Genomic DNA, 115,343 nt, shown 5'->3' with positions numbered 1-115,343 from the left:
GGGCGGAGTTTGTCCAACGCAATGGACAGCAGGCGACTAAAGTCCATGTGGATTTAGTACACGATCATCACCATCACCACCACGGCCACGAACACAGTCACCATCACACACGCCACTTGCCAGAAATCGAGCAGATGATTCTCAAAGCGGGGTTGCCATCACGAGCAGAAGCTTGGAGTTTGGCGGTATTCCGACAGCTAGCGATAGCAGAGGGGGCGGTGCATGGAATTTCCCCTGAAAAAGTTCATTTTCATGAAGTAGGTGCTATTGATGCGATCGTAGATATAGTGGGTACTTGCCTGGGGTTAGATTGGTTAGGAATTGAGAGTAATGACGAAGGATGGCCCCTACTTTACTGCTCGGCATTCCCCACTGGTGGCGGCACTGTTCGGGCTGCACATGGTCAGATGGCAGTGCCAGTACCAGCAGTATTAAAGCTGTGGGAAATGCGGGGTTGTCCAGTTTATAGTAACGGCATTGATAGAGAACTGGTAACACCAACAGGAGCCGCGATCGCTACTACTTTGGTAAGAGACTTTGGTTCACCACCTGCGATCGCTATCAAGCAGATAGGATTGGGAGCAGGAACCATAAATTTACCCATTCCCAATATTTTACGCCTCTGGCTGGGTGAAAGCACAACTTTTCAGTCAAATTTCAGCGATTATGAAGATAGTAGCTCAAATTTAGAAACCATCTCGGTACTAGAAACCCAAATTGATGATTTAAATCCCCAAGCGTTCGGCTATGTGTTTGACGCGTTGTTTGCTGCTGGTGCGGTAGATGTTTTTACCCAAGCGATCGCAATGAAAAAGTCTCGTACAGGGATTTTGCTAACTGTAATTTGTCATCCAGAAAATTTACTCAGTTGTGAAACGGTTATATTCCGTGAAACTACAACTTTGGGCATTCGGCGAACAACTCAGCAACGCGCCATTTTACAACGGGAAATTCAACAAGTGGAAATTGAATATGGCCAAGTGCGTGTCAAAATAGCATGGAATGGACAATTACCAGAAAAAGTTATTGCTAATGTGCAGCCAGAATATGAAGATTGTGCAGAGTTAGCTCGAAAACATAATATTGCCTGGCGTGAAATTCAACGGTTGGCACTACAGCGTTGGTATTTAGTTAATAGTTAAAATCTCTTCGTTCCTCCTTTTCTGTCTCTGACTGAGAAGCAGACAACCTATAAAAGCTTATTTTAGAATCGCTTTTAGATTAACTTGACACCAATGCACTAGAGCCAGCACAAACTAAAAACCCCTCCAAGATTGGAAGGGTTAAATTAATTTTTGCTAATGGGATGGTGATTAGGGGAAACAGAAGCTTTTCCTTCTTGATGAGCGAGAAATACAGCATCAATGAGTTTGAGGTAGCTGACTTTTGTAAAAGAAGTGGGTAGATTATTAGAGTTAATAGCTATAGGTTTGCCACTATTGTTAATAGTTGTTTGAGCGCCACCGATTCCAGGCAATAAAGCAATAGAAGTTACAATGAATACAGAATCTATCAAAATTGAGAGTTTCATAAAATTATTTTTATTTATAGTCAAGTGCAATTAGCCTTCTTGAGTAATAGATTCTCATTTTTTGTTCAGTCTTAACTTCCTGCACTTAGATCGCCCGATCGGTTGATTTATTCCTCACCCATTCGGGTGAGCTAATTGATTACTAAAGAATTTCGAGAGCTTTTAGCACTTCTGCTGTTGACTGATATCGTTGAGTGAAGTCGAAATGTACCATTCTATTTAAAATAATCACTAAATCGTTTGTAGCCTCAGTTAGCTCACGCCAATGTTGCCAAATCTGTTGATTGCCATCAGCTTCGATAATTATTTCACCAGTATTTATATCTCTGCGAAACTCTCTAGGATCTACTCCAGTTAAACCTTGAATTCCCATAATTCCCAACGCATAAATATCGCTGTTCAGTTTTGGCAACCCACTCATTTGCTCAGAAGGTGCATAACCAGGAGTACCAATTGAAATTGTCTGAGCTTCTTGCTGCTGAGGTTGAATTTGCTTAACAGCGCCAAAGTCAATTAAAACAATATGCCGATCTGATTCTCGCCTAATCAAATTACTAGGTTTGATATCTCGATGAATTACGCCATAGCTATGAACAAAAACAAGCACGTTTAAAACTTCTTTGAGTATCTCAACAACTTCAACTTGTTTTAGTCGCTTTCCAGAGGTCAGTTCTTTATCCATCGCGTGTCCTCGCACAAATTCTTGCACTAGAGAAAATTGGCGATTTTCTTCAAAAAAAGCTAGCAGTTGAGGAATTTGTGGATGCTTACCCAAAATTTCTAAAATTTGTGCTTCCGCGTCAAATAATCGTCTGACGACATTTAAATATTCTGCATCTTGGCGAGGGGATCGTAACTGTTTAACCACACACTGGGGATTACCAGGACGCTGGATATCATCAGCTAAATAAGTATTACTAAATCCCCCAGAACCCAAGCCCTCAGTAATTTTGTAGCGGTTATTTAGTAAAGTTCCTTGTGAAATTTCTTGCCCGATGGAATCTGTAATTACAGTTGGTGCTTCATTTAAGGCATTGCCACGCTGCCGTAAAAGACCTTGCAGTTCTACAATTAATTGTTGGTGTTCTTGAACCCGTTGGGTAATTTCTTGTTGCTCTTGTTTCGTTTTATAAGAACTATAGGCAAGAACACTCCCGGCGGTAAATACTAACCCCAAAGCCGGAGGTACTACTGGGAACCATCCAGCTTGGGTAAAAATGACAAAATTGCCTCCAAATAATACTGCAAGGGCTGTTGCTCCTGCCAGCCCTAAGCCTAATGGATGTTGAATCCGCGATACTAGCAATCCACCAACTACAGTCCATCCCCATATCCAAAGGACTTTACCCCACTCAGGTAAAAACCAAAATAGAGGTTGTTTGTTAAGAACAGCACTGAGAATTTGACTAGCGCTGTGGGCATGAATTTCAATTCCTGCCATTTTGCCGGAATTATCTGATTTCCCAGTAGCAAAAGGCGTGTTAAAAATATCATTTAAACTAGTGGCTGTTGAACCAATTAAAACGATACGGTCTTTTACTAAATCTGGTTTAACTTGATTTTGAAGTACTTGTGTAATAGTTACCTGCTGGGCAATCTCGTGGCCAGAACGGTAGTTAAGCAGAATTTGGTAGCCATTTGTATCCGCTTTCTGATAACCGCCAGCGTTACTTTTTAGGGGTTTAAATATAGTATCTCGTAGTCGTAGTTCCTTTTTTGGGGTAAATTCTGGTTGGATGCCTCCGACTTCTAAGTATTTAAGTGCTAGTTGTAAGCTAAAAGAATAAGTACTTTGACAGGAATCTGACTTTTCTGCACTTACCAATAATAGGTTGCGACGAATTGTAGCATCAGTATCTTCTACAACATCATTAAATCCTACTCGCTCGGCTTCAATTCCCTGTGGAGGTGCTATTCCCGGATTGTTAGAACCAGAATCAGAATGTTTACAGATGGGAATGATGATATCACTCTGTTGTAGGCGTTGTAGTAACTTTTCATGACCAGGTTGTACTGGTAAGTCACGAAAAATATCTAGACCAATGGCTCGTGGTTGATATTCTTCAAGTTTGCCTAATAGTCGCTCTAGAAGTTCACCAGATAGGGGCCAATTCCATTTTTGGATATCTTTTTCAGTTAAAGCAACAATCAATAGACGAGAGTCTGGGCCTGAATCGCCACGTAATTGCATCATCTGGTCGTAGACTTTCATCTCTAGAGGCTCGAAAACCCCAAGTTTTTGAATGCCTACTAGTAAAATTGTAGCGATCGCACTTGAAAGAATAACTGGCTGTCTAAATAATTTTTTTAAGTTTACAAGCATTTTTTTAAATAGATTCTACTTTAAAATATACATATTTTTTATCATTGAAATTATTCTATGCAATTTGCAACTTTTCTCAAAATACTCAGATGCCCGACTTCTATAAGAAGTCGGGCATCTTGTTAATCACGAATAATGAAGTAGGGCTATATCTGTTTAAGATAATGCACGATCGCCTCTGCTGTTGGCAAATTAGTTGCCAGTAAAACTTGATTGATAGTGCATAATCTTAGCAGTGCTTCTTCATTTGCTTGACCAGGCTGAGGTTGCAACAAATCTCTCAGGAAAATAACTGCTACAATTTCTCCGGCTCCAACCAATGAAGCAATTGTTTGATATCCTCCAGAAATTGGTGCGGGGGTTTGTTGACTAATAGTTATTCCTGTCTGTTGATGTAATACTTCGCCAACAGATGGCCAGGTAATTGTAAAGCTCTGTGAGAAAAATTCCTGATGTTGAGAAACAAATTCAGCAAGTTCTAATTTCTTGCTTTCATGAGCAATGAGTACTATGTTTCTTTCAATAATCTCTTGCAGAGGCTCATTTACATTTGTTTCTTCTGGAATTTCATCATATTGAGTTGCTTCTACTTCAGAAGTCTCTTCAATAGTTTGACTTATGCTCTCAGGAGCCTCAATTTCTGTTGTTAGCAAAGATGGAATATCAGCTAAATCAGGAACTTCTTTTACTGGAACAGTATCATCAAGGTCTACACTAGATTCTTCGGTAGTTGTATTACTCGAATTAATATATTGATTGCTAAAAACTTCCGCGATTATATTATCTGGTACAGTTGATGTTTCAGAAACCTCGCTTATTGTTTCATCAACAGCAAAATTAGATTCTACTTCTTCAATATCTGCACTCTTTTCTGCTGCCAATAACCTTTCTAAGTCTAGCAATTCATCATTGATATCTTGTGTAACTTGGCTCAATGTTTCTGGGGGCTGAATCTCCTCTTTTTCAGGAACTTGATTAACTTCTTCTGCAACTGGTGTATCTAAATCTACTACTTCATTTTCATTATCAGTAGCTTCAGGAGTAGTAATTTTCTCATCAGATATTTCGCCGAAAATGTCACGGGATTGTACGAAGGTGACTTCTGCTTGCTCATGGTAAGTAGCTTCGGGAATGCCAATCGGTGCAGGAATTTGGTGGAAAATGTCACGCGGCTGTACAAAGGTGACTTCTGCTTCTAGTGCGGCCTCTAACTCTGCATCTTCATCAGATGTAGCTTCGGGGATGGCATTTGTATCACGCCGTTGTACAAAAGTAGATTCTGTGGCTAGCGCTGCTTCAAAGTCTGTAACATCATCCTGAGTGGCTTCTGGAACTGTACTTTCCTCTTCAGGAGTTCCAATGATATTTTCAGGTGCTGCGATCGCATCATCAGCTACAGTAAAAGAAACTTCCTCAGCATCCGCACTAACTTCTGGTGCAACTAACGTTTGCAAATCACCAATTTCATCATGGACATCGTGTGGAACTTCGCTAACTGCTTCTGGTGAATGAATGATGTTTTCAGGGATGACATCATCCGGTTGAGTAGTAACAACTTCTCGGATTTCGCTGACTTCTGGGGGAGGTGCTTCTACTTCGGGAGTAATAGGCGCTGGAACTTCGCTAACTACTTCTGGGGCTGGAGGATTATTAATATTGGCAGCGCTGACATTTTCAGGCGATCGCGGCCGAGAAAACAGTGAAGGGTCTATAATTCTAAAGACTGTCTCTGGTTGCTCATAAGCAGGAGCAACTGCTTCTAATATCAGAACATAATCTGCAATTCTGATAATATCTCCATCACTCAAAGAATATAGTCGATCTTTTTCAGCTTGTTTCCCGTTAAATATTGAGCCATTTCTACTGCCAAGGTCAGAAAAGTAATAATTTCCACCTTTAACAAAAAACTTAGCATGTAACCGACTGATATCAGGACTGTCTAAGACTAAATCAGAATCAGGAGAACGACCTATTAACCATTCTCCTCTCGTTGTAGTTTCTGTGGTAAGGTCAACTTCATTTACTTCACTGAGAGTTGGTGAGTAACTAACTTTTACTTTCATATTAATTTCTGGTTAATTTTATTGATTTCTACTACCCAGCGCTGACGGGCAGTATGTTCTAAATTTAAAATATCATCTTGTGACCAGTGGAAATGATAAGCAATAAAAGCTACCTCCTCATATAAAGTATCAGAGGGGTAGCTTACGACTCCCCCGCTAGTTCTAGCTCCACTGAAAATTGAGTATTACACTGGGGACATTGTGTCGGAATGTGTATATCGCCTTGCTGATTGATTCGATTATAAAATTCTCGGAGATAGGCAATGTCATGTAAGAGTAATTCTTCAAGTAAATCAGGGCTAACAGAATTTAAACTGCCCAAGCGAGTAATAACCCGTGCAAGCATTACTAATACGCCGTAAGCTGGATTTTCCTGAACTCTGCGCTCTTGTTGTACCAAAATTTCATCTTTGGCGGTGGCTAAACGCATCACCCCATGACGATGTATTCGGTGTTCGCTATCACTCAACCCTCTAGGAAGAGTGAAGGCAAATTCTGTGCAGAGAGTATCTTTTTTACGGGGCATAGTTTAATTTGGGCATTGGGCATTGGGAATTGGGCATTAGGGAATTGGGAATTGGGCATTGGGCATTGGGCATTGGGAAATAGTTCGGCGTTGCATATTTGCGGGATGATTTTACTATTTTTGTGGGATGGGCATCTTGCCCGTCCCTTGTATTTCAAGGCGGGCAGGATGCCCACCCCACAAGAATCATCTCTTAATTCAGCAATGCCAATAGTTCTTTTTCCGTATCTCCCTCATCTCCCTCATCTCCCTTATCCCCCTATTCCCCATTCCCCAATTCGCAATTCAATTATGAAGGAGTGCTTCGGAGGAATTTATTGTCTCTTCTGGTATGGAAGTTTCGCCTTCTAAACCATTGATTCGACGATATAAATCCTGGAGGTAATTTAAATCTTGGGCAAAAAAGTTTTCTACTATTGCAGGAGTCACTTCTGATAAAGCACCCAAGTGGGTAATCACTCGCGCCAAGATGATAATTGTGGCATAAACAGGATTAGCTTTAACGCGGGGATCACGCAAGGGTGCAATCTCATCTATCGCCGTTGATAACCGCATTACACCTTTGCGGTGGAGGTTGCCTTCAGAGTCTAGATACCCTTTTGGCAGTGTAAATTCAAACTCTGTAGGAAACATACTCCTCCTAATTACTTCACGCGCTTAAATTCCTCAAAAGCAACCTCCACTTCCTCAATTTCGATGTCATGACTGCGGGCGTTGACATCAGCAATTTTGTAACTTGCAGGCCAAGCACCGGCTAATTCAAATCTAGCGACTTCTTCATTTGCCTGATTATAAATAGACAAAGCAACAAGTCTACGTTGCTCAGACCAATTACCTTTTTCAACTTTTTCAAACCACTTCCAAAAATCCATAGATTTAGTGGTACCTCTACGCAAAGTGAGATTACCACTCTTGGAATTGCTAGGAAGCTTAGTTCTTACTACCTGACCTTTAGACTGCCCTTTTTTACCCCAGGTTTGAGAAGTAACTTCACAAATTTCAATTACCTCTTGTGTTCTTTTGAAGCCTTGACACTCCAAAAAGAAGCAATTGGCATCGTTTTGTCCTTCTAGTGTCAGTTCTAAATAGAACCGATGGGCTGTAAGAACTTCTGGAATTCTGCTTGCGGATTGTACCACTGTTAATTATTGCATAAGCTAATTATTTGATTCGTTTAATTCCTTCGTGAACCAATTCAACTGTTTCATTTGCCATATCACCACCAGAAGCTGTTAAAGTCGGGCCAGTGTATTTACAGGGATAACAATTGACAATGTTCCAGCGTGCTTTTTCAGAGCCTTGTTGGTCGTAAGCAACCACTGAACCAGTCTTCCGCTTTTGTGACCACTTACGAGGATCGCCCATATCTTCATTACAATCTTGATACCATTTATAAAGGTCTATATCGTCAGTGGCAATGACTTTTACTGTGATGTTAGTAAATTTAACAACAGTTGGTGTAGCTTGACGCATTATTTTAGCGCCCTTAGATGAACCGTGGACTTCTTGCGCTGGAGTATTTTCAACACCTAGTCCACTAATTTCTTTGATGAATTTATCAGTAATTCCATCAGCCTCAAAGTAAAATTTACAAGAGGTTAAAAATTCGCCTGCCATGCTTTTAGACTCCTTTGTGTGTGATTAATTTTGAAATTGGGAATTGGGAGTTATAAGAATTCTTTCCTCAATGCCCAATGCCCAATGCCCAATGCCCAATGCCCAATGCCCAATGCCCTATTCGCTATCTTCAATACCATTCCATTGGCTGATGCGGAAAACAACAAATTCAGCTGGTCTTACGGGACAAACACCGACTTCGATGTACAAACGTCCTAAAATTCTGGTTTCTGGTGGGTTCAATTCTTCGTCACATTTGACATAGAATGCTTGGGCTGGAGATGCCCCAAATAAAGCACCTTCACGCCAGATGCGCTCTAAGAAATTACTGACGGTGCGAGTTACACGCGCCCATAAATCTTGGTCGTTGGGTTCAAAAACTACCCACTGAGTCCCCAATTCTAGGGATTTTTCGATATAGCTAATTAACCGCCGCACACTGATGTAACGCCACTCTGTTTTATCTGGCTCAACTAAAGTGCGTGCGCCCCAAATGCGGATTCCTCGATTTGGGAAGCTGCGAATGCAATTTATTCCCAAAGGATTTAATAGTTCTTGTTCGCGGAAGTTGGTGTCATAGCCCAAACCGATTACGCCTCTGGGAACTTCATTTGCAGGGGCTTTGTAAACTCCTCTGGTTTCGTCGGTGCGGGCCCAAACACCCATGACATGACCACAAGGAGGTATTAAAATTGGATTACCGCGATCGCGTGGATTGGGTACTTTAATCCAAGGATAATAAAGGGCCGCAAACATCGAACGACGGTTAAATCTATTCAACCACTCAACTACTTGCTGAGGTTTAACGGCATCCGGTGGCGCATCCAGTACAACCATACGGTTGGGCGGATTGGGAATATCGCCACTGGCAGAACCTTCGCACATACTAATCATCAGTTCGATGATGCCGTGGACTTGATCTAAATTCAATATCTGCTCTTGATAAGCCCGCATCACATCAGGACAGGCTAGCATCGTGATTTCATCAACTTCAAAGATACCGCGTACCCCGGTGCGATCGTCTCGAACGCCTTCTAAATTTTGCGAAAATCTATCGGGTGGGGCGGCAACAATGGGTGGTGCTAGTTCATATTGACCATTCACCGGACGACGAGCTAAAGGTTGTCCACTTTGAGTTATGTCTTCTACAGTGATATACATAGAATTTCTCAATGCCGCCAGCGCATAAGTTGCTGTTTGAGCAGCAGGCTCGCGGTTCATTGTCAAGTTCTCGTATTGCTCTAGAAGTTCATCTCCCCGACGAATTTGGATGGTGAAATATTCACCCGTATTTGGAGGCGCTTCTCCTTCAGTACCTTCGGGTAGGGCGCGGGGCGAACCATCAATAATGACAAGATTTACTAATCCGCCCGATGCTTGCTCAGGACGCAAAGTAAAACGGAGGGCTGGACGATTACCTCTAGAGTTGATTCTGAGGGTAGCCGGTTCTGGTGTTGCCGGTCTAGGTGCGCCTGGTAACTGAGTGCCGATGCTTGTTACCCAGCAACGACCGCCACCATTCATAAAGTAGCCGTAGACTGAAAAGGGTAAATAGGCGTTGAAGTCGGTGAAGCCGTCAGAGTTGGGACGAGCAAAGTAGTTTAAAAATTGCGTCCAAGTGGTTACTAGCATGGGCTTGTATAGTTCAGCCCCACCACGAACGTCTTCTGTAAAGCCGACAAATCCGGCAACTGCTGTGCTAACACCTTCAATTGGTCGGCTACCCCGGTCAATTTCTTCGATATAGACACCAGGAGCAAAGTAATCAAGTCTAGCCATGAAAGTCTCTCCAAGTCAGTAAAAATCTAATTATTCAGAAGTTAGAAATATTTCTTTGAAAGTATGACTTTGGTTATCTACCAATGCATTGACGTTTTGGGGTAAATAGCCAGGATGATTGAGAGTCAAAACATAATTACCTAAATGAAGGTCTTCAAAAAAGAACAGCCCTTCTTTAGTGGTTAATATGGATTTTTCAGTTCCCCTCACAGCTACTTCTGCCGCTACCAGTGGCAGATTTGTCACTGCACTTTTGACAATACCCGCGATCGCAACTCGCCTAGTTAGAACTAAACTGTCACTATCACGAGATAATTGATTCCGCAAATTGAAAATCCGCTCCCAAACCAAAGGTACTGGAGTCGGTTGTGGCTCGAAGGGAATTGTAATTGTCAAATATAAGGCTGAACGCAATGGCACATTGAGAGCGCTCCACAAAGAGCCAATTTCAATTGGCGGCTCTAGGGCAACTGTCATGTTCAAATTACCATAGCCCCGTAACTCAGGAACCAAAAACTCCTCTTCTAAGGTGCGATGGCGCAACAGCACAGCCAACGCCTCACTAATAAAGTGATGCTCACCTAAAGCTGTTCTATCCCAGGCTGTTAATAGCAGTGAAACATCAAACCAAGCGGGTGCCCAATTTACGGTAGCAGGTTGTAGAGCGCGTGTTAGCTTGCGCTCTACTTGCCTGCCAGAATGTTGTACCTGCTTACTCTCACGTATATCAAAAATGTATAAATTGAGAGTCGGGCCTGCTCCCTCTTCCCTTCGATTACCAGGATGGCTAAAGTCAATTTGCTCTGTACTGGTAAGTGAGGTTCCTCCAGCTAGAATATCGGCTAAAGTTTGAAGAACGAAGATAAGCATGAAGGTGTTCTGCTGGTAGCTAATCCAGATGCTTCTACAGTATATGTATCAGTCTTCTAAAGTTAATTAGACTTTTGTCGATATTTTTCAATTGGGCATTGGGCATTGGGCATTGGGCATTGGGCATTGGGCATTGGGAATTGGGAATTGGGAATTGGGAATTGGGAATTGGGAATTGGGAATTGGGAATTGGGAATTGGGAATTGGGAATTGGGCAATAGTTATTCTCCCCCTGCCTCCCCTGCCTCCCTTGCTCCCTGCTCCCTTGCTTCTTCGCCATTCCCCATTCCCCATTCCCCATTCTCTAAATGATGGAGGGCTGGAAGATATTATATTTTCAAAAATCCGAAAAGTACGGACTTCAGTTTGTAGATTAGCCTGGGGCAATTCTTAATCGAATGCACAACATTTTTTCTTGTGGGGCGGGCGATACGCTTATCCTCATAAGATTTATTTCAGTGTGATAAATAATAAGTATTACTTAGCTATATATACTTAGATTGATAAGAAGTGCCTATGAATATAAACTTAATAATTCTTTGTATTAAGCATCCAAGAAGATAACTTAACAAAAAAATAAACATTACCGAGACTGCATAATTTTATACTGGTCAGCAGAAGAGTAAAATATTTGGTTGCAAAAAGCGAGTGAAGCTATGACACTAGGCTTTTCTGTACAAAAACTAGAGAATGGCTCGAATTATTTGAATTCCTCAGATATTCAGAGCTTTTGTCAGCTAGAGTCTCAGCAGTTAACTAGTCAATATCCAATCTTTTGCGCTCGGATTGTCTATCATGATTGCTTGCTGAAAAATCATCAGGAAGTTATTAATTATAGTCAACACCAAGCTCCATTTTCCCACAAAACTTTAGCTTATTTGCGCTCAGAAGCATGGTTAACAGATTTTCCGCCTGCTTTGACTTTGCATCAATTTACACTGAAGGATTTTTCATCTATTTCTTACATTTGTCCTATCGCCTATAGAAATCAAAAACCTGAATACATTCAAATCATTACTCATAAACCTCTCTCAGAGAATTTGCAGTTATACGTAAAACGCTCTGCTATCCTCCTGAGTAAATATGTAGATATTTACTTAGACTATGGAAGACAAAAAACTGAAATTCAACTCCTAGAAGATATCTTGCATCGGATAGGCCATCAATTGCGTAACTCTCTAGGTCTTATAGGATTGTATGCTCATAACTTATGCTTAGGGCTGGAGGATAGTCCTTGGCAAGGGCAAGCAACAATCATCAGTGAAAGTATACAAGATTTAGATACTAATTTAAATGAGCTTATTGATTGTGGACAAGGAGCAAAATTAAGAGTAAAATCTCAAGATTTGAGAAATTTGTTCGTTGAAAGTATTACAAATTTACAACCTCTAATTAATCAGAAAAAACTCAAAATATTGATTCCTGATACATCGACAATACTGAGGATAGACAAATTACAAATGAAACAAGTATTTGATAATATCCTCAGTAATGCCGTCCATTACAGTCCTAAATCAGCAACTATTACCTGTAACTGGCAAATTTTTCAAGATGAAGTTTTAATTAAAATTTCAGATCAAGGGCCAGGATTATCTCAAGAGGATTTACAAAAAGTATTTACTCCATTTTATTCTCGGCGGAAAGGAGGTACAGGACTAGGCTTAACTATTGCTAAAAAAATTGTTTTGGATCATCAAGGCAGTATTTGGGCACAAGCTTTGTCAGAAAGTGGAGCGCAATTTTCTGTAATTTTGCCTCGGACAAGGAGGGTGAATTAATTCGTAATTCGTAATAGAGCCTCCGGTACGCTCCGCGAACGTAATTCGTAATTAATAAAGATGAATAATGATAATAAGAAACTTTCAGTTTTGCTGGTAGATGATGAAGAACGGTTCCGGCAAGGGTTACGTACTCTTCTCAGTTTCTATAGTATTAATTCTGCGTTACCTGTAGAAGTTATGGGTGATGCAGATTCTGTAGAGCAGGTTTTAAAGTTTACAGCCCAGAAGTGTCCAGATTTAATTTTGCTGGATATGCAATTGAAGGGATGTGATGGAATTACGGTTCTAGCACGTCTTAAGGAAACTGCTTATACTGGCAAGGTTTTAGTGTTGTCGGCTCATCAAGAAGACGACTGGATTTTTAGAGCAATGCAGGCGGGAGCCGCAGGTTATGTGTTTAAAAATCGTGTAGCAACACAATTGTGTGAGGCGATTGAGACTGTTACAAGATCGGAGATTTATTTACCTTCAGAGGTTGCTAGTCGATTTTTCCGGTTTTTTCAGGCTTATTCAGACTCTTGCCTGAAAGCATGTCATAAAGTGCATTTAACCGAAAGAGAGCAAGAAGTTTTATACTGGTTAACTCAAGGTGCTTCTAATGAAAAAATCGCTAAACATTTATATGTAACAGTTGCGACTGTTAAGGCGCATCTCACCAGTATTTTTGAAAAACTGAAGGTTACTAGTCGGACTCAAGCTATTGTAGCTGCCCTCAAGTTAGGATTAGTTCACGCTTGATAGCTTTTTGAATTTTGAATTTTGAATTGTTTATATGCCTTCATTTGAATCTTTTTATCAAGAATACCCCTGCTCGTACAATTCTCCCTTAAATTGCGATCGCCCTTTTCAAACGGCGCAGCAAATTAAGGGGGCTAAGTTTTGCCTGGAATGTGGTTTTCCGGCGACTTTACCACAGGAGGCTGAGATTAAAGGAAGTCAGGGAACTTATAAAATAGCTAGTTTTATCGGTGTGCGGGGTTTAGGCCGCTTATACTCAGGCATCCAACTCAAAGACAAACAACCCGTCATCATCAAAGAATATCTGCTACCCAATCGTTGTTTTAATGAAAGCGAGACTTTGAAGCGCAAAGAGACTTTCAAGCGGGTAGGCGGGGTAAGTTTAGCCGATAGTCGAATTCAAAATTTCCGTCTTGTGGAAACTAAAGAAGCGATCGCAGATGAAAAGGGAGAACGCTGCTATATTATCACTCAAGGTATAGAATCATCCCAAACTTTAGGGAAATTTCTTATCGAGAAGGGCGCAATGTCATCTCCCGATGTGCGTGAGGTACTAAATCAAGGTTTGCAAACTCTCCAGTTTCTCCACACCCAAAAGCTGCGTTTTCCCTCCAATCAAACACAACTGGGTATAACTCACGGCAATATTAGTTTAGATAGTATTTTAATTAAAGTAGAAAATAATCAAAAATTCTCTATATATTTTTGTGATTTAGCTACCTGGGAAAACTTATTTATTCCACCAATTATTCCCCAACCAGCACCCGCCAGACCTGAGCAAGATTTAGAATCATTAGGATTACTAGCCTTTTATTTATGGGTAGGACGGACAACTAATTTTTCATCCAACCAGCCTCTTGATCCTAGAGATAATCAAAATTGGCCAGATACAGATAGCCATTTAAAGCAGTTTATTTATCACCTAATTGGGTTAGAAACTCCCTTTGAGAATGCTGAAATGGCTCGTCAAGCATTACTGCAACTTCCCAAAGAAGATGATGGCAAAAGTTCGGTGCGTTCTCCAGCTTCTCAAGCAATAGAAAAACGTTTGCCAATGCCTTTAATCCTGATCGGAATCCTGGCTTTATTACTACTCGGTGGAGGAATTTTATATTGGTTTTTGAGCAAGAAACCAGATAATTCTAATCAATATATACTATGGTCTAAACTTGTGCGGAATTTCTCAGAAGTCTCTAATGTTCCTTCTGGACAATTTACTTACACAGGAGAAAAAGACAGTACGTGGAGTTATATTTTAACGCAACCAGTAGACAACAGTCGTTTAGGAGAGTTATTGACTAGACCAAAGTTAGATGCGACAGCAACATTTAACTATGAATCTGTTTTGTCATTAAATGTAAATAATCCAATTAAAAGTATCGAAGAAGTCCAAATAAACAAAAAAGATTTTGCAATTACTAGTTTGGGAGACAACATCACAGATAAACTAGTTAAAAAAATAGTTGCTTATGATGGATTACTTGTTTTTGTAGCATTTAATAAGAGAGATTCAAATCTTGCTAATGCTCTTGGGGGACAAATAAATCTTGAGCAATTGCGTCAAATTTACACAGGTAAAATTACCAATTGGCAACAAATTAGTTCCAAACTTCCAAATCTACCAGTGAAACCTTTTGCCCCAACTGAACCAGAAGCAATCAGTAAATTTCAAGAAATAGTTCTCAAAAATGTCCCTCAAGACGAAGCTTTATTTGCAGCAAATGTTACTAAACTTGATACAACAAAAACCCAAAATCAGATTCGCAGTGAGACTTCAGAGGGGCGAACTACTGGTATTATAAGTTTTGGTATTATCAGTAAAACTTCGAGTCAGTGTACTGGTTATCCGCTAGCGATCGCAGATGGCAAAAAATCAGCGATTCAACCTCTGTTTCAACGGCGCGATCGCCGCTCAATTAATCCCTCAGATGATTTGTGTCAACATGATGATTATTATGTTGATGTCACAACTTTCCAGAGCTACCCGTTGGGATACCCTATTTTTGTAGTGTACCCTAAAGACACCAGTCGCCTGCCTGGTGGTTCTACATTTGCCCAGATGCTAACCACTCGTCAGGGTCAGTGTTTACTTAGCAAAGTCGGTCTTGTAGCTTTACAACCTATGCCTGATGATATAAATTCCTATGCCTGCAAATCGGTGCCCTAATCCTAGTTGCGAATATTTTAACCGCGCCCTACCCAACAATGCTAAGGTTTGTCCCTGGTGTTCCACTCCTGTGGGTAATGTAGTTGCCCCCACACCACAACCGCCTAGTCAACCACCGCCTATTCAACAACAACCTAGTCAACCACCACCTGTCCAGTATCAACGGCCACCTACAGAGCAACCTAACTATCAACCTCCCCAACAAGCCCCTGCTGATTATTCAACAGTCTATCAGCCACGGGTTTCCTATCAACCAACACCGCCTGCTTATACCCCTCCGCCTCAAAGAGCGCCAGCCTTAAAGCTGATTCATACCACTGGGAGAGAATTTCAACTCGTTGGCGAGGGAGGTTATATTGGTCGTCGCAGTCAGAGTCCAGGAATAGCGCCGCCAGAAATTGACTTGACCGGCATCCCCAGCGAGGGAATAGTCTCTCGTCGTCATGCGCGAGTCGATTGGGACTGGTCACAAAATGCATACATGATTGTTGACATGAGTACAAATGGTATTTATTTAAACAACAATCCTTTAAATCCTGGAATGCAATATCGTCTGCTTAATGGTGATGTACTGAGGTTTGGTCAGGATAATCTAGTTAATTTTACGGTGTATGTTGTGTAGTTAAAAGATATCAAATTTCCTGGGGTAGTTGATCGATCAGCTACCCTTAAATTTTGGCTAGCGATCAGCTTATAATATATGTACAGATTTATGTACATCAACTAATGTTGCCTTACAAAATCACATCCCCAACCGATGCGAGAAATGACTTTTTTAAGTTGTTAGAACTGGTAGCAGAAAATCATCAGGTGTATATGATTAACCGCCGTGATGGTGAAAATGTAGCCTTGATTGCTGAGTCAGATTTGGTAAGTTTGCTTGAGACAGTTTATCTTTTGCGTTCGTCGCAGACGTTGGCGTAGCCATCGCCTGCTAATGCGCGTCGTTTACTGGATGCAATAGAGGAGTCGAAAACAGGAAAAATCCAACCTCAAGCGATCGCAGAACTTCAGCAGGAGTTGGGGATTGAGCAGGAACTTGTCGGTATCACTATGAATAATGGCTGATTAACTACACTTCAATTTTAGCGATCGCTTCTGCTGGCGAGAGATTACCATAAATCACAGACAAAATCCCTGGCAGGTATTCATCCATCATCGTGACGTTGGCGTAAACTAGTCTTTGAATTAGTGCAAAACTGAGGCGATCGCCTTCGACATCAATACTAGTTTTGTAGCTAATTTCCCCGTCGATAAAATCTAACTCAAAATTGCCGATCATCATGCCAGAATTAGCTCTAGTTATAAATTCTGCTATATCCAGCCGCTTGCTTTCTGGTGCGTTCACTGGACAAATTGAGTAAAAAACGAATTGATTTTGTTCACTTCTGGCTCTAGCGTAACAATTCCATCTGCCATTTTCGCCTTGGAACGATATTTGTAAAGCTGGCTGTTCGGGAAGTTGTACAAAAGGCCAATCGTCGGCTGTGAAGAAATTGATTATTGCTTCAAAAATATTACCATTTGTAGGGGATAGTGGAAAATTTGCCTCGATTTTTTGTGTTATGTCATCAGAATTACTATCAGCTAACTCTGTCAAAAATTTCTCGATTCCTTCCAACATTTTGGCAGATGTTTTCTGAGTTTTGACAGATAAATTAGCTTCAGTCCAATCTTTAAAAAAGTTGACAATACCTTCAGCAATTCCTTCCCCATTGACACTTGTTTGAGCCAGATTTTCTGGACTAATATAAGACCAAAGAGTAAGATAGCCGATTTCGCCTGATTCTTGTTGCTGTTTAACAGATAAACCCAACCAACTTTCGGTAGAGAGAATTTGGTTAGCGGGTTGTTCTTGGCTTAAATTCAAGATATATTTTGCAGTTTCATCAATGTTGACTGCGTGTTCTGCTAATAGTGGTAATAAATCTGGTTTCAGACTGGTTTCAATGGTAATGTCTGGTTCGCTGAGGAATTTCCCAGATGATAGAGGGTTACGAACATCTGGTTTGAGATTGAATAAGGCGGCGGTGTCGATGCGTTCGTAGAGTTGCGGGTTGACTTGGAAGGTGAGGCGACACGCGATGACTTCGTTGTTTTGTGTGGTGAGGGATAGAGCGATCGCACGAACGGTTAGGGGGGTTTTGGAGAAGTCGTGTAGGGTTAAGTCTCCTTCTAACTGGAGATGTTCAAAGTTATTGGTCATCCTGTTTAAAAATTTTTGGTTAATATTAAAGATAGCAAGGATTTAGATAGCCATGAAAAACAGAGATCAAAATAAAATGAATGATGAATTAGCCCATGAATATGTTCATTTTAATTCTATTGGGAATTTAGTAAATTGCAAAGGAACTATTCAAAAGACAAAGGAGAATATCAAACCGCTTTATGACACTAATAAAATAATGGGTTATCAACTACTTTTAATAGAAAATACAATTGATGTTGAGGAAAAATTAATAGAATATAAATTTGAAGAAGTTACAAAAAGCAAATTTCCTTTCGTTTATGCCTTCGTACAGCCTGTTGAAAACAACCCGATAGACTTTGATCAGTTAATGGAAGAGTTAGATTACATAAGAGTTGATCTTTAAACCACATAGAGGTAAGAGTGATTAATGTAGTTTGGGACATGGAAACCAGCGATCCTGATGACTTCCTAACTCTACTCTTTTTAATTGGACATCCCCAGGTTAACCTTAAGGCAGTAACCGTCACTCCTGGTACACCCGATCAAATTGGATTAGTTCGACACGCACTCACCCAATGCTTTGGTTTAAATATCCCCGTGGGAGCTTATAACCTTGAGCATGGGAAGCAGTGCGTTTCTGGATGGCACTACAAAGTCTATGGAAACATACCTCCCTCCTATGATGCTGAACCGGGAGGTGAGGTTCTGCTGCGTTGCTGCGACGAGAATACAACCCTGATTACGGGTGCGCCTCTTAAGAACCTTGGTGTCGCTATAACCCTTAGTTCAATACCAGGCAAAGAAGTATTGAAACTGGGTCGTTTAATTACCCAAGGGGGATTTGCTGGTGAAGGTGTGATTCCTCCTGAACGGCAATTGGAGAAGTTCAAGGGGATGGTGACTTGCCCTAGCTATAACCTCAACGGAGATCCGAAATCGGCGTTGGCAGCTTTAGAGTATTCGGGTATTGGTATTAGACGTTTTGTGTCTAAAAACGTATGTCATAAAGTTTACTATGACCAAGAGATCCACAAACATTTTGAGACTATCAAGGACAAAAGTAAATCTCTTACCTACATTTGGCAGGGGATGAATGCTTACCTAAAAAAGAAGCCTGGGGGGAAAAAGTTTCACGATCCTTTAGCTGCTTGTTGTGCTATTGATGAATCTATTGGGACTTGGGCTGAAGTTGATCTGTACTGCCATCATGGACAATGGGGAGCAAAATTATCTCCTGGGACAAAAACCTGGATTATTACTGACTACGATCGCGAAAAGTTTATCCAAACTCTCACTGCTTATTAGCAATAAAGGTGAAGGTTTTATCATCTTTAAACGAGTTACAAAATAGGTGAAAGAAGACCAGCATAGAGTCCTGCATTGAGGTCTATTATAATGTCTCTTGCTGTTGTCTCCCCTTCTGGAGTTATTTGGTAAGCAACCAGCGTTGCTTCAGTTCCTTGAAACACAATTACTGGTTTATTTGAAGTCTTGCCACTCTTAGCTAACTGATAACCTACATCCTCTCCAAGGATATATCTTGTTGATGCAGTCACAAGTTGTATTTGATTTGCTTTCGTTATACCGCTAACTTTAGTTACCCCTTGCCTAACTATACCTTCTCCTTCATCTTCTGTGTGTATTGTTTGTTGTAGCAGAAGAAGTTTAAATTTAAGGTTAGGATATTCATTCGTCTCTAGTATTTCGTTCGCGGTTTGGACTAAGGCGTTTCTAGAGCCACCGCCTACTAGTGTCTCTGCTATGGCTATGGTAATATTCTCATTTTTTTGGCCCTCCATAATTTCCCGAATTTTAGCTTTAAGATCATACTGCTGCTGAACTTTGTAATTTTTATCTGTTTTCGCATTAAGTTGTATAACTTCTTCTCTCGTGAGTAATCTTTTTTCAATTTTTTGACTAGGAATTTTGTTTCCTTTTGTTAGCTGATCTGCTAAGAATGATCCTCCACGTTCAAGGCTCAGTAAATAGCGACAATCTTTCATTTTTTCTTGAAGCTTATTGATAGCTTTTTGATTATCCTCTATGAAAGGAGCATAAATAACACCTTGTAGCTCTGTCCATGTCTTGTCTTCACCTCTGATTTCGTCGTAAGTCTGCTTTCTCTTGTTTAGTTCTGTATCCAATAAACCAGGCTCAAAACTATTAAATTGTTTTTTAAGCCAATCACCATAAATAGCTTCATCCTTGTTGCTATTCTTACTCTTATTAGATTCAAACAATATTTTCTTAATCGTTGCGGATTTTCGCTGGCCATCCTGTAGAGGTCCGGACTTTGAATCTTTTTTAGGGTTAATCTTTGCTTCTATATGGTATTTGTTGTTTTTCTGTTTTACTAGCGCGATTGAAGTTAATTTATAGGTTGATTGGATAGCTGGTAATTTCGCTTTAACACTATCAGGCGTAGCACCCTTTTCTTCCATTATCTTCTCAGCTTCGACGATAGCTCTGTCAACATCAGCTTTCTTCTGATCAATTGTGCGTTCATTGGCCTTGTGATTTTTGGCTTGTTTCTCCTGACTATCCTTATCCTTACCAAATCCAAACTTATCTTTGACTTTATTGCCAAACTTATCAAACTTATCCTTGACGGATTTTTTCTTGCCGTCAACCCACTGCTTACCAGCTTCCTTCTTATCCTCAACCCACTGCTTACTAGCTTTATATTTTTCCTTGGCTGATTCTGTCAAGGTTCCTACTTTCTTGCCGAACTTGCTCTTCTTGAACTTGTTACTAACTCCCTCTTTCTTATCATTAACCCACTGTTCGGCGGCTGCTTTCTTATCATTAACCCATTGCTGACCAGCTTCCTTTTTATCCTCAGCCCACTGCTTACCGGCTTGATATTTCTCCTTCGCCGAATCTTTCAGTTCTCCAGCCTTCTTACCTACTTTGCTATTCTTAACCTTGTTACCAACTTTCTTAAACGCCTTCGCACCTTTATCAATTAACCAATCAACTGCTTTTTCCATCGGTTTCCGCAGTTTCTTGAATATTGCCTGAATCTTGCCGGCAATTCCATCTAAGCCTAAAAGACTTGCTAGGAAGCTGATGACAACTGGTAAAGATTTAGCAAGGGCATTTTCAACACCTTTGATTGCTTGATCGAGCGCACCACTAGCGATCGCACCAATGGCATCTAAAATAGCATTAATTAAATCGGCAATCTGCTGGGCGCGTTCAATAAAGAATTTGACAATATCATAAATCGCCTTAGCAGCTTTGATGAAGCCTGCACCCGGAATTAACAAGCCGATAACCCACTCAATCCCGGCTGTAATCACCTTTTCAATGATAAAGTTCTTGATGGGTTCGATCACCAAGGCGTTGAGATCGCCCATCATCTCTTGGACAAACTCCCACATCCCAGCCACTCCCTTACTGGCTAAGACTTGAAATATCTCAACAGTTTGTTCCAATCGGCCAACCTTTTCTTCACCCAATCGTTTCACAGCTTGGGCGCGAATTGCTTCATACGTGAAGCCCAAAAGCTGCATTGCTAGGCTAAAGATCCCTTTGAGATCCAAGTTTTCTGGCATTTGAATCCCAGCTTCTGCCATTGTGCCAGTCAGCCAACCAATTAATCCTTGCTGGAGGTGCTTCCCGATATTATTCATGAAGTTGAGGAAGCCTTGCTTCAGTGCCTGAATCAAATTACTCAAGAAACCAATCGGGTTTTTGAGGATTTGCCCAATTACGCCAGCAACTCGCGCTAGCACTTCTAAAAGCATTTTGGTCAGTTCGATGATCGTCTTGATGACTCCCACGATAAAGTCGAAAGCTTTTTGAATAAAACCTTTATTTGCCTCCTTCATCTCTTCAATGCGGGCATCAACAGCTTCCAAGTTCTCTTTATACTTCTGCGCTAGGGTGTCAATTAGATCATCCTGCTTATCGTCAACACTTTGTTGCAATTCTTCAAATTTGCTCTCAATGTCTGCGGCGGCTTGTTGACCAACTCCTTTCAAGTCTTGCGGCAGTTTGTTGACATAATTCTGAATCTCCAACTTCCCACTGGCAATTTCTGCTTTGGCTTGGGTTAGTCCTTTACTAATAATGGCGACAACATTGTTAATTACACCATCCATCTGATTAATGTAAAGCTGCCGTCCCTCTTGATAGAAAGCGTTCACCTCTGAGGGCATACCAAACAATTTGTCCCACACCCATTTTGCTGGGCCTAAAATGCCGCTATAGCGATCGCTCTTATATTTGTCCATCCGCTTGCCAACGTAATCCTCGAAGGCTTTCTTCGCGTCAGCAGCACCAGTATCAAAGGCTTGGATAACTTGCCCGTCTAGTTCACCCAGGGTTTTTTCAACTTTGGCTTTGGTATTGTCATAAATCTTATTAATATCACCAGCAACTTTCGTCCGTGCTTGCTCATCCTTGCCCTTGGTTCCCACTTGCTGATCTCCAACCTGACCCAGGTTTTGAGTCCGTGTACCATGCATTGCTTGCAGATGCTTTTGGGCTGTAGTTTCCGCCGTAGCTTGAGCGGTTGCGAGGATGCCTTGCTCTTGTTGGCGATATTTGGGCGGCGCTTCTTGTGCATTGGTTTGGGCATCTTTCTTGGCTGCAAGTGCCCCTTGGAACTCCGGTTCATTGGAGTTGGCCAATTGCTCCTCAGTAATATCCGCCTCTTTCATCTGCTGGTCAAGTTTTTTACTGTCATCTTGCAATGGGGCTTCGACTTCAGCCTGTCCCTTAGATTTAGGTGCTGCTTTGTCTGCACCGATATCTGACGGCGGTTGTCCAGGGTTAGTCTGTGGCAGTGGCGTTACTTTTTTTGCCTCAATGCCACTGGTGTCAGGTTTTTCTTTGGTTTTCTCTTCTAGCGGTTCTTGAGAGTTTTTCTGCTCGTCTTTGACTTGGCCACTCAAATCGCTCTTAACTGAGTCAAGTTTATTATTATTTTTAAAGTTGTCCGCTTCTTCCAAGTTCTTGGGAGCCATATCAGCAATGCGTTGCATCAGTTTGGCTTTGAAAGCGGCAGCATCAAATTGTGGGGTTTCAGCCTGCCCCATTTCGCCAACTTGATTGGCTTGTGCCTTGCTGTCTACTTCATTCCCAGGGGCTTGGGCGGCAGCTTGAGCTTCCTGGGCTTTGCTATTAGCGGGTTCGTGTTTCTTCTGCTGTCCTGCGACTTCTTTAGTTGTGCCGACTACTGCTTGGAATGCTGGGTCATTTTCAGCAGAAGCGGGAGCTTTTTCACCACCTGCTTCTGTTCCAGGCTTACCTACAACTGCGACTTTTCCTGCCTGATTCTGCCCTTGTTCAGCATTAGCCTGATTAACTGCTGGCTTTGACTGCCCTTGGTTATCTGCCTGAGTTTCTTTCTGAGCCTTATTTTTATTCGGGTTTACTGATGGATTCCCAGAAGCGTCTGCTGGAGGTGAATTTGTTCCTGCACCAGCCCCATTTGCTGGAGGTGAAGCTACTGCCACAGTTTTATCTGCGATCGCTTGACGTTGCCCTTGTCCTTGTTCAGAATTAGCCTTATTAGCTGTTTGCTCTGGCTGTACCTGTTTATCTGGCTCGGTTTGTGAAGGAGGATTATCTCTGCGTTGGATTACTGGTTGATACCCAGAAGGGGAGTTAAGCAGGGCTTTAGCTTGGATCTTGTTTTTTTTAATCCCTTGGTCGGGAAGCAACTTACGCCCAAGGGCACTACCATTTTGTTGGACAACGTGAGTTAATTCATGGGCTAGTAATTCCTTCCCACCGTGACTCCCAGGAGCATATTCTCCTTGACGGAAGAAGATATCTTGCCCAGTGGTGAAAGCCCGCGCTTGGATAGATTGGTTAAGTTGGTCAGATTGGCTATCTGTATGGATTTTGACACCACCAAAGTCAGCACCAAACGCCTGCTCCATTGGTTGCCGGACATCATCAGTGAGTGGCTGTCCACTTCCTCGTTCTTTTTGGATTGAGGTTTCCAAGTCGGAGGTTGCTGCCATTCCACCACCCTTACGTTGCACCACAGGAGTAATGGAACCCGCCACGGATTTCATTTGTAATTCTTCCTCTTCCTCTGGCAAAGCTTCCCGTTGGATAGACTGCCTCTGCATCACCTGGTGCGCTACTTTATCAGCCTCCTGCTCGTAAATGTCTCCAGGTTGGTTAACTGTAAGTTTTGTTTGTAGACGCAGTGACATTCGACTAATGTCGTGGGTGAGAGGTTTGTTTAGGAATTGCATCCCAACTGCTTGAGGCTTCATTTGTAATTCTTCTTCATCTTCCTCTGGTAAAGCTTCCCGTTGTAGTGAGGGAATATTGGCATCGGAAAGGGATTTCATTTGTAATTCTTCTTCATCTTCCTCCGGCAAAGCTTCCCGTTGTAGTGAGGGAATATTGGCATCGGAAAGGGATTTCATTTGTAATTCTTCTTCATCTTCCTCTGGCAAAGCTTCCCGTTGTAGTGAGGGAATATTGGCATCGGAGAGAGATTTCATTTGCAATTCTTCATCTTCCTCTGGCAAAGCTTCCCGTTGTAGTGAGGAAATATTGGCATCGGAAAGGGACTTCATTTGTAATTCTTCTTCATCTTCCTCCGGCAAAGCTTCCCGTTGTAGTGAGGGAATATTGGCATTGGAAAGGGACTTCATTTGTAATTCTTCTTCATCTTCCTCCGGCAATTCTTCTCGTTGGATAGACTGCCTCTGCATCACCTGTTGCGCTACTCTATCAGCCTCCTGCTCATAAACATCTCCCGGCTGGTTAACTGTGAGTTTTGTTTGTGGGCGCAATGATATTCGGCTAATGTCGTGCCCTAGAGGTTTTTTAAGCTGCACCTCAGTAGTTGCTTGAGATGAAGCACCAGGAGAATTTAAACCAAAACCGCGTGTTGGTTGTTTGAGTGTAGGTATTGAGAAGGAGCCTGTAGTAGCTTTTTTGTGCTGTCCTAAGCGTTCTCCCATTTTATTCTCCTGATGACCGAGCAGTAAGGGGGCGAATATCTTGTTAATACCAACATACATCTAGAGTACTGCGATCGCACTCATCAAGCAATTCACCCAAAGTCTAAATTTTGGCCAAGTTGATTAATTAGCTAACACACCCGACAACAGCGATCGCAAGACTATTAAGACAGTCTCTACTAGATAAGGCGATCGCACTTTGCGGATATCTTAAGAGATCGCACTACGCATTCTAAACCATTAACAAAGTTGCTAATTCTGGATATTTACAGAAAAACCCATCAATGCTGGCTAATTTCGCTTGATGTTCAATGGCTGTGGCGATAATAATTCTGTCAAAAGGATCTCGATGAATGGGTGATAAATTAACAGCACTTGACGCGATCGCCGCAGTTAAGGGTAAAAGAGAGATTCCCGAAGGTTCTAAGGCTTCCTGAAACCATTGATTCACCGGACTTGGTAATAATAAACGTCCTCTTTGTTGGGCTAAAGCTACTTCATAACAGGATACTGGCGAAATTCCCACCTGATTGGCTGTTTCTATTATTTCTAACCATGAAGTTGGAAATTGATCTAATTCTCGATTAATATACCAAATCCAGATATGAGTATCTAGGATAATTATTTCAGACATTCCCAATCTTGGTCATTAACAAGTGCATTTACCAAGTCTCCTAATGTTTTTCCCTTACCAGCAATCAAGGGTGAAGGTTGACGGCGTTTTTGAGGTTGGGGTGGGATCTCTTCTAGAATTGAGATCATAATTCGAGCGGACTTAAGAGGGGGTTTTTCGCTTAACCACGTTATTTGACCATTTTCATAAAGGGCTTCGTATTGCATGGGTTGAGTGATTGTTCAATCTTTGAAATATTATAACGGTCATTTGTTAGGTCGTTCCTCAACCCAAGCGACAAGAACGCGATCGCACTTCATTAATACACCCTACAAGATCGGGCGATCGCACTACGAGCAGAAGCTGGCAGCCTGAGTAATTAGATTGTTAGCCCACCCATCAATAAGCGTGAATTGACTGCGGATCTTTCGGGGGATTTTTTTATAGTCATTGCTTCCCACATTATAATACTCAGTATTCCCTGCGTTTTCCCTTATTCCGACTGTTGCAGTCCTGTTATGCCCGTCTACATTGAACCATGCAAAAGCATCGTCTCCTTTGCCCCCATTCCTAATTGTAAAATGGAACTTTGTCATGTTTACGCCGGTTGGATCGAACATTGCCGAAAAATGAAAATCCCACTGTTGTATGCGGTCGATCTCCCACACCGCTATCGTTCGCTCTGCTGTACCTAGTTTCCAGCCTGGATGTAATGACTGAATCGCACTTTTTATCTGTACTTTTGGTACACTGACTCGCTGCACTACCGAACCGAACGATGACGACAAAATTTTGGGGGATCGGTGGTGTTGCTGCTGGTTTAGAGGCTGAGGCGATCGCTGCACCGCCCCCCCATTCTGCTGCACAACATGGGTCAACTCATGCGCCAACAACTCTTGACCGCCCCGACTCCCAGGATTATATTCCCCTTGGCGAAAGAACACATCCTGTCCCGTCGTGAAAGCCCGCGCCTGAATTGACCGATTCAACTGGTCAGATTGACCATCTGTGTGAACCTTCACGCCACTGAAATCTGCGCCAAACGCCTGTTCCATCGGTTGGCGGATGTTGTCTGCAAGGGATTGTCCACTACCTCTTGCTTGGTTTATGGACGTTTCTAAGTCTGGTGTAGCAGCCATCCCAGCCTGACGCTGCACCATCGGCTTCATCTGTAATTCTTCCTCTTCCTCTGGCAATGCTTCTCGTTGCAGTGTGCGATTATCCAGAGATTTCATCTGTAATTCTTCCTCTTCCTCTGGCACTTCTTCTCGTTGCAGTGTGCGATTGTCCAGAGATTTCATTTGCAATTCTTCTTCCTCTTCCTCTGGCACTTCTTCTCGTTGCACCAAAGGCGTGATGGAATTTGCCAGAGGTTTCATCTGCAATTCTTCTTCTGGCACTGCTTCTCGTTGGATAGACTGACGATTTACAGGTTGCGCCATTCTTTGCATTACCTGCTGTGCTACGCTATCAGCTTCCTGTTCGTAAATGTCTCCAGGCTGGCTAATTGAGAGTTTTGCTTGCCTACGCAGTGGTATGCGACTGATATCGTGAGTAACTGATCTATCGAGTGGTTGTAGTTCAGGAACCGGTTGGCGTGAAATTGCCGACGATTCCAAACGAAAACCGGGTGTTGGGTGTTTCAGGGATGGAATTGAGAAACTTGTAGTAGTTTTTTTCTTGCGGCTGACGTGTTCTCTCATTTTCTTCTCCTGTTGCCCAAGTTTTAACTAGATATTCTACTGTTACTAATATTTAGAGTACTGCGATCGCATTCATCAAGCAATCCAGGCAAAAACTAAGTTCGACTTTTGGCTACTTTTGATTCTGATGCAGTACCTTTAGCCTGGATTCTAGGAGAGGTTTTTTATTTATGGACTCAAAACAGCAACAAAGTTTTTTCACTTTCGATGGAGATGTTGGCGGTACTGCTGGATACGCCGGGGTTTCGGCTGCATCTGATGCTAGTAAGGCGGCTAAAACGGCAAGTAAATATCTCAACGACTCACGGCTGATGAACCAACTCACAGAACAAGTATATAGACTTTTACTACAAGACCTGCGATCGCAGCGTGAAAGGGTAGGTAGTTATGATTCTCAAAGGTGGTTGTGATGGCTACAGGCGCTAACAATGGCAACATTACTCACGAATTAAATTATGTCACAACTAATCGTTTCTACGTAGAGATAGACAGTTCTATTGCTGCATCTTTCGCTGAATGTTCAGGATTAAGTGTTCAAATTAAGAAAAATGTTTTTCAGGAAGGTGGTGTCAACGACCAACAAAGAATTTATTTAGGTCATACAGAATTTGCAGACATAACTCTTAAACGAGGATTTACCGATCATCCAGGTTTTTGGAACTGGATGAATGCAGTTTTTGACGAACAAAAGAAAACATCTCGGCGTAATGTCAATATTCTGATTTTCAATCAAGCTGGTGAAACTATGATGAGTTGGACTTTGATTGGTGCTATTCCTATAACTTGGAAAACACCTGCACTCCAAGCAGATGGGAAAGCAGTTGCAATTGAAGAATTAACTTTAGCTTATGAAGGGTTACAAATTGCAAGGTCTACAGGAGGAGGTACTTCTGTACAACGAAATCAAAAGACAGGATATTTTGTTTCTAGTTAATTGGCTATTCTTCAACTATAACTATGCAAAATCTTCAATCTCCACTAGGAAATAATATTCATCCCCTTGGCGTAATATCATTTTTATCTAATCCTCAGAAAATGATATTGAAAAAAGAATCTAATTCTTTGCATTCACGAAGTAATTTTATCAGTACAATACAAAATAAACCACCATTAGCTACATCCTCTAAATTTTTCTTGTCTCGTCAGTATGAACCATCAATTCAACCATTAATAGGTTGGGATAGCTGGGATACTGAAGATATAAATAGTGAATTCCCATTGATTGATTTTGATGCTTCTGATTCAATAACTGCACTAGAAAATAGTAATGAATCAGTAAGAAATAGTATTCCAGAGATAATGCCAACTCCCAGCGAGGTAAATACGAGTAATGACACCTCACAAGAAGTAAATATAAAAGGTAAATCTAAGTCGGAAAAAGCAAAGAAGTCTCAAAAGCTATCAGAAAAAAAGTCAACTTTAAAATCTATAAATAAGAAACCTGATAAATCATCTACTGCTAAAAATATTAAGCAAGTTGTAGATAAAAATAATGCTCCTATTAATCTTAAAAAAGATAAATCATTAACATCAGATGACTCTCTACCTCTTGAGACTAATTTGGAAACACCAAATTTACAACTGGATATTGCATCAGATATTTCTGCAAAGGATCATAGTTATGTTAGTAACATAACGGCATACAATTCGCCTAATTTTCAAGATCAATCTAATTTACTCAGGAATATTGCTAACGATGATCTGCCAGTAAATTCTGAGCTAATATCTAGTTTGCCTAATACAGATTTGTCTTTAACAGACAATATTTTTATATGGGAAGAAAATAAAAATCTTGAATTAGAAAATAACACAATTGAATTAGTTAATGGTTCATATATAGAACTTCCTTCGGAAAATAATATAGAAGAAATATTTATACCGGATAGTAATTTTATAAATGCCGAAGAAAAGCTAATACCTGAAATATCAGAATCAGTTAATTTGTCAGGTATGCCAGTTAGCCAAACGCCACCAAAACAAGACCTTGAAATAGACCAATTTTCTTCTATAGTTGACAATAAAAACAGCGTAAGTGAAACAAATTCAATCCAAGCAAAAGAGATTTTACCAACATCAAACTCTTCATTGCAAGAAGCCGAATCACTAAATACCAATTTTGAGGCAGTTACAGCCATTGAATCCGACTTAATTTCAGAAGAAAGCACAAATTATTTTGTACCAAATAATGCTATCTATGATAGTTCTTTAACTTTTTCTTCAGAACTTAGTTCGTCTGAGGTTAATGATACACCAACTTTTTTCCATTCTTTAGAGAATGACGAAAATACCATACAGACGCATGTTACTTCACCTAATTCTGAGTCTTCAGTTGCAAAAAATCCTATTACAGTACAACGAGAAATTGCTCCTGACTCTTCACACCATGTAGAAAAGACAACGCAAAATTTACCCCCTCAGCCCCCTTTAATACCAGAGAATGTAAAGCCTCTGCCCTTGCAGAGTAGAGGTTTTATAGATTCTGTGAAAAGTCAAGAAATTGATTCTATTATTACGAGTGAGTCTCTAGACAGTGCGCCTGTTCAGTTAACACCTACCTCAGCAGAGATTGAAGACATACCTAATTTATTCAGCAACTCTGATAGCGATGAAAAACTCCACCCACAAGGGGATGGAGTTTTTGGGCATGGGGAATGGGGCATGGGGGATGGGCAAGAGCCTCTAATGCCCAATGCCCAATGCCCAATGCCCCAAGTGGCGGGGCGGCTATCCCTCTACAGACACCTGGGGATGGAGTTTCCCGCCGCTTTCGATGAACAATTAGTAGCTTCAGAATCACAGTCTGCTATGGTGGTTAATGTCTCAGATGTCTCAGCAAATGTGGCTTCACTACAACGTGATAGCAATGTTGAGAATACTACCAGCGAGTTTACAGAAAGTCAGCCCATCTTAGCAGTACCTGAAATTGCTGAAACATCAATAATTACCACCACATTGCCTGAAATTAATGAAGCATTGGTAGTTAGTGCTAGTTCATCTGAAATTTCTGAAGCATCAACAATTACCGCCACATCACCTGAAATTTCTGAAACACCGACAATTACCGCCATATCACCTGAAATTAGTGAAGCATCGATAGTTAGCGCCAGTTCATCTGAAATTGTTGAAACACCAACAGTTAGCGCCACATCACCTGAAATTAGTGAAGTATCGGTAGTTAGCGCCAGTTCATCTGAAATTGTTGAAATACCAACAGTTAGCGCCACATCACCTGAAATTGTTGAAACACCAACAGTTAGCGCCACATCACCTGAAATTGTTGAAGAAGCAAGTATTTTTAGAAAAATTATTGATAATGAACAAACAGTAGAGTCAGAAAATCCTGAAATATCAACCTTTGCTGATAACTGGGATAATCCAGAGATTCTAGAAAACCCAACTTCTTTACAAGATGAGGTAAGCACAGCACCTAAAAGTGAGCAGAATGCGATCGCACAAAAACCCGCACCTAAAGGTTATGCTACTGGTGGTCATGTTACAGACTCCCACGTTGAAAATCGCCAGCACATAGCACCCTCAGATACAGTGCCTGCAATGCTAACGCCTGGGGAGTTCGTGATTAATACCAGGGATGCACAGAAGAATTTACCCCTACTACATCACATCAACACTGGTGGAACACCGCACGATATTATCCTTCCAAGTTTACAGACACCCAATTCTACAGAACCAGAAGAAACGATTTCTCCAGAGACTCCGACTAAAGTCGATTCTTTTCCAGACACTTCATTACAGCTAAAAAGCACTGAGACTGATTCACCTGAGATATCCAATTCTTTAATTCCTTCTTCCTTGGGATTGAATATTAGCAAACAGAAACTTTCGATTCTCAATTCTCCACAGCTTCATACTCTTCAAAATGAAACAATTGATGTCGGTGAAGCTTCACCTCAATACTCATCGCCTCCCCTAATTTTCCGAAAAGCAAATTCTACAACTAATACATCTTCTCAATGGTCAAATACACCTTCTCAATGGTCAAGTGTGGAAGATTTACTAAATGGAAATAATGATGATTCTACTAGCTTTAATTTTAATGATGGGGAATCTAATAGCCAAAATTATGAATTTTCTCATGTTTCAGAATCGCCACAAGTTTTTGCTAAACACCTTCCTGCACCTAGAGGCTTTGCTAATGGTGGAGAAGTCACTCCACCCGATATATCTAGAGAAATACAACCTGTCACTGAGACGATAAATAACACTTCTTTATCTTCTGAAGAAGGTAAGAAAGATGATACTGCTGATCTCGAAGCTCTAGCCCGTGAAATTTATCACAGATTACGACAACGGATAGAAATTGAGCGAGAACGTCATGGCGGTTATTCAGGTAGATTACCTTGGTAAATTTCCATTCAATAATTAATTTTTGGAGAATATTCAAATGGCAAGTCCAGCAATTATTGTTATTCAAAAGCGTCAACCGCAACTTGAGAAAGCCAAGCTTGTAGCTTATAACAGTGAAGCACCAAATATTGAATTAATGTTTAATCCCACAGATATTAGTTTTACTCGGACTGTTAAGTGGGAAAGTAAGGATGGTAATAGAGGAACTACTCTACTTCCAAAAGTCAACTTTTCTGGCGTTGAACCTTACAAGTTTACACTTAAACAGTTACTTTATGATACTTATGAAACGAAAGAGTCGGTGATGAAAAAATATATAGACAATATCAAAAAAGGTGTAGAAACTATCAGTAAAGGAATTGACAAACGTCCACCTGTTTATATATTTACATGGGGAAACGAGTATTTTTATTGTGTAATCACGAGCTTAACCTACACTTTAAACATGTTTTTGAGTGATGGTACACCAGTCAGGGCGCTGGTAGATATAGCCTTGCAAGAAGTAGATAAGAATAACCTTCCCGGAGGACGTGAATCTGCCTCTACAGGCGAAGCTCGTCAGGGAGATCAAAAGGGGCAAACACTGAGTAAGACATAATAAGTAAAGTTGTAAATTAGTATTTACTTTGTCATTAAAGGCTGCTCTTAAAATTTCATAGTTTATCAAATAATAGTTATGCCTCCTAAAAAAAGCCTTTATTTAAGCGAACCTAAAATACAGATAGATGGAAAACCAGCTTCTCCTGAATTAATGAAGGATATATTGCAGATCACAATCGAAGAAAGCCTTCATTTACCAGCAATGTTTACGCTAGTAATCCATAACAGCTATATTCCCACATCTGAGCGACCAGAAAATAAGGCTTGGCGACATGAGAAGTTGTTTAAGATTGGCAACAAAGTAAAGTTGGGTTTTAGTTCCAGTACGACTCTAGATAATAATTTTCAAAAAGAAGTAGGAGAATTTATCATTGAAGGCGAAATTACAGCGATGGAAGTTCACTTTAATGAAAAATCTGAAGCTGATATCATTGTTCGCGGTTATGATATTTCTCATCGTCTACACAGAGGTCGTTACAATCGTTCTTTTTTAAATGAAACTGATAGCGATATAGTCAAAAAAATAGTTCAAGAAGTAGGCATAAGACCTGGCAATATAGAGGCAACTGGTGAAGTTCATAAGTATGTCTTCCAAGAAAATCAAACTAATATGGAATTTTTACGAGAAAGGGCTGCCCGTATTGGTTTTGAGTTATTTATTACAGAGGAAAAACTAAATTTTTGCAAACCAAAAACTCAGGGTGCTTTATCACTAAAATGGCTAGTTGATATTAATAAATTTAGTACACGCGTTACCAGTGCTGAACAGATAAGTTCTGTGGAAGTACGCGCTTGGGACTATACCAAGAAAGAATTGATTAGTGGAACAGCCAAGAAAGAGAAGCAAATAACCGAGACAGGCAATAAGCTAGGAAGTAGTACTAGTAACGCATTTTCTAATCTTAAGTCTCCCAAAATGATTGTTGTAGATAAACCTGTTGCCAGTAAAAAACAAGCAGAGACGATGGCTCAGGCGTTGTGTGATGAACTAGGAGGAGAATTTGTTTATGCAGATGCCAAATCAGAAGGGAATCCTGAGATTCGTCCTGGACGCGTTATTAGTCTTGAGGGTATGGGCGATCGCTATAGTGGTAAGTATTATGTTACAGAAACGCGCCATTTCTTCAGTCAGCGCGTTTATGAAACTGATTTCAGCGTTCGAGGACTACGTTCTGGTAATTTATTCACAACTCTATCCCCAGAAAAACGTCTACAGCCGTCTGAGACTTTATTAGTCGGAATTGTAACTGATAACAAAGACCCAGAGAAAATGAGCAGAGTGAAAGTCAAGTTTCCCACTCTCACAGAAGAACATACAAGTGACTGGGCAAGAGTTGTAGCTGTGGGAGCAGGGCCAAACAGAGGCTTCGACTGTTTACCAGAGGTAGATGATGAAGTCTTAGTAGGTTTTGAACATGGCGATATTCATCGTCCTTACGTCATTGGCGGGGTATGGAACGGCAAGGATGCACCACCAGAAAAGGTGGGTGATTCTGTTACAAGTGGTGTAAGATTACGCACCATTAAGACTCGCGTTGGTCATGTTTTACAGTTTGTTGAAGAGGATAAAGGCAGTAGTAAAACAGGTATTCGCGTTGAAACTAAAGACGGTCATAAAATATATCTCAATGATAGTCAAAGGTGTATAGAGATTGAAACTAAAGGCGGTCATAAAATCAAAATGGATGATATGGCTAAATCTGTTTCGGTGAAATCAACAGGTAATATGTCATTAGATGCTGCTGGAAATATAGATATTTCAGCCACCGGCGTGATTACAGTTAAAGGTGCGATGATTCGCCTTAATTAATTTTCTATGTTTTTTCTCAGCGCTCTCTGTGCCTCTGTGGTTTCAAAGTAATTTATCCAACCACAGAGACGCAGAGAACACAGAGGCAAGAGATTAAAGACACTATTAGGAGGTTGTGATGGGTAAACCGGCAGCAAGAATTACTGATAATGTGGCGCATCCCTTACCCCCAGTTTTAACAGGAGGGCCGGGTAGTCCCAATGTGTTGATTGGGTCTTTACCTGCGTGGCGGGGTGTGCTTGCAGCAGCAGTACCAGGTTTGCAGTCTGCCAAAACATCTTCTGATATAGCTATCAAAGCGGCTGAGGCTGCTACTCTAGCGGCGGCTGGGACACCAGGCGCACCTGCTGCTTTAGCTACTGAGCAAACTACAAAGGCAACATCAGCAGCTACTATGGGTAGTGCGATCGCAGCTGCTGCCGCAGGTGCTGATATTCATAATTGCGCCACACCTTTACCCTTACCTCCCCACGGGCCTGGGGTTGTGATTGACGGTAGTCAGACTGTGCTGATTAACAACCTACCTGCCTCTCGGATGGGCGATACTATTATAGAAGCATTAGGGCCACCGAATAAAATTATCAAAGGTGATATAACTGTTTTGATTGGCGGCTGATTGGAGAAGTAGAGGGCAGAAGCAGAATAATTTGTAACTGTAATTTGAGGCTCAGAACTCCATTAATGAGGCTTAGAACTCCATTAATGAGGCTTAGAACTCCATTAATGAGTGTTTTTTACTTGCGGAAGCAGCACAGATTTAAACTCTAGTCCTCAGTTCCCACTCCCCAGTCCCCAGTCCCCAGTCTCTCGCCTCCTCAATCTCGACCTTTGGCGAATAGGCTTAAACCTTCTGTGCCGATATCTTTGAAGATATCCATGTAACAGCTGTCTAAGTGCCAGATATGGTTTATGGTCGTGAACGAGCCTATTTGGGAACAGGTTGGGCTTATCCACTGCATTTAAGTGTGCAAGGTGGGATACAACTTAGCCATGAAGATCAAAAAGTTAAAGAATCTATTTGGATTATCCTCCGCACGGGAGTAGGTGAGCGGGTTTATCGACCTACCTTTGGTTCGCGCTTGTCGGAACTGGCGTTTGCACCTTTGAATAGCAATACCCTACTGCAAATCCGTCTTTATGTCTTGGAAGCTTTAGAGGTTTGGGAACCACGCATTACTATCGATGAAGTTGTTACCGATCCTGACCCTGTGCGTGGCAGAGTGGACATCATCATCAATTATCGACTTAAAGACGGCCCCGATATTTATAGTTTTGTTTATCCTTATTATTTGGTGTCAGCTGGGGAGGAATCGTGATACCAATTAAAAATTAAAAATTAAAAATTTCAGAAAACTAAGTTTTATTTGGGTTTCTAGGCTTGTATCTGTCACATTCTTTTTTAAATTGGTATGAACTTTGACTTTTTACCGAAATTACCTTCTTCCAATCTAGACGATCGCGCCTTCGATGATTTGGTGGAAGAATGTATTATGCGTATTCCTCGCTACTGTCCAGAATGGACAGACCACAATCTCAGCGACCCTGGAATTACGCTAATTGAGTTATTTGCTTGGTTAACTGACCAAATGTTGCTCAGATTTAACCAAGTACCTCGCAAAAATTATGTCGCTTTCCTAGAATTACTGGGTATTCGTCTCCAGCCTCCCGCCCCAGCCCGCACGGAATTAACTTTTTATTTAAGCGCTGCACTACCCGAAGCCTACACGATTCCAGCCGGATTAGAAGCCTCAACTATCCGCACTGAAACTACAGAAGCGATTACTTTTAGTACAGATTCTCCTTTAATTATCGGCAACCCCCGCATCCAACATTTCTTAACTGCCCAAACTACCGAAGATATTCCCCAATCTCTGCGCGAAAGAGTCACAACTGCATGGACTCGTCAATCTAACGGTTTCTGGACAGGTAACGAACAACCGATTTTTGAAGAGGAACCCCAGCCTGGTAACTGTTTTTATTTAGCAATTAATTCTGACGACCCTTTAGACGCTAATGTTTTAGAAATTATTTTCCAAGGGGCTGCGGCTACCCCTGCGGGTATTAACCCCAATCAACCACCCCGGAGGTGGGAAGCCTGGGATGGAGAAAATTGGCAAGCAGTTTTATTGCAAGAGTCAGATGATAAAACTCGCGGTTTCAGTTTTTATGAAATGGCCCAACAGGGTGGAAACCCATCTCAAGGTGCAGAGGTACGTTTGCATTTACCTCAAGTTTGGCCCGTGGCTAATTTCACCTCTTACCGAGGTCGCTGGCTGCGCTGTAGTTTTATTAGTAGAGAAAATGAATCTGGTTACAACCGTCCGCCAAGAATTATTGGTTTAGCAGCGCGGTCAATTGGCGGTACTGTTAGGGCTAGTCACAGTACGCTGATTCTAGATGAGCGATTGGGAATTAGTGATGGTACACCCGGTCAGAGTTTCCAGTTACAAACAGCGCCAATTTTAGAACGCCGAGAAAATGAGTATATTCTAGTTACTCCCAGTGGTGGTTTGCCTCAGAAGTGGACTGAGGTGAGAGATTTTGCTGATTCTGGGCCACATAATTTTCATTACACCATCGATTCCATCACTGGTACAATCCAGTTCGGGCCGTTGATTCGGGAACCTAGCCAACTTAAACAGCATACCCAGGTGCGAGGCCTGCGGCAGGCTCCGCCAACGCGAATTCAGCAACCATCACTAGACGAGACATCTGTCCAAGTTCTGGAAAATAACCAGTCGGAACATCAATATGGGGCGATCCCTCCCCGTGGCGCAGAGATTAAAATGGTTACTTATCGTACAGGTGGAGGTAGAGAAGGGAATGTGCAAACTGGGGCAATCCAGTTTTTGAAGTCTGCGTATCCATACATTACTAGTGTGGTCAATCGTGTACCTGCAATCAATGGTGCAGATGCCGAATCGTTAGAGCAGGCTGTGATGAAGGCTCCCCGTATCCTCCGCACACGCGATCGCGCCGTCACTGCCGAAGATTTTGAAGTTTTGACTCAACAGGCGGGTGCTGGTGCGATCGCTCGCGTCCGGTGTTTGCCAGCAAATTCTCGTAGACAAGCTGGTATAGTTAGTTTACTGGTAGTTCCTTATGCAAACACAGATGCGATCGGGCAAGGTAATGGCATAACACCAGAAGAGTTTAATCTGAGTAATGCCCTCCAAGAGCAAATTTTGAGTTACTTAGATGAAAGACGCTTACTAGGAGTGCAAATAGAATTACAAGAACCAAATTACGTAGGTGTTTCGGTACAGACGGAAGTTGCTTTAGAGCCAGCATACAACAACCCTTTTGCCAGCGAAGAAATTCGTCGGAATTTAAGGGTATCGCTGTATAAATATTTAAATCCATTAACTGGAGGAATGGACGGTAAAGGTTGGCCATTTGGGCGACCAGTTTATACATCAGATATTGTCGCATTACTGCAACAAACCCCAGGCGTGCGTCATTTAGGCCCCGTCCTGCTGTTTCCCATCCGCAAGCAAGGAGAAAATTGGCGACGACAACCATCACCAGAACAACTAATTGACCCAGGATCGGAAGGTTTAATATGTTCTTGGGCAGATACCAATCTACGTTCAAATCACGACATCCAAATAATTCGTAATTCGTAATCCCCAATTCCCAATCCCCAATTCCCAATCCCCAATCCCCAATTCCCCACTCCCCACTCCCCACTCCCCACTCCCCACTCCTATGGTTCAAAGTCGCTCTAGTCCGGCTGTAAGCATTCAATTAACACCAATGCAAATACCCGAAGCTTTACCTGTGGCGGGTTTAGGATTTGCAAATGCGGATATGGATGTAGGTGGACGTACATTACTCTTGCATCCTGGACATCCCAGCGAGATGATTGTGCAAATACAAAACTTAGAACAACGTCCTTTACGGGTAAGCTTAAGCGTTGACGGAAACTTCCCATCCCAGTGGTGTCAAATTGGCACAGAGGGCAGTGAAATACCGCCTCGCGGACAAATGGATGCTGTTCTCTACTTCTCAATTCCCGACACATTTTTTGAAGATCAAGAAGCAATTTCTCCAGGGAAAAAAGACAAACTAACACTCAATTTTCGCAGCCTAATTACTTTACATATAGACTCAGGTACGGACAACGAACAAATCGAGAGAAGCGAGTATTTCGATTTATATATCCGTCCCTACACCGCCTACATGGAATTCTTGCCAATTTTGTATCGAGAAGTAGACTTTATTGGTCGCTTCATGAAGATATTTGAGCAAGCTTTTCAACCAATAGTTGATAGTTATAATGTCATGTGGGCAAACCTCGATCCTTTGACAGCACCACAAGCACTACTACCCTTTATGGCTCATTGGGTTGCTTGGCAAGTAGATTCCGTTTGGGATCTCCAGCAACAACGACGTTTAATTCGTCGGGCTGTAGAACTTTATCGTTGGCGCGGAACTCGTAAAGGATTGCGTCTCTATTTACATCTATATACTGGTTTACCACTCGACGAAGATTTATCTAATGAAGCTGATAAACATATCAGTATTACAGAACCTTTCGGCCCAAGTTTCATCATCGGAGATGCCCAATTAGGAAATGCAGTTTTAGCAGGTGGCCAACCATATCATTTTATAGTACGTTTGCGTTCAAATATTTCTAGTGGCATCATTAACGAGCAACTTATCCAAAGAATCATAGAACAAGAAAAACCTGCTTTTTGCACTTATGAATTATCTATTGAAAATCCTTCTAATTAAATAATTTCAAATTAAATTGTAGGGTGTGTTGTCGCTTTAGCGTAACGCACCATCGATAATTAAAGGTGCGTTAGCCTTTGGCATAACACATCCTACATCTACTTTTAATCCAAAATCTAAAATCACTATGTCTCATCCTTTCCCACCCCCACCAATCAAATCTCTTGAACGCCTTCAAGCCGCAGACGGATTACTAATCAATGCAGAACGCTGGCGTACAGCCCATGATTATCATCGGAATCGACAAAATGCCCAATATCAAAGTTTAAACCAACCAGGAATTGTCTGTGGTTTAGGCGTTAGAGATGTGACAGCCCCAAGCCAAGTAGAAGCTAGATATCGAGATGGGCGTTGGGTGCAAATTCAACCTGGTATTGCAATTGATTTAGCGGGTAATCTAATTGTTATACCGACCTCTTATGATTTTCCTATTGATGTAGAAGTAGTAAGTTCTGAACCACTCATGATCTACTTAGTCGTTAGCTATGTAGACCCTGACGAACTGCGGCGCGGACAGCAAAGAGATATTGTTCAAGAAACCTATAGAATTGACCAAAGAAACTCCGTACCAATCAGTTCAGAAATAGAAATATGCCGCATACTTCTACAACCAGGAAATAACGAAATCACCCAACCTGCGGATGCTTTCTTCCCTGGATATAACAATATTGATTTGCGTTATCGCCGTCAGGCACAAATGCGTCCTCAAGCACTTGTATGTATGGCACAGGCGAATCATAGCGATCCTGAATGTGCGCGTAATTTTTTCAGCCTTTCCTACTTATTACAAGCAGTAGAACCCCTATATCCCAGTTTGCGGGGGGCTGATGAACCAGGCCAGGTTTCTTTAGCGGAAAATATTCAAGATTATGATCTACTTTATTTAACAGGTGGACAGGCTATTTCTTTAAATAGTCTTGAATTTGAATCCCTCAAAAATTACTTAAATTTAGGTGGCGTGCTTCTCGTTGATGCACCACCAAATGCTAATGCTCTAATTGAGAGTACTCAAGCATTAGCACAACAGTTAGAAAGTCCTTTAAGACCTTTAGAAGAATTGCAACGGAGTCATCCTTTAAGGACAAAACCTTTCTTATTTGCTGCCTTGCCAATGGTTAATCAACAGCAAATTAAAATGTTAATTGGTGGCGGAATTATTTTAGTAATTGGTGATTTAGCAACCGCTTGGGGTCTGGATAGAGACTTGAATTTACCCAGATTGACCATTCGTACAGCCCAGGAACTTGGAATTAATATTCTTCACTATGCTTGGAAGCGGCGACAGTTGATAGGTTTGCAACAGGAAGATAATTCAGGGCAGTGGTGAGAACAAAGTTAGCAGGGTGGGCAACAATACTATATTATTTGTGGAAATTGACGGTATCCAGATCCCCGACTTCTTTAAGAAGTCGGGGATCTAACTTTTCACCAATGATTTAGAATTGCTATATATCCCACATTCCGCACTTCAATAAGTAGGATGAATAAACTACATAAACAAAAAATGGGCTGATGAGAATTTGAACAATCAAGTAACCAGAAAATAAAGGCTCTCGGTAGTCTTTGAAACATGCTGCCAGTCGTGATGTTATTTCTCTTTTTCTGTCCAGTTCCGCAATTAATGTTAATCCTGCATCCGATGTTACAGGCTCACCCTTGAAATTAACTACAACTGGACATGACTTTACTTGTTCAAATATGAACTGTTCTGGTATACAATCATTTTTACTTGGGGTCATACTTTAAACTGCTGTAATTGTTGTGCAATATACATTTTGGCAGTTTTTAACCCCTACTTCTTCAAGCTTTGTGAGAAATCCGGGATAGTCAGTCTTCTCCGTAGGGGCTACCATCATTGGTAGTTTATGTGCTTTTAACCCCGCACCAGGGCAGTAAGAATTGGTTTCTCAGTTGTCGCCTCACTTACATGGATATCAAGTTGTCATCAGTAGATGATTAAAGTGCGGACTTAGCCCAATAAGGGTTACTCTACCAAAGCCTGGAATCCCACCAAATTATGGGTTTCTCCAGAACGAATCGCACTTACACGTATCTCGGCTCAATACCATTTCGAGTTGTCTCTTCATGACCGTATTTCGGTCTTCTCTTCTTCTTGACTTTTCTCTCAAATCCTTTTAATATTTGTTTGCTGATAATCAGTCTGAACAAGGAGATGAATAATATTACATCTCATTGATATTTGGTATCAATAGTAACTAAGGCAGATTGATGCTAAAACTTAAACAACTTAAACAACTTAAACACAAGATTAATAAACTGATTTTTGGTCGTTATAAACTGAGCTTGTTACAATCTGACTCCTTACCAGCCAGCTATTTCGATCAATTCTACAGCAAAGATCCCGACCCGTGGAAGTACGAGACAAGGGAATACGAAGCTAACAAATATGCTGCGACGATCGCAGCTTTACCCAAAGAGCGCTATCGGTCTGCCTTTGAAATTGGCGGTTCCATTGGCGTTTTAACTGAAAAGCTACAAAAGCGTTGTGACTCACTCCTCTCGGTTGATATGTCACAACTGGCGCAGGATAGAGCAAAAGAGCGCTGTCAGCATCTCTCCAATGTCAAGTTCGAGATTATGCGTGTCCCAGAGCAATATCCCGATGAGATATTTGATTTGACTCTAGTCTCGGAAGTTGGCTATTACTGGAGCTGGAAAGACCTAAAAAAATCTCAACAGTGCATTTTAGAACACCTAGAACCTGGAGGACATCTACTTTTAGTTCATTGGACACCTTATTGGCGTGATCATCCGTTGAGTGGGGATGAAGTTCATAACTCGTTTTTTGAGTTGGCCCCAAATCAACTGCGGCATTTAAAAGGTCAACGAGAGGAAGAATATCGACTTGATTTATTCGAGCGAGTTTAAGAAATGAAGAAGAATTCAGGCTTAATATCCCTGAATTCTATTCGGGGGATATAAGTTCAGCGTGACTCTGCCAGCTTAAAAACTTGGGAGAAAGGCAATACAATCAATGGCACTACTGTAGCTAAATTCCAAAGCCTCATCAAGAAGAAAAATTGGCAAATGAAAAGGAGTCAGAAGTCAGAATTCAGGAGTCAGAATACCCCATGTCTGAAGTCAGGGGTTTCAAGCAAGGAATACTTTTTTCTCCTCCACTTTTTCGCACAGAATTCAATTCTGTTAGCGGATAGCTAAGGTTTAGCCCATTCTGGCTCCTGATTCCTGAATTCTTCTTCGGTAATTCTCCGAGGTCGTAAGCCTGTAGGTAGTATCTGTAGAAATATTTCTCAGAATAAATTAATCAACTTGCTCTCTATTTTTCGATTTGGGGTTCAAATAATATCGAGCGATCGCCACACGTTATGATAAATGATAAATCAACTTTCTCAGATAAACTTACCTTGCTGCTACTATTATCTGGCTTAATTAATGACACGCCCTAGTTTAGGAGGTAACTCTAAATATTCATTTAAAAAAGTTCACTTAAATTAGGTAAATTAACAATAACCATGCTGCAAGTTACTCTATTACATTTTCCCTTTAGTGGCTATACTCTTCAATTAGCAAATCAATTAGTAAATTATGTTGATTTGACATTCATTCACTCAGAAAAAATATATTCTCAATATAAAGATTTTATCGATCCGCGTATTCATATCATTAAAATTGAAAAACCACGTATCCGCAACCCACGCAATATATTTGTAATGTCTGCAATAATGCGAATGATTCGAGAAATAAAACCAGATGTACTGCACGTCCAAGAAAATAACGATCCTTGGTATGATTTAATGCTCCTTGGTAATACAATGCCGCCTTTAGTGACAACAATTCATGATGTATTTGCGCACCCTGGAGATCGCGATCTCATTCCTGGTACCCAATATACTCGCAAAATAGCTTATTATCGTTCCCAACGGTTGATTGTCCATACTAACTTGCTAAAAAATGCTCTTGTCCAGCAATTCCACGTGCCGTCCGCACGAGTTAATGTCTTGCCTCATGGTGAACTAGGTAGTTTGTTTCAATCTTTTTCAGGGAAGAAGATACAGGAACGTGAACCTTATACTTTGCTATTCTTCGGACGCATTTGGCCTTACAAAGGATTAAAATATCTCATACAGGCTCTACCTTTGGTTGCAGAACATATTCCAGAAGTCAAGCTGATTATTGCTGGACAGGGCGAAAATATTGATCACTTATTACAAGCAACTGACAAAAAATACTACGAACTCTTAAGCGGTTTCATACTCAATGAAGACGTAGCACCTTTATTCCAAAGAAGTACAGCAGTAATTCTCCCTTATATTGAATCTTCACAAAGTGGTGTCGCGACGATGGCGTATTCTCTAGGAACACCCGTAATTGCTTCTAATCTTGGCGGTTTAGCGGAGATGATTAGGCATGAAGAAGATGGCTTATTAGTAGAACCCCGTGATGTCCGTGGTCTTGCTAACGCTATTATTCGGCTATTAAGTGATACTCAATTACAACAGAAAATACAAAAAGCAGCTTTAATACGTTGTCAACAAGATTTGAACTGGTCAAATATTGCTGCTCAAACAGTAGATGTTTACCAAAAAGTAGCCATAAAGTAAACCTATAAATCTTAGGTTATGTGCTGGAGCAGTTAGGAAGATTAGAAGAAGCTGTTGCATCCTACGATTGTCAAAAGTATTACTTATTATCTGAGTTTTGAATTCTCTAATTCAGTATTGCTTAATCTGATGTTTTCCTAACTGATTGCAAAATCCTAATTAAATATTATTGAATAACCAGCTTTTTTATGGTGTAAAAAGCTTGAATTCGTATGTGGATAATTTATTTATTTTCTGGTTACTTGATTGTTCAAATTCTCATCAGCCCATTTTTTGTTTATGTAGTTTATTCATGCTACTTATTGAAGTGCAGAATGTGGGATAGATAAATCTGGGCAATCACCGAACAAGGCAAAAATAAAAAGTAAAAAGAAAGAGGAATAAAATCGGTTTGAAGCCCCTGAATTTATTTATAGAAAAGGAAATAAAGATTTGTTTCGTTAGCGTAGCGGCACGAAGTGCGACACGACATGCTGTGAAACAAGGCATCCGTACAAGGCAAAAGTAAAAAGTAGAAAGGCAAAAGAAATATTGAATTTATCTTTCTTTTTACTTTTATCTTTTTACTTGTTTATGCATCCTTTTTAAATCCCCTAGATTTATTTATGGGGATTATCTTTTTACTTTTTACTTTTTAATTTATTCCTTAACACCCTTAAACCACAAATCCTAGAACTACATTTAAAGCTGTACGAATAAATTCCCAGTACTCTAACTCCAGCACACCGACTAAACCCAAAACACGACTATGGTCAACAGCACGAATTTGTCCGATATCTATAAAACGGTCTTGGTCTAGTCCATTATTTGGTGTTGCTTTCACATTCACAACGTAGGGAGCTTGTTTATTTCCAGGTCTAAATGGCATCACAATTGTTAGCAACCCATACTGATTCATGATGTCATTCTGCACAATCAAGCAAGCACGGATTTTTTTTGCTTCAGCCCCCACTGTTGGCTCAAGATTCACCCAACGTATTTCTCCTCGCAGATAAGTTAAATTACTCCCTGGCATTTATGCCATCTCCAACAACACTATCCCAAGCAGCAATTTCAGCTTGATACTCTGGATCTTCAGCATCCTGCTTGAGGGCTGCAATCATTTCTGTTGCCAAAATTCGGCGGCGGTGTTCTGTCAGAAGTGTATTAATATATGCACTACGATTTCCCTGTGCATACTGATCTAGAAATTGTAGAATGTCTTTTTCTAAGGTAATTGTGACCTTTAGCATCTATACTATTTTTTAGCCTTACTATTTAGTATGATTTTATCATCTTACTAGAATTTGCCAAGCCGATGTACTTTAAATATCAATCTTCTGTCTGTAATAACCAAAAGCCGCTATAAGTCATCCCGGAATCATCGGGTTGTACTAACAAAAAATGCAATCCTCGGCAATGCTTTTTTCGTTGTTGATATGTTTGGGCTGCTGTTGTAACTTCTGGATCTTCAAAAGTGGCAACAATCCACCTATCTACTAAGCCAGCTTCTAATACTAAGCCGTCTGGTGCGCCAGAAATGTAGTTTAACGCCACAGGACGGGCTTGCTGTAACCACCGTGCTAGGCGCATCGATTGCCGTCCACCATAAATTACCACACCAGGGACAGGCACTGTTGATGCTAAACCCAAATTGATGGGTTTAAGATATTCTGGGATGTGCAAAATGGGAATGGGGCGATCGCTAAATCTTGTTTCTACATCACTAGCAGCTAGAGTCGCAAAACGCCATTGTTCTCCCCAGAGGTTCTCTGGTAATGGTACTGGGGGTGGTTTATCCAGCGTTGAGGGATACTGCTTTTCTTGTAACCACTGCTTCAGTGCCAAAGTGTGGCGGGTAGGTTCGACATTTATACTTAAATTGCGTCCAGCCGCCTCAATTAAGCTTAGAGACTGAGGACGAAACACCTGGATCGCATCTGGCAATTTTTCACCAGCCGCTAACTCAAGTTGATCTGCAACCCAACTCGAATTTGCTGCTGACTGGAGACAGGTAGCTTCATACTCAAAGCTGCGAGTTGCATCACAAATCAACAACTCCCATAAAATTTGTCCCGATGCATCTTGTGAGGGACGACGATAAAAGTCAACCTGCCAAATTTTCATAAATTGGGAATTGGGAATTGGGAATTGGGAATTGGGCATGGGGCATTGGGAATTGGGAATTGGGAATTGGGAATTGGGCATGGGGCATTGGGAATTATAATCAATGCCCTATGCCCCATGCCCAATTTAAATAGCTTGAATCCACTCTTTGACAGAATATTCAGTCCAGATGCCATTTTTCCAGTAGGGATCGTTTTCAATCAACTGGCGCACAGTGGCTTCGTCTTCGGCTTCGTAAATTCCAAAAACTTTTGTAACATCTTTGGTGGGGCCAATGGTAATCAGCACACCGGATTCTTTCTGTTTTGCTAATCCGTCTAAATGAGCTTGACGGTGGGGGGTGCGTTTTTCGAGAACGTCTTCGCAGTAAGTTCCCCAGAGTACATATTTAGGCATAATTCCTTGTTAGTCCTACTAACTGGTTAAGAAGATTTTGATGATGATTCTTCGCCATTACCTACGATAAACTAAGTTAGCTGTACTTAAACTAGCTTGTCTTCATAATGGTTTCTACCTTTCCCAATTCATCTTCTGTCGATCTATCTCGCATCCGACTGGCAATTCGCTCATTGCAACCGCAATTAGTAGAATGGCGGCGGCGATTGCATCAACAGCCAGAATTGGGTTTTCAAGAAAAACTGACGGCTGAGTTTGTATCACAAAAGCTTCAAGAATGGGGAATTGAGCATCAAACTGGTATTGCTGACACTGGTATTGTTGCCACTATTAAGGGCAACAAACTAGGCACAGAGAAAGTTTTAGCGATTCGGGCAGACATGGATGCTTTGCCAATCCAAGAACTTAACGAAGTGCCCTACAAATCGCAGCATGATGGAGTGATGCACGCTTGTGGACATGATGGACATACTGCGATCGCATTAGGTACAGCTTACTATCTTCAGCAGCATCGCCAAAACTTCTCCGGTATCGTCAAAATTATCTTTCAGCCAGCAGAAGAATCACCAGGAGGCGCAAAGCCGATGATTGAAGCTGGAGTTCTGAAAAATCCTGATGTTGACGCAATTATTGGTTTGCACTTGTGGAATAACTTACCCTTGGGAACAGTGGGTGTACGGGCTGGGGCGTTGATGGCTGCTGTAGAGTGCTTTAACTGCACAATTTTGGGCAAAGGTGGACACGGCGCACTACCCCATCAAACTGTTGACTCCGTAGTCGTTGCTGCCCAAATTGTAAATGCTCTGCAAACCATTGTCGCTCGGAATGTGAATCCTATTGATTCAGCTGTGGTAACGGTGGGCGAACTTCATGCTGGAACCAAGCGGAATGTGATTGCTGATACAGCGAGAATGAGTGCTACTGTCAGGTATTTTAATCCTAGTTTGAAAGGCTTTTTTAACCAGCGTGTCGAGCAGATTATTGCTGGAATTTGTCAAAGTCATAGTGCGAGTTATGACTTGGAATACTGGTCACTTTATCCACCAGTAATTAATGATATTAAGATAGCAGAATTAGTGCGAACTGTAGCAGAAGAAGTGGTAGAAACGCCGTTGGGAATTGTGCCAGAATGCCAAACTATGGCTGCTGAGGATATGTCCTTTTTCTTGCAAGAGATTCCTGGTTGCTATTTCTTTTTAGGTTCTGCGAATCCAGAGAAAGATTTGGCCTATCCTCATCATCATCCCCGATTTGATTTTGACGAGACGGCATTGGGAATGGGTGTCGAAATATTTGTTAGATGTGTGGAGAAGTTTTTTAGTTGAGGCTTGGAAAACCTTCATCGAAGGTATTGAACAACTTTACTCAAACTATATTCAAATCTAATCAGATATAGTCTTTTTAGGCTTTGGTAATTTTGCAATCCACGCCCTAACGACATCAGAATTTGATACTCCCCTCTCCGTGTTCTCTGCGCCTCTGTGGTTAGTTACTCCCCAACTAGTCGTAATTGCGTCCTAGAGACGTTGTATTACAACGTCTCTTATTACATTATTCGTCGTCTCAACAGTCTGTCTTTATGAAAAAGAAAATAGTTCTAATCTTACTATTTCCTAGACTGAATTGCCTTGATTAACTCATAAAAAGGTTGCCAATTATCCTCTTGAGCAATTGCTTCCCAAGTAGACTCAATCACAGGTCTTAATAATACCGTTTTTGGATTATGAACAGCTAGAGTCTGAGCAATTACATCGGTGTTCTTGGTATCCAAATCGTTCAAAATTTTATGGTACAATATACACCAATCATCAAAAATTCCTGATGCACCCGGTACTGGAACAATATCTGAACTATTCATCACAAAACCTGGTTCATCTCGCCATTTAGATGAAAAAGTCCGAGCCATCTCATAAAAGAATTGGTGATAACCAACTTGGCTCTCTTTCAAAAATTCAATCGTTAGATTCAATAGTTCCAATGCTTCTGGATGCGGCAAATTATCAAAACCTAACTTTTTCAACATCAAAGAACTGTATTCAGCTTTATAATACTCATCAAACTTAGCTAATCCAGCTTCCATTTCGGCTTTATCAATAATTGCCTTTAAAGGTTCCTGGAGCATTTGTAAATTCAAGTGGCAAATACTTGGTTGATTCCCGTAACAATAACGTCCATAATAGTCAAAATATGCAGCTATAAAGGATGGGTTATAAGTCGGGATAAACGCATAAGGGCCATAGTCAAAACTCTCTCCAGTAATCGACATATTGTCAGTATTCAGAACTGCATGACAAAAGCCCGCCGCCATCCACTGCGCTACTAATTCTGCAACTCGTTTAACTAATTCGGCGTAAAACAGAACATATTTATCTTCTTCACTACTTAAGTGTTGATAATATTGCTCAATTACGTGGTCTAATAACTTCTTAGTTAAATCTGGACGCTGGAAATAATGCAGTCGCTCAAAAGTACCAAACCGAATATGAGAACTGCTCATTCTAATCATCACAGATGAGCGGGTAGGTGAAGGTTCATCGCCTCGCCACAGAGGTAAACCTGTTTCAATCATGCTCAAACAGCGCGAGGTTCGTACACCCAAGTGGTGTAGTGCTTCCGCAGCCAGAACTTCCCGCACCCCACCTTTAAGCGTGAGCATACCATCGCCACCACGGGAGTAGGGCGTTCTCCCAGAGCCTTTTGTGCCAAAATCGTACAATTCGCCATCAGTGGCGCGTACTTGCCCATAGAGAAAGCCTCTGCCATCACCCAACTGTCTGTTATATTCACCAAATTGATAGCCGTGGTAACGTAGTGCTAACAAGGGTTTGCGCCCCTGAAACCGGCCAAAAGCTGTGATGAAATCTTCGTCTTTGACTGCTTGGGTGTCTAAACCTAAAAGAGGTAATAGTGCATCGTTACGCCAGCGCAAGAGGTGTTGGGGAAATTCTTCTGCTGCAACCTCGTCGTAGTAGTCATCGCCTAGAGATTCTAAGGCGCTTTCGTAGTTGAGGGAGAGAAGAGGATTGCTAGAATTTTTGTAGTTTGGGGTTTCAGCCAGAGTCATTACGAGCAAAGCTTAATTCATTCTTCCCTTAATAGTACCTCTGGCTTCAGCATCAGCATAGACGCAAAAAGCGACTCATATCTAAAATATGGCAGCGTCACCATCAAAATCTAGAGCGGATAATGAATAAAGTTTTGCAGTTCCAGAAAAAATTAACTCAATTAGGTATTTTAGACGCTACATTTGAGGTTTTTGGTTCAGAATCACACTAGTATCAATTAAAACCTTGCTTGAGTAAGAAAGATATTCAAGTGTTTGAGTCTAGTAGTCTGTCAAGAAATAATTGACGAATAAATCTTCTGTAGAGACGGCGATTTATCGCGTCTTTCTAACCGTCAAAATGGGTTTGACAGACTACTAGATACAATATTACGCTACCAAGTGAATATAAAAACTTTCTATTAGAAATTGGCAATGGTGGTGCGGGGCCAGGATATGTATTATCGGGGATTGAAATGAAGATGTCATCCCAGAAAAACTATACCAAGATAACTATGAAATTCTCTCTAAACCTTTTTCTTTAACAGAAGCGTAGAATGATTTGGATTTGATTGTCAAGAATAAGTAAGTGGGTCAAATTAAATATCAAACCTCACCCTGCCTCCGGCTTCCCTCTCCGATACTTTGGAGAGGGATTGAGGGTGAGGTTTGATCTTATATTTAATTATCCCTACCTACTTACTGAGGAGCAGCCTTTGAGTTTTGATGATTGGTATGAAGACTGGCTTAACCGAAGTTTGCATCAAATTCGCCAGTCTTCGGAAACTTAACCTTAATTAAATCAAACTGGGCTTTTTACTTTTTCATTGGTTGTGATGGTGGTTGAGTAATACCTACAGAGTTTGGTGTTGGTTGCGATGCCTGTGAAGAGAGAATTTGTTTTACTTGCTGGTTATACGCTTGCAAAATTGATTGAACCTGTTTTTCTTGAACTTGATTCAAATCCAAAGTTTTTAACACCATCCTGATTCTCTGGCGTGATTGTAGTGCTGCCTTAAATTTAGTATCTTGGGACGGGTTTAATAGAGCCTCAATATCTTTATCTCTTTGCTGACGTGCTACTTCGATTTGTTGACGCTGTTGGCTTGTGAGTTTGATTTTTTGGTGTGTTGTAGCACTATTCTGAGTTGTTAACGCTGGAGTAGTGGGAGTGGCGGAAGTGGGAACTGGTGCTGCCAAAACTACTCCGTGCAATATGGTAGCAAAAGCGAAGGTAGCAGAAAATACAGATAAGCCCTTTATAGAATTAATAGACATTTTGAAAAACTCCTCAATCATCTAAAAAAATGCACCCATTGGCTGATAAGCCAGAGGGTGAACAAATATTACTCTCGCATTTGCTTGTGGAGTTATTGTGTATTTATTATGGATTTACTATGAATTTTTAGATGTTGCGAACTTACGTCTCAAATTTGTTAATTAGCTGTGTATAAATAAATATAATACACAGATAATCAAGTTCTCAAATAAGTCCAGTATCTATACAGAGTTAGAGAATAGCTGCTTAAAATTTTGGTGCTTGCCAGTTAGAATTTGTGAAACTTGTCATAATATGATCTTCCCATTGCCCATTAATTAGCAAATAGTCTCTAGCATATCCTTCAATAACAAAACCAAGTCTTTTTAAGACATTGCCACTACGCCGATTGTGAGGCATATAATTAGCCATAACTCGGTGAAAATTTAACTCTTTAAAGAGATATTCAGTTGCAGCTTTTAGCCCTTCTGTCATATATCCTTTACCTTGTTTACTTTCAGCAAGGCTATATCCAACATAGCAAAAATGAGCGGCTCCTCGGGCAAAATTACTAAAATTGACCGTTCCAATAATTACGGTAGGATTTTTTTTGGTAAAAATAAATAGCTTTAATGATTGCCCATTAATAAATTCTAAAAAACTATTCTCTATCTGATACTGCCAATATTCTTCAGTGAAAAAACCATCAACCCATAGAGGGTAAAATGGAGTGAGATAGATTTTGTTATAAATAAAGTATTTGAGAATTTGGGGTATATCTTCATGAATCCCCGCTCGTAATAATAGGCGATCGCTAGTAATTAGTGGCAATTCTGATATCATAATCGACGGGAGCTATTCCCAGCACATTCTCTAAATTTTATAAATTGTCTCATACCTCCGGTTTAGCAGAGCAGTTAAAGGGTAGGGGCAATTCGTGAATTGCCCCTACTGGGTGTATTTTTGCCTAATTCCTAACTCGGAACTGTTTTGCCCACTGCCCTGTACAATAGACAGCGTAAGTATTTTTACTGCTAATCTGCCATTCCACCAAAATCTTGATAAGCTGATGTCTAATATCTAGAGCGGAAGGATTGAGAGCCAATGGGTGATAAAGCACAGTGCGGGGCGTAACTTGGATAAAATCGCTTTGCCCAAACGCTGTACCGCAGGAAATTCAACCAAAAGAAAGCTCAAGATTCAACCCAGTCTACAAGAAGGATAGTGATGTGGTGGCAATACGCTACGATTGGCAGGAATTAGAGATTCGGGCGATATACAATATGCCATTGCTAGAGCTTATTTATCAAGCTGCTAGCGTGCATCGCCAATATCATGACCCAACAAAAATACAAGTTTGTAAGCTTATATCCATTAAAACGGGGGGTTGTCCAGAAGATTGTAGCTACTGTGCCCAATCTTCGCGCTATAAAACAGAGGTAAAAGCAGAAGCACTCCTAGAGAAGGAAACGGTAATTAACATCGCCCAGAAAGCTAAAGAAACTGGTGTTAGTCGCATCTGCATGGGTGCTGCTTGGCGGGAAGTCCGGGATAACTCACAATTTGAGGAAGTTCTGGAAATGGTAAAGGATGTAACCGCAATGGGTTTAGAAGTGTGCTGCACTCTGGGTATGTTGACGGCAAATCAAGCCAGGAAACTGGAAGAAGCGGGACTTTACGCCTACAACCATAACTTAGATACCTCGCAGGAATATTACAACACAATTATTACCACGAGAACTTATAGCGATCGCTTGAATACAATTGAGAATGTCCGGCAGACTAATGTTACCGTATGTTCCGGCGGTATTCTTGGTTTAGGCGAAACCGTCGATGACCGGGTTGGGATGTTACAAACTCTGTCAAATTTACATCCGCATCCAGAGTCAGTACCAATTAATATTCTTTCACAAGTACCAGGCACACCCTTAGAAAATCAGCCTGATGTCCCTGTTTGGGATATTGTGCGAATGATTGCCACAGCCAGAATTCTAATGCCAGCTTCTGATGTGCGTCTTAGTGCTGGTAGGGCTAGACTTTCTGAAGTTGAACAAGCTTTCTGCTTTATGGCAGGAGCCAATTCTATATTTTCCAGCGACGACAACAAAATGTTGACAGTGACAACTCCCTGTCCAGATTATGATAGCGATCGAGAAATGCTGAATTTACTTGGTTTGGGGATGCGTCCACCTTCCCAAAGACAGGAAAAAGTAGCAAGTCCAGCTGTTGTCGGATAAATATCTTCAATCAGGGATGGGTGTCTCACCCGTCCCTGACTGAGGGCAGGCAAGATGCCCGCCCCACAAGAGTCTTGGTTAAATTATCTTGGCAGTCCGCAGACCGAACAACAGACCGACTGATAAACCAAAGAATAAAGCTAAAAAGCCGATGTAAGCTGCAATTGCAAACATTTATTTTTCTCCACAATACTTCCTAAATCTATTGAATCATTAGTTGTTGAAGATTGGGCATTGGGCATTGGGCATTGGGCATTGGACATTGGGCATTGGGCAAAGAGGAGAATTAAAATTACCATTACTTCTTTCTCCACTGCCCCCTGCCCCCTCCTCCCTTGCTTCTTCCCAATTCGCAATTCGCAATACCCAATTCCCAATGCCCAGATTGCGATAGAATACTGCCCACGGGCGCTTCTTTGGGGTTAAGCAATGACTTCTGTAATTAATGTAAATTTACCAGAGCGGTCTTATGAGATTGCGATAACTTCGTTGAGCGACGCTAACGCATCTTCGAGTTTAGATCAACTCGGTCAACAGATGGCCAATTTGAAACTAGGCAAGAAAGTACTGCTAGTTTCTAATCCGACGATTTTTAAGCATTATGGCGAAAGAGCAATTACATCCCTGAAATCTGCTGGATTTGAAGTTGCTAGCTGCACCTTACCACCTGGTGAACGCTACAAAAACCTCAATTCCATCCAAAAACTCTACGATGTCGCCTTAGAAAACCGCCTAGAACGTTCTGCTACGATGGTGGCTTTGGGCGGAGGTGTGGTTGGCGATATGACTGGCTTTGCCGCCGCAACCTGGCTGCGCGGTATTAATGTTGTGCAAGTGCCTACAACTCTCTTGGCGATGGTAGATTCGGCAATTGGTGGCAAAACTGGCGTAAATCATCCCCACGGTAAAAACTTGATTGGGGCATTCCATCAGCCGCGTCTAGTATTAATTGACCCAGATGTGTTAAAAACCCTTCCTATGCGCGAGTTTCGGGCAGGAATGGCAGAAGTTATTAAGTACGGTGTAATTTGGGATGCTGAATTGTTTGCCCAGTTGGAAGCAAGTAAACGGCTTGACCAACTTCGCTATGTAAAACCTGAATTAATAAAGACTATATTAATGCGCTCTTGTCAAGCGAAAGCTGACGTTGTTAGCAAAGATGAGAAAGAAGGCGGATTACGGGCGATTCTCAACTATGGGCATACCATCGGTCATGCAGTAGAAAGTTTGACTGGTTATCGTTTAGTGAATCACGGTGAAGCGGTGGCCATTGGCATGGTAGCAGCCGGTCAAATTGCCGTGGAATTGGGAATGTGGCAAAAGGAAGACACCGAACGTCAAAATGCTTTAATTCAAAAAACAGGTTTACCGACTCAGTTACCATCTGGGGTGGATATTGAAGCAATTATTGAGGCGTTGCAGTTAGATAAAAAAGTCAAAGCAGGAAAAGTGCGATTTGTTTTACCAACAGAGATTGGTGTAGTTACAGTTACCGACGAAGTGCCATCAGATATTATTCGGCAAGTGTTGCGAGGAATGTAAACAATTTCAAGAAGAATTCAGGAGTCAGAATTGAATTACGAATTACGAATTATTGAGCCATGATACTCCAAGCCAAAAATCAATTAACTGTGCAAGAGTTCCTAAATCTTCCACCAGGTGAAGGAGACATAACTTATGAACTTGTTGATGGTCAAGCAATTCCTAAAATATCACCAAAATTTTTTCACGCAAAACTTACCCGTGTCCTTCTCAATTTGATTGAGAAATCGTGCGAGGGAAAAGGAGAAGTTTGCCCGGAATGGTCTATTGCATTAACTCGTCGGGGGCAAGATTGGATGCCAATTCCCGATATTTTGTACATTTCTTATGAAAGTTTACCGTCCAACTGGGATGAAAACGAAGCTTGTCCTGTTCCTCCCGATTTGGTGATTGAAATTATTTCACCTGGACAAAGTTTTGGACAAATGGCAGCTAAAGCCAAAAACTATTTGGATGCTAAAGTTCTACGGGTGTGGGTGGTAGATAGTAAAGTCAGAAGTATTACTGTTTTTTATCCAGATGCAGCACCACAAACTTATATGGGAGACGAATTACTTACAGATTCCCTATTCGAGGGACTGGAATTTACTGTTGAGCAGGTGTTTCAAAAGGCTAGAATACCATTAAATGCTGCAATACCTTCGCCAAAACCTTAGACATCTCCAGAAAAGGCGTAGGGACAATTCATGAATTGTCCCTACAAAGCGTTTCAGATAATGCATATTTAATTTTCGGAGATGTCTCTTAGATAACGGCTAAATTATTCAAGCTGCCTTTATAGCCACTAATCTCAATCACTGCATCTGTGAGCGCAGAGAATCCATTAGTGTTATCATTGAGTGCCAGAAAAGTCTGCTGATGATTGCCTGTACCGAGGGTAAAAGTTGCCGCACCTTTAGCCACAAAAGCAGTTGCAGTCAATATCTGTTGTACATCCAAAAGATTTAGACTCGCAACAGTGCCAAGTTGAACTAAATTAGCAGCGCTAACTGCATACAGCCCATCAATTTTATCTTCACAAATATTCAAGTCAGTTATTTTATCAAAGCTAGACAGCAACGAATCACTCAGACTACTGAACACAAATTTATCAGCGCCACAACCGCCCGTAATGGTATCACGCCCAGCGCCACCATTGAGGATGTCATTACCATTACCACCAACTAATTTGTCATTTCCGGCTAATCCAAAGAGTTTATCGTTGCCGTTTTTGCCGAAAATTCGATCGTTACCAGCCCCACCACTGAGTTCATCTGCACAGTTACCACCCTTTAAGGTAATGTTTGGCACATTTGCTTCTGTAGTGGTATTGCTGATTAATTGACCGTTGGTATCATACAGATAAGTAGTAACTGCATCAGTAATGCCATCACTGTTGTTGTCAATATCTGCGGAAATTAGTTTGTTATTGCGATCGTAATTGAAAGTGGTAATCTCGTCAGGGATGCCATCATTATTTTTGTCAGCAACCTGTGCAGCGAGTTTGCCGTTAGCGTTGTAACTGTAAGCGGTAACTTCATCAAAGATGCCATCACGATTATTGTCAATTTTTTGTGATGTCAGCTTGCCGCTAAAATCGTAGCTGTAGATGCCAATTGCATCAATTACACCATCATTGTTGAAGTCATAGCTGGCGGATGCGCGTCCATAAGTATAGGTTGTGGCAAAATCAACTTTGCCGTCGCCGTTGCTGTCAAGACTATAGGATGTTTGGTTGCCGTTGGTATCATAAGTAGAGGTGTAGACAAAATCAACTATGCCGTCGCCGTTGTTGTCTCTGCTAAAGGATGTCTGGTTGCCGTTAGCATCATAAATATAGGTGTAGACAAAATCAACTATGCCGTCGCCGTTGTAGTCAGGGCTATATGATGTCAACTTGCCGTTGGCATCATAAGTAGAGGTTTCGACAGAATCAACCTTGCCGTCGCCATTGTTGTCAACGCTATAAAATGTCCGGTTGCCGTTGCTATCATAAGTAGAGGTTTCGACAGAATCAACTATGCCGTCGCCATTGTTGTCAACGCTATAAAATGTCCGGTTGCCGTTGGCATCATAAGTAGAGGTTTCGACAGAATCAACTATGCTGTCGCCGTTTTTGTCAACGCTATAAAATATCCGGTTGCCGTTGGCATCATAAGTAGAGGTTTCGACAGAATCAACTATGCCGTCGCCATTGTTGTCAACGCTATAAAATGTCCGGTTGCCGTTGCTATCATAAGTAGAGGTTCTGACATAAGAATCAACTATGCCGTCGCCGTTTCTGTCAACGCTATAGGATGTCTCCTTGCCGTTGGCATCATAAGTATAGGTTTGGACATAATCAACCTTGCCATCGCCGTTGTAGTCAACGCTAGTGGATGTTTGGTTGCCGTTGGCATCATAAGTAGAGGTTTGGACAAAATCAACTATGCCGTCGGCGTTTCTGTCAACGCTATAGGATGTCTCCTTGCCGTTGGCATCATAAGTAGAGGTTTGGACAGAATCAAGTATGCCGTCGAGGTTGTTGTCAACGCTATTGGATGTCCGGTTGCCCTTGGCATCATAAGTAGAGGTTTGGGCAGAATCAACTACCCCGTCGCCGTTTCTGTCAGATATAGAGAATATCTGGTCATAGCGGTAGGTAATAACTGAGTCTATTATGCCATCACTGTTGTTATCTGTCCTCTCAGATATCACTTTGCCATCAACATCGTAAGTGTAAGTTGTGGTTGAGGTCATAAATTAGTCTTCCTTATCTATTTGATTCCAGTTGTATATACGATGTGTTTTAATTACACATCGCTATGCTCTGCAAAATCTTTTTACAATGATGATACATTATTGTTAGATATCTTTTTGCTGCATCATTCATCAGTAAACTAAAAAGTTTTTCTCTAAATAGCGATCGCGCAAGCGTATGTAACTTATAAAATTTGTACATAGCAAGTATTCTAAGTAGCAGACATAAGATAGATTATGATTACTTATAATTAGCTAGCTGATGATGGTCAATATTAACCTGATTGGATGTAAACGCTTTCAACTACTTGATATTTACGCTCAATAGCTTGTGATAAAAAGGCTAACATCTGTTTGAGTATGAAAAATTTGCTATAAATTAATCGGCTGCCTTTCCTTTTAGGACTAATTCTAAGCCAAAAGTAGATTAAGCCAAATATTAACTAAAAGAAAGGAGATACCAACAAATAGTAATCTCAATACTGGATTTTTATTATTCGTTCTAATTCGACAAATATTTTTAAGCCGATAGCTACTCTTGATGTCAAATCTTTTGCGATAATCTTGATAGATGTAATCTAAATTGTTTTTAATTTTGTAAATAACATAAACAAAGTACACGGGTAGGGGCACAACATGTTGTGCCCCTACGATGATCTATACCTCACCAAGTTGCAATCTGCTGTAATTGGGAAAAATTGAGCAATCCAGATATCTGTCGCGTACAGTTTATCAATAAGGAGTTAAGAATTTTACTCTTAACTCCTGCCTCTCTTCCAACTCTTTTAATTTCCTTGCAATGGAGCATTTAAGACTTTCTCAATGCGATCGCGTGTTTCTAGTAAGTGCGCTTTGGTGTATTCATCCTCGGAATTTACCCCTTTGAGTTTCTCATCCAACTGTTTGAGTTTATACCAAGCTAGAGTCCGAGCATCTTCTGGGACATTTTTTTTTCGCAACACCATAGCAGTTAAAATGTCCAAGTATTGGCGCTGCAAGCCTCGCCGTAAGCTGGTAATCTTCATTGGTTTACCTTTTGGTTTAATTACCTCCGTCCAAATACCTGACTGCAAAGTGTCAAATAGTTCTGGTAGAGTCAATGCATTTTCCGGCTTAGTTTTAAGTTCAATATCCTTGAGGCGAGAGAGGCGATCGCCTGAGAGTAAATCTCGCAGCACAGAACCCTGCATAAGTAGCACCAAGTCATGAATTGGAAAATCTAAACGCCCAACTTGCGGATAACTTCCCCAATGTCGCCAACGAGAAGGTGCTAACTTATTCAGTAGTTCTGGTGAAAAGCTCAAGGCATCTTCCGCAAACACATATTTTTGTAGCGTTTCTAAAGCTTGCCGTTGTTCTTCAACTGGTACTGGTTCAAATGGTAATCGGTGTTGCCCAACTCCAGAGGGAATCTCGCTAGGGTGAATACGATAGAAAGACTGTCCCCCGATGTATTTAGTCGTATAGTATATTTGCTGAAAATAGTTATCCAGTACTGTGCTAAAACGTTCGCTAATATCACTGTAACTATCACCAGCCAATGGGTAACGCTTATCAAGACGTTCCCACATTACCCGCGAATTATTTAACTGCCACTGAGAATAAAGCAGCACATTACTACTGTTATCCCAAGCATCAGCTGTTGGGTCAAGGTCATACACATCTTCATCTGTAGAATAACTCAACTCTCGCTTATAGGATTGTGCAGCAATTTCTTCCAAAATTGGCTTTTCAGCGATGGGGGTTGATGTCTGAATTGGGATGTAGCCGTACTTAATCGCCCATTCATCATAAGGCCCCACCATACTAGGAAAATAATCTCCCTGTTTTGTCCCTTGAGGGGCAATATTTGGAGGAATATAGTCCATTACGGAAGTTGTCAGACCTTTATTTTTGGTAATTTCCGTATTATTCATCTCCTGGGGGGGTAGCAGAGTACTACCACGGAAGTTATGGCGTAAACCAAGAGTATGTCCAACTTCGTGAGCGATAATTAAACGTAAATATTGATTGATATATTCTTTCACCTGATCTGGAGTTGCCATTGTATCAGGCAGTAGTGACATCGCCAGTGAACCGAGAGCAAACTGGTTAGCAGCTTCCATCCCATAGCATAAATCGTACTCTCCTGCCATTTTAGATAAACTATTCAACAACCCTTGTTGCCCCTGCATCTGCTTGGGTACAGCATTGTTTTTGCCATCTAAACCATTGGCGCAAAGTAGACGATTTTGCATCAAAGCTGATAAGGTAGTCTGGCTTTGTGCCTGACTGGGTTGGACAATTTTGCGATACTCACTCTTAAGTGCCCGGATAAAGCTGGCATCTACGAGAATGTCTGCATCCAAAATTTCCCCTGTCAAGGGGTTAACGCGGGATGGCCCCATTGCAAAATAACCATCGACTGTGTTAATCCAGCGAATTGTGTTGTAACGAATATCTGCTGGGTCCCATGTTGCATCGTCAGGCATTTGGCGGACTTCAATTGCATCCTTGAATCCCGCTTTGAGAAAGGCTTTATTCCACATCAGGATGCCTTCTTTCATCGCATCGCGGTACTCTAAAGGCACAGCGTTATCAATCCAAAAAACAATCGGTTTTTTGGGGCGAGAAATTACTGCCTTCGGGTCTTGTTTTTCCAAATCCCAACGATTTATGTAGCGGACAAAAGAATCGCCGCGATCGTCTTTGGATAAATCTTGGTAGGCGGTGATGAAATAGCCAATGCGATCGTCAGCAATGCGCGGTCGATAACCTTTATCAGGTAGTTGGGAGAGACTATAATGGACACGCAGGGTAAAGCCCCTGTTGTCAGGTAGCGATACAAGGTTGGCTATTTCGGTTTCACCGCTAGCAGCACCAGAGAAATTTAAAACTGACTCAATTTCTAAGTTTTGAGGAAAAGCTTTAGCAGTACCGAAATAAGACTGATCTGTAGTTTTTGGGACTCCTAAACTTGCAGCTAATCCACCTAAATCTGTCAGTAATAAATCGCCCAAATCTACGAGAATAGTTTTGCGTTGTGGATGAATGCTTTTTATGGCAATGCTGTAGAGAACAGAATCACTAAAAGACCGGACTAGCGATCGCACTTGTGGATCTCCCTCACGAGTGCGAAAATTGACGTTGCGGATAACAAAGTTTAATTTATCATTTACCCGTTGGAAATAAAACAAAAAATCTTGCAGAGGCATACCACTGTAAATACCTCGTTCGCCAATGCCCGATTCCAGAGTTGCCGTAGCTAAATAATTCTTATTAAGTTGCTCTGGCTTAATTTCTAAATAAATTTTATTCTTTTCTTTATTGCGATAAAGAGTGAACAGCCCCCCTGACTTTTGGGTTCCTTTCACTACTTCATCAAACACCTCTAACTCCTCCTTTGCTGTTGGTGTTTTAGTAGGTTTAGGCTTTTCTGTGGGTTTTGCAACTTGTAAAAATGGTTGTTCGGATGCTTTTTTAGGATCTTTTACTATCCAAATAAACGGTTGAGGCTCTGCAAGTTTATTTTGATTAACCACCCAAACTTGCCCTGACGGTAGCCTCTGTTTCTGAGGAATATTAATATTATTTAATGATAATGCTGAAATATTAGTTGCAGAAGTTTCTGTCGTTAACTGACTATTGGCTTTAACTACGGCTTCTACAACCCGCACAGCCTTATGGTTAGCTGAAAATTCTGTATCAGCTCCATTCACAGCCAGGGACTTGGCGTTAGCCGTTGCTATTCCTAAAAACAACCCATGTAACAAAATAATATAAAAGGTTAATCTGTTGTTCATCGCATCAATTTCCCCGATCAAGATACCGTAGTTAACTTTTAACTTCTGCGAAGCTATATAGCCTGCTTTTTACCAATTCTGTTAGCTGCTTCAGATAAAGCAGCTAACTTTAGACTCAGTTTTTGTTGCCATTTTTCTACCTTTGTTACACTCTTGTACAGGATGATTTTTCCTAACAGTTGTGTCTCTTACAAATAGTAAGTATTATTTTTATACCAGATTAAGCTAAAAATCTTTTAATTTGCATCCTCAAAAAAATGAATCTCTTGTGGGGTAAGCATTTTGCCCGCCCTAGCTGTGCAAATTAAATGCGCGATCGCTTAGTAAATATCTGGGAAAGAAAGTATAACAAATTAGCCAAAGTAGAAAAACTACTTGCTTTTTGAAAGATTTTTTCCGATGAAACTTTACTCGCATCAAGAGAAGAAGCTTGAGGTAACTATGGGTTAGACAGAAGTCGGCATCCAAGAACGCCATTTGTATAGCCCATCATAGATATGCCAACACATGATATTTTTCGTGTAGTATTTATTGATACTATTTATTTTTGGCAATGATAAGCAAAGTAGCACAGAAAAAATTTTAGTTCAAAATTATCAAAACAGTAATTAAAATGTAACAACGGACACGGAAATGTCAACATATTTATCTCAAGTCTGGCAACTGCTGAGAAATTATGTAAGGGATGTAAGGTTACAAAAGATGCCAAAGACGACATCTGTGGAAACTGAAGCAGTTTTACCCCTAGCAAAAAGTATTAAAGAACTAGACAAAAGTGGTAAATTTACTCAAGATAATTTGCATGAAGATTTATGGTTTCAAAGACTGCAAGAAAGCTTAGAAAAATGGACAATACCAAAGAGTGATTGGAGTTCTAAGATAGGCGATCGCACATTAGACACGCCACCATCAGAGTTATATATGAGAGGGTACGTAGGCGTAGCCCATCGTGGACATCGCCAGATGCATACAGAGATTTATGATTTACTAGGCAATGGAGCGCTAAAACCAGAAATAGTCCAACAAATAATTCAATTTGTTGTGTCTAATCAAAAAATTAGCCTAGAAGTACTTTTCTGGCAGCTAGAAGATTTTTATCGTCGTTGGTGTCAAGGAGAATTTATCGATGGGACACCAGATGATAACCTACCTCAGAAAACAAGGTTAAAGCTAGCGGCACAAAATATTGCTCTTGGGTTGAGACAGGTAGACATATATACAGGGCTAAATGTACTTATTTTACTGTTAGAGTTACACCGCTATGCCCAAGAGCAAGACGAACTCAAACAAAAAATCACCTTCTATCCATCAGAACAACCCGATACAGACAATTTTTTCACATCCCAACTACTACGGATCGTCAACTATAGCGATGCCCTAGAAATTGGTAACTTTAGCAGTATAGTCGGGCAATTTCTCAAAGGCGGTAACTTTCGCAGTGCTTACTTAGGCGATGCCAACCTCACCGGGGCAGACTTTAGCGGTGCTGACCTCAGCCTTGCTTATCTCGGCGATGCCAACTTAACTGGCGTAAACTTCATCGGTGCTAACCTTAGCGGTGCAAACCTTGGCGATGCAAACCTCAGTGGTGCAAACCTCAGTGGTGCTAACCTCAGTGGTGCCGACCTCAGCAGCACAAACCTTAGTGGTGCTAACCTCACCTGTACCAATCTCAGCCGCGCCGATCTCAACCGCGCCGACCTCAACAGCACCAACCTTAGCCGCGCCAACCTCAGCCGCGCCGACCTCAGCCGCGCCGACCTCAACAGCACCAACCTTAGCCATGCTGACCTGAGTCATGCCATCCTTTTTGGTGCAAATCTAAGTGAAGCTAACCTCAACAGCGTTAACCTTAACCATGCTGATCTCTGCCGCGCCGACCTCAGTGGTGCTGATTTGAGTCATGCCATCCTCAACGGTACTAACCTCAGCGACACAATTCTTTTCAGTACGAATCTTAGTGATGCCATCCTCATCGCTGCTGACCTCAGCTATGCCAAACTTAATGGTGCTAAACTTAATAACGCTAAACTTAACGGCGCAATGTTTTTAGGTGCAGACCTGAGTGGCGTAGACCTGAGTCGGGTGATTCTCAGTGAAGCCGATCTCAGTGGGGTGATTCTCAGCGAAGCCGACCTCAGTGATGCTGACCTCTCCGACGCTATCCTTTTCGGTACAGACTTCAGTTATGCCAATCTTAATAGGGCTAACCTCAGTGGCAGTAATCTCAGTGGTGCTATTCTGAATGGTGCGAATCTGAGCAACAGTGACCTCAGCTTTGCCATTCTTGGTGGTGCAGACCTTAGCGATGCCAATATGGAAAAAATGACCTGGGGCAAAAAGCAGCAGTGGGAGGGTGTGCGCGGATTAGAGAAAGCAGTTAATGTACCGGAGGCATTAAAAGAAGAACTGGGATTGAATTGAGGAGACGTGGAGACATCTTTACTTTTTGCTCTTTAGGCTAAATCAACTGTCATTCTATTTCCTTACCTTGGGGCGGGAAACTTTTCTTAACTTGACGCTAATTGTAAGATTCCCACCCTGCTTGTGTAAATTAAATACTCAACTGCTTACTAAATCGAGCTTTCCCTAACTTTTAGGGGGTTATTTTTGACACCTTGCCCTTAGTTCACCTATAGGAATCCGGTTTGATTTCTGAAAATATACGTAGTAACGCATCAAACCCTTGAGAATAGTGCGTTACGAATTCCGTTCTAAGCTGAAAATCATCTAAATTGAATAATCAAATCAAATAAAACTCTTGTGGGGTAGGAATCTTGCCCGCCCTAATCATACAAATTAAATGCAGAACAGCTTAAGACACTCTACAATACCTAACTTTGTTCAAAAATCAAATAGTAATCCTATAGTTTGCGTGATTTACTTACACTAACTTTAAATTAACGGTGTAGTATGAGTGTCCAGTTGAACAAGTGTCCAGTTGATTCCAAGATTTCCTTCAAGTATTATTATGTAATGGCTATAATCTGAACTGGTTTCTTTTGTTGCCTAACAACAGATTCCTATATGCAAAGCGCAAAAGCGTCTTTACCATCAATCTAGTTAAATTTTAAGATTATTGCCAATGTAATACAACTTGGTTATTAAAGTTAATACCAATTCCTAAACTACAGTTACAAATCATTCTGCCTTATATCCCACTTCTGTACGTCTGCTGTCTATAAGTCTCTGTAGAGTTTGCCAAAAGTTAGGGGTTTCAACAACATCTACTAAAAACAACAAACACAAGTAGAAATAAGCTAGTCTATTTTCCAATACAAGCAAGGAATATTTTGTAGCTCTATGATTATTGAGAATAGCGCTAGTAGTTCAAACAAGAAGTTGCTCGGTTTTGATGTCAAAAGTTTGACAGCCAATCACCGTGTAATAAATGTGTTAAAGGGAATATTTGCTGTTCTCCCTATCACCTTGGCATTGCCTGTAGACGCTTTACAAGTAAAGGTGACTCCAACTACTCCGAAATTAGGGGATACCCTCTCGGTGGAGATTAATCTAGTTAATCCAGATAATGGTACAAATCCAACAGTAGCTACGGGTAAGAATACATACCCTGCCTTTGAAATTTCTCCCAATCAGTATCGGGCTTTTGTTCCCACAACTCCACTAGAAAAGGCCGGAACTAGAACACTTCGGGTTGCAGGGGATGGTCAAGTACAAAACTTGGCAGTGAATGTGCTTAATCGCAAGTTCCCCATACAACGCATTACTTTACCACCTGGCAAAGCCGGAGTGGATGCCACAGAATACGAACTTAAGCGTGTCGCAGCTTTTAAAGCATTACAAACACTAGAAAAGTATTGGAATGGAGTATTTCTGAAGCCAAATGCAGGACGAATGAGTACAACCTATGGTGTACGTCGCTACTATAATGGTACATTTGCAAAGGACTACTATCATCGTGGTCTTGACTACGCTGGTGCTGCCGGTTCTCCGGTAATTGCCCCAGCCCCTGGGCGAGTTGCTTTGGTAGGTAGGGTATCCCAAGGGTTTCGGATACACGGTAACGTAGTTGGCATTGACCACGGTCAAGGAGTAACCAGTATTTTCATGCACCTGAGTCGTATTAACGTTAAAGAAGGTGATTTTGTGAAAGCTGGTCAAGTAATTGGCGCAGTTGGTTCAACAGGCGCTGCCACGGGGCCACATTTGCACTGGGGTCTGTATGTCAACGGACAATCTGTTGACCCGACACCTTGGCAAACTAAGGTCGTTAATTAGTAGAGGCGGAATGGATCGCGTCTGTGCATAATTTGTGTTTTTTTTGCTGAAGATTAGGCAAAATCAATTGGATTGATACCGTCCCTACCAAGCTTTGCTAACATAAATGATGATAAGTGTTATGAGTATCGAAAAAATTGTAGAACAAGCTCTCCAGGATGGTTATTTGACACCAGCAATGGAAGCAGAAGTCGGTAGAATCTGTGACAACGCTTCAGAACTCTCAATTGAAGAGTACATGGCTTTGGATAGGCTGATGGGAGCGCTATTGACCGGTGAGGTAGTGGCGGTACCTCGCAAACAATTCATTAATGTTATGGAAGAATTAGTACTAACAGAAGCGATCGCCAGAGTTGCAGAAATTGAAGCGACCAGCGAAAGTTCTCTAGATGTCGGTGATATTGCTGCTTACGCCCTCAATCGGCTACCACCTTTGTATGCTACTACAGAAGAGGGTGCTAGCTTCCAACGCCAAACCGCTCTAGCACAACTACAAGACTTAATTTCTCAGCAAGTAAGTGAAGCGATTAACCGTTACCTAGATCGACCCAATTTCTTCCCAGAACGGCAAGCTTTAGGCAAAAACACTGGTAATGAGGTTGTACGCCAAGTTAGTGCTTTACTCCAAACTTATGCACCTAATTTTGAGCAAAAATTATAATTTTAATGGTCATTGGTCATTTGTCATTTGTTTTAGACAAAGGACTAATGACTAATGACTCTATCGATTAATTACGCACTAACACTGTTGTCCCTATACTCACCTGCTCATAAAGCATTCTGACATCAGAATTACGCATCCTTAAGCAGCCGTGGGATACAGCCGTTCCTACTAAGTCAATATCTGGCGTGCCGTGAAAACCAATTTCATTGCGTCCATCTGACCAAAAACCAATCCATCTGTCTCCCAAGGGGCTATCCGTACCAGCCTCAAATACTTTCCCTGTAATTGGGTGTCGCCAGATTGGATAGTGTCGCATGTGGATCACCTGGAAAGAACCTGTGGGTGTTTCCCAACCTTTCTTACCTACGGCAATTGGGTAGCTGGCTATCACCTCATCTCCTGCATATACATAAGTGCGGCGATCGCTTAAATCAACCACCACCTGCGTCTTGCCATCTGCTACCCTACTAGATGGTACTTGTTGGGCTGAAGCCTGAGACCATAGACCTTTTGGCCAACTATCTGCAACTGGATTTTGTTTTTCTGTTTGCGCCACCATCTGCGTATTAATTGGTGGTTCAGTTACTTCAGCTACATTATTCCTAATTTTTTTCGGCTGAGTTTGAGGTTTAATAGTAGAAGACTTTGGTTTAAAATTCTTCTGAGTCGTTGCTTTAACTACATTTTTCTTAATTATTTTTGACTTAGTTTCAGACTTAAGAGCAGAATATTTGAGTGTAGAAGCTCTCCGAGTCGTTGCTTTCGCTACATTCTTCTTAATTAGTTTCGACTTAGTTCCAGGCTTAAGAGCAGAGGAATTTAGTGTAACCCTCTTTTGGACAGTTGAACCTTGGGCCACTTCACCAGGTGTCACAGATGCACCCAGCGCAATTTCTCCTAAACTCACTTGTGAGAGATTCCTGTAGACTCCCTCTGATCGGCTTCCTTTCGGATTGGTGAGAGTGGAATTTCGCCGCATCGAAGTAGATGCAGACTTTGTAAACTGCTGTTCCGCCGTAGTAATCCGCCAGTGGACAGCTAAAGATAAAAATGCTGTGCCAAAACAGAGCAACATTACCATCCGCCCTACAGATTCGTTTCTTGCCATTGCCATCGCCTATTGTTTATCCCTGACATATCCAGCCGAGCATTTGGATGGGTTCATCATCCGATTATCAAAAATTTATCAATACTTATCATTTCTGATATAAATCTGCCAACACCTCTGGGCAAACTAAGACTATGCAAATTGTCCCAGCAAAAGAACTCCAAGCGAGCAACCTCATTCCTCCAAAGTTCTGGGGGTTGTAAGCCAATACTTGGACTTTCTGGCAGAACTTTTGCAATGTAGCAATCAATGATTAGTGGCGTAGGTGGGAGAAAAATCATGTTTGAAAAACTATTGCTAGCAGTCACAATTACATTTTCCCTGAATTTGTTTTTTCAAGTTCGCGTACCAGAGCAACATAACACTAGTGCTACTTACGGGTTACAGCTAGAGCAATCAGCAACTATTTTGGTTACAAAATCGAAAAAATAAATCACCATTATAGTAACCGCAGCAACCGAACTCCCAAAAATTATTACCTGAATTTTAAAAGTATCAAGAAGTTAGAAGTACAAAATTTTTATCTTCATTCTTAATAACCAGATTTAATTATTTTTATCAAGCGTATATACCCAGTTGCTAAAAGTACTAAAATGTGCATATTGCCGCGCCTTTATAAATTAATGGGTTTTGAGCAACTATGGGAGCAGTATAAGGAAAAAGTGGTTCTGCTTATTGCTACAAATGTATCCAAAATTGTCTGCTTCCGTGTTCCAGTCATAAATCCGTCACCTTAGCATGGAACTTCTGTTCCATTAACAGGTCTAATAGATAGGGATGATTTAGAGCCAGTACGATCTATGAGTCAGTCGATTACTGTATCCTGGTCAACGGTTGATGCACAGTATCCAGAAGCATCAGTGCAAGTTGACAAACTCCCTAACCACGATTTGATTTTGCGCTGTCAAGCTGGACTGCGGCCAGATCGTGTTGCGTTTTCAGAACTATTACGCCGCTATCAAAGTCAGGTTGATAGAGTTCTATACCACCTAGCTCCAGATTGGTCTGACAGAGCCGATTTAGCTCAAGAAGTTTGGATTCGAGTGTATCGGAATATTAACCGATTACAAGAGCCTGCTAAATTTCGGGGCTGGTTAAGCCGCATTGCCACCAACTTGTTTTACGATGAGTTGCGCAAACGCAAGCGGGTTGTTAGTCCTTTGTCACTGGATGCTCCCCGCTCGTTAGAGGATGGCGAGATGGATTGGGAAATCGCCGGCGATACCCCAGGCCCTGAAGAAGAACTGACAACTAGAGAATTTTACGAGCAATTGCGGGAAGCGATCGCGGATTTACCAGAAGTTTTTCGTACTACCATTGTCCTGAGAGAAATCGAGGGTATGGCTTATGAAGAAATTGCTGAAATCACTGGAGTTTCTTTAGGAACTGTGAAATCAAGAATAGCCAGAGCTAGATCGAGGCTGCAAGCTCACTTGCAGAATTATCTAGACTCCTAATTTACAGGATCTTGCCTCTGCCCAATGACAGAATTTAAGCATAGATTAAGAATTACGATAAAGACGTAGATTACTTCTGCCTTAAGAAGGAAAAATGGCTAATTTTCCCGAAATTCCCGCCCAGTTTAACCGTGTATGAATTGGTAATAATGTTAAGATGACTACTGATTCTCAGTTTTACGACCGTTCTTCTTTGCAACTTCCTCAAGATTTTTCAGACGGAATGGCCAAGCATACCAATGAATCAACGGGTCTTATGGATATGGTGAAGCGCGATCGCTTCGAGTTATTGAGTGCTTATCTTGATGGTGAAGTCACAGCCCCTGAACGCAGGCAAGTAGAAGAATGGCTGGCAAATGATGTCTCCGTTCAATGCTTGTATGCTCGATTGTTAAAGCTGCGCCAAGGCTTGCGGACTCTCCCAGTGCCCACAGCCCAAGAGTCAACAGAAGCAACAGTTCAGCAAGTATTGACACGTTTACGCCGCCGTTCTCGTTTAAACTGGATGGCGGGAGGTGCAGCTGTTGCTGCTTGTGTAATCGGTGCAGTATCTAGCTTGGTATCCGGTGGTTTGAATGTGCCCCAACTGGCGCAACGACCACAAAAGGAACCGATTCAAACTTCCTCAGCATCTATAATTCCACCTTCCCCTTTGATGGTGGGACTAAATAACCCGGTTATTGAAATTCCGAAAGCAGCAGTAGCTCCTCGACAAAATCCAACCTATCCGATACAACCGCAAGGTCACGATCCCAAACAGGACATAAACTAATCGTATTAACAGTTTAAAGAACATAACTGTATTTTGCGGTTAAACCACTGTCTTAATTGATGACACGCCCTAGCTCATTTAAAATTCTTGGCTTATAAAAAGAAAGTAAATATCTGTAAACTTGGCCATCCCCTAGCATCATTGCTGGGTAGCCCATTGGCAGAACAAACAATTTACCTTCTACAAAAGCTCTTTTAGCATCAATTACTTTGCCAGCACAGTATTTTTTATAGGATAGCAAAACTCCAGACTGTAGGGGCAATTTATGAATTGCCCCTAAAGGAATGCTATTAGTTACCTGTGTATAAAATAAAAACCCCCACACCACTAGTGCAGGGGTTATTTATTTTATACACAGATTCTTAACTATCTTTTCCACCTTGGCGGCTAGCAGTTTGGATGTACAGAATTAGTAAAAACACAGTGGGAACTAATACGAACAAAATGCTCGCTACGAACCCCAGGTCATTAACTTGCATGGCAAGAAAGCCTCTTTTAGTTTTCCAGTCAACAACATTAGGATACCATTATCGATGACAAGTTATACCAATTCAAAATTCAAAATTCAAAATTCAAAATGAATAAACTCAATTTTGGTAAGTATTTTGACTACTGACTGGATAGAAATTCAGGCAATGGCAGATTTGATAACTTAAGGCTTCGTAACTACGCTGACTGAGCCATTCACTAAACTTTGACAGGCAAGACGGTAATTTTCCGGCTTTTTCTTGAATTTACGGTTTTCTACATCTGTGCGGGGAGAAAGATTTTCTAGTCCTTCGACTATCTCAACAATGCAAGTACCACATTGACCATTACCACCGCAATTGGTCATCTTGCCAATAAATGTATATATATCAATGTCATTTTGCATCGCTTTGAGCCGGAGATTTGCACCATCGGCAGCCACTACTTCTTTATTCTCTTTAACGAATTTGATATTACCCATAACTGATTCCTCCTTGACTCTAAGCTTGGCTTTCAAGGCTTCATATTGACATGGCTTGATTCATATCTTATTTATTATATTAAATCATTGCAAAATATTAATAAATATTAATTTTATAAAATATAGTGCCACAAAAAAATAGAACAGGTATAGCACCTGTCCTAGTCAATTGAAAAATAGATTAACTTATCTAAATCCTACGGCTGCTTGCCAAACGAAAGCAAGCAACAAGAAGAATACAGGGATGACTGGGAGAACGTCTACCAAAGGATCAAAGATTTGGTAAGCTTCAGGCAGTTTTGCTAATAAAAGTGCTGCTTCCATGTTTATTTAAATTCACCTATTCAACACAGCTTTCATACTTGAAAAGTATCCTAACATGGATTGGGCATTGGGCATTCTTCCTTATTCACCTACTTCGCACTCTTGATCTTGCGTTTCTTTGTTGAACCAGTGACCAAATTCTGTGGTGAAGCGATCGCTTAATATTGCTTCTCTAATCTTTTGGGTAAAGCGAATTAGCTCGGTAATGTTGTGAATGCTCAACAAGGTATAAGCTAAAATTTCTTGCGATCGCACTAAATGAGAAATGTAAGCACGGCTAAAATTTTGACATGTGTAGCAATGACAAGTTTCATCTAATGGCGTAAAATCTTCACGAAACTTAGCATTTTTTAAATTCCAGCGTCCGCCCTTTACTATTGCTGTTCCATGTCTTGCCCAGCGAGTGGGAATTACGCAATCAAATAAATCTATACCAGATGCGATCGCGATCGCCATTTCCCGATAAGTACCTACACCCATCAAATAACGTGGCTTTTCAGGCGGTAGAAGTGGTGTTGTCACTTTTACAATCTCAGCCATCAATTCTGGTGGTTCTCCCACACTCACGCCACCAATGGCATATCCAGGCAAATCTAACTTAGCCAAAGCTTCAGCCGCACGGCAACGTAAATCCAAATACACGCCCCCTTGCACAATCCCAAACAAAGCCTGTTCACTGCGTTGATGAGCCGTTATACAACGTTCTAACCAACGATAAGTCCGCTCAGTTGCAGTTTCAACTTCTTGGCGAGTCGCTGGGTAGGGCGGACACTCATCAAAGGCCATAATCACATCTGCCCCTAAAGTATTTTGAATCTCAATGGAGCGTTCTGGTGTCAAATTAATAATTCGTCCATCATGAGGTGAGCGGAAAGTTACACCTTCTTCAGTAATTTTTCGCATCTCACTTAAGCTGAACACCTGAAACCCACCAGAATCGGTGAGCATTGGGCCGTTCCACCCCATAAACTTGTGCAATCCACCACCCCCGGCCACGATCGCTTCCCCTGGTTGGAGGTGAAGATGATAAGTATTAGATAAGACCATTTGCGCCCCAGTATCTCGTAGCTGGGCTGGGGTAATAGTTTTGACATTTGCCAGCGTTCCCACTGGCATAAATCTGGGGGTTTCTACAACCCCGTGAGGAGTATAAAACACTCCGGCTCTAGCTTTTGTCTGACTACAGCAAGCAAGACATTCAAAGGAAAAATTCGCACTCATGCCATTTTAGATTTTTGAAGATGCGCCTATTAAGACTTATGCAAAACTATACGATGTAGGGGCAATTCATTGAAAGCGACGGGAAACTCCATCCCCAGGTGTCTGTAGAGGGATAGTCGCCCCGTCGCTTGGGGCATTGGGGATTGGGCATTGGGCATTGGTAACTTCTTCCCCATGCCCCATGCCCTGTTCCCCATGCCCAAAAACTCCATCCCCTTGTGGGTGGAGTTTTTCATGAATTGCCCCTACATCAAATTGCTATAGTAGTCGTTATTTTAGAAAGAATCAGAACAGTCATCGTCAATTTCTGCATCCCATCTGGCTGAGAGGACTTGCTCCATCATCGCTTCTATGGCGCTGACATTGAAAGTTCGCTCTCGTCGCTCTTGGATGGGGGTTGAGCGGGGAATCAACCGCAGACACACTCCCTCTTGCATCAAATCGAAGTAAGTTTCTTGTTGCGATGACTGTTTGAGTTCCAAGTAATCAAAACTACAGACATTCAAATATAGCGCATGGTTAGCCACTAAGGTAGACCTTTGTGGATTAGCAAAAACTTCCATCACATCCCCTTCACCCTCGCTCAGTACCTTATCTTCTTGGGTGTAGATGTAGTGGACTCGACCTAAATCTGCCAGCAATCGCCGGATGTCGAGCTTATTCACAATGATGCCCGTGTTAATAATGCACGGAGCTGGTATCCTGGTGTCGGGTAGATGGTGACTCATAGGAAAATAGCGATTGAGCTAAGGAGAGCGACAACAAAGCTAAACTGTCATAATTGAATAGCTTGTTTACTCCCTACATTTAAAAAAATATCAATTTTGTGGGGCAATCGTCTAACAATTTGGAGTAAGTTTTTAGTTAACGAATACAAAACACAAATTTTGATTCCTGATGGAATTTTAATCCCCTGAATCATTTGTTTTGCGTATAAAAAACTACCCGAAATTTTTACACGCTACTTAGACTAGCATAACAAAATTTTCAGTGATAATCTCTAACAGAAGTAAATCTTATCTAAAGCTTTAAAGTGTACTGATATGTTCAATTGTAGTCAAATTGTGATGATTATCCAGCAATTAACCAAATATTAATGTAACTCAGATGACGAAACAGCAACAGTGGTGGAAAAAGCTGCTGTTAAGGCTGGCAGCTAGTATTATATTTTACACAAGTATTCCATTGCCGTATTTTAACGGATTAGACTTTCAGGGAGTGGCGCGTCTTGCATCGCTTGTAGGGTTAATGATTGGGGGAATTTTAGGGTTACTGGATGCGGGGATGGATTATCTTGGTATGCCAGTGTTAACTCGTAGTGCTTTGGTAGTAAGTGTTTGGATTGCCATAACTGGAGGACTGCACTTAGATGGGGCAATGGATACCGCCGATGGTTTGGCAGTGGGCGATCCAAAACGGCGGCTGGAGGTGATGGCAGATAGTGCTACGGGTGCATTTGGGGCAATGACTGCGATCGCCTTAGTCCTGCTCAAAATCACAGCCTTAACAGATATGCCAGAAAACCGTTGTTTATTATTGATGGCTGCTTGTGGCTGGGGACGTTGGGGACAACAGGTAGCGATCGCGCGATATCCTTATCTCAAACCAACTGGCAAAGGTGCATTTCACAAGCAAGCCATTCGTTCTTACAAAGATTTATTGCCAGGATTGCTTTTGCTGTTGGGTTTGAGTGGTTTACTTGTGCTGATAGATAAACAGCAATTATTTCTCGCACTAGGAATGATAATAGCCGGAAGTGCGATCGCCACTCTAACCGGTGCATGGTTCAACCACAAATTAGGCGGACACACCGGAGACACCTACGGCGCAGTCGTCGAGTGGACTGAAGCCTTATTTCTCTGCGTAATGACCGTTTTTTAAAATGTGGGGGAGTAGGGAGTGGGGAGTGGGGGAGATGAGGGAGATGAGGGAGATGAGGGAGAATAACTGCTGCCCAATGCCCAATGCCCAATCCCCAATGCCCAATGCCCAATGCCCAATCCCCAATGCCCAATCCCCAATGCCCAATGCCCAATCCCCAATCCCCAATCCCCAATTCACTTAATCGGTTGCAGCTTTGTCACCTTGAGTTTAAAAGCCCCAACCCCAGTTTCTCCAAAAGACCGGACACGAATAACATAATTCCCTGTTTCTACGATGCGGGTAAACAGTAGAGAATTGCTAGTACCATCAGGCCCATCATCATTTTCTGCCAGAGTTGAACCATCAGGTGCTAGCAGTGTGATGATGCTGTCAAAGTTTTCCGATGACAGGTCAACTGCTAAATTATCACCCTTTTGTAACTTCACAGTATAATCACGAGCAAAGCCACCTTGACCTGTGGGAATGTCTTTATCTGAGAGAGTATCAGTAATTTCAGTACTGTTAGATAAAGGAATTGGACTATACAACTTATTTTGAGCAAAAGCTGCACTTGTACTTATACCTATTGCCAGCAATGTGGCAGGAATAATCATGAGTTGTTTTAAACCCGCCGCAAAAACTTTATTCATACATTTCAAGCAATTTTTTCCATAAAAATAGGGTGATTCAGTCAATTTATACGTTTATATGTTCAAATTAACTCATGAAGTCTGGATTTATCCGTCTTTGACGGCAGTGGCTACTGCTACTAATCCTAAGACCACTATTCCATACTGACGAAGTGTTTGCACAGCAGACCTGGCAGTAGCACCAGTAGTATAAATGTCGTCCACTAACAGCACAGGAACATTTGGAGGACGATCGCGAAATTCTTGTCCAACAGCAAAAGCTTGAGCCAAGTTTTTTTCTCGTTTAGATACCGATAAGCCAAATTGCGCTTCAGTTTCTCGCACTCTGGCTAAACCGTTTAGTTTCAATTTTAATCCAGTTATTTCGCAGAAGCTTTGTGCTATTAGTGCAGCTTGATTGTATTTACGTTGCTTTTGCTTGCGAGGGTGCATTGGAATAGGAACTACCACAGGCTGGCTATCTCCCCTTGGTGAATTTAACAACCATGCTTCTCCTAACCATTGACCCAAGGGGCGAGCTATTTGGGGTTGATTTTCGTATTTCATCGCCGCGATCGCTCGTTTAACTGGGCCACCATACTCTCCCCAGCCAAACACTGGTATTGGCTCTTTCCATAGAGAAATCTGGTCTTTCCGTTGACATTTTTGCAGTTGTCTGGTGCAGTTCTGACAAAATTCTTGGGAAGTTGCGCGTTGACATAGAGGGCAATGAGATTGGAGAAAAAGATTGAGTAAGCCTGTGAGATTTTTAATCCAAGGGTGCATTTTAGAATTGTCCTTTGTCATTAGTCACTTGTCATTTGTCGTTAGCTAATGTCTAATGACCAATGAAATGAGCAATGCCCAATGACCAATGACCAATGACTAATGACCAATGACTAATGACTTAAAATACACGCGATCGCAGCGTGGTGTTTCTACTCCTGTTGCTGGTGTGTAGCCGTTGCTTTCATACAGCTTGACTGCTTCCACCAGAACGCTGGCGGTTTCAATCCAAATTTCGTGAAAACCACGGTTTGCGATCGCTGCTTCTAGCTGTTGTAACAAATATTTCCCTAATCCTAAACCCCTAATGCTGGGCAAAAGATACATTTTGCGGATTTCTACAGCTTTTTCACCTCGGTGTATGGGGTAGTATGCCCCAGTTCCTACTAACTGGCTTTGGTGTTCAATTACCCAAAACTCTCCCCCAGTAGCCAAATAACATTCCTCGACTCGCAGCACATCTTGGTCAGCGCCCTTTGGTTCCCAACCGATACCGTATTCTGATAATACATAACTGATGACTTCCGCGGCTCTTGTGCGATCGCTTGCAACCCAATCACGAATTATAAAATCTTGATAATAGTTTTTCATTACCATTTGCTGGTCAAGTTTACACAGAAAATTTTCTGGTTCTATATCCCAATTTACCCAGCAAATAGCAATTCTTGCAGAGTTGATTTTAGGCGGCACTCTCAAGGTATCAATAAAGGGACAAGGGAAGAGGAATTATTTTCCCCTTCCCTTGTCTGCTCAACAACCATGATTCAGCGATATAGTAGCGTGCGGCGGGCTACTATATCGCTGAATTGAGATTACAACTAAAATCAGCCTCTATTACTATTCCAAGGGCCCCAAATAGCTAAAGTAATACCAGGGGTCTGAATGTTGACGAATAAAGTCTGACCATCAGGTGAGAAGCAAGCACCAGCGAACTCGCTATCATTGAAAGCGTTGCGTGCAAAATTATAAAGTTCGCCTTTAGGAGTCACACCTCTTAAGAAATTTTCACCATCTCCATCTTCACAGAGAATCAGATCGCCAAAAGGTGCCACAACTATGTTGTCAGGCATATCGAGTTCATTTTTAGATTGAGACTCGACAAATAATTCAATTGTTTCTTCACCCGGAATGTAGCGCCAGACCTGACCACCACCTACAGGGCCACCACTTGTTGCAGTGAAGTAAAATTCGCCTTTGCCTTTTTTGTGATACCAGATGCCTTCCCCTCGGCTAAACCGCGCTGCACCTAAAGTCCGGCCTTGCACTCTAACATTATCTACAGTAGTGGGGTTTGGGTCAGGAATAGTTACCCAATCTACATCCCATTTCTCTCCAACTACGAAACCGGTAATGGTGTTAACCTCTAGTCTATTCTTAATCCTCAAAGCTTGGAGAGTGCCTCCTGCTTTTAAATTGCCATACTGTTTTGGAATAAAGCGATAGAAGAGGCTACTCCCATTATCTTCAGTCTGATAAACAATCCCAGTTTTAGGATCTACAGCTACAGCCTCATGATTAAATCGTCCCATTTCAACTAGAGGTAATGGCTGAACAGGAGAAGTGGCACTAGCTGGAACCTCAAAGTTATAACCATGTGGCTTAGTAACTCCGTTTGTTGCAGTTGGTATAGTGACATCTTCTTCACAGCTAATCCACGAACCCCAAGGAGTTAAACCACCAGCACAGTTACGAATGGTTCCACCGAGAGAGGCAAACTGTTTTATCAGCTGGCGATTGGGCCCAACAACCAAGGTTGTAGTGCCACCTCTGCAAATCGGATCGTAGGGATTTAGCACTTGTACTTTTGTACTAGAAGTGATGCTAAGTTCGTGATTGCGAACCAAGATTGTTGTGTTTTTAGGCCCAGGGAAGGCTGCCATCCCATCATGATTACTAGGCTCTAGATTCCCATCGCTCATTAGGGTGTCTGTGCGAGATATAACTTGATACTGAAATCCCCTTGGTACTTCTAAAATCCCATCAGCACCTGGAAAAAGTGGCCCATATCCTTTACCAAGTTTTTGTCCAAAAGCTTTTCTGGCAAGCAGACCTTCTAAAGGAGACACCATCAAGGTGCCGACAGCAGTTGTACCTGCTATTGCAAAGAATTTACGTCTTGAGAATGTCATGAGGATGATTTGGTTACTTACATAATGCTGAAGAGAAAATATTTGATTTTGATTAATTTTGGGTAATGCTTTATTTAATTTAGGGTTAGTTAACAAAAGATAAAGTTATATAAAGTAAAAAATGCTTGTATGTTGGCAATAGAGCAACACTTGATTAAGAAGACTTAAAGATTTGTTTAATTTAAATAAATATAATCCTCTGAGAATAAATTATGCTTTTTGATATTTTTATATGAAAAAGTAACCAAAAAATATCATGATTAATTGGAATCTAAGTGATACAATTTCCCTGAAGGTTTTTCAGAAACAAATCGGATAACAAAGGTCATAGTTTATTGTCATTTCCAGAGCCTAAAACCTCTATTTATAAGAGGAATTAAGCCAACTAGCATAGATTATGCTGCCTTTTAGAGTGCCTAACAAGGTACATGAATTAAGTTTCTAAAGTTCACATTTTGAAGGAATAATCAGTATTGATTGCAATGCTGATGAAAATTTTGCAGTTAACTACGATATCAAATACCAAGAAAATGAAAAGCATTCGTAACCAAATCAAAGCTACTGTAGCTGTTGTTGCTTTTAGCTCTATGGCTAGTTTAATTCAAGCTCCCAGTGCTGATGCTGCTTCTTTTGAGCTTGATTGGCTAGGAGATAAAGGCTATTCAGCTAAGGGGGAGTTCAGCTATGATGATAGTTTTCTGGGAAGTATTGTTACCAAGGATCAACTGACTGATTTTGCTATTTCTTTCTTCAACCCACAGGGAACATTGTTACAAACTTTTAACTACAATTTTCCGCAATCGGATAGCAGTTTTAATTTCAACTTTGATCCAGTCACAAAGACTGTTCTACAAACTGGCAACTTTGACGCAACTAATGGTTTTGATTTAGGAATTGACTTTGCAACTGATGTGACAGGTTTAGATTTTTATACTTATCTAAATGCCGAACAAGGATTACCAACGGCTAAAATATTCTTGAAGGATGACCTTTCACCAGAAGTATGCAATACATACCCAAACTGTAGGTTGGATCTTGGGGGTAAGTTGACTGCAACTGCTATTCCTGAACCTGGTGCAATTTTTGGTTTGCTGGTTCTTGGTTTTGTGAATAGAGTCCTGAAGAAAAAGCCAGCATCTACATAAACAGTGAACCTGAATAGTTGAAGCTAGTCTGATTAGAACTGTAATTAAACATTATTCTAGCTTTACAGCACTTCCCAAAGTTATGAGGCACACTAATTGATAGAATTATCCTTGCTCTGTGCTTATAGTTGGGTAAGAAAGTTCGTAGTAAGGACTTCAGTCCTTATTTTCTAAGCACTAAAGTGCTTACTACAAACTTTTTATTACTAGCTTGACAGAATACTAATAGCATCCCAAGTATCTGTACTTCATAGCAGCAGTAAGTGCTGTAATGACCAAAAATTTAGAAGGTTATAAATGCCTAAAACTTCTAGGGGGACGTATTGCAAATATGTCCCCTATTTATATGAATCGGGTAATAATAAATCAAACTAAGAGTAAACTTTTAACTAATAATTCCGAGATTGTTGTAGATTTCGATAAGATTGCCATCAGGATCGCGAAAATGAGCCGTGCGAATTCCCCAGTCTGAACGATCTTGTGGTTCAGTCACAACGATCGCATTCTGACTCTTTACTTGCTGATAAACCTCATCTACGTTATCGACTGCGAAAATTAAGGCAATCTTATCTCGATTCACGACGTATGAAGGCTGTTCAATTCTTGGAACTACTTCAGACATTAATTCTTTTTTGAACAAACCCAGCTTGAGATATCCGGTATTAAACTCAGCATATCCGCTATCTTCATCGCCCCAATCGACATCAAATTTTAGCAGATCCCGGTAGAACAGAAAAGAATCTTTGTAGTTGGATACAAGCAGTCTCAGGTGTGTTAACTGAAGCTTCATGTCTGTTACCTTAATCTACTAACTGTGAATTCTTGGTTCTGAGTGCAAAGTCGCCAGCAACTCGCTTTCGACAATTGCTAATTCATCAAGCCGTTGCATGACAATTTCTTTGTCGAAATAAGTAGCAGCTAAAACCCAATATATACCGTAGTGACGCGCTTCGGATGCCATTAACCCCCGATAAAATTTTGCTAGCTCTGGTTCTGGACAGTGAGCAGCTAATAGCCCCAGGCGTTCGTGAGAGCGAGCTTCGATTAAACCAGTGACTAGTAAGGAATCCAAAAATCGCTCAGGTTCTTTAGGGCGAACTTGAGCCTTTAAACCTGCGCCGTAGGGAGGTGGGGGTAAAGGAGCTAAGGGAATGTTCCGGCGTTCTAACCATTGGTTAACTAGCTCAAAGTGTTCTAGTTCTTCACGGGCGATCGCAGTTAATTCCCGAACCATTTTAGTATTGGAAGGGTAGCGAAACATCATGTTCAAAGCCACGCCTGCTGCTTTGCGTTCACAGTGGGAGTGATCGAGTAAGATGATGTCTAAGTTAGCGATCGCTTGTTCAACCCAAGCAGAGCTAGTGGGCTGTTTTAGGACGTTAATAGTTGGTAACTGAGTAAGCACAGAGTCACAAAACTCCAGAATATTAATTTAGCTGAGTACCTTAGCAAATTGATTTTAATCGTGGATGGCGCAATTTGTTGCTTTTATAGCCCAAGCGAATAGAATTCACGCCTATATAGGCTTAGTCCACCTCCACGGACTAAGAAAAACTGAGGGTTAAATGTAAGATTAAACTGGTAGCACAACACGAGACTTCATGGCCATAAGGTTTATTCTGAGCGATTATGTTGACCGAGCGATCGCTCAGGCAATTTATGACAAGCTCAAAGATGGTACGTTTGCAGGTAGGATTCCTGTTTGCAAAGGAGTGATAGCCTTTGCATCAACTTTGCGCGAGTGTGAGGATGAATTACGCTCAATACTAGAAGACTGGATTTTGCTTGGGTTAAAGCTGGGACATTCTCTACCAGTAATTGATAATATTGACCTCAACAAGGAGCCGACTCTTGAGCCGATAGATACCCTGTAAGCGTCGTGATTTTGTAAAGAAATTACGATGGCTTGGCTTTGATGGGCCTTTTTCTGGAACAAGACATCAGTTTATGGTTTACGGGGAATGTCGCCTAACTATTCCCTCTAATGATGAATATTCTGTACCCCAATTGCGGATGATGATTGGGGAAGTTGAGGTTATTCTAGAGCGGGAAATCACGCTAGAAGAATGGAATAGCTTTTAAGATTTGGCGAGAAGCGATGTCTGATGACAACAGCGATCGCTTCCAAAATGAATACGTGAATTACTCAAATAAGTAAGCAAACTGGGGTTTGAGAAAGCAGAAGTTGATTTTACTTGCAGAAAACACCAAAATGAGTAAGCAAACTGGGGTTTGAGTAAGTAAAAGCTTCTTTTGAGAAAGCAGAAGTTGATTTTGCTTGCGGAAAACACCAAAATGAGTAAGCAAACTGAGGTTTGAGAAAGCAAAAGCTTTTTTTGAGTAAGTCAAACGCCATTTTGAGTAAGTAATCAGGGATTTTTACTTAGCTTGATATAAATTTTAGTTTACGCGATCGCAAATCTAGCTTTTAACATGGTAGGCTTTGCACAGAACTTGCCTATTCTGGGTTTGGGGGGAGGCGATCGCGCAAATATGCCAAATTTTCACGCACAGTAATAGTATTTGGATGATTTGCGCCTAACCGTTGCTCAAAAATATCTAATGCTTGCAGATACAATGGTTCGGATTTTGCATAATTTCCTTGTAAGTAGTAGAGTTTTGCTAAGTTGTTGAGACTAATTGCGACATGTGGATGTTCTTCACCCAGCAGTTTGCGCCTAAGTGCCAAAGTTTGGATGTCAAGGGGTTCGGCTTCGCTGTACCTGCCTTGGGAACGGTAGAGTTGCGCTAGGTTGTTGAGACTATCTGCGACAGATGGATGTTCTTCTCCCAGTAAGCGTCGCCTTAGTTCCAATGCTTGCAGGTTTAAAGGTTCGGCTTCGCTGTATCTTCCTTGAGATTCATAGAGTCCTGCCAGGGTGTTGAGGCTATAGGCAAAATCTGGATGTTCTTCTCCCAGTAAGCGTCGCCTTAGTTCCAAAACTTGCAGATTGAGGGATTCGGCTTCGCTATATCTCCTTTGTAAGTAGTACAGGAACGCTAGGTTGTGGAGACTATGGGCAAAATCTGGATGTTCTTCTCCCAGCAAGCATCGCTTTAATTCCAAAGCTTGCAGGTACAGAGGTTCGGCTTCGCTGTATCTTCCTTGGTAATTGTAGAGTCCCGCCAGGTTATTGAGACTATGGGCAACAGATATATGTGACTCTCCCAGCAAATGTCGCCTGAGTTCCAATGCTTGCAAGAACAGGGGTTCGGCTTCGCTATATCTTCCTTGGGAGTTGTAGAGTTGTGCCAAGTTACTGAGGCTAAGTGCAACATCTAGATGTTCCTTTCCCAGCAAATGTCGCCTGAGTTCCAATGCTTGCAAGAACAGGGGTTCAGCTTCGCTATATCTTCCTTGTAAGTAGTATAGTTCTGCCAGATTGTTCAGACTTTGGGCAACAGATACATCTGACTCTCCCAAGCGCTTTTTAGTGACTGTTAGAGACTGTTCATACCAAGATACTGCTTGATTATACAATCCCTGATCTTGATACAATTGAGCGTTACCGATGAAAGCCCAAATTAAATCTTCATCCTTGACGTATTGAATGAGATTCTTTGCTACTTCTGCTAAATGAGGTATGGCGGGAGTAACATTGTAGATTTGTTTAAGAGTAGGGAATTCAGGAATATCTTTAGCAACTGCTACCATTACCCTACAAAGCGATCGCTTTAATTCCTCTGCCTGTTCTAAACCTGTACACTGATATTGAAAAAACTCCCTCAATAGTGGATGCAGTTGGTAAATTCCCTCACCTTTACGCTGAAGTAAATGCAGATTCAGCAAGCAATCGTCTCTAATTTCTTCCAAATCTCCAACATCTTCATCTGGTAAACACTGTTCCACCAACTTCCAAGGTATAGGTGCGGCGGCAAATAAACTCAATAAACAACCCAATTGCTTATCATCGTCCTCTAATTCTTGCCAACTCAACTCAAAGGCTGCTAACACACCTCGTTGTGCTGTCATGTCAGCTTCCGACTTAGATTTAGAGAGGGAACGCTCATCTAATCGCTTGTTCTCCAATCGCCGCAACATTTCTGCTAAAGATAAATCCTGTTTCCGCGCCAGATAGCGCCCCACTAATTCCACACCCAAAGGTAAATATCCTAACCATTCACACAACTGATTTGCTGTAGCTAATTCTCGCTCAATTCGCTCTGGTGTTTCTTTGAGTAAAGACTTTAATAACTCTAGCGCCGCCTCTGGTTGCAGCACATCTAAAGATAATTGTGCGATGCGTCCCAACTTCTGGCGCGTAGTCATCAGCACTTTAAACCGAGAAGATGACGACGGTAAATAACGCTTAACTTCCTCGTAGTCGCTGACATCATCCAGCACTAGCAGCACATCACCTTCACGCCAACGCCGCCAACAGTATTGCACTTGGGCGAGTAAATCAAAATCTTCTGGCGGCTTTAAATCAAGCTGCGTTCTGGCAAACTGTACAACTTGAATGCCCACATCCCCAGTTTTTGCTAGCAACCAGCAAAGCCCACCGTTGTATGTTTCGCGGTGCTGAATGGCATATTGTAAGGCGAGTTCTGTTTTACCTACTCCACCCATCCCAGCGATCGCAGCAATGGCTACTTGTTTATTATCCTGCAAAAGTTGGTGCAGATTTTGCAATTCTTTTTCACGCCCAACAAAATCAACTACCCCACTCAGGGGTAAATTTTGCGGTGTTCCAGTCGGGGGATTTAACTTTGCCCGTTCCCCTTCAGGCGACTTTAGTCAGAAATTAAAGGTTTGATTGCGGTTGTCATTAGCAACGTTCCCGACATTCCCGCCATAATTTTTATGAACGGTGTTCGTAAAATTCTGGATAATAGAAGGTTGAGATTTAACAGTATCCGCCACCGCCTCAACAGCTTGAGCAATTTCAGGGTCTTTTTTTGCCGCTTCTTCTACCTGCTCAACCAAAGAAGCTTGACTATAATCTAGCGGTTGTGTTTGAGCCAGTTCTATAGCACTCGCCGTATTAGGTGCTTTACGTTTCAGCAGTAAGAATAATTTACCGCCTTGCTCTAAAACCTTTCCACCCAGAACTTCACCAGTTTTTTCAAAGGCTTTGGTGATGACCAAGGTTGCGATCGCAGCTGCTGTAAGTGATACTGGCTCCATAAGTTTCCCAAAACACACGAGATTTTACTTATGGTTCTCAGTTTAACAGCCTCAAAACACCTAATGAAGAGAGTTAACTTAGCTGGCAATAAAATAGACAAACATATACACTTATAGACAAACCTATAAGTGTTTTTATGTTTAAGCCTCATGAGTTTGCACAAAAGATCGGAGTATCCGTTAAAACCTTACAGAGATGGGATACCGCAGGAAAACTCCCAGCCTTGAGAACTTTATCGGGACATCGTTTTTATACTGAAGATGATTTATTGGTAGCTCAAGGATTAAAGCCAACTGTTGCAAAGCGAAAAGTAATTGTTTATTGTCGCGTGTCTTCTAGTGGTCAAAAGCCAGAACTAAAAAATCAGATATCAGCAATGGAAATATTCTGCCTAAATCGCGGTTTAGCTGTTGATGATTGGATTTCTGAGATTGGTGGGGGATTGAATTTTAAAAGAAAGAAATTTTTATCTATTATTTTTTCAATTCTTAAAGGTGAAGTTTCTATCCTCGTATTAGCCCATAAGGATCGCTTGTGCAGATTTGCCTTTGAATTTATTCAAGAACTAGCAACCTCAGTAGGTTGTGAAATAGTGGTAGCGAATCAAGAATCTCTTTCACCTCAACAAGAACTTGTAGAAGATTTAATGGCAATTATTCATTGTTTTTCTTGTCGCTTGTACGGGTTAAGGAACTATTCTAAAGAACTTAAAGATACTTTTGAAAAGGCTATTGACAAACCCATACAAGATATTACAGAATTAGACAACAAAGAAATCCAGTGTTGAGGTCGAAACAATGCTTTTATCCATCAAAACAAAGTTAAAACTAAGTAAAGCCCAAGAAATAATAATGTGTAAACATGCTGGGATTGCTAGGTTTACCTACAACTGGGGTTTAGCTACTTGGAAAGACTTATATAGCGATGGATTGAAGCCTAATAAATATATTCTTAAAAAGTTCTTCAACAATCATGTTAAACCTGAGTTTTCATGGATTAAAGAAAAGGGAGTTTGCCAAAAGATAACTCAATACGCTTTCGACAACCTGGGGGATGCTTTCTCTAGATTTCTTAGTGGTAAAGGCGGATATCCTAAGTTTAAAAAGAAAGGTCATCACGATTCTTTTACTATTGATGCTAGTGGTAAGCCTATCCCTGTTGGAGGTAAGTCAATAAAACTGCCTACAATCGGATGGGTCAAAACTTACGAAGGCTTGCCACATACTATTTGTACTCATATTACTATTTCTCGGACTGCTGACAGTTGGTTTATTGCTTTTGCTTACGAACAAAATCATACTCCAACTATTAAACAACATGAGGTAGTTGGAGTTGATGTTGGCGTTAAAGAACTAGCTACGCTATCTACTGGCGTAGTTTTTCCTAATCCCAAACATTACAAAACCAATCTAGAAAAGCTCAGAAGGTTATCTAGAACATTTGCTAGAAAAAATCAAGGTTCTAACAACAGATATAAAGCTAAAATTCAACTCGCTAAACATCATGCTAGGGTAGCAAACCTCCGAAAAGATACTCTCCATAAAATCACTACTTTCTTATGCAAAAACCACGCAAAAATAGTAGTAGAAGATTTGAATATCTCTGGTATGCTAGCCAACCATAAATTAGCTCAGGTGATAGCTGATTGTGGCTTCCATGAGTTCAAGCGCCAGTTAGAATATAAAGCTAAAAAATTTGGTTGCGAAATAATAATTGCTGACCGTTGGTATCCGTCCAGTAAAACCTGTTCAAAGTGTGGGCATATTCAAGAGATGCCACTTATGGAAAGAACCTATAACTGTGGTAGTTGTGGTCATTCAATGGACAGGGATTTAAACGCAGCAATAAATTTATCGAGGTTGGCTAAACCTTGAAAGCTTACTGAGGGATAACCGCTCCCATGCTCCCAGTGAAGTAAGAAATAAATGTCTAGACTTGTCTAGCATTTATATAGCAGCAAATAACAAAATGAATTATATAGCGTTTCCTAATCATAGAAGGTACATCATAGCCTCTCCTCGCTTGCGGGGAGGGGTTGGGGGTGAGGTTCAGTACCTACTCAACGGAGAACCACTATAAAACAAATTAAAGGGACGACTCCAACAGATGAAATCGTCCCTCCCGAATTATAAAAGTGAAATATTCTCTATCTGCTTACTCTAGAAGGTTTAACCCACTCATCCCAAGAGCTATCGTAGCCATTATAAGTAATTTTATAAAGATCGTTATTAACTTCTAAAACCTTCCCTTTATACCATTTCCCCTTCCACAAAATTCTCACTGCATCTCCAGATTGAAATGATGCCCGAAAGCGTTGAGTACCAACCCATTCATTCCAGGAACTACTATAACCTTCATAAGTAATATAGCAACGCTCATTCTTGACCTTAAGTACCGTTGCTGGATACCATGTTTCCTTCCAAAAAACCTCAGCCTTTTGTCCCACAGAACAGGGTGAGGCAGCTAAAGCGCCAGGTATTAATGTTCCTACCCAAGTTGCCATGAAAATAGCACCAAACAATACTTTATTTTTCATGATTCTTTCTATCCTCAAATAGTAAAACGGAATTTTGATGATGATTTATGGAAATCTAATTCAAAGCTTCCAACTAATTACTATTGTTATGGAATTGAATTAGCGATCGCCTCAGCAAAAATTAGGAATTTTCGCCGTTAGTTGTGAAGATATCGCATTTAAAATAAACAAAAATCTTAGATCCCCGACTTCTTAAAGAAGTCGGGGATCTTGTTGCTCGTAGTTATACTGAAACTAGACTTCAGGGTTTATTATTGATATTTTTTAAATTACCGGATCTAACTTCATAAATTCCTAGCAAACCCGATGCTACTAACAAAGGTAAAAAATAATAGACTCCCCGATAAGCCAGCATTGAACCCAAAATTGCCGCCGCCGAAACTTTAGATGAGAGAATCAGCAAAATTATAGTTTCAAATACTCCCAAACCACCGGGGACATTACTAACAACACCTGCAAACATCGCTAGTAAGTAGATACCCAAAAAGTCCAGATAGGACAAAGATATATTACCGGGAAGCACAGCATAAAGAACTGCTGCTGCTAAAATCCAATCAAAACCAGAAATTGCTATTTGGATAAGGGATATCTTAAAATCAGGAAATCGAAATTCTTGTCCACGAATTATTAACGGTTGTTTAATAAAAATACTTCCTAGCAAATAACCAGCGACTAATAGCAGAAAAATCACGCCGATGGGACGCACAGTAGCAAAAGGTAAATGTAGTTGAGTGGGAATTTTGAGCGGATTGATGAGGAACAAGCAACCTGCAACGGCAAACATCCCCAACCAAAAAGTAAAATTGGCGAAAGCAATTACTTGTGCGATCGCAACTGCTGACACTCCCCAAGTAGTATAAAATCGATAACGGATAGCACTACCAGTCAGTAGGGCAAAACCAATAGTATTACTAAAGGCAGAGCTAATAAAGCTGGTTAAAGCAATTTTGTTCCAGTTTAGGGAACGATTAATGTAACTAAAACCTAAAATATCGTACCCAATCATCACTAGATAGCCCAAGGCTGTCAGCCAAATTGCCCAGCTTAAGCGGCTTTTGGGGATAGCAGCTAGAGAGTTGAGGATATCACGATAATTATACTCGTGCAGTTCGTTAGCGATCGCCACCACAGAAATCACCAACAGCGATAAGCCGAACAGTGTGCTGAAATTAAGTTGTAGTTTTTTAAGCATCCTAAAGAAACTTATCCTAACTCTTAACTTTTAACTTACAACAAGTCGCAAAGTTTCCATCCTGTTGACACAACATTGACAAATTACTTGCGTAAAGTTAATGTTTATGATCACAGATTGTCTAATGCCCTTCAAAGATGAACTATAAACAATCAAAAATTCTTTTGCTAGTTTCAGTCTTAACCCTAGTTGCCTGTAATTTATCTGAAAATGTCGTAGCAAAACCACCGCAACAGCAAGATTTACCTACAACACCTTCCATTCTTCCAAATCGGTCTAATACTGGCGATTCAGCAACTTTATTAACTTATAAAATTGAAACCTACGATAGTCAATTAATGGGTGCAAATCGCACTTACGGCGTTTCTTTACCCCCTGGCTATGAACAAAACCCAAAACAAAAGTATCCTGTAATCTTTCTCCTTCACGGCGGACATGGTTATCCCAGTGATTGGTTTATTCAAAAAAAGGGAGAAGCTCTCAAAACAGTGGAACAACTTTATGCTACAGGTAAGTTGCCACCCAGCATCATTATTACACCAGATGGCTACGACAAACGCGGCTCTAGTCGCTACCGAGATCCCGAATATATCGATGGCCCTAACGGGAAAGTCTCCACAGCCGTAGGTGATGAGTTAGTAAAAGTTGTGCAAAATCGTTATCGGACAATAAATAATCCTGATTTTTGGGCAATAGGTGGTTTATCTTCTGGTGGTTGGGGTGCAATGAATGTGGGGTTACACAACCTGAAACACTTCTCAATTTTATTTAGTCATAGTGGTTATTTTCAAGATAAAAGCGGCCCTACAAATAGCCCAATAGTTTATATTAAAAACATTCCCACATCAGCTACAAAAAGATTGCGAATTTACCTAGATTCAGGTACAGCAGATATTGAAGAAATCAACGAAGCCAAAAACTTTTCTAACGTACTAAGCGAACTAAAAGTTTATAATTTGCTTCGTCAGTTTCCTGGGAGTCACACTTGGCAATACTGGCGGGAACATTTAGCCGATTCTTTGACATTTGTGGGGGAACAGTTTAAATCTGCTCAAATAGCAAACATGACTGGTAATTTAGGTGTTAATCAAAAGAAAAGGACTCCAAATAATTAGCAATTTCCAGGATAAATAATTTTATTTGAGAAAAATATTGATATTTAAACATCAATTTAGAAAACTATGCTGCCATTTGTCAGCAGGTTAACTATAGTAAGTTCTAATGAAGGTGTTTTTTTCAATGTTAAATAAATATGAAGATTTCTAAATTATTAATTAGTTTGCTAGGAGCGATCGCACTCCTGACTACTGTTGGTTATTATTATGTATTTATCTTAGGTGCGCCACAACTAGACCCACCCCAAGAAGAGGCAAATACCGGGCTAAAACTTCAATTAGCAACCTTCAACTCTCAAGCGATGGGTGCAGTCCGCAACTACGGCGTGATTTTGCCGCCTAACTATAACAAAAATCAGCAAAAGCGTTACCCTGTGATATTCTTGCTACATGGTGGTCATGATGATGCCCGTGCTTATGCTGACAAGTATGCAATTTTAGATATACTGCATGAACTTTATCAAAATGGAAAATTACCGCCATCAATTGTGATTACACCTGATGGTAATGATAATCGCGGTTCGAGTCCTTTATACGACCCCGATTATTATGATGGCCCGAATGGCAAAATAGGAACTTTAATTGGTTCAGAATTAGTGCAAGTTGTCAAGTCGCGCTACCGCACCTTAAAAGAACCCCAGTCTTGGGCGCTGGGAGGTTTGTCTTCTGGGGGATGGGGAGCTTTTAATATAGGATTACGCCATCTCAACACTTTCCATATTCTGTTTAGCCATAGCGGTTATTTTACTGATAATAGCGGTTCACAAAATAGTCCCCAACAAATTGTGCAACAGCTACCAATTGAAGATAGAAAGCAATTGCGTGTTTACTTAGATGCAGGTTTGAACGATACTAATTTGTTGGCTTCTACCAAAGCCTTCAGCGTAACCTTAAATCAATTAGGCATTGCTCACGTATTTTATGCATTTCCAGGAGGTCATGGTTTGTCTGGTGCTAATATAGGCTGGAATTACTTCCACAAGCATCTTAAAGATTCCCTCTTCTATGTAGGTGAACAATTTAAAAAAGTTAGTAGACACGATTAATCGCGTCTGTTTTAACACCAAAACCAATGACTAATGACTAATGACTAATAATTTAAAAACTAAGATTGGACTTTGGAGTGCAGCCTTCCTTACAGGTTTAGTGGGAATAGTAAATTTGTTGTCAGCAGTGACACCTAACCTCTATGGGCGGAATCACTGGTTGAAAGAATTTTTACCATTTGAAATTCGTGCCACTGGTCATGTATTTGCAGCACTGACGGGGTTTATTCTACTCACACTTGCTACTAACTTATTACGCCGAAAAAGAATAGCTTGGTTACTGACCGTTGCTTTACTAGTAATTTCTATTCTCAGCCATTTACTTAAGGGATTGGACTATGAAGAAAGTCTCCTCTCTGGAGTTTTGCTGATGCAATTGATTTTGATGCGCCATTCTTTCACCGCGCAATCAGACCGTCCTTCGATCGCACGGGGAGTTAGAGTGCTGGTCAGTGCTTTGCTATTTACCCTAGCATACGGAACTATTGGATTTTACTTATTAGACAACAAATTTTCAGAAAATTTTAATTTGCGTGAATCTGTACTTCAGACTTTAGCGATGTTCTTCACTGAGGATAATTGGGGACTACAACCAAAGAGCCGATTTGGAGAATTTTTTGCTAATTCTATCTATATTATTGCCGCAGTTACTATTACGTATGCAATAGTAATGTTATTGCAACCTGTGTTTTGGCGTAATTTAGCAACATCAAATGAGCGAAAAAGAGCTAAAGATATTGTCGAGCAATATGGACGTTCTTCTTTAGCAGCGATCGCACTCTTAAATGATAAGAGTTATTATTTTAGTCCTACTGGTAATAGTGTAATAGCTTATGTTCCCAAGGGAAGGGGCGCGATCGCATTAGGAGATCCCATCGGCCCTATTGAAGAACGCAAAGAGACAATTGTTGCTTTCCAGCAGTTTTGCCAGCGCAATGACTGGTATCCAGGCTTTTACCAAACTTTGCCCGATGATGTTGAGCTTTACAAGTCATTGGGATTTAAGGTACTCAAAATTGGAGAAGAAGCGATCGTTGATCTAAAAAGTTTTACATTACAAGGTAAGGCAGGTAAAAACTTTAGACCATCAATCAATCGTTTAACTAAACTGGGATATCAAATCGAATTTTACCAACCGCCCATCGCCAATGATTTATTGCACCTCCTCAAACCTGTGAGTGATGAATGGCTAAAGATGGTACAAGGTTCGGAAAAACAATTTTCTTTAGGTTGGTTTGACGAAGCTTACTTACGAGAGTGTGAGATTGCTGTGGTGCATAATCCTGAAGGTAATATCAGCGCTTTTGCCAACATTCTCCGCGAGTACCAACTCAACGAAGCAACTATTGACATGATGCGACATTGCTCATCTCTTGAGAATGGAACGATGGACTTTCTATTTATTTCCCTACTTCAGCATTTTAAAGAGTGTGGTTACGACAGCTTTAATTTCGGTCTTTCCGCCCTGGCGGGAGTTGGAGATAACCCAGAATCACGCCGCTTAGAGAGAGTATTGCACTATCTTTACGAGCATTTGAATCGCTTCTACAACTTCAAGGGACTACACGCCTACAAAGACAAATTCCGCCCCGGCTGGGAACCGCGTTATTTAGTTTACCCCAGTTTAGCTGCCTTACCAGATGTAGTTGTAGCATTGATTCGCGCAGATTCAGGCGATCGCCTTTTTGATTATTTCAAACCTGGAGCGTAAAAGCATCTATTTTGGTGCTAACGCCATAACACCTCATTCCAGGGCAATATGACACAAATCAACATTTTATAGTATAATTGTACCATAAAGCAATGAATATCCGGTGAGTATGTAATGCTAAGTTTGGCAGGAAATGCCCAAAGTTTGTAATAAGTAAACCTTCATAGTAGCTAGTAGTCTATCAAGAAATAATTGACGAATAAATCTTCTGTAGAGACGGCGATTTATCGCGTCTCTCCAAGTGTCAAAATGGGTTTGACATACCACTAGACGGAAGTTTGCCTTACCTTTAAGAAGGGTATTCTATCCTTTGTCTTAGCATATATTTGGCATGAATTTACTGTGTGATTATTTACCTTTAGATGGAAGGTGACAATATGACAAATAATCAAATTTGTCTGCTAGAACTCATCAGGATTTTTGCAGAATATCGTAACAATATTATCGTCAACATCAAACATCTACAAGAACATTATCAAAGAACAAGCATCAAACGGGTTAAAGGTGTGAGAAACGAAAATGGAGAACTGCTTCAACCTTGGCTGCAAACAGAATATATAGATAATGCTGAGTATGTTGGTATGGGAGAGTTTCAGTTTAACCGAAATACTGCTACTATCAATATGCTTATCAAACGGAAAGTCAGACTTGCCAAATCTGAAGATCAAACCCCCACTCTTGAAGTAGCAGGTTTACTGGTAAATAATCTCAATAGTTTTAATAACTACACAATTGTAAGTGATGGTAAAATCAACATAAAGTCCTTACAAGTCAAAATTAGTAGTAAAAAAGCTTTTGATTTGCTCAAAGAAAAGGGTGTTTTAGATGCAGAAAAATTTGACTTCCATACTGAATATTCTATCCATCTAGATAACTTACCGCTTGTAGCTTCTGATAGTCGTTACAGTAGTATTGATGGAGTATTCCATCAACTTGCAGAAATTAAAGTGCTTACTAGTATTATTTCTGCTCACTTAAAAAAGGAATCAGATGTATTTATAGCACCACAGTTAGATGAGTTTAAAAATCACTATCTCTCCAAGAATATTTACATCAATTTCCCTACAACTAATGAATATGCAAATATCCATGAAGCTCTGTTTAATGGTACTCTTGACTCAAGATTGAGCTATAAAATTGATATCGGCACTCAAGATATTCTAAACCTGAGTAAGTTCCCCTCGGCAAACAAATTTCTGAATAGAATGTATCGTCTTTACGATCGGGAAACTGGAGAAATTATTATTAATCCGAGTTTTGAGATGATGTTTAATGATAATATTGCTGTTAGGCACAGGTTACTTTCATCACGTACCAAGATTACGAAAGTTGACGAGTTAATGAAACCAATTTTTGATGATTTTCTTGGGCTTGAACAAAATGGCATAGTTTTAGGTATTCTTAAGAAAGTTGGTGCTGATAGTTTGGCGAAGTTATTTCAGGATAAACAAACTGGTAAGCAAATCAGCAAAGAGGAAACGATCGCAGCTTTGACGGCAGCGAATAACAAGCTAGAGAAATATGTAGAAAATATCTACCAAGATAAAATTTCTCCTTTGGTATTTTACATTGGTTGTACAGGACTATTGCCAGAGCAAATAGAAGCAAAACCTATGACTGCTGAAGAAGCTACTGTTAAATACCCAAATTTGCAATTTTCTAAAAATGAGCAAGATGGCAGTTTTTTTGCAGTTGGTGATAGTATAATCAGCATCTATGCCAAAACTGAATATTACAGTAAAAATGTGCCTATCCTAAATCTTTCATAAACAAAAACAACCCCGATGGACTAAAAAATCGGGGTTGTTTCGGTTTAAATTATCCCAAAAAAATAAAATTACTATATGAATAAATAATCTATTTTTACTTAAAGAAGCTGCTGATTATCCCCCAAGCACCGACTGGATAACTAAATCAGTCATATCACTAAGTCCCGTCCCAAATTCTGGAATTATAAATAGAAACATCATTGCAAAAATTCCGAATTGAGTATATTGCAGTGGCTTTAGCCGAGGAAAAATCTCACTGAAAACATGAAAGCCATCTAGTGGTGGAATTGGCAGCAGATTAAACAGAAATAAGGTCAAATTTATCCGAGCCGCTAAGTAAATAAATTCCTCACTGAAAAATCCTGTAAGACTCTGATTAGAGATAAATTTCAGCACTAAAATAAATAGAATGCCTAAAGCCAGATTTGATAATGGCCCAGCTGCGGATACCAAAATATTACCTAGCTTGGGAGAGCGAAAATTAGAGGGGTTTACGGGCATTTGTCCCCAAGCTATACCCATGAGGCACAGAAAAATAATCGATTCTTTGCCCATGTGAACTAGAGGATTAAGCGTAAGATGACCAGTTTTTTGTGGAGTATTATCTCCTTGACTCATAGCAGCCCAGCCGTGAGCAAGTTCATGCAAAGTGATGGAAAATATGACAATTAAAACGATTCTGAAAAAAAGAATCGGCTCTGTGATGAGTGTTTTTATAAACATACTTTACTAAATTTTGGTAATGCCCTATTTGTGCAATAACAAGCTCCTGGTATAAATGTTATTAGAATATTTACTTAATCGACTACTGTGATTTCTGGTATATTTTAGGAATCAAAATTTACTATTTTTATTAATCTCAGTTGATTTGATAGCTTAAAAAAATATTTCATAACACTTGAAGGATTTTAAAACCTGGTGGCAACTACGTATCTATTGTATTTTTTAGTATATAAAGATTTTGTACTGAGCTTTGTAATAAATATAGTGGTGTAATAGACTACACGATTAGAAGTCATGAATTACAGATAGATCAGCTTTATTTGTGTCTAACTGCATCTATAGTTTTATGTGTCTCTGCCTCAAAACAGAGGCGCTATTGTTTTGTTATTTTGTTACATCACTTTGCAAGGTTAATTTTATTACCTGAAATAGCAATATATTTACTAATAATCTTTAAGAAAGTTATGCAAAAATCAACTTCAATGAGACAATCTGACCTAATCTTCTCAACCTAAACGAAGACATGAACGATCGCACAAAGGCTCTTCAGGCTCTCGCGGCTGAACGTTGGCGGGTATCCCTAATTCTCAGTGGAGCCATGATGTTGATTTACTTTGGCTTTATCTTACTAATCGCATTCAATAAGCCCCTATTGGGATCATTAGTAGTTCCTGGCCTCAGCCTGGGAATTTTACTAGGGGCGCTGGTAATTGTCTCAGCATGGGTATTAATTTTTATCTATGTGCGTTGGGCAAATAGCAGTTACGACGACCAAATTGCAAGGCTGACACGCAAGTGAAAATTGAGCATGGGGCATGGGGCATGGGGCATGAGGTGGATGAGGGAGTAGGGAAAAAAGAATATTTATTTTTTACCAATGCCCAATGCCCAATGCCCAATGCCCAATAGCTATTAGCTATTAGCAATTTCTAGTCCAAAATCCAAAATACTAAACCAAAAAAGCATGAATAGTGTGTGGTTGGATCTGCCACTAGCGGCGGATATTACCAGTCTTGGTAAGTTTAACCCGTTAGCGATCGCTTTCTTTCTTCTGTTTGTTGTCAGTTCTCTAGGTATTACCTTTTGGGCGGCAAAGCTGACCAAAAATACTGCCCACTTCTATACGGCTGGCGGTAATATCAGTGGTTTCCAAAATGGGCTAGCCCTAGCAGGAGACTTTATGAGTGCAGCTAGCTTTTTAGGTATCACTGGGCTGGTTGCACTCAACGGCTTTGATGGCTTAATTTATTCTATTGGCTTCCTGGTGGGCTGGCCGATTGTGATGTTTTTGATTGCGGAACCATTACGTAACTTAGGCAAATACACCTTTGCCGATGTAGTGGCTTATCGTTTACAACAAAAACCTGTTCGCATCGCATCTGCCATTGGAACGCTGGCAGTGATTAGCTTTTACTTAATTGCCCAGATGGTAGGGGCTGGGGAGCTAATTAAACTACTATTTGGCTTTGATTATGAATTAGCCGTGGTCATCGTCGGTTGTGTGATGATGGCCTATGTGATTTTTGGCGGCATGATTGCCACCACTTGGGTGCAAATTATTAAAGCAGTTCTGTTGCTGGGCGGAACTATCTTGCTAGCTATCTTGGTACTGGCAAGATTTGGTTTTAACCCACTCGCTCTTTTCGCCGCCGCCGCAGACAAGTATCCAGGTGTATTAGCTCCAGGGAAACAGGTTTCCGATCCCTTTGATGCCATCTCCTTGGGGATGTCGTTAATGTTTGGCACTGCCGGATTACCCCACATCTTGATGCGTTTCTACACAGTACCAGACGCTAAAGCAGCACGCGTCTCTGTTACTTACGCCACAGCTATTATTGGCGTTTTTTATCTCCTTACCTTCATCCTGGGCTTTGGAGCGATGGCGCTAGTAGGGCAAGATGCTATCAAGCAAATTGGGACTGGTGGTAACATGGCTGCACCGATGTTGGCAGAATTTCTCGGTGGTGATGCTTTCTTAGGCTTTATTTCTGCTGTTTCCTTTGCGACAATTTTGGCGGTTGTAGCGGGGTTGACACTCTCAGGGGCGGCTGCATTGTCTCATGATTTGTGGGTGAATGTGGTGCGATCTGGTCATGCTGACGAGTCAGAACAACTGAAGGTAGCTCGCGGTGCGACAATGGTTTTGGGTTTAGTGGCGATATTTCTGGGTATTTTGTTTAAAGGACAAAACGTCGCTTATATGGTAGGTTTAGCATTTGCGATCGCAGCTAGTGCCAACTTCCCAGCATTGCTGCTATCAATGCTTTGGCGACGCTTCACCACTAGCGGGGCGGTTGCGAGTATGTTAGTCGGTACTTTCTCTTCGTTGCTGCTGATTTATTTATCACCTACTATTCAGGTAACGATTCTCAAGCACGCTTCTGCACCTTTCCCACTAAAAAATCCGGGACTAATTACTATTCCCCTAGCATTTATTGTGGCAATTGTCGTTTCACTATTGACTACTGAACAACAAGCACAGGAAAAATTTGCAGAAGTTGAGGATCGCATTCACATTGGTTCTGGGATGTGAATTGGGAATTGGGCATTGGGCATTGGGCATTGGGCATGGGGCATGGGGCATTGGGCATTGGGCATTGGTTGATTCTTCTCCCTCATCTTCTCCTACTCCCTACTGCCCTGTTTGCCTACTCTGTCCAAGCTCTTTGATATTTTTCATCACTTGTTGATACAAGTCGTTGTTACCCTGACTTTGAAAAATGCTTGCTGCTTGTTGTAAGTCCTTGAGTGCGCCCTGTTTGTCTCCATTGGTAGCGCGGGCGTTTCCTCGGTTATTGTAGGCAGGGGCAAAGTTAGGGTTGAGGCGGATGGCTTGATTGTAATCTGCGATCGCACCCTTTGGATCTCCATTGGCAGCACGAGCATTTCCTCGGTTATTATAAGCGATCGCATATTTGGGGTTAAGAAGAATCGCTTGATCGAGATCGTCTATTGCCCCTTTTTTGTCTCCATTGGTGGCGCGGGCATTTCCTCGGTTATTGTAGGCTTCGGCGTAGTTGGGATTAAGGCGAATCGCTTCACTGTAATCTTTCACTGCTTCTCTGTTACCTTCTAGTGAAGCGCGGGCATTTCCCAGGTTATTGTAAGCTTCAGCGTCGTTAGGATTGATGCGGAGGGCTTGATTGTAATCTGCGATCGCTTTTTCTTTGTCTCCCAAATCAAAGTAGGCTAATCCCCGCCCGTTGTAAGCTGCGCCATATTGAGAGTTTTGACTAATTGCTTTACCATAAGATGCGATCGCAGCTTGTAAATCGCCGTTCAAATGCTGATTCTTTCCCTGAAGATAGAATTCCCCACCTCTGGAAGCTGTAGCTGAACGACGGCTAGGTGTACTAACTCCTATTTCTGTCACCAAAACATTATCATTCTTGCTACAAGAAACACTGCTAATTGCTGTCAATGTAGTAAAAATAGCTATGGTAAATATTTGATTTACCCTTGTTCGCTTTTGCCTAAATAAACGCCGTCTCATAATTTAATATAAACTGCCATAACACCGGAACACACTTAGTACAAAAATCTAGATTTTAATTCTTTAACTCAATTGTCATTCTAACTTTTGATAGACATTTAAAGTCAATTAACAAATTTACCTGATATTCAATATATTTCTTTCATAGTTATATTAAATAAAAAATCTGAATTATAAAGTATAAAAATTGTCAATCCTACTTTTTGTTATTGTCATCACTCTACTTCTTGACAATCGATTTCTGAACAGAAAACTACTGTTAGTCATGTTTTTTAGGATACTTTTTGAAAAAATATATTTGAAATATTAAGATTTGTTTTAAATAGTCACTCCATAAATTCTGACATTTGTAGCCTTATAGACAATTTACTCATCTTCTGTTTCGCTCTCTTGAGTTTTAGAAGTTAGTCGCCAATAGGTAGTTTTTTCAATATCTACAGACAGTTGTTCCAGATTTGTCCCTAAATCTTTTTGGAGTTTCTGAGTTAGTGTGACAGGAAAATCTAAATCAATATCTTGAGTTTGGGCTAGCCTTGCCAATTCTGAGAAAGTAGCTTTGATTGTAGTGCGATCGTAACTAGTCAGCTTATGATAAGAAGTTTCAGATATATTCTGAGCTTGCATGGCTTTTTTGATGCGTTCTTGCAAATGCTCAAATTCTGAATTCAACAACTTGTATTGTTGTTCAATTTGTGAATATCTAGTACTTAGTGATATTAAATCTTCTGTAATGGGTTCGGGGCTGGCTTGAGCTTGTAAACCTAACAAATTTAAGTGGATTTGAGCAAGATAAATACAGTCTAGGTAAGCATACTCTATCTGTTCTTCTGTTAGGGGGCGTTTTGCCCAATCGCTTGTTTGTTCTTGTTTATCGATATTGTTAAAGCTACAAAGTGCCGTAGCTATGGTTTTGAGTTGGTAATTAGGTAATGGCAAAAGATAGTAGGGAATTTTTTTTGCCATTTCCAAAGTGCAAGTAATATTTTTAGCTTTCTTATTACCGAGAAGTTTTAAATCGTAACTGGCGTTGTGAAAAACTTTTTCAATGGCAGAATTTATCATAACTTTTTCAATAAATTCAGCTATAATATGGGGCTGATCTAACACATCTAAAAGGTAGACGCGATCGCCACTCATATCTTGAGAATCATCTAACACCTGAATCAGTGATAGTCTAGGATTACGACTTTTATAGTCGGCGACTTCTGTATCGATCCACAGTATTTTTGCATTGGTATATTCAGCAACAATGGCACTAATTTCGCGGGCGGAAGTAAGATATGGCATTGGCTAATATTTCCTGATATTTAGGGCATTGTAAGTAAGCCATAGTTTTCTAAAGTAACATTTTGTTGGTAATTTTGCTGGCACAGGATTGCAAAAACGCTGAATTTTTGAGTTGAATACGTTTCAACATCGCCAAACTGACTGAAATCTGATAACATCGAGTCACTACTGTAAGGCGGCATAGTTTATCATTCAAATAGCGCATCTACATTAAATTCATAGAAAGCTATAGACCGCATACGGAACCATATTGATTAGCAACCGTCAATAAAGTTGAATTGGCGCTTCTCAAAAATGGCTGCAAAATCTTAGCCGAAAGAAATCGTCCAAGTTTTAATTTCCAGTAAACTGAGTAATTGCTTGGGCACTTTTGCTACTTCACATTTAATTGCTTTTTAACATCTGCTCCTCACCATGACACACAAATTAATTGCTTCCAGTAATCAATTCGGAGATAGATAATGAAAAAGCTAATTCTATTACTAGTTAGTGGTATTTTGGTAGTTGGTTCTTTTGGCTGCCAAGAGGCTCCTAAAACTGGTTCAGAAACTCCTGGCACTACTAATGAAGCTGCTCAAGTACCAGCAAAACCAGCTTCGCAAACAAATGAAACTGCCAAAGTTCCAGGAATACAAACAACTCCTTTAGCAGTTGGCACAGATACTAAAGTTAAAGCCGGTTCTGAAAAAACAGCAGCAACAAAAGTTAAAAGTGACTTAAAAACTGAAGTTAGCGCAAAGTTGAACAAAGGCTTACCAGGCAATAAGTTACAAGTTGAAAACAAAGAGGGTGAAATTATCCTCAAAGGTACAGCAACTTCTGCTGAAGAACTCAAGAAAGCTGAAACTTTGGCTAAAGAAGTTCAAGGGGTGAAAACGGTGAAAGTGGAAGCAAAAGTTGAAACTGTAAAAAAGCCATAAAAGAATAACTGAAGCTTTTAGTTAATACTAGACTAGCTAAATCAGCTTGTCATCGTTATCAAAAATAAACAGGACTTACGCAGACGTAAATCCTGTTTATCTCACTTAAATAAGGGTGAGAAATTAGTAAGAGAAAACCCCTCACTATAGATTTTAAAAAGATAGAAGAAAATTGAACTACAACTGGCAGATTGATTTGAGGACTTGCAACAACTCAATTGAAGATGTAGAGCGAGTTATATCTAGTTTTGGCAATAATTGGTAAATGGGAGGATTCCCCTGCTGCATATAGACAAACTGGTAATCCATACCATTAGTAGTCACCCCCCAAACTGATGTTTGATTTTCTAGACTTTTGTACGCATAGGTGAGCAATTGTGGCAATCCTTCTAAAGCATTAAATGTACTATTTTTAGATTCAATCACTAGTATCCAAAAAGGTGTAGTTACTATCTTTTCTTGAGTTTTACTAACAGCTAAAATATCCATCCTTCCTTTGATATTCGTATCTTCATCTTCTACGTAGATGTCAGCAATATTTTCTTCTAATGTAATTTTAATAATGGGTTGATAAAAACCAGCTAACTTCATTAATGGTGCAAGGAAGAGAAATTTTACTTGTCCTTCGGAAATTTTACCTTCTGAGTAGTATTCATGGTATGTCTTACGGATTACCTGTAATTCCTGGTGTTCAAATTCTGTAATATTTTTTAGCGAGAGTAATGATGTAAATGAGTCATTTAACTGTTCTTTTAATTTCAGAAGGCTTTGAACATCTTTCAGCCTAAGATTTCTTGCATCTACAGTAATTGTCATTGATTTACTCTTTCCTCGTTGAAGTTGAACTTGATAAAGAGGGCAACATTTTCATCCAGCAGATATTTGAGAGTCATTCTCCTATGCTTTTTTCATTGTTTATTCCTACCAACTTAACTTGGTTGCATAATTTATTTTATTATGTTTACCTATAAAATTATCTTATAAAGTATGTAAGAGGATGTTTTAAAAGTCTAAATTTTTACTTGCCTGGGCGAATATAATTCGCGGCTACACAGAGAAAACCCACCTTCGTGGGTTAAAAACCTTGATTTTTGGTTAGTCTACGGAGGTGGACTTTGCTTGTATAGTAGCGAATTATATTCGCCCAAAACTTTTCAAACACCCTCTAAGATACTCTTGCAATAAATGGGAATTAACTGATAATAATGCCTTTAACAACGCCAACTTGTTGAATTATTTTTACAGTTACTTATATCAAATAAAACTGGAATCAGTTGATCTAGTTGCTGTTGAGCGCGTGTAATTAAATCTCATGTTCGTACCAACTCTAGCAGTATTGCGCTTTTCTCTGAAACATTATTCTCCTTCCCCCCTCTGTGTTCTCTGCGCCTCTGCGGTTCGATAATCCCTAATTTTCCCCCCTACCCTCTTGCGAATTTTTAATTAGTTGATACACTTGTTCTTCATTAGCCCAGTTAACCAGCGCCTATGGTTCATATCAAGCGCGTGGAACTTACCAACTTCAAATCCTTCGGCGGTACTACCTCAGTCCCTTTGCTGCCGGGATGTACTGTCATATCTGGGCCAAATGGTTCCGGTAAATCTAATATTCTAGATGCACTGCTATTTTGCCTCGGACTCTCCAGTTCTAAGGGAATGCGAGCCGATCGCCTCCCAGATTTGGTAAATAACACCCAAACCTCCAAAGGACGGGCTTCTATTGAAGCTAGTGTCACTGTGACATTTGATTTATCTGGGGAGGATATCTTACCTCAATCCGTAAAGGTGCAAAGTGAGGGAGATGAGGAAGAAAATCCAAAATCCAAAATCCAAAATCCAAAATCGACAGAGTGGAGTGTTACCAGAAGGCTGAGAGTAACTCACCAAGGGAGTTACACGTCGAATTACTATATCAATGGTGAAGCTTGCACGCTGACGCAGCTGCACGAAGAACTAAGTAACCTGCGGGTTTATCCTGAAGGCTACAATGTGGTGCTGCAAGGGGATGTCACCAGCATTATCTCGATGAATACGCGGGAACGACGGGAAATTATTGATGAATTGGCGGGGGTGGCGGCGTTCGATCGCAAAATCATTCAAGCTAAGTCAACTTTAGATGAGGTGAAGGAAAAGGAAGATAGCTGTCGGATTATTGAAACAGAATTAACTGCACAACGCGATCGCCTTTCCCAAGATCGGGCTAAAGCTGAGAGATATCAAAAGCTTCGCACAGAATTTCTGGCGAAACAATCCTGGGAAGCTGTTTTATCATGGCGATCGCTACAAACACAACAAGAAAAGTTAGTTCACGAAATTCAAGCAGGCGATCGCAATTCTAGTGAACTCTCAACTCAACTCACAAATCTAAATTCCGAAATCGTCCAAAAAACTGCTGAACTTGAACAACTCAATACCCATGTCAAAGCATTGGGAGAAGATGAACTTTTAGCGGTACAATCTACCCTCGCCACCCAAGAAGCAGAACGAAAACAACTCCAACGTCAGCTAACAGAATTAGAAACAGCTTCCCAAGAAACCGCCAAACGTCTGACTCAAACTCAGCAAGAGATTCAGAAACACCGTCATTCCCTAGAAGAAATTGCCAAAACACAAATTGTAGAGACGCGATTCATCGCGTCTTCACAACAACAAAGAAACGAAGCGTACCAAGCCTTAGAAACATCCCGCGAAGCAGCCGCCGAAATCGCCTCGGCTTCAGAAGCGTGGGTGCAGCAACAAACGGCATTCAACCGTCAAATTGAAACTCTGCTGCAAACTCTAGAACCGCAACGTACAGAAAAAGCACAACTCACGGAACGCAATAATCAGTTACAGCAATTAATTTCAGAACAAACTCAGTTAATTGAACGCGACGAACCGCTATTAGCCCAAAAACAAACTGACTGTAGTCAAATTGAAACAGAATTTAACGCCTCTAGTGAACCCATCCAAAATTTAGCCCAAAATCTCTCAGCCACAGAACAAGAATTGCAAATCCAACAGGAAACGCAAAAACGGTTACTTTTTGAACAACGGGAAAAACAACGCCAGTTGGATAAAATCGAGGCGCAAGCGCAAGCACAGCAAGAAGTCCAAGGAACCCAAGCTAGTAAAGTTATTTTACAATCGGGAATGCCTGGACTTTGTGGCTTAGTTGTGCAGTTAGCAAAGGTGGAACCTCGGCATCAACTAGCTTTGGAAATGGCTGCTGGTGGACGTTTGGGACATATTGTGGTGGAAGATGATGGTGTAGCCGCAGCCGGGATTGAATTACTCAAACAGAAACGTGCAGGGAGAGCGACTTTTTTACCTCTGAATAAAATTCACGCTCCGAAATTTACTCAAGATGCAACGCTGCGTTTCGCTAGTGGCTTCGTTAATTATGCTGTGAACTTAGTCGATTGCGATCGCCGTTACAAAGATGTATTCAGCTATGTTTTTGGTAACACAGTAGTATTTGCCAGCCTTGAAGCGGCGCGGAAAAACTTAGGGTTATATCGCATCGTCACCTTAGACGGGGAATTGCTGGAAACTAGTGGTGCAATGACAGGTGGTAGTAACAGCAATCGTTCAGCATTGCGGTTTGGCAATGCGGAAGCGGCAGAATCTGATGAAGCGATCGCTTTGAGAAGTCGTTTGGTGGATATTGAACGGGTTTTAGAGCGTTGTACGGAAGCGATCGCAACTTTATCAGCCAGAGCCAAAAAACTCACCCAAGAACTCGCAGAAGCGCGTCAGGCGCGGCGCGAACAGCAATTGCAATTGGAACAGTTGCAGAAAGACATTAAGAGTTTAACAGCGCAATTAGAGGGGACGCGATCGCAACTTGCCCAAAACAGCGAAAAGTTAGCCACCGCTCAATCCCGATTGGAAATTTTAGATCGGGAATTACCGGGACAAGAAACTCAGTTGCAACAATTGCGACACGCTTTAGCAGAGTTGGAAGCATCCCAAACTCCCAGTGAATGGCAACAAATCCAGGCGACAATTAAAATTCAAGAGCAACAATTGCAACAACGGGAGACAGCATTACGCGAAGCTGAACAAAGATTAAAAAATTTAGAAAATCAGCAACAGCGATCGCAAGAAAAAATCCAAGAAGCAGAGACACGCATCGCAGAATACGAAACCCAACAAATCACTTGTAGAGACGCGATTCATCGCGTTTCCACACAAATCACAACGATAGTCGAGCAAATCGGCGAAACCCGCGTGATGTTGACTCAAATGGAACAAAATTTAGGAGAAGAAAAACAAAAACGCGACACTACAGAATTGGAAGTGCGATCGCACCTTTTGCGCCAACAACAATTGCAATGGGAAATCGAAAAACTCAAAGAAACCCAAGAGAAGCGGCGAGAGGAACTAATTGCACTGCAAAGCCAGTTACGGGATATGGGAGCAGAATTACCAAATCCCTTGCCGGAAGTTCCAGATAAAGTAGATTTGGAAGAATTGCAGAAAGAATTGCGATCGCTTACCAAACGTTTACAGGCGATGGAACCTGTGAATATGCTGGCGTTGGAAGAATACGAACGCACTCAAAACCGTCTCCAAGAACTGACGCAAAAATTAGAAACACTAGAAGGGGAACGCACCGAATTACTTTTGCGGATTGAGAATTTTACCACATTGCGGCAACTTGCCTTTAAAGAAGCATTCGATGCCGTCAATGAAAACTTTCAATCAATTTTTGCCATTCTTTCAGACGGCGACGGCTATTTACAACTCGAAAATCCCGAAGATCCCTTTAGCAGTGGACTAAATTTAGTCGCACACCCCAAAGGTAAACCCGTACAGCGCCTAGCTTCCATGTCTGGGGGAGAAAAATCACTTACAGCCTTGAGCTTTATCTTTGCCCTGCAACGCTATCGCCCATCGCCCTTTTACGCCTTTGACGAAGTAGATATGTTCTTAGATGGAGCAAACGTAGAACGATTAGCTAGAATGATTAAGCAACAATCACAACAAGCGCAATTTATAGTTGTGAGTTTGCGCCGTCCGATGATAGAATCAGCCGAACGCACAATCGGCGTTACTCAAGCACGAGGAGCTTACACTCAAGTTTTGGGGATTAAGTTACAATCATCCAATACATCTGCTTGATTTTTTGTTAATAATAGTGTATGGATAAACCGGATTCGAGATCAGGACTCGGTATAGAATGACCTCCGAACAGATAATTAGGCGTTCCGATATATTAAACACCCAGGTGATTACCCGCGACAACGGCAAGCGGCTAGGCATCATCAGTCAAGTCTGGGTAGATATAGATCAACGAGAGGTTGTAGCTCTTGGTTTGCGAGACAGCCTGATCTCCATTTCGGGCATACCGCGCTACATGTACCTCAACAATATCAGCCAGATTGGTGATGTCATCTTGGTTGATAACGAAGATGTAATTGAAGATATTGAAGTTGAATCTCTCAGCAATCTGATTAACTGGGAAGTAATTACAGAAACAGGTGAAGTACTAGGCAAAGTTCGGGGCTTCAAATTCAACGGTGAAACCGGGAAGCTTAACTCTATAGTCATCGCTTCTTTAGGAATCCCCCAAATTCCCGACCAATTTTTGAGTACTTACGAGTTCTCAGTGGATGAAATTGTTAGTACTGGCCCCAATCGGTTGATTGTGTTTGAAGGAGCCGAAGAACGGGTTAATCAGTTGACAACTGGTTTACTAGAGCGTTTGGGTATTGGTAAAGCGCCGTGGGAAAGGGATGCAGAGGAAGAATACGGTTATACTCCACCGCGTACAATTGCAGCACCCAATCAACTGCCTAGTGGAGTGCCATTGCAGCCACCCAGACAAAAAGTTCGCGCCCCCGAACCCGTAGCGCGGGAAGAGGAATGGAATGAAGACTATGTGGAAGAGGAAAGGCCACAGCGTCAGGTAATGAAGGCACAGCAGTATGAGTCTATTCAATATGAAGAAGACGAGGAAGAAGATAACTGGAGTGAAGCAACAGGTAACGACAGGTATCGACAACCCCAGCCGCTAAAATATGATGCCAAGCCTTACAGCAAGCCTTATGTTGATGAATACGATGATTATGACGACGTAGACGGTGATGCTTGGGAAGATGAGCCGAAGCCTGTGAATATTCCTAAAAAAGTTAAGGAAAGACAGCCAGAATACGAAGAAGAAGGCGGATATTAAGTAATTCGTAATAGAGCCTCCGGCACGCTCCGCGTTAAGCGAAGCTATGCCGCAGGCTTTACGTAATTCGTAATTAAATTTGAAGATTAATTTAGCTCTTTCCTTACAAGTAAGGAGGGGGCTAATTTTTTAGAACGCACTAGCGAGAGGAAGTTGCACAAAATTATTTATACACAACTGTTTAGTGTGTACAAGGTTTCATACCTAGGGACTTCCAACAAATAAATTATCCCAGAACTCCGGTTGTTAAAACATCTCAAAAAAAGCATCATCTAATTCATAACCCAGCATTTGGGCCATAGACTTCAACCGCGAGAGGCTAGGGATATCTTGCTGTTTGAGCCAATCACCTAAAATAAAGATTTTGTGCATCAAAAATATCTCTAAGGCTTCAGGATTATACTGAATACCATCTTTGGTACTGAACTGGTGTGGTACTAGCATGGCGGCATAACGAGCAAATTCTCCAGCTTTCCAGTCTAGTAAAAATGCTAACCAGGGATATTTGGCATCTAGACGCACAAACCACAGCCGTACCTCTGGAATTTCTGAGAGTTCTCGTGGATCGCCAGTTTCGAGATTGTAATTGATATCAAAGCGTAGTTGCTGTTCATGGGATGCAACCCCATCTTGCAGCATTTGTTCAATCACCGTTGAGGCAGGCGACAGATCAAGATTGTTAATGAAGTCATTATTGAGTGCGATCGCAATTGTCTTTGACTCAGCAGCCACTTTTTTTTGCTCAACTGTAGGATCGAGAATCTACAGTAGCAGCTTTCAGGCATTGACGCTACATTAACAATTCGTAATAGAGCCTCCGGCACGCTCCGCGTTAAGCGAAGCTATGCCGCAGGCTTTACGTAATTCGTAAATTAGTATTTATTAATAAGTAGATTAGTGTAAATTATAATTAAAATACTTTGATTTATTCTCGTCTACTTACTTTTTTGGTGATAATTAATTAACCTAATACAAGGTTTATATAGCGGTTCCCATTAAGATACAACATTAATAGCGAAGTGTAAGGGCACTGCACTGCCCTGCTACAGGTGTACCTCACTCAACCGAGAACTGCTATAGACAAGTCTGGCTTTCTAGATTTAGTCTGGTTACTTCAAATGCTTTGGCATAATGCCTCAATCAACCCCTGTTAAATGTAATAGGGTTGACTTTTTGGTTTTGTGGTAGGCGCAATACAAAATTTAATCAATCAACATTAATAACTTCGCGTTGTATTTGAGTCTCAAGCTCTTGAATACTGATAAATAATCTAACAACTGTCTTAGTTTTTAAGGAATGAATATTATATGGGTACTCACTTACCAAGCAAAACCAGTTCTTCACACGGCGGAGTTCGTGGGGCAGACTTTAATCCTCGTTCTCCACAATTTGAGGGACGCTTTGGACGAATTTTCCGCAGCTTACCCCCAGCCACTTGGTCTGAAGACGCTCTAAAAAAGCTAGCTGGCGATGGTCAAGAAGAAAATCGAATGTCAGCAGAGCCAGAAAAAAACGATCGTAATTTACCGATAGCTCCTAGTGAAGACGTTGACGAAACAGGTAAAGCCCGTCAAAGTCGTCTTCATGATGATGAAGAAAACAGTGGTATTGATGCAGGGTACACTTACTTCGGTCAGTTTATTGACCACGACATTACCTTCGATCCTGCCAGCAGCTTACAGCAACGTAATGATGTCAATGCCTTAGTAGATTTTAGAACCCCAGCCTTAGACCTCGATTCTGTTTATGGCAGTGGCCCTGACGATCAACCCTATATATATACGGGAAATGGTCGCAAATTTCAGTTGGGACGCGATCTATTTGAAGGTTTGGGGGGTAAAGCTATTAGCAAGGATTTACCACGTCATACCTGGACTGATGATGATGGTGAACATAACCGCGCCCTCATTGGAGACAAGCGCAATGACGAAAATGTCATTGTTTCTCAATTACACGGAGTATTTTTGCAATTCCATAACCGACTTGCAGACGCTCATTCAAATTGGGATTTTGCCGAAATTCAGCGTCAGGTACGCTGGCATTATCAATATGTAGTACTTCACGATTTTCTACCAAAAATTACCTGTTCTGATGTATATAAAAACATCCTCCCCCACTTAAGTAATGGTGGTTCAATTTTCGATTATCCTCCACGTTTACACTTTTATAAACCGCATAATGATGCTTTTATGCCCGTTGAGTTTGCAGTTGCGGCTTATCGTTTTGGACATTCAATGGTGCGCCCTATCTATCGTCTCAATACTAAGCTTACAGGCGGCAACAATCCTGATACTACCGCTCCTAATGAGAAAGCACGAGGCATTGACGGACGGCAATTCATCTTTGCTGGTCTAAAAGAACGTGGACTTAATGGCTTCGACAAATTTCCAAAAGAATGGGGAATTGACTGGAATTTATTTTTCGACTTAACACAAGATAAAGATTCTCGTAAAAACAAGAATCGCACTCAGCCTGCTTACAAAATCGATTCTTCTCTGGTTAATCCGTTGGCGTTTCTACCAGAATTTTCTCAAATCAATAAGCAACCTCCACTAGATAACATCAGTAAGCTTCAGCCTCAGCCTCAGCTAGATAGACAAAATAAACCGATGATTAACAATCTTGCATTCCGTAATCTTCTTCGGGGGATGTCTATGGGTTTACCATCGGGGCAAGATGTCGCTAGGGCAATGGGCTATCAGCCTCTTAGTGATGAAGATATGAGGGTAGGGAAAGCCACTAATGCTGATGAGTTTGATAAACTGCCAATTCTGCATTGTATCCATAGTGACTTTATTGGCAAGGCTCCCCTCTGGTACTATATTTTGGCTGAAGCTGCCCATGATTGGCGAAAAAAAGGCGGTAGGACTGAAACACCAGTTAGCCTTGGCAAAGTTGGTAGCCGGATAGTCATTGAGACATTGGTAGGCTTGCTTTTACATGACAGTCACTCGTTTCTGCGTCAAGCACCTACATGGACACCTCAAATTGGCAAAAAGGAGAAATTCGATATGCCCGACCTGATTAAATACGCGCTGAAACTCTAGTCTGGCTCTTGTATATTTTGTACAGTAAACCCATACTGTAAATGCGCTCAAATCCAACTCTTTTTGGTTGGATTTGAGCTTTTTTTAATAATGGGTTTGTACTAAGCATTTTAGTGCTTAGAAAATCAGGGCTGAAGTCCTGACTACGAACTTTCTTACCCCAGATCAACGATAATTCGAGCAATTAGTGTATCTCATAACTTCGGTAAGTGCTGTATTTAAGTATTTAACTAAAAAATCACTACACCGATTACATAGTATGCCATTAGCATCAGCCAACTTGGGAAAGGCAACGCCTACCCCAATGTGGACATTTATAGCAATTTTAAGTTAAAGTTGTAATGAGTTTGTTTTAGATTAAGGTCTGACAAAGTAGCCATCAACAAGCAAAAAATAGATTATTATTTATCGCCACCTGTTACTTCCGCAGCATCACAAGCCAAAACATAAGTACAGGTAGAACAATGGTGTGCAATATTATTGCATATATTAAATAAACAATAAAAATTTAAATGGGAAAATTCCCTCAACAGTTAAAAAGCTGTAATATGCAAAAACAAACAATTTCTACAAAACCAATTCGTTCTCTAGAAGATGCGCTAGATCGGTGTCAAATACTCGGTATGCGTGTCAGTCGTCAGCGTCGCTTTATTCTTGAGTTACTTTGGCAAGCAAATGAACATCTTTCTGCCAGAGAGATTTACGATCGCTTGAACCAAGAGGGCAAAGAAATTGGCCATACCTCTGTTTATCAGAATTTAGAAGCATTATCCAGTCAAAGCATTATTGAATGTATTGAACGCTGTGATGGGCGTTTATACGGCAATATCAGTGACTCTCACAGTCATATAAACTGTGTGGATACCAATCAAATTCTTGATGTTCATGTAGAACTACCAGAAGATTTGATCCGCAAAATTGAAGAAGAAACAGGAGTGCGGATTACTGAATACAGTATTAATTTTGTTGGCTACCGTAATGTGCAAAATGATGAAAGTTAGGAGTTAGGAGTTAGGAGTTAGGAGTTAGGAGTTAAGAATATTCTTTTTAATTCCCCATTCCCTATTCCCTATTCCCTATTCCCTATTCCCCATTCCCTATTCCCCAATAGAGTTATTGCCAAAGACTGTTTCATCATCGACATCATCATGATATAAACCTACAGGTAGAATTGTGCCTTCCGAGCTTTCAATTATTCCGATCGCAGGAAGTTTGCTCCAATTATTATCTGGTCTGGCCGTAATTTGGACAGTATTTAAGAAGGGTTGCTGCAATCGCAAATTTTTCAGTCTTTGAAACGACTCTTTGGAGAATAAAGCACCATTATCAGCAGCTAATTTTTTGTCAGCATCATCGAGGATAGCATCAAATAAGCAGGCGTTGGTGAGATCGGCTAAATTAAGATTTGTCTCTATCAGGTTAGCTTGTTGGAGGTTTGCGCCTGTAAGGTTAGCCTGTTGGAGGTTTGCGCCTGCGAGGTTAGCCTGTTGGAGGTTTGCACCTGTCAGATTTGCTTGTTGCAGGTTTACTCCAACCAAATTCGCCCCCATTAACTCCGTATTGGATAAATTTGTCTGCTCAAGATTTACCCTAGTCAACATTACTTGTAATAAAGAGGCTCCTGATAAATTGAGTCCAGCCAAAGACTTGATTCGGTTTGCAAAAGCACTTTTGTGCAAAACGGTTGTTCTGGCAATTAGAACATTTAAAGCCTCTGGATTGAATTCTGTGAAGTTGAGTGGATTTCCACAAGGCCAAAAAGGAATTTTGGTTTCTCGGTAGCAGGCACAAAGCAATAAAAACACATTCAGCCCTACAGAGGCATTCACCTGCTCAACACTCACCGGGTTTTGTAGTGCGTGGAAATGAGTCAAAGCTTTGTGGGCTATCCCTTCATCTAACCAACAGCCTTGACAGTAAGCACGCCAGAAAGACAAAAGCCGTTGGAACAAAACTTCAAAGGAGAATTTGTGCTTTTGCTCTCGGCGTAAAATTGCGATCGCTAGTTCTTCAATTTCTTGGCTAAGTATCCCATAACCCAGTAAATTGTAAATATGCTGGGCAGCACTACTGGGAGAATCAAGCACAAAAGTGAGTGTGCCATAAGCCTCATTTTGGCACTGAGTCAGTAATTTCAACTCAGCAGTTACAGCTTTAGCACAAAGGAATTCTCCTAACTTAATATGCGAAAACTCAATTAAAGTAGTTTTTTCTGCACTTTCTAAATCCCGAATTTTAAAATAAAACCTTGGCAAAGTATGAGATTCCTCAGCCAAATTAATTTGATGACGTTGCGAGTGTAAAATTTTAAGAGCGATCGCTTGCATCTGCTCAAGTAAATCTTGGGGATGACGATTAGCGAGTAAATTAGCGATCGCTTCTGGAGTCCGGTTGATATGAACTGTTCCTGAGCGCAGTAGCATCGTTTTGATCCCACCAGTTAGCGGATAGCCCAACAACCATCGGCTCAGACGATGATAAATTTCCCATAACAGAGAAGACTTTGGTGTGCTAGCAGCCAATTGCAATACTTCATCATTTAGCAGTCCGTCGCGGTGTAAAATGCCCAACAAGTGCAACATTAGGGGTTGACGGACAAGGGTAGATAATTCTGCAAACCTTGACTGCCTGGCAAATAAGCCTGATTTTTTTAGGAATGTAAAGAAATTTTGCGCGATCGCCAACGATTGCACTTTTGCCCAGTGCTGAAACCATTGTTTGAATTCGTCTACATCGAACGGCTGAATGATAATTCGCCTCAATGGTAAAGGTATCTCTGGGGCAATTTCCTGCAATGTTGTCGAGCGGCTCGTTAACACAATTTTGTGTCTATGCTGAAATTGAAAATTCAGTAATTGCTGAATAAAAATTGCTTTTGCCCTTACACCATGAGCAGAAGGGGGCAATTCATCCAAACCATCTAGCAGCAACAGACAAGGAAGATTTTCTTGCTCTAACCAAGTTGAAAGATTAACAGGAAAAGCAGAATTTAGGGTTTCGATTAAAGTTTTGCCATAAGTTATATCCCTGAGCCTAATTATTACAGGCATCCAAATTGGGTAAACTTCTTGTGCTATCTCTGCTGCCCAAAGTTGGCAAAAACTAGTTTTTCCATAACCAGGTTCCGACTCAATAATAGCGATCGTTTCTAAATCAGCTAGCTGTTGCTGCGCCCATGTCTTTAAATCAACTGTTTTAACAGCTTTTTTATCCAAATCAAAAAGACTTTCCTCTATTGGTAAGCCTTTTTGTGACACATAGATATCCTTGAGAGTAAAGGATTCTATCAGTAAAGGCATACTGAGATTTTTAATCAAACTTGCACGGTAATGTTCTCGATGCAAGTCAATTTTCTCACCAACCGGAGAACCGACTTCTGGAGCGATCAAACTAGGAGATAATGAAATCCCCAAACGGAAGAATTTTTGCAGTTGAGCTAAAGGGGCAGCATTTTCAGTAACCACTACTAGCATGTCACCAGGAAGTGAGTTGACCAAACGCTGTGTTAAGAGTTTAGCTTCATATTCTTCTGCACCATTGGCAACAAACCAAGCTATGACAGCATGATTTATTTGTTGTACCAGTAACGAATCTGCAACCAGAGATAGGGCTTGTTCTGCTTGAGTGTCAGTTAATTTACCTGGGCTGAGAGTTTTGAGCAATCCTTGTAGTTGCGGATCTTGGAGGGTGAGTTTGCCCACATCCTCTTTAAGTATTTTTGCTTGGATTGGTATACTTGCCCGATCTAGCCACGGTCTTTGTAGGCTTGCTTCCTGCTTTAAAATAGCTTGCAAAGCCTGGAGATAGGCAATTTGGAACGCTAGCCACGTCCCCTCGTTACGTTTTAATGGTTTCTTTTGGCTGAGACTACGTAACAGGTTTTCTGTTAAATGGGAAATTACACTGATTTCTTCCCAAACAATCCCTAAAGGCAGTTCTAAAACTTCTACCAAAGTACAGATATCAAAAGGCATAAGGCTTTTGACTTCCATATCCTGAACAATCCGGTAGGCAATACCTGCCAATTGCCCCGCCGAAAATCCGCTAATTTGATTGATTGCGATATAGCGTTCTGCCAACCAGTGCCGAATACTCAAGTTCATTTAATTACACAGTGACGGCTGTCTATGGCAATTATGATCGATTTATCAGTTTACGAAAACAGGTAACAATGAGGGAGACAAAGTTTTGTTTGGATCAAAGGTGTTTTCTGATTGGCAAAAAACAGTGCTTGTGTAATTGAGTAGACTATGAGCGATCGCCATTTAAAATTATTGTTATTCGACCAAGATCCGATTTTTCGTCTTGGATTGCGGGTAGCTCTGGAAGCAATTCCTAACCTGGAAGTAACAGGAGTAGTAGAAACTGATACCACTGCCTTGCAGATTCTAGCAGAAATTGCCCAAGAAGACCCTAAACAGGTAAATTTACTGGTTTTGGAATTCGGTAATGGTCGTTCCATCACCAGCCAGCAGCTAGGTTTACAATTCTGTCGGCAACTCAAAGCCTTATATCCCAACCTGCCAATTTTGCTTCTTAGTTCTGTGCAAGAACAAGGACTGCTATTAGCTGCCAAATCTATTGGTGTAAATGGCTACTGCCCTAAAGGTACACCACTTCCTGAGTTAGTTGCTGCCATGCAAGAAGTTGCAGATGGTGGTGACTATTGGTTTCAGGATACGCAAGCAATAATAACTCCCCACTCCCCACTCCCCACTCCCCACTCCCCACTCCCCACTCCCCACTCCTCACTCCCCTTCTCCAAACTACGAAATAATTTACGTTTGTCAGGTATTGCTGACATTGAGGCTACCCTAGCCGCAGTCACAGCACAATTACAAGTTCCCGGATTACCAGTATTAGATCGGGCAATTTTAGCTGGACAGAGGCGAGAACTCTTAGCGGCTCGTTGGCTGCTAAATCGGTTGTTAGTTTCATCACAAGAAAAGCAAGAGGAACATATTCCCGTTGCCGATCAGCCACTCACCCCTTCATTGAGTAGTGCTATTCAGCAAAGGCAAACTGTGTCACCTTTGCTTAGTCCAGGAACACTACAATCTGAATTGTTTGTATCTTGTATTACCAAACTTCAATTTCCTTTACGAAATGTTACAGATGTGCCTTTAGAAATTGACATCTTTCGTGAAGATAAAAAACGAGAATTGTTTTATCTTATCCTGCAAAAATTGGCTGAACAATTAGATGAACTGCGTGCTTCTCAAATTGATATCAATCAATTATATGAGGTAAAAATTACCTTATTGTGCGACTTATGGCAAGCAGCAACTACAGATTTTTTTGGGAAATTTTCTCGAATACGAATAGGGAATCAAAATATAGAAATTGTTAATTTATTACTACAAAATACAGAAGTTGTGCAAAGAGATATTCTCAACAAAATTCCGTTATTTTGTGAGTTGTATTCTTATCTACTATTTCAAACAGAATTGAATATTGATAATACCTCCTATCCAGTAGTGAGTGCTGAAGCCAAGTCCCAAACATTAATGATTTTAGAGAACTTGTTGATTCAGATAGCAAACGGGGTAGTGCAGCCACTGTTAAATTCTTTAGCGGATGTGGAAGTGATTAAACAAAATTTATATGGACGACAATTTATTTCTACAAGAGATATTGAACGTTTTAGAAATGATTTGTCGTGGAAATATCGGTTAAAAAATTATATAAATGAGCCAAAAGCAGTTTTTGAAAGTCGCTACGAACTATTTGTAATTGCACCTCGTGGTATTGCCAACACTTCAGTTTATGCGCCTCGCAATCAGGAGTTATTAAAGCTTTCTAATATTCCTTTAGTAGTAACGTTGTTGTTAGAATTTAGTGATGCGATCGCACCGCGCTTAAAATCACTCTTATCTTTTGTAGGTAGCGGTATAGTCTTCATCCTTACCCAAATAATTGGTAGGGGTTTAGGTTTAATCGGTCGTGGTATTCTTCAAGGTATTGGTAGCGTTTCGTTACTAGAAAAGAATTTTAGACGAAATAGCGATCGCACTAAATAAAGAAGCTAGAGAACAGAATAATAAATATGCCCAGTGACAAATGACCAATGACAAATGACAAATGACAAACAATGATTTAATCGGGCTAGCAATTTCTTATATTTACGCGACTAGTCTGCTCGTTATTGGCGAGGGACTACGTAGGCTGTTTGATGTAAAGCCGGATTTGACCCGCAAGATGATCCATATTGGTGCAGGGATGTGGGTTTTCGGTGTTCTGCTGTTGTTTAACCGATGGGAAATTGGAATTATACCCTTTGCTACCTTTATCGGACTTAACTACTTGTTATATCGCTACCGAATTATTGGCGCAATGGATAGCGAAGATAGCTCACCCGGTACAGTTTATTTCGCTATCTCAGTAACGCTGCTTTTCGGACTACTGTGGCGACCAGATGGGCCAGTAGATAGTGCCCCAATCGCTGTAGCTGGAATAATGGCGATGACCTGGGGTGATGCACTAGCAGCATTAATTGGTAGACGCTTCGGGCAGCATAAGTATCAAGTAGGAAATTCTGTACGTTCCTGGGAGGGTTCGGCAGCAATGTTTGTGGCGAGTGCAGTAGCAATTTTCTTCGTGCTGTTGCTGCTACCAGGTTCGTCACTGAGTCCCCTGGCAAGACCTTTTACTTTAGGATGGGCTTTGTTGACTACACTAATAACTGCTACTTTCGCCACCCTAGCAGAAGCAGTCTCACCCCACGGCACAGATAACATCAGCGTACCTCTAGTAGCTGCCGGGGTAGTTTGGATTGTAATGCAGGGATTTTAGTGAGTTCTAAATTCCTACCTCTTGCTTCCTGCCTTCTTTACAAGGCATTACAACAATCCTCTTGTTAAATGACCCTCAACTTTCGCTAAATTGGAAAAGGGAAAACTCAAGGAAATTTTAAATGTCAGCACAATTGTTACTGGTGGATGATGAACCAGGGATACGGGAAGCCGTGAAAGACTATTTACAAGAGAGCGGTTTCAGCGTTCAAGTCGCCAGTAACGCCCTTGAAGGTTGGGAATGGATGCAGATGAATACACCTGATTTAGTGATTTCTGATGTCATGATGCCCCAGGTGGATGGCTACCAGTTCCTTAAGCAACTACGAGAAGACCCCCGCTTTCAGGCACTGCCGGTAGTATTTTTAACTGCTAAGGGTATGACAGGCGATCGCATCCAAGGATATCATGCTGGTGTTGATGCCTATCTTCCCAAACCCTTCGATCCAGATGAGTTAGTGGCCATAGTCGAAAATTTGCTAGCCCGCCGCATCGCTAAGTCCGCAAGTACAGGAGATGATGCTGAAACCCCCGATCTTGCTGAACTAGCCAATCAGATTGCCCAAATCAAGGCATTGTTAACTCAAAGAAATGCCATTTCCCAATCGCCAGCCCCTTTTAAAATTGATTTGACTCCTAGAGAACAAAGTGTTTTAAACTTGGTTGCTGAAGGGTTGATGAATAAAGAAATCGCCCGTCGCTTAGAAACCAGCGTCCGCAATGTAGAAAAGTACGTTAGCCGTTTGTTTAGTAAAACTGGAACCAATAGCCGTACAGAGTTAGTTCGTTTTGCTCTAGAACACGGTCTGGCTAAATAAGTATTGGGAATTGGGAATTGGGCATTGGGCATTGGGCATTGGGCATTGGGCATTGGGAATTGGGAATTGAGAATTGGGCATTGGGCATTGGGCATTGGGAATTGGGAATTGTACTACAGCACTTCCCGAAGTTATGAGGTACACTAATTGACCGAATTATCGTTGGTCTGTGCTAATAGTCGTGTAAGAAAGTTTGTAGTAAGGACTTTAGTCCTTATTTTCTAAGCACTAAAGTGCTTACTACAAACTTTTCATTACTAGCCTGACAGACTACTAATAGCATCCCCTCTGTACCTCATAGCA

General features: G+C 41.0%; 108 protein-coding genes and 2 pseudogenes (1 of these 110 only partly in view). 53 read left to right on the top strand and 57 right to left on the bottom strand.

Annotated elements, in window-relative coordinates; translation table 11 throughout:
* Positions 1 to 1,142, top strand: partial view of a nickel pincer cofactor biosynthesis protein LarC gene (gene larC / locus V7K98_RS17890; RefSeq protein ID WP_335024153.1) — the 3' portion only. The gene continues 142 nt to the left of window position 1, outside the view; only the last 1,142 of its 1,284 coding nucleotides appear in the window; its start codon lies beyond the left edge, outside the window; it ends in the stop codon at positions 1,140 to 1,142.
* A 146-nt stretch (positions 1,143 to 1,288) separates the two neighbouring features.
* On the opposite strand, the gene V7K98_RS17885 is transcribed toward larC, so the two are convergent.
* From V7K98_RS17885 to V7K98_RS17830, 12 genes are all read right to left on the bottom strand, one after another.
* The gene (locus tag V7K98_RS17885) at positions 1,289 to 1,531 is read right to left on the bottom strand and encodes a hypothetical protein (protein WP_335024109.1); all 243 of its coding nucleotides are present in this window, start codon (positions 1,529 to 1,531) and stop codon (positions 1,289 to 1,291) included.
* Positions 1,532 to 1,673: 142 nt separating this feature from the next.
* Positions 1,674 to 3,854 (bottom strand): CHASE2 domain-containing serine/threonine-protein kinase, encoded by a 2,181-nt coding sequence (locus V7K98_RS17880; RefSeq protein WP_335024107.1) that lies wholly within the window; start codon positions 3,852 to 3,854, stop codon positions 1,674 to 1,676.
* Positions 3,855 to 4,000: 146 nt separating this feature from the next.
* Positions 4,001 to 5,917, bottom strand: a complete 1,917-nt coding sequence (locus V7K98_RS17875) for an FHA domain-containing protein (protein ID WP_335024105.1) — start codon at positions 5,915 to 5,917, stop codon at positions 4,001 to 4,003.
* Positions 5,914 to 6,096 (bottom strand): DUF6760 family protein, encoded by a 183-nt coding sequence (locus tag V7K98_RS17870; protein ID WP_335024151.1) that lies wholly within the window; start codon positions 6,094 to 6,096, stop codon positions 5,914 to 5,916. The genes V7K98_RS17875 and V7K98_RS17870 overlap by 4 nt, the downstream gene beginning before the upstream one ends.
* Positions 6,060 to 6,443, bottom strand: a complete 384-nt coding sequence (locus tag V7K98_RS17865; RefSeq protein WP_335024103.1) for a phage tail assembly protein — start codon at positions 6,441 to 6,443, stop codon at positions 6,060 to 6,062. The genes V7K98_RS17870 and V7K98_RS17865 overlap by 37 nt, the downstream gene beginning before the upstream one ends.
* Entirely contained in the window at positions 6,383 to 6,619 is a 237-nt protein-coding gene (locus V7K98_RS17860; protein WP_335024101.1) for a hypothetical protein, read from the bottom strand. The genes V7K98_RS17865 and V7K98_RS17860 overlap by 61 nt, the downstream gene beginning before the upstream one ends.
* Before the next feature lie 109 nt (positions 6,620 to 6,728).
* Positions 6,729 to 7,076 carry a hypothetical protein gene (locus tag V7K98_RS17855; RefSeq protein WP_335024099.1) on the bottom strand — a complete coding sequence of 116 codons (348 nt, stop codon included), beginning with the start codon at positions 7,074 to 7,076 and terminating at the stop codon, positions 6,729 to 6,731.
* An 11-nt stretch (positions 7,077 to 7,087) separates the two neighbouring features.
* Positions 7,088 to 7,582, bottom strand: a complete 495-nt coding sequence (locus tag V7K98_RS17850; RefSeq protein WP_335024097.1) for a phage tail protein — start codon at positions 7,580 to 7,582, stop codon at positions 7,088 to 7,090.
* 22 nt (positions 7,583 to 7,604) lie between these two features.
* Positions 7,605 to 8,060 carry a phage tail protein gene (locus V7K98_RS17845; RefSeq protein WP_335024095.1) on the bottom strand — a complete coding sequence of 152 codons (456 nt, stop codon included), beginning with the start codon at positions 8,058 to 8,060 and terminating at the stop codon, positions 7,605 to 7,607.
* 117 nt (positions 8,061 to 8,177) lie between these two features.
* A complete protein-coding gene (locus tag V7K98_RS17840; protein WP_335024093.1) occupies positions 8,178 to 9,839 on the bottom strand; it encodes a phage tail sheath family protein in 1,662 nt (553 codons plus the stop codon).
* A 30-nt stretch (positions 9,840 to 9,869) separates the two neighbouring features.
* Positions 9,870 to 10,709: a Pvc16 family protein gene (locus tag V7K98_RS17835; RefSeq protein WP_335024090.1), complete on the bottom strand. Its 840-nt coding sequence runs from the start codon at positions 10,707 to 10,709 to the stop codon at positions 9,870 to 9,872.
* Between the two features lie 87 nt (positions 10,710 to 10,796).
* Entirely contained in the window at positions 10,797 to 11,003 is a 207-nt protein-coding gene (locus V7K98_RS17830) for a hypothetical protein (protein WP_335024088.1), read from the bottom strand.
* A 362-nt stretch (positions 11,004 to 11,365) separates the two neighbouring features.
* Here V7K98_RS17830 and V7K98_RS17825 point away from each other — a divergent pair, with 362 nt between their 5' ends.
* The 5 genes and pseudogenes from V7K98_RS17825 to V7K98_RS17805 all read left to right on the top strand — a co-directional run bounded on the left by V7K98_RS17825 (position 11,366) and on the right by V7K98_RS17805 (position 16,463).
* Complete coding sequence (locus V7K98_RS17825; RefSeq protein WP_335024086.1) at positions 11,366 to 12,487, top strand: sensor histidine kinase; 1,122 nt, start codon at positions 11,366 to 11,368, stop codon at positions 12,485 to 12,487.
* Between the two features lie 60 nt (positions 12,488 to 12,547).
* Entirely contained in the window at positions 12,548 to 13,228 is a 681-nt protein-coding gene (locus V7K98_RS17820; protein ID WP_335024084.1) for a response regulator transcription factor, read from the top strand.
* Between the two features lie 34 nt (positions 13,229 to 13,262).
* Complete coding sequence (locus V7K98_RS17815) at positions 13,263 to 15,395, top strand: substrate-binding domain-containing protein (RefSeq protein WP_335024082.1); 2,133 nt, start codon at positions 13,263 to 13,265, stop codon at positions 15,393 to 15,395.
* Positions 15,373 to 16,017 (top strand): FHA domain-containing protein, encoded by a 645-nt coding sequence (locus V7K98_RS17810; RefSeq protein WP_335024080.1) that lies wholly within the window; start codon positions 15,373 to 15,375, stop codon positions 16,015 to 16,017. Before V7K98_RS17815 ends, V7K98_RS17810 begins: the two co-directional genes overlap by 23 nt.
* A 104-nt stretch (positions 16,018 to 16,121) precedes the next feature.
* A pseudogene (locus tag V7K98_RS17805) lies at positions 16,122 to 16,463 on the top strand (type II toxin-antitoxin system Phd/YefM family antitoxin).
* A 4-nt stretch (positions 16,464 to 16,467) separates the two neighbouring features.
* On the opposite strand, the gene V7K98_RS17800 reads toward V7K98_RS17805, so the two are convergent.
* Positions 16,468 to 17,601 carry a YbjN domain-containing protein gene (locus V7K98_RS17800; protein WP_335024078.1) on the bottom strand — a complete coding sequence of 378 codons (1,134 nt, stop codon included), beginning with the start codon at positions 17,599 to 17,601 and terminating at the stop codon, positions 16,468 to 16,470.
* Positions 17,602 to 17,653: 52 nt separating this feature from the next.
* Between V7K98_RS17800 and V7K98_RS17795 the strand changes: the two genes are divergently transcribed.
* Positions 17,654 to 17,989, top strand: coding sequence for a hypothetical protein (locus tag V7K98_RS17795; RefSeq protein WP_335024076.1), 336 nt, complete (start codon positions 17,654 to 17,656; stop codon positions 17,987 to 17,989).
* Positions 17,990 to 18,006: 17 nt separating this feature from the next.
* The gene (locus V7K98_RS17790; protein ID WP_335024073.1) at positions 18,007 to 18,891 is read left to right on the top strand and encodes a nucleoside hydrolase; all 885 of its coding nucleotides are present in this window, start codon (positions 18,007 to 18,009) and stop codon (positions 18,889 to 18,891) included.
* A 35-nt stretch (positions 18,892 to 18,926) separates the two neighbouring features.
* Here the strand turns inward: V7K98_RS17790 and V7K98_RS17785 are convergent, their stop codons facing one another.
* From V7K98_RS17785 to V7K98_RS17775, 3 genes are all read right to left on the bottom strand, one after another.
* On the bottom strand, positions 18,927 to 24,524 hold the full coding sequence (locus V7K98_RS17785) for an eCIS core domain-containing protein (protein ID WP_335024071.1): 5,598 nt from the start codon (positions 24,522 to 24,524) through the stop codon (positions 18,927 to 18,929).
* A gap of 232 nt (positions 24,525 to 24,756) precedes the next feature.
* Entirely contained in the window at positions 24,757 to 25,158 is a 402-nt protein-coding gene (locus V7K98_RS17780; RefSeq protein WP_335024069.1) for a type II toxin-antitoxin system VapC family toxin, read from the bottom strand.
* Positions 25,146 to 25,364, bottom strand: a complete 219-nt coding sequence (locus V7K98_RS17775) for a hypothetical protein (RefSeq protein WP_335024067.1) — start codon at positions 25,362 to 25,364, stop codon at positions 25,146 to 25,148. The genes V7K98_RS17780 and V7K98_RS17775 overlap by 13 nt, the downstream gene beginning before the upstream one ends.
* Positions 25,365 to 25,371: 7 nt before the next feature.
* Here V7K98_RS17775 and V7K98_RS17770 point away from each other — a divergent pair, with 7 nt between their 5' ends.
* Positions 25,372 to 25,512, top strand: coding sequence for a hypothetical protein (locus V7K98_RS17770; protein ID WP_335024065.1), 141 nt, complete (start codon positions 25,372 to 25,374; stop codon positions 25,510 to 25,512).
* Here the strand turns inward: V7K98_RS17770 and V7K98_RS17765 are convergent.
* The gene (locus V7K98_RS17765) at positions 25,488 to 26,840 is read right to left on the bottom strand and encodes an eCIS core domain-containing protein (protein WP_335024063.1); all 1,353 of its coding nucleotides are present in this window, start codon (positions 26,838 to 26,840) and stop codon (positions 25,488 to 25,490) included. The genes V7K98_RS17770 and V7K98_RS17765 overlap by 25 nt on opposite strands.
* Before the next feature lie 170 nt (positions 26,841 to 27,010).
* On the opposite strand from V7K98_RS17765, the gene V7K98_RS17760 reads away from it, so the two are divergent.
* From V7K98_RS17760 to V7K98_RS17715, 10 genes are all read left to right on the top strand, one after another.
* Positions 27,011 to 27,250 carry a hypothetical protein gene (locus V7K98_RS17760; RefSeq protein WP_335024061.1) on the top strand — a complete coding sequence of 80 codons (240 nt, stop codon included), beginning with the start codon at positions 27,011 to 27,013 and terminating at the stop codon, positions 27,248 to 27,250.
* On the top strand, positions 27,250 to 27,774 hold the full coding sequence (locus V7K98_RS17755; RefSeq protein ID WP_094342397.1) for a phage tail protein: 525 nt from the start codon (positions 27,250 to 27,252) through the stop codon (positions 27,772 to 27,774). The genes V7K98_RS17760 and V7K98_RS17755 overlap by 1 nt, the downstream gene beginning before the upstream one ends.
* A gap of 23 nt (positions 27,775 to 27,797) precedes the next feature.
* Positions 27,798 to 31,205, top strand: coding sequence for a hypothetical protein (locus V7K98_RS17750; RefSeq protein WP_335024059.1), 3,408 nt, complete (start codon positions 27,798 to 27,800; stop codon positions 31,203 to 31,205).
* Positions 31,206 to 31,242: 37 nt separating this feature from the next.
* Positions 31,243 to 31,803, top strand: coding sequence for a CIS tube protein (locus V7K98_RS17745; protein ID WP_335024057.1), 561 nt, complete (start codon positions 31,243 to 31,245; stop codon positions 31,801 to 31,803).
* A gap of 78 nt (positions 31,804 to 31,881) precedes the next feature.
* Positions 31,882 to 33,615, top strand: coding sequence for a VgrG-related protein (locus V7K98_RS17740; RefSeq protein ID WP_335024055.1), 1,734 nt, complete (start codon positions 31,882 to 31,884; stop codon positions 33,613 to 33,615).
* 118 nt (positions 33,616 to 33,733) lie between these two features.
* The gene (locus tag V7K98_RS17735) at positions 33,734 to 34,231 is read left to right on the top strand and encodes a PAAR domain-containing protein (protein WP_335024053.1); all 498 of its coding nucleotides are present in this window, start codon (positions 33,734 to 33,736) and stop codon (positions 34,229 to 34,231) included.
* A gap of 286 nt (positions 34,232 to 34,517) precedes the next feature.
* The gene (locus V7K98_RS17730; RefSeq protein WP_335024051.1) at positions 34,518 to 34,931 is read left to right on the top strand and encodes a GPW/gp25 family protein; all 414 of its coding nucleotides are present in this window, start codon (positions 34,518 to 34,520) and stop codon (positions 34,929 to 34,931) included.
* A 93-nt stretch (positions 34,932 to 35,024) separates the two neighbouring features.
* On the top strand, positions 35,025 to 37,241 hold the full coding sequence (locus V7K98_RS17725) for a putative baseplate assembly protein (protein WP_335024049.1): 2,217 nt from the start codon (positions 35,025 to 35,027) through the stop codon (positions 37,239 to 37,241).
* 82 nt (positions 37,242 to 37,323) lie between these two features.
* The gene (locus V7K98_RS17720; protein WP_335024047.1) at positions 37,324 to 38,352 is read left to right on the top strand and encodes a phage tail protein; all 1,029 of its coding nucleotides are present in this window, start codon (positions 37,324 to 37,326) and stop codon (positions 38,350 to 38,352) included.
* 127 nt (positions 38,353 to 38,479) lie between these two features.
* Positions 38,480 to 39,679, top strand: a complete 1,200-nt coding sequence (locus tag V7K98_RS17715; RefSeq protein ID WP_335024045.1) for a DUF4159 domain-containing protein — start codon at positions 38,480 to 38,482, stop codon at positions 39,677 to 39,679.
* Positions 39,680 to 39,797: 118 nt separating this feature from the next.
* Here the strand turns inward: V7K98_RS17715 and V7K98_RS17710 are convergent, their stop codons facing one another.
* The gene (locus V7K98_RS17710) at positions 39,798 to 40,091 is read right to left on the bottom strand and encodes a transposase (RefSeq protein ID WP_335024043.1); all 294 of its coding nucleotides are present in this window, start codon (positions 40,089 to 40,091) and stop codon (positions 39,798 to 39,800) included.
* 490 nt (positions 40,092 to 40,581) lie between these two features.
* Here V7K98_RS17710 and V7K98_RS17705 point away from each other — a divergent pair, with 490 nt between their 5' ends.
* Positions 40,582 to 41,241 carry a class I SAM-dependent DNA methyltransferase gene (locus V7K98_RS17705; protein WP_335024041.1) on the top strand — a complete coding sequence of 220 codons (660 nt, stop codon included), beginning with the start codon at positions 40,582 to 40,584 and terminating at the stop codon, positions 41,239 to 41,241.
* Between the two features lie 409 nt (positions 41,242 to 41,650).
* Here the strand turns inward: V7K98_RS17705 and V7K98_RS17700 are convergent, their stop codons facing one another.
* Positions 41,651 to 41,773, bottom strand: a complete 123-nt coding sequence (locus V7K98_RS17700) for a hypothetical protein (protein ID WP_335024039.1) — start codon at positions 41,771 to 41,773, stop codon at positions 41,651 to 41,653.
* 73 nt (positions 41,774 to 41,846) lie between these two features.
* On the opposite strand from V7K98_RS17700, the gene V7K98_RS17695 reads away from it, so the two are divergent.
* Entirely contained in the window at positions 41,847 to 42,935 is a 1,089-nt protein-coding gene (locus tag V7K98_RS17695; RefSeq protein WP_335024038.1) for a glycosyltransferase family 4 protein, read from the top strand.
* A 655-nt stretch (positions 42,936 to 43,590) separates the two neighbouring features.
* Here V7K98_RS17695 and V7K98_RS17690 read toward each other — a convergent pair.
* The 5 genes from V7K98_RS17690 to V7K98_RS17670 form a co-directional block, all read right to left on the bottom strand.
* Complete coding sequence (locus V7K98_RS17690) at positions 43,591 to 43,950, bottom strand: type II toxin-antitoxin system PemK/MazF family toxin (protein WP_335024037.1); 360 nt, start codon at positions 43,948 to 43,950, stop codon at positions 43,591 to 43,593.
* Positions 43,937 to 44,167, bottom strand: coding sequence for a type II toxin-antitoxin system MazE family antitoxin (gene mazE, locus V7K98_RS17685; protein WP_335024036.1), 231 nt, complete (start codon positions 44,165 to 44,167; stop codon positions 43,937 to 43,939). Before mazE ends, V7K98_RS17690 begins: the two co-directional genes overlap by 14 nt.
* Positions 44,168 to 44,246: 79 nt before the next feature.
* Positions 44,247 to 45,041, bottom strand: coding sequence for a Tab2/Atab2 family RNA-binding protein (locus V7K98_RS17680; protein WP_335024149.1), 795 nt, complete (start codon positions 45,039 to 45,041; stop codon positions 44,247 to 44,249).
* Positions 45,038 to 45,160 carry a hypothetical protein gene (locus V7K98_RS17675; RefSeq protein WP_335024034.1) on the bottom strand — a complete coding sequence of 41 codons (123 nt, stop codon included), beginning with the start codon at positions 45,158 to 45,160 and terminating at the stop codon, positions 45,038 to 45,040. The genes V7K98_RS17680 and V7K98_RS17675 overlap by 4 nt, the downstream gene beginning before the upstream one ends.
* 7 nt (positions 45,161 to 45,167) lie before the next feature.
* Positions 45,168 to 45,437 (bottom strand): YciI family protein, encoded by a 270-nt coding sequence (locus tag V7K98_RS17670; protein ID WP_335024032.1) that lies wholly within the window; start codon positions 45,435 to 45,437, stop codon positions 45,168 to 45,170.
* Between the two features lie 107 nt (positions 45,438 to 45,544).
* Between V7K98_RS17670 and V7K98_RS17665 the strand changes: the two genes are divergently transcribed.
* Positions 45,545 to 46,762, top strand: a complete 1,218-nt coding sequence (locus V7K98_RS17665) for a M20 family metallopeptidase (protein WP_335024030.1) — start codon at positions 45,545 to 45,547, stop codon at positions 46,760 to 46,762.
* A 281-nt stretch (positions 46,763 to 47,043) separates the two neighbouring features.
* Here V7K98_RS17665 and V7K98_RS17660 read toward each other — a convergent pair whose 3' ends face one another.
* Positions 47,044 to 48,501 carry a protein adenylyltransferase SelO gene (locus tag V7K98_RS17660; protein WP_335024028.1) on the bottom strand — a complete coding sequence of 486 codons (1,458 nt, stop codon included), beginning with the start codon at positions 48,499 to 48,501 and terminating at the stop codon, positions 47,044 to 47,046.
* A gap of 641 nt (positions 48,502 to 49,142) precedes the next feature.
* Between V7K98_RS17660 and V7K98_RS17655 the strand changes: the two genes are divergently transcribed.
* Positions 49,143 to 49,271 carry a hypothetical protein gene (locus tag V7K98_RS17655; RefSeq protein WP_335024026.1) on the top strand — a complete coding sequence of 43 codons (129 nt, stop codon included), beginning with the start codon at positions 49,143 to 49,145 and terminating at the stop codon, positions 49,269 to 49,271.
* A gap of 25 nt (positions 49,272 to 49,296) precedes the next feature.
* Here the strand turns inward: V7K98_RS17655 and V7K98_RS17650 are convergent, their stop codons facing one another.
* Both V7K98_RS17650 and V7K98_RS17645 read right to left on the bottom strand, forming a co-directional pair.
* Positions 49,297 to 49,758 carry a hypothetical protein gene (locus V7K98_RS17650; protein ID WP_335024025.1) on the bottom strand — a complete coding sequence of 154 codons (462 nt, stop codon included), beginning with the start codon at positions 49,756 to 49,758 and terminating at the stop codon, positions 49,297 to 49,299.
* Between the two features lie 247 nt (positions 49,759 to 50,005).
* The gene (locus V7K98_RS17645) at positions 50,006 to 50,581 is read right to left on the bottom strand and encodes a GNAT family N-acetyltransferase (RefSeq protein WP_335024023.1); all 576 of its coding nucleotides are present in this window, start codon (positions 50,579 to 50,581) and stop codon (positions 50,006 to 50,008) included.
* A 386-nt stretch (positions 50,582 to 50,967) separates the two neighbouring features.
* On the opposite strand from V7K98_RS17645, the gene bioB reads away from it, so the two are divergent.
* Positions 50,968 to 51,975 (top strand): biotin synthase BioB, encoded by a 1,008-nt coding sequence (gene bioB / locus V7K98_RS17640; protein WP_335024147.1) that lies wholly within the window; start codon positions 50,968 to 50,970, stop codon positions 51,973 to 51,975.
* A gap of 78 nt (positions 51,976 to 52,053) precedes the next feature.
* Here bioB and petL read toward each other — a convergent pair whose 3' ends face one another.
* On the bottom strand, positions 52,054 to 52,149 hold the full coding sequence (petL, locus tag V7K98_RS17635) for a cytochrome b6-f complex subunit PetL (RefSeq protein WP_094332720.1): 96 nt from the start codon (positions 52,147 to 52,149) through the stop codon (positions 52,054 to 52,056).
* 39 nt (positions 52,150 to 52,188) lie between these two features.
* Positions 52,189 to 52,338 carry a hypothetical protein gene (locus tag V7K98_RS17630; RefSeq protein ID WP_335024021.1) on the bottom strand — a complete coding sequence of 50 codons (150 nt, stop codon included), beginning with the start codon at positions 52,336 to 52,338 and terminating at the stop codon, positions 52,189 to 52,191.
* 66 nt (positions 52,339 to 52,404) lie between these two features.
* On the opposite strand from V7K98_RS17630, the gene aroB reads away from it, so the two are divergent.
* Positions 52,405 to 53,517 (top strand): 3-dehydroquinate synthase, encoded by a 1,113-nt coding sequence (gene aroB / locus V7K98_RS17625; RefSeq protein WP_335024019.1) that lies wholly within the window; start codon positions 52,405 to 52,407, stop codon positions 53,515 to 53,517.
* 59 nt (positions 53,518 to 53,576) lie between these two features.
* Positions 53,577 to 54,173, top strand: a complete 597-nt coding sequence (locus V7K98_RS17620; RefSeq protein WP_335024017.1) for a Uma2 family endonuclease — start codon at positions 53,577 to 53,579, stop codon at positions 54,171 to 54,173.
* Positions 54,174 to 54,261: 88 nt separating this feature from the next.
* Here V7K98_RS17620 and V7K98_RS17615 read toward each other — a convergent pair whose 3' ends face one another.
* The 3 genes and pseudogenes from V7K98_RS17615 to V7K98_RS17610 all read right to left on the bottom strand — a co-directional run bounded on the left by V7K98_RS17615 (position 54,262) and on the right by V7K98_RS17610 (position 60,017).
* A complete protein-coding gene (locus V7K98_RS17615) occupies positions 54,262 to 56,235 on the bottom strand; it encodes a bluetail domain-containing putative surface protein (protein WP_335024015.1) in 1,974 nt (657 codons plus the stop codon).
* A gap of 275 nt (positions 56,236 to 56,510) precedes the next feature.
* Positions 56,511 to 56,853, bottom strand: a pseudogene (locus V7K98_RS28930) (ISH3 family transposase); the annotation flags it as partial.
* A gap of 167 nt (positions 56,854 to 57,020) precedes the next feature.
* Positions 57,021 to 60,017: a zinc-dependent metalloprotease gene (locus V7K98_RS17610; RefSeq protein WP_335024013.1), complete on the bottom strand. Its 2,997-nt coding sequence runs from the start codon at positions 60,015 to 60,017 to the stop codon at positions 57,021 to 57,023.
* A 633-nt stretch (positions 60,018 to 60,650) separates the two neighbouring features.
* Here V7K98_RS17610 and V7K98_RS17605 point away from each other — a divergent pair.
* From V7K98_RS17605 to V7K98_RS17595, 3 genes are all read left to right on the top strand, one after another.
* Positions 60,651 to 62,441 (top strand): pentapeptide repeat-containing protein, encoded by a 1,791-nt coding sequence (locus V7K98_RS17605; protein WP_335024011.1) that lies wholly within the window; start codon positions 60,651 to 60,653, stop codon positions 62,439 to 62,441.
* 879 nt (positions 62,442 to 63,320) lie between these two features.
* A complete protein-coding gene (locus tag V7K98_RS17600) occupies positions 63,321 to 64,256 on the top strand; it encodes a M23 family metallopeptidase (protein ID WP_335024009.1) in 936 nt (311 codons plus the stop codon).
* A gap of 121 nt (positions 64,257 to 64,377) precedes the next feature.
* A complete protein-coding gene (locus V7K98_RS17595; RefSeq protein WP_094331309.1) occupies positions 64,378 to 64,917 on the top strand; it encodes a late competence development ComFB family protein in 540 nt (179 codons plus the stop codon).
* Positions 64,918 to 64,984: 67 nt separating this feature from the next.
* Here the strand turns inward: V7K98_RS17595 and V7K98_RS17590 are convergent, their stop codons facing one another.
* Positions 64,985 to 65,617, bottom strand: coding sequence for a L,D-transpeptidase (locus V7K98_RS17590; RefSeq protein WP_335024145.1), 633 nt, complete (start codon positions 65,615 to 65,617; stop codon positions 64,985 to 64,987).
* A 690-nt stretch (positions 65,618 to 66,307) separates the two neighbouring features.
* Here V7K98_RS17590 and V7K98_RS17585 point away from each other — a divergent pair.
* From V7K98_RS17585 to V7K98_RS17575, 3 genes are all read left to right on the top strand, one after another.
* Positions 66,308 to 66,460 carry a hypothetical protein gene (locus V7K98_RS17585; RefSeq protein ID WP_335024007.1) on the top strand — a complete coding sequence of 51 codons (153 nt, stop codon included), beginning with the start codon at positions 66,308 to 66,310 and terminating at the stop codon, positions 66,458 to 66,460.
* A 368-nt stretch (positions 66,461 to 66,828) separates the two neighbouring features.
* Positions 66,829 to 67,485 (top strand): sigma-70 family RNA polymerase sigma factor, encoded by a 657-nt coding sequence (locus tag V7K98_RS17580; RefSeq protein ID WP_335024005.1) that lies wholly within the window; start codon positions 66,829 to 66,831, stop codon positions 67,483 to 67,485.
* A 157-nt stretch (positions 67,486 to 67,642) separates the two neighbouring features.
* Positions 67,643 to 68,257 (top strand): anti-sigma factor family protein, encoded by a 615-nt coding sequence (locus V7K98_RS17575; RefSeq protein WP_335024003.1) that lies wholly within the window; start codon positions 67,643 to 67,645, stop codon positions 68,255 to 68,257.
* A gap of 52 nt (positions 68,258 to 68,309) precedes the next feature.
* On the opposite strand, the gene V7K98_RS17570 is transcribed toward V7K98_RS17575, so the two are convergent.
* The 6 genes from V7K98_RS17570 to V7K98_RS17545 all read right to left on the bottom strand — a co-directional run bounded on the left by V7K98_RS17570 (position 68,310) and on the right by V7K98_RS17545 (position 71,479).
* Positions 68,310 to 68,585 carry a hypothetical protein gene (locus V7K98_RS17570; protein ID WP_335024001.1) on the bottom strand — a complete coding sequence of 92 codons (276 nt, stop codon included), beginning with the start codon at positions 68,583 to 68,585 and terminating at the stop codon, positions 68,310 to 68,312.
* Between the two features lie 34 nt (positions 68,586 to 68,619).
* Positions 68,620 to 68,736, bottom strand: a complete 117-nt coding sequence (gene psbM, locus V7K98_RS17565; protein ID WP_012407089.1) for a photosystem II reaction center protein PsbM — start codon at positions 68,734 to 68,736, stop codon at positions 68,620 to 68,622.
* A gap of 173 nt (positions 68,737 to 68,909) precedes the next feature.
* Positions 68,910 to 69,206 (bottom strand): 2Fe-2S iron-sulfur cluster-binding protein, encoded by a 297-nt coding sequence (locus V7K98_RS17560; protein ID WP_335023999.1) that lies wholly within the window; start codon positions 69,204 to 69,206, stop codon positions 68,910 to 68,912.
* A gap of 186 nt (positions 69,207 to 69,392) precedes the next feature.
* Positions 69,393 to 69,530 carry a photosystem II reaction center protein K gene (locus V7K98_RS17555; RefSeq protein WP_006195022.1) on the bottom strand — a complete coding sequence of 46 codons (138 nt, stop codon included), beginning with the start codon at positions 69,528 to 69,530 and terminating at the stop codon, positions 69,393 to 69,395.
* Positions 69,531 to 69,611: 81 nt separating this feature from the next.
* Complete coding sequence (gene tgt / locus V7K98_RS17550; RefSeq protein ID WP_335023997.1) at positions 69,612 to 70,751, bottom strand: tRNA guanosine(34) transglycosylase Tgt; 1,140 nt, start codon at positions 70,749 to 70,751, stop codon at positions 69,612 to 69,614.
* Between the two features lie 275 nt (positions 70,752 to 71,026).
* Positions 71,027 to 71,479, bottom strand: coding sequence for a hypothetical protein (locus tag V7K98_RS17545; protein WP_012407086.1), 453 nt, complete (start codon positions 71,477 to 71,479; stop codon positions 71,027 to 71,029).
* Between the two features lie 379 nt (positions 71,480 to 71,858).
* Between V7K98_RS17545 and cobS the strand changes: the two genes are divergently transcribed.
* Together cobS and V7K98_RS17535 are read left to right on the top strand one after the other, a co-directional pair.
* Positions 71,859 to 72,632: an adenosylcobinamide-GDP ribazoletransferase gene (gene cobS, locus V7K98_RS17540; RefSeq protein ID WP_335023995.1), complete on the top strand. Its 774-nt coding sequence runs from the start codon at positions 71,859 to 71,861 to the stop codon at positions 72,630 to 72,632.
* Between the two features lie 25 nt (positions 72,633 to 72,657).
* Positions 72,658 to 72,816 carry a hypothetical protein gene (locus V7K98_RS17535; protein ID WP_335023993.1) on the top strand — a complete coding sequence of 53 codons (159 nt, stop codon included), beginning with the start codon at positions 72,658 to 72,660 and terminating at the stop codon, positions 72,814 to 72,816.
* Here the strand turns inward: V7K98_RS17535 and V7K98_RS17530 are convergent.
* From V7K98_RS17530 to V7K98_RS17515, 4 genes are all read right to left on the bottom strand, one after another.
* Positions 72,809 to 73,264 (bottom strand): PPC domain-containing protein, encoded by a 456-nt coding sequence (locus tag V7K98_RS17530; protein ID WP_335023991.1) that lies wholly within the window; start codon positions 73,262 to 73,264, stop codon positions 72,809 to 72,811. The genes V7K98_RS17535 and V7K98_RS17530 overlap by 8 nt on opposite strands.
* An 87-nt stretch (positions 73,265 to 73,351) precedes the next feature.
* The gene (locus V7K98_RS17525; protein ID WP_335024143.1) at positions 73,352 to 74,029 is read right to left on the bottom strand and encodes a ComF family protein; all 678 of its coding nucleotides are present in this window, start codon (positions 74,027 to 74,029) and stop codon (positions 73,352 to 73,354) included.
* A gap of 99 nt (positions 74,030 to 74,128) precedes the next feature.
* The gene (locus tag V7K98_RS17520) at positions 74,129 to 74,620 is read right to left on the bottom strand and encodes a GNAT family N-acetyltransferase (RefSeq protein ID WP_335024141.1); all 492 of its coding nucleotides are present in this window, start codon (positions 74,618 to 74,620) and stop codon (positions 74,129 to 74,131) included.
* A 233-nt stretch (positions 74,621 to 74,853) separates the two neighbouring features.
* Positions 74,854 to 76,158, bottom strand: coding sequence for an alkaline phosphatase PhoX (locus V7K98_RS17515; RefSeq protein ID WP_335023989.1), 1,305 nt, complete (start codon positions 76,156 to 76,158; stop codon positions 74,854 to 74,856).
* A 530-nt stretch (positions 76,159 to 76,688) separates the two neighbouring features.
* Here V7K98_RS17515 and V7K98_RS17510 point away from each other — a divergent pair.
* Complete coding sequence (locus V7K98_RS17510) at positions 76,689 to 77,303, top strand: PEP-CTERM sorting domain-containing protein (protein ID WP_335023987.1); 615 nt, start codon at positions 76,689 to 76,691, stop codon at positions 77,301 to 77,303.
* 385 nt (positions 77,304 to 77,688) lie between these two features.
* On the opposite strand, the gene V7K98_RS17505 is transcribed toward V7K98_RS17510, so the two are convergent.
* Together V7K98_RS17505 and V7K98_RS17500 are read right to left on the bottom strand one after the other, a co-directional pair.
* Positions 77,689 to 78,093 carry a VOC family protein gene (locus V7K98_RS17505; RefSeq protein WP_335023985.1) on the bottom strand — a complete coding sequence of 135 codons (405 nt, stop codon included), beginning with the start codon at positions 78,091 to 78,093 and terminating at the stop codon, positions 77,689 to 77,691.
* Between the two features lie 18 nt (positions 78,094 to 78,111).
* Complete coding sequence (locus tag V7K98_RS17500; RefSeq protein ID WP_334857513.1) at positions 78,112 to 78,708, bottom strand: tRNA-(ms[2]io[6]A)-hydroxylase; 597 nt, start codon at positions 78,706 to 78,708, stop codon at positions 78,112 to 78,114.
* Between the two features lie 196 nt (positions 78,709 to 78,904).
* Here V7K98_RS17500 and V7K98_RS17495 point away from each other — a divergent pair, with 196 nt between their 5' ends.
* On the top strand, positions 78,905 to 79,177 hold the full coding sequence (locus tag V7K98_RS17495; protein ID WP_335023983.1) for a type II toxin-antitoxin system HicB family antitoxin: 273 nt from the start codon (positions 78,905 to 78,907) through the stop codon (positions 79,175 to 79,177).
* A gap of 73 nt (positions 79,178 to 79,250) precedes the next feature.
* On the top strand, positions 79,251 to 79,385 hold the full coding sequence (locus V7K98_RS17490; protein ID WP_335023981.1) for a hypothetical protein: 135 nt from the start codon (positions 79,251 to 79,253) through the stop codon (positions 79,383 to 79,385).
* Positions 79,386 to 79,761: 376 nt separating this feature from the next.
* Here the strand turns inward: V7K98_RS17490 and V7K98_RS17485 are convergent, their stop codons facing one another.
* Together V7K98_RS17485 and V7K98_RS17480 are read right to left on the bottom strand one after the other, a co-directional pair.
* Positions 79,762 to 81,936, bottom strand: a complete 2,175-nt coding sequence (locus V7K98_RS17485; RefSeq protein WP_335023980.1) for a tetratricopeptide repeat protein — start codon at positions 81,934 to 81,936, stop codon at positions 79,762 to 79,764.
* A gap of 105 nt (positions 81,937 to 82,041) precedes the next feature.
* On the bottom strand, positions 82,042 to 82,431 hold the full coding sequence (locus V7K98_RS17480) for a hypothetical protein (protein ID WP_335023978.1): 390 nt from the start codon (positions 82,429 to 82,431) through the stop codon (positions 82,042 to 82,044).
* A 137-nt stretch (positions 82,432 to 82,568) separates the two neighbouring features.
* Here V7K98_RS17480 and V7K98_RS17475 point away from each other — a divergent pair, with 137 nt between their 5' ends.
* Both V7K98_RS17475 and V7K98_RS17470 read left to right on the top strand, forming a co-directional pair.
* A complete protein-coding gene (locus V7K98_RS17475; RefSeq protein ID WP_335023976.1) occupies positions 82,569 to 83,219 on the top strand; it encodes an IS607 family transposase in 651 nt (216 codons plus the stop codon).
* A 10-nt stretch (positions 83,220 to 83,229) separates the two neighbouring features.
* The gene (locus V7K98_RS17470; RefSeq protein WP_335023973.1) at positions 83,230 to 84,306 is read left to right on the top strand and encodes an RNA-guided endonuclease InsQ/TnpB family protein; all 1,077 of its coding nucleotides are present in this window, start codon (positions 83,230 to 83,232) and stop codon (positions 84,304 to 84,306) included.
* Between the two features lie 272 nt (positions 84,307 to 84,578).
* On the opposite strand, the gene V7K98_RS17465 is transcribed toward V7K98_RS17470, so the two are convergent.
* Entirely contained in the window at positions 84,579 to 84,968 is a 390-nt protein-coding gene (locus V7K98_RS17465; protein ID WP_335023971.1) for an agenet domain-containing protein, read from the bottom strand.
* A gap of 241 nt (positions 84,969 to 85,209) precedes the next feature.
* Positions 85,210 to 86,160: a lysylphosphatidylglycerol synthase domain-containing protein gene (locus V7K98_RS17460; protein ID WP_335023969.1), complete on the bottom strand. Its 951-nt coding sequence runs from the start codon at positions 86,158 to 86,160 to the stop codon at positions 85,210 to 85,212.
* Between the two features lie 137 nt (positions 86,161 to 86,297).
* Here V7K98_RS17460 and V7K98_RS17455 point away from each other — a divergent pair, with 137 nt between their 5' ends.
* The 4 genes from V7K98_RS17455 (at position 86,298) to V7K98_RS17440 (ending at position 91,801) form a co-directional block, all read left to right on the top strand.
* A complete protein-coding gene (locus V7K98_RS17455) occupies positions 86,298 to 87,275 on the top strand; it encodes an alpha/beta hydrolase (RefSeq protein ID WP_335023967.1) in 978 nt (325 codons plus the stop codon).
* A gap of 137 nt (positions 87,276 to 87,412) precedes the next feature.
* On the top strand, positions 87,413 to 88,321 hold the full coding sequence (locus V7K98_RS17450; protein WP_335023965.1) for an alpha/beta hydrolase: 909 nt from the start codon (positions 87,413 to 87,415) through the stop codon (positions 88,319 to 88,321).
* 40 nt (positions 88,322 to 88,361) lie between these two features.
* Positions 88,362 to 90,032: a phosphatidylglycerol lysyltransferase domain-containing protein gene (locus V7K98_RS17445; RefSeq protein WP_335023963.1), complete on the top strand. Its 1,671-nt coding sequence runs from the start codon at positions 88,362 to 88,364 to the stop codon at positions 90,030 to 90,032.
* A gap of 377 nt (positions 90,033 to 90,409) precedes the next feature.
* The gene (locus V7K98_RS17440; RefSeq protein ID WP_335023961.1) at positions 90,410 to 91,801 is read left to right on the top strand and encodes a hypothetical protein; all 1,392 of its coding nucleotides are present in this window, start codon (positions 90,410 to 90,412) and stop codon (positions 91,799 to 91,801) included.
* 114 nt (positions 91,802 to 91,915) lie between these two features.
* On the opposite strand, the gene V7K98_RS17435 is transcribed toward V7K98_RS17440, so the two are convergent.
* Positions 91,916 to 92,524, bottom strand: a complete 609-nt coding sequence (locus tag V7K98_RS17435) for a site-2 protease family protein (protein ID WP_335023959.1) — start codon at positions 92,522 to 92,524, stop codon at positions 91,916 to 91,918.
* Between the two features lie 523 nt (positions 92,525 to 93,047).
* On the opposite strand from V7K98_RS17435, the gene V7K98_RS17430 reads away from it, so the two are divergent.
* Both V7K98_RS17430 and V7K98_RS17425 read left to right on the top strand, forming a co-directional pair.
* Positions 93,048 to 93,323 (top strand): DUF485 domain-containing protein, encoded by a 276-nt coding sequence (locus V7K98_RS17430; protein ID WP_335023957.1) that lies wholly within the window; start codon positions 93,048 to 93,050, stop codon positions 93,321 to 93,323.
* Positions 93,324 to 93,488: 165 nt separating this feature from the next.
* Complete coding sequence (locus tag V7K98_RS17425) at positions 93,489 to 95,057, top strand: sodium:solute symporter family transporter (RefSeq protein ID WP_335023955.1); 1,569 nt, start codon at positions 93,489 to 93,491, stop codon at positions 95,055 to 95,057.
* A gap of 99 nt (positions 95,058 to 95,156) precedes the next feature.
* Here the strand turns inward: V7K98_RS17425 and V7K98_RS17420 are convergent, their stop codons facing one another.
* From V7K98_RS17420 to V7K98_RS17410, 3 genes are all read right to left on the bottom strand, one after another.
* A complete protein-coding gene (locus tag V7K98_RS17420; protein ID WP_335023953.1) occupies positions 95,157 to 96,017 on the bottom strand; it encodes a tetratricopeptide repeat protein in 861 nt (286 codons plus the stop codon).
* Between the two features lie 366 nt (positions 96,018 to 96,383).
* The gene (locus tag V7K98_RS17415; protein WP_335023951.1) at positions 96,384 to 97,304 is read right to left on the bottom strand and encodes a ribonuclease D; all 921 of its coding nucleotides are present in this window, start codon (positions 97,302 to 97,304) and stop codon (positions 96,384 to 96,386) included.
* A 20-nt stretch (positions 97,305 to 97,324) separates the two neighbouring features.
* Complete coding sequence (locus V7K98_RS17410; RefSeq protein WP_335023949.1) at positions 97,325 to 97,486, bottom strand: hypothetical protein; 162 nt, start codon at positions 97,484 to 97,486, stop codon at positions 97,325 to 97,327.
* Positions 97,487 to 97,765: 279 nt separating this feature from the next.
* On the opposite strand from V7K98_RS17410, the gene V7K98_RS17405 reads away from it, so the two are divergent.
* Positions 97,766 to 98,224 (top strand): BON domain-containing protein, encoded by a 459-nt coding sequence (locus V7K98_RS17405; RefSeq protein WP_335023947.1) that lies wholly within the window; start codon positions 97,766 to 97,768, stop codon positions 98,222 to 98,224.
* Between the two features lie 177 nt (positions 98,225 to 98,401).
* Here the strand turns inward: V7K98_RS17405 and V7K98_RS17400 are convergent, their stop codons facing one another.
* Positions 98,402 to 99,040: a restriction endonuclease subunit R gene (locus V7K98_RS17400; RefSeq protein ID WP_335023945.1), complete on the bottom strand. Its 639-nt coding sequence runs from the start codon at positions 99,038 to 99,040 to the stop codon at positions 98,402 to 98,404.
* A 672-nt stretch (positions 99,041 to 99,712) separates the two neighbouring features.
* Between V7K98_RS17400 and smc the strand changes: the two genes are divergently transcribed.
* The gene (gene smc, locus V7K98_RS17395) at positions 99,713 to 103,330 is read left to right on the top strand and encodes a chromosome segregation protein SMC (RefSeq protein ID WP_335023943.1); all 3,618 of its coding nucleotides are present in this window, start codon (positions 99,713 to 99,715) and stop codon (positions 103,328 to 103,330) included.
* Between the two features lie 58 nt (positions 103,331 to 103,388).
* On the top strand, positions 103,389 to 104,384 hold the full coding sequence (locus tag V7K98_RS17390; RefSeq protein ID WP_335023941.1) for a PRC-barrel domain-containing protein: 996 nt from the start codon (positions 103,389 to 103,391) through the stop codon (positions 104,382 to 104,384).
* 246 nt (positions 104,385 to 104,630) lie between these two features.
* Here the strand turns inward: V7K98_RS17390 and V7K98_RS17385 are convergent, their stop codons facing one another.
* Positions 104,631 to 105,116: a CRR6 family NdhI maturation factor gene (locus V7K98_RS17385; RefSeq protein WP_335023939.1), complete on the bottom strand. Its 486-nt coding sequence runs from the start codon at positions 105,114 to 105,116 to the stop codon at positions 104,631 to 104,633.
* A gap of 575 nt (positions 105,117 to 105,691) precedes the next feature.
* Between V7K98_RS17385 and V7K98_RS17380 the strand changes: the two genes are divergently transcribed.
* Entirely contained in the window at positions 105,692 to 107,431 is a 1,740-nt protein-coding gene (locus V7K98_RS17380) for a peroxidase family protein (protein ID WP_335023937.1), read from the top strand.
* 548 nt (positions 107,432 to 107,979) lie between these two features.
* A complete protein-coding gene (locus V7K98_RS17375) occupies positions 107,980 to 108,432 on the top strand; it encodes a Fur family transcriptional regulator (RefSeq protein WP_335023935.1) in 453 nt (150 codons plus the stop codon).
* Between the two features lie 96 nt (positions 108,433 to 108,528).
* Here the strand turns inward: V7K98_RS17375 and V7K98_RS17370 are convergent, their stop codons facing one another.
* Positions 108,529 to 111,534: a pentapeptide repeat-containing protein gene (locus V7K98_RS17370; RefSeq protein WP_335023933.1), complete on the bottom strand. Its 3,006-nt coding sequence runs from the start codon at positions 111,532 to 111,534 to the stop codon at positions 108,529 to 108,531.
* 147 nt (positions 111,535 to 111,681) lie between these two features.
* Here V7K98_RS17370 and V7K98_RS17365 point away from each other — a divergent pair, with 147 nt between their 5' ends.
* From V7K98_RS17365 to V7K98_RS17355, 3 genes are all read left to right on the top strand, one after another.
* The gene (locus V7K98_RS17365) at positions 111,682 to 113,451 is read left to right on the top strand and encodes a DUF3685 domain-containing protein (protein ID WP_335023931.1); all 1,770 of its coding nucleotides are present in this window, start codon (positions 111,682 to 111,684) and stop codon (positions 113,449 to 113,451) included.
* Positions 113,452 to 113,512: 61 nt separating this feature from the next.
* On the top strand, positions 113,513 to 114,223 hold the full coding sequence (locus V7K98_RS17360) for a diacylglycerol/polyprenol kinase family protein (protein WP_335023929.1): 711 nt from the start codon (positions 113,513 to 113,515) through the stop codon (positions 114,221 to 114,223).
* 121 nt (positions 114,224 to 114,344) lie between these two features.
* A complete protein-coding gene (locus V7K98_RS17355) occupies positions 114,345 to 115,040 on the top strand; it encodes a response regulator transcription factor (protein WP_334860482.1) in 696 nt (231 codons plus the stop codon).
* Here V7K98_RS17355 and V7K98_RS17350 read toward each other — a convergent pair.
* A complete protein-coding gene (locus V7K98_RS17350; RefSeq protein WP_335023927.1) occupies positions 115,017 to 115,184 on the bottom strand; it encodes a hypothetical protein in 168 nt (55 codons plus the stop codon). The two genes, V7K98_RS17355 and V7K98_RS17350, sit on opposite strands and share 24 nt — an antisense overlap.
* Between the last annotated feature and the right edge of the window lie 159 nt (positions 115,185 to 115,343).

Origin of the sequence: Nostoc sp., from assembly GCF_036917435.1 — a bacterium.
GTDB lineage: Bacteria > Cyanobacteriota > Cyanobacteriia > Cyanobacteriales > Nostocaceae > Nostoc.
Note: the sequence above shows the minus strand (reverse complement) of the source record. Positions and strands in the feature narration are given on the sequence as shown.

Bases quoted from the DNA above. Each gene is read 5' to 3' on its own strand.
- V7K98_RS17885 (WP_335024109.1), bottom strand. From the start codon at position 1,531: ATGAAACTCTCAATTTTGATAGATTCTGTATTCATTGTAACTTCTATT.
- V7K98_RS17880 (WP_335024107.1), bottom strand. From the start codon at position 3,854: ATGCTTGTAAACTTAAAAAAATTATTTAGACAGCCAGTTATTCTTTCA.
- V7K98_RS17875 (WP_335024105.1), bottom strand. From the start codon at position 5,917: ATGAAAGTAAAAGTTAGTTACTCACCAACTCTCAGTGAAGTAAATGAA.
- V7K98_RS17865 (WP_335024103.1), bottom strand. From the start codon at position 6,443: ATGCCCCGTAAAAAAGATACTCTCTGCACAGAATTTGCCTTCACTCTT.
- V7K98_RS17855 (WP_335024099.1), bottom strand. From the start codon at position 7,076: ATGTTTCCTACAGAGTTTGAATTTACACTGCCAAAAGGGTATCTAGAC.
- V7K98_RS17845 (WP_335024095.1), bottom strand. From the start codon at position 8,060: ATGGCAGGCGAATTTTTAACCTCTTGTAAATTTTACTTTGAGGCTGAT.
- V7K98_RS17840 (WP_335024093.1), bottom strand. From the start codon at position 9,839: ATGGCTAGACTTGATTACTTTGCTCCTGGTGTCTATATCGAAGAAATT.
- V7K98_RS17835 (WP_335024090.1), bottom strand. From the start codon at position 10,709: ATGCTTATCTTCGTTCTTCAAACTTTAGCCGATATTCTAGCTGGAGGA.
- V7K98_RS17830 (WP_335024088.1), bottom strand. From the start codon at position 11,003: ATGGGGAATGGGGAATGGCGAAGAAGCAAGGGAGCAGGGAGCAAGGGA.
- V7K98_RS17825 (WP_335024086.1), top strand. From the start codon at position 11,366: ATGACACTAGGCTTTTCTGTACAAAAACTAGAGAATGGCTCGAATTAT.
- V7K98_RS17820 (WP_335024084.1), top strand. From the start codon at position 12,548: ATGAATAATGATAATAAGAAACTTTCAGTTTTGCTGGTAGATGATGAA.
- V7K98_RS17815 (WP_335024082.1), top strand. From the start codon at position 13,263: ATGCCTTCATTTGAATCTTTTTATCAAGAATACCCCTGCTCGTACAAT.
- V7K98_RS17810 (WP_335024080.1), top strand. From the start codon at position 15,373: ATGCCTGCAAATCGGTGCCCTAATCCTAGTTGCGAATATTTTAACCGC.
- V7K98_RS17800 (WP_335024078.1), bottom strand. From the start codon at position 17,601: ATGACCAATAACTTTGAACATCTCCAGTTAGAAGGAGACTTAACCCTA.
- V7K98_RS17795 (WP_335024076.1), top strand. From the start codon at position 17,654: ATGAAAAACAGAGATCAAAATAAAATGAATGATGAATTAGCCCATGAA.
- V7K98_RS17785 (WP_335024071.1), bottom strand. From the start codon at position 24,524: ATGGGAGAACGCTTAGGACAGCACAAAAAAGCTACTACAGGCTCCTTC.
- V7K98_RS17780 (WP_335024069.1), bottom strand. From the start codon at position 25,158: ATGTCTGAAATAATTATCCTAGATACTCATATCTGGATTTGGTATATT.
- V7K98_RS17775 (WP_335024067.1), bottom strand. From the start codon at position 25,364: ATGCAATACGAAGCCCTTTATGAAAATGGTCAAATAACGTGGTTAAGC.
- V7K98_RS17765 (WP_335024063.1), bottom strand. From the start codon at position 26,840: ATGAGAGAACACGTCAGCCGCAAGAAAAAAACTACTACAAGTTTCTCA.
- V7K98_RS17760 (WP_335024061.1), top strand. From the start codon at position 27,011: ATGGACTCAAAACAGCAACAAAGTTTTTTCACTTTCGATGGAGATGTT.
- V7K98_RS17755 (WP_094342397.1), top strand. From the start codon at position 27,250: ATGGCTACAGGCGCTAACAATGGCAACATTACTCACGAATTAAATTAT.
- V7K98_RS17750 (WP_335024059.1), top strand. From the start codon at position 27,798: ATGCAAAATCTTCAATCTCCACTAGGAAATAATATTCATCCCCTTGGC.
- V7K98_RS17745 (WP_335024057.1), top strand. From the start codon at position 31,243: ATGGCAAGTCCAGCAATTATTGTTATTCAAAAGCGTCAACCGCAACTT.
- V7K98_RS17740 (WP_335024055.1), top strand. From the start codon at position 31,882: ATGCCTCCTAAAAAAAGCCTTTATTTAAGCGAACCTAAAATACAGATA.
- V7K98_RS17735 (WP_335024053.1), top strand. From the start codon at position 33,734: ATGGGTAAACCGGCAGCAAGAATTACTGATAATGTGGCGCATCCCTTA.
- V7K98_RS17730 (WP_335024051.1), top strand. From the start codon at position 34,518: ATGGTTTATGGTCGTGAACGAGCCTATTTGGGAACAGGTTGGGCTTAT.
- V7K98_RS17725 (WP_335024049.1), top strand. From the start codon at position 35,025: ATGAACTTTGACTTTTTACCGAAATTACCTTCTTCCAATCTAGACGAT.
- V7K98_RS17720 (WP_335024047.1), top strand. From the start codon at position 37,324: ATGGTTCAAAGTCGCTCTAGTCCGGCTGTAAGCATTCAATTAACACCA.
- V7K98_RS17715 (WP_335024045.1), top strand. From the start codon at position 38,480: ATGTCTCATCCTTTCCCACCCCCACCAATCAAATCTCTTGAACGCCTT.
- V7K98_RS17710 (WP_335024043.1), bottom strand. From the start codon at position 40,091: ATGACCCCAAGTAAAAATGATTGTATACCAGAACAGTTCATATTTGAA.
- V7K98_RS17705 (WP_335024041.1), top strand. From the start codon at position 40,582: ATGCTAAAACTTAAACAACTTAAACAACTTAAACACAAGATTAATAAA.
- V7K98_RS17695 (WP_335024038.1), top strand. From the start codon at position 41,847: ATGCTGCAAGTTACTCTATTACATTTTCCCTTTAGTGGCTATACTCTT.
- V7K98_RS17690 (WP_335024037.1), bottom strand. From the start codon at position 43,950: ATGCCAGGGAGTAATTTAACTTATCTGCGAGGAGAAATACGTTGGGTG.
- mazE (WP_335024036.1), bottom strand. From the start codon at position 44,167: ATGCTAAAGGTCACAATTACCTTAGAAAAAGACATTCTACAATTTCTA.
- V7K98_RS17680 (WP_335024149.1), bottom strand. From the start codon at position 45,041: ATGAAAATTTGGCAGGTTGACTTTTATCGTCGTCCCTCACAAGATGCA.
- V7K98_RS17675 (WP_335024034.1), bottom strand. From the start codon at position 45,160: ATGGGGCATAGGGCATTGATTATAATTCCCAATGCCCCATGCCCAATT.
- V7K98_RS17670 (WP_335024032.1), bottom strand. From the start codon at position 45,437: ATGCCTAAATATGTACTCTGGGGAACTTACTGCGAAGACGTTCTCGAA.
- V7K98_RS17665 (WP_335024030.1), top strand. From the start codon at position 45,545: ATGGTTTCTACCTTTCCCAATTCATCTTCTGTCGATCTATCTCGCATC.
- V7K98_RS17660 (WP_335024028.1), bottom strand. From the start codon at position 48,501: ATGACTCTGGCTGAAACCCCAAACTACAAAAATTCTAGCAATCCTCTT.
- V7K98_RS17650 (WP_335024025.1), bottom strand. From the start codon at position 49,758: ATGTCTATTAATTCTATAAAGGGCTTATCTGTATTTTCTGCTACCTTC.
- V7K98_RS17645 (WP_335024023.1), bottom strand. From the start codon at position 50,581: ATGATATCAGAATTGCCACTAATTACTAGCGATCGCCTATTATTACGA.
- petL (WP_094332720.1), bottom strand. From the start codon at position 52,149: ATGTTTGCAATTGCAGCTTACATCGGCTTTTTAGCTTTATTCTTTGGT.
- aroB (WP_335024019.1), top strand. From the start codon at position 52,405: ATGACTTCTGTAATTAATGTAAATTTACCAGAGCGGTCTTATGAGATT.
- V7K98_RS17620 (WP_335024017.1), top strand. From the start codon at position 53,577: ATGATACTCCAAGCCAAAAATCAATTAACTGTGCAAGAGTTCCTAAAT.
- V7K98_RS17615 (WP_335024015.1), bottom strand. From the start codon at position 56,235: ATGACCTCAACCACAACTTACACTTACGATGTTGATGGCAAAGTGATA.
- V7K98_RS17610 (WP_335024013.1), bottom strand. From the start codon at position 60,017: ATGAACAACAGATTAACCTTTTATATTATTTTGTTACATGGGTTGTTT.
- V7K98_RS17605 (WP_335024011.1), top strand. From the start codon at position 60,651: ATGTCAACATATTTATCTCAAGTCTGGCAACTGCTGAGAAATTATGTA.
- V7K98_RS17600 (WP_335024009.1), top strand. From the start codon at position 63,321: ATGATTATTGAGAATAGCGCTAGTAGTTCAAACAAGAAGTTGCTCGGT.
- V7K98_RS17595 (WP_094331309.1), top strand. From the start codon at position 64,378: ATGAGTATCGAAAAAATTGTAGAACAAGCTCTCCAGGATGGTTATTTG.
- V7K98_RS17585 (WP_335024007.1), top strand. From the start codon at position 66,308: ATGTTTGAAAAACTATTGCTAGCAGTCACAATTACATTTTCCCTGAAT.
- V7K98_RS17580 (WP_335024005.1), top strand. From the start codon at position 66,829: ATGAGTCAGTCGATTACTGTATCCTGGTCAACGGTTGATGCACAGTAT.
- V7K98_RS17575 (WP_335024003.1), top strand. From the start codon at position 67,643: ATGACTACTGATTCTCAGTTTTACGACCGTTCTTCTTTGCAACTTCCT.
- psbM (WP_012407089.1), bottom strand. From the start codon at position 68,736: ATGCAAGTTAATGACCTGGGGTTCGTAGCGAGCATTTTGTTCGTATTA.
- V7K98_RS17560 (WP_335023999.1), bottom strand. From the start codon at position 69,206: ATGGGTAATATCAAATTCGTTAAAGAGAATAAAGAAGTAGTGGCTGCC.
- V7K98_RS17555 (WP_006195022.1), bottom strand. From the start codon at position 69,530: ATGGAAGCAGCACTTTTATTAGCAAAACTGCCTGAAGCTTACCAAATC.
- tgt (WP_335023997.1), bottom strand. From the start codon at position 70,751: ATGAGTGCGAATTTTTCCTTTGAATGTCTTGCTTGCTGTAGTCAGACA.
- V7K98_RS17545 (WP_012407086.1), bottom strand. From the start codon at position 71,479: ATGAGTCACCATCTACCCGACACCAGGATACCAGCTCCGTGCATTATT.
- cobS (WP_335023995.1), top strand. From the start codon at position 71,859: ATGACGAAACAGCAACAGTGGTGGAAAAAGCTGCTGTTAAGGCTGGCA.
- V7K98_RS17530 (WP_335023991.1), bottom strand. From the start codon at position 73,264: ATGAATAAAGTTTTTGCGGCGGGTTTAAAACAACTCATGATTATTCCT.
- V7K98_RS17525 (WP_335024143.1), bottom strand. From the start codon at position 74,029: ATGCACCCTTGGATTAAAAATCTCACAGGCTTACTCAATCTTTTTCTC.
- V7K98_RS17520 (WP_335024141.1), bottom strand. From the start codon at position 74,620: ATGAAAAACTATTATCAAGATTTTATAATTCGTGATTGGGTTGCAAGC.
- V7K98_RS17515 (WP_335023989.1), bottom strand. From the start codon at position 76,158: ATGACATTCTCAAGACGTAAATTCTTTGCAATAGCAGGTACAACTGCT.
- V7K98_RS17510 (WP_335023987.1), top strand. From the start codon at position 76,689: ATGAAAAGCATTCGTAACCAAATCAAAGCTACTGTAGCTGTTGTTGCT.
- V7K98_RS17505 (WP_335023985.1), bottom strand. From the start codon at position 78,093: ATGAAGCTTCAGTTAACACACCTGAGACTGCTTGTATCCAACTACAAA.
- V7K98_RS17495 (WP_335023983.1), top strand. From the start codon at position 78,905: ATGGCCATAAGGTTTATTCTGAGCGATTATGTTGACCGAGCGATCGCT.
- V7K98_RS17490 (WP_335023981.1), top strand. From the start codon at position 79,251: ATGGTTTACGGGGAATGTCGCCTAACTATTCCCTCTAATGATGAATAT.
- V7K98_RS17480 (WP_335023978.1), bottom strand. From the start codon at position 82,431: ATGGAGCCAGTATCACTTACAGCAGCTGCGATCGCAACCTTGGTCATC.
- V7K98_RS17475 (WP_335023976.1), top strand. From the start codon at position 82,569: ATGTTTAAGCCTCATGAGTTTGCACAAAAGATCGGAGTATCCGTTAAA.
- V7K98_RS17470 (WP_335023973.1), top strand. From the start codon at position 83,230: ATGCTTTTATCCATCAAAACAAAGTTAAAACTAAGTAAAGCCCAAGAA.
- V7K98_RS17465 (WP_335023971.1), bottom strand. From the start codon at position 84,968: ATGAAAAATAAAGTATTGTTTGGTGCTATTTTCATGGCAACTTGGGTA.
- V7K98_RS17460 (WP_335023969.1), bottom strand. From the start codon at position 86,160: ATGCTTAAAAAACTACAACTTAATTTCAGCACACTGTTCGGCTTATCG.
- V7K98_RS17455 (WP_335023967.1), top strand. From the start codon at position 86,298: ATGAACTATAAACAATCAAAAATTCTTTTGCTAGTTTCAGTCTTAACC.
- V7K98_RS17450 (WP_335023965.1), top strand. From the start codon at position 87,413: ATGAAGATTTCTAAATTATTAATTAGTTTGCTAGGAGCGATCGCACTC.
- V7K98_RS17445 (WP_335023963.1), top strand. From the start codon at position 88,362: ATGACTAATAATTTAAAAACTAAGATTGGACTTTGGAGTGCAGCCTTC.
- V7K98_RS17440 (WP_335023961.1), top strand. From the start codon at position 90,410: ATGACAAATAATCAAATTTGTCTGCTAGAACTCATCAGGATTTTTGCA.
- V7K98_RS17435 (WP_335023959.1), bottom strand. From the start codon at position 92,524: ATGTTTATAAAAACACTCATCACAGAGCCGATTCTTTTTTTCAGAATC.
- V7K98_RS17430 (WP_335023957.1), top strand. From the start codon at position 93,048: ATGAACGATCGCACAAAGGCTCTTCAGGCTCTCGCGGCTGAACGTTGG.
- V7K98_RS17425 (WP_335023955.1), top strand. From the start codon at position 93,489: ATGAATAGTGTGTGGTTGGATCTGCCACTAGCGGCGGATATTACCAGT.
- V7K98_RS17420 (WP_335023953.1), bottom strand. From the start codon at position 96,017: ATGAGACGGCGTTTATTTAGGCAAAAGCGAACAAGGGTAAATCAAATA.
- V7K98_RS17415 (WP_335023951.1), bottom strand. From the start codon at position 97,304: ATGCCATATCTTACTTCCGCCCGCGAAATTAGTGCCATTGTTGCTGAA.
- V7K98_RS17410 (WP_335023949.1), bottom strand. From the start codon at position 97,486: ATGCCGCCTTACAGTAGTGACTCGATGTTATCAGATTTCAGTCAGTTT.
- V7K98_RS17405 (WP_335023947.1), top strand. From the start codon at position 97,766: ATGAAAAAGCTAATTCTATTACTAGTTAGTGGTATTTTGGTAGTTGGT.
- V7K98_RS17400 (WP_335023945.1), bottom strand. From the start codon at position 99,040: ATGACAATTACTGTAGATGCAAGAAATCTTAGGCTGAAAGATGTTCAA.
- smc (WP_335023943.1), top strand. From the start codon at position 99,713: ATGGTTCATATCAAGCGCGTGGAACTTACCAACTTCAAATCCTTCGGC.
- V7K98_RS17390 (WP_335023941.1), top strand. From the start codon at position 103,389: ATGACCTCCGAACAGATAATTAGGCGTTCCGATATATTAAACACCCAG.
- V7K98_RS17380 (WP_335023937.1), top strand. From the start codon at position 105,692: ATGGGTACTCACTTACCAAGCAAAACCAGTTCTTCACACGGCGGAGTT.
- V7K98_RS17375 (WP_335023935.1), top strand. From the start codon at position 107,980: ATGCAAAAACAAACAATTTCTACAAAACCAATTCGTTCTCTAGAAGAT.
- V7K98_RS17370 (WP_335023933.1), bottom strand. From the start codon at position 111,534: ATGAACTTGAGTATTCGGCACTGGTTGGCAGAACGCTATATCGCAATC.
- V7K98_RS17365 (WP_335023931.1), top strand. From the start codon at position 111,682: ATGAGCGATCGCCATTTAAAATTATTGTTATTCGACCAAGATCCGATT.
- V7K98_RS17360 (WP_335023929.1), top strand. From the start codon at position 113,513: ATGACAAACAATGATTTAATCGGGCTAGCAATTTCTTATATTTACGCG.
- V7K98_RS17355 (WP_334860482.1), top strand. From the start codon at position 114,345: ATGTCAGCACAATTGTTACTGGTGGATGATGAACCAGGGATACGGGAA.